General features: G+C 63.2%; 71 protein-coding genes, 1 other RNA gene and 1 pseudogene. 25 read left to right on the forward strand and 48 right to left on the reverse strand.

What is annotated here, in order from left to right; translation table 11 throughout:
- Window positions 1-44: 44 nt before the first annotated feature.
- From NEZ08_RS19225 to NEZ08_RS19235, 3 genes are all read right to left on the reverse strand, one after another.
- A complete protein-coding gene (locus tag NEZ08_RS19225; protein ID WP_298110343.1) occupies window positions 45-3,776 on the reverse strand; it encodes an AsmA-like C-terminal region-containing protein in 3,732 nt (1,243 codons plus the stop codon).
- 170 nt (window positions 3,777-3,946) lie between these two features.
- A complete protein-coding gene (locus tag NEZ08_RS19230; RefSeq protein ID WP_298110345.1) occupies window positions 3,947-5,179 on the reverse strand; it encodes a cytochrome P450 in 1,233 nt (410 codons plus the stop codon).
- Window positions 5,180-5,262: 83 nt separating this feature from the next.
- Complete coding sequence (locus tag NEZ08_RS19235) at window positions 5,263-6,549, reverse strand: MFS transporter (RefSeq protein WP_298110348.1); 1,287 nt, start codon at window positions 6,547-6,549, stop codon at window positions 5,263-5,265.
- Window positions 6,550-6,804: 255 nt separating this feature from the next.
- Here NEZ08_RS19235 and NEZ08_RS19240 point away from each other — a divergent pair, with 255 nt between their 5' ends.
- On the forward strand, window positions 6,805-7,182 hold the full coding sequence (locus tag NEZ08_RS19240) for a rhodanese-like domain-containing protein (RefSeq protein WP_298110350.1): 378 nt from the start codon (window positions 6,805-6,807) through the stop codon (window positions 7,180-7,182).
- A gap of 7 nt (window positions 7,183-7,189) precedes the next feature.
- Here NEZ08_RS19240 and NEZ08_RS19245 read toward each other — a convergent pair whose 3' ends face one another.
- Genes NEZ08_RS19245 through NEZ08_RS19255 form a run of 3 tightly spaced genes read right to left on the reverse strand, consistent with a single transcriptional unit; the run spans window position 7,190 to window position 9,667 of the window.
- Window positions 7,190-7,570 (reverse strand): hypothetical protein, encoded by a 381-nt coding sequence (locus NEZ08_RS19245; RefSeq protein WP_367278433.1) that lies wholly within the window; start codon window positions 7,568-7,570, stop codon window positions 7,190-7,192.
- Between the two features lie 19 nt (window positions 7,571-7,589).
- Window positions 7,590-8,228, reverse strand: a complete 639-nt coding sequence (locus tag NEZ08_RS19250) for a hypothetical protein (protein WP_298110523.1) — start codon at window positions 8,226-8,228, stop codon at window positions 7,590-7,592.
- A gap of 14 nt (window positions 8,229-8,242) precedes the next feature.
- Window positions 8,243-9,667 (reverse strand): FAD-linked oxidase C-terminal domain-containing protein, encoded by a 1,425-nt coding sequence (locus tag NEZ08_RS19255; RefSeq protein WP_298110353.1) that lies wholly within the window; start codon window positions 9,665-9,667, stop codon window positions 8,243-8,245.
- 244 nt (window positions 9,668-9,911) lie between these two features.
- Here NEZ08_RS19255 and NEZ08_RS19260 point away from each other — a divergent pair, with 244 nt between their 5' ends.
- Window positions 9,912-10,418 (forward strand): thioesterase family protein, encoded by a 507-nt coding sequence (locus NEZ08_RS19260; RefSeq protein ID WP_298110355.1) that lies wholly within the window; start codon window positions 9,912-9,914, stop codon window positions 10,416-10,418.
- A gap of 7 nt (window positions 10,419-10,425) precedes the next feature.
- Here the strand turns inward: NEZ08_RS19260 and NEZ08_RS19265 are convergent, their stop codons facing one another.
- Window positions 10,426-10,599, reverse strand: a complete 174-nt coding sequence (locus tag NEZ08_RS19265; protein WP_298110358.1) for a DUF1328 domain-containing protein — start codon at window positions 10,597-10,599, stop codon at window positions 10,426-10,428.
- Window positions 10,600-10,898: 299 nt separating this feature from the next.
- Here NEZ08_RS19265 and NEZ08_RS19270 point away from each other — a divergent pair, with 299 nt between their 5' ends.
- Together NEZ08_RS19270 and NEZ08_RS19275 are read left to right on the forward strand one after the other, a co-directional pair.
- Complete coding sequence (locus NEZ08_RS19270; protein ID WP_298110360.1) at window positions 10,899-13,463, forward strand: ATP-dependent helicase; 2,565 nt, start codon at window positions 10,899-10,901, stop codon at window positions 13,461-13,463.
- A gap of 31 nt (window positions 13,464-13,494) precedes the next feature.
- Window positions 13,495-14,358, forward strand: a complete 864-nt coding sequence (locus NEZ08_RS19275; RefSeq protein ID WP_298110364.1) for an aldose 1-epimerase family protein — start codon at window positions 13,495-13,497, stop codon at window positions 14,356-14,358.
- A gap of 53 nt (window positions 14,359-14,411) precedes the next feature.
- Here NEZ08_RS19275 and NEZ08_RS19280 read toward each other — a convergent pair whose 3' ends face one another.
- Window positions 14,412-16,091 (reverse strand): carbamoyltransferase C-terminal domain-containing protein, encoded by a 1,680-nt coding sequence (locus NEZ08_RS19280; protein WP_298110365.1) that lies wholly within the window; start codon window positions 16,089-16,091, stop codon window positions 14,412-14,414.
- Between the two features lie 198 nt (window positions 16,092-16,289).
- Between NEZ08_RS19280 and NEZ08_RS19285 the strand changes: the two genes are divergently transcribed.
- Complete coding sequence (locus NEZ08_RS19285) at window positions 16,290-17,432, forward strand: DUF2336 domain-containing protein (RefSeq protein ID WP_298110366.1); 1,143 nt, start codon at window positions 16,290-16,292, stop codon at window positions 17,430-17,432.
- Between the two features lie 15 nt (window positions 17,433-17,447).
- Window positions 17,448-17,720, forward strand: a complete 273-nt coding sequence (locus tag NEZ08_RS19290) for a hypothetical protein (RefSeq protein ID WP_298110369.1) — start codon at window positions 17,448-17,450, stop codon at window positions 17,718-17,720.
- A gap of 79 nt (window positions 17,721-17,799) precedes the next feature.
- Here the strand turns inward: NEZ08_RS19290 and NEZ08_RS19295 are convergent, their stop codons facing one another.
- On the reverse strand, window positions 17,800-18,990 hold the full coding sequence (locus NEZ08_RS19295) for an ABC transporter substrate-binding protein (protein ID WP_298110372.1): 1,191 nt from the start codon (window positions 18,988-18,990) through the stop codon (window positions 17,800-17,802).
- A gap of 223 nt (window positions 18,991-19,213) precedes the next feature.
- On the opposite strand from NEZ08_RS19295, the gene NEZ08_RS19300 reads away from it, so the two are divergent.
- Complete coding sequence (locus NEZ08_RS19300; protein ID WP_298110373.1) at window positions 19,214-20,137, forward strand: ABC transporter ATP-binding protein; 924 nt, start codon at window positions 19,214-19,216, stop codon at window positions 20,135-20,137.
- The gene (locus NEZ08_RS19305; RefSeq protein ID WP_298110375.1) at window positions 20,134-20,895 is read left to right on the forward strand and encodes an ABC transporter permease; all 762 of its coding nucleotides are present in this window, start codon (window positions 20,134-20,136) and stop codon (window positions 20,893-20,895) included. Before NEZ08_RS19300 ends, NEZ08_RS19305 begins: the two co-directional genes overlap by 4 nt.
- Window positions 20,896-21,049: 154 nt before the next feature.
- Here the strand turns inward: NEZ08_RS19305 and NEZ08_RS19310 are convergent, their stop codons facing one another.
- On the reverse strand, window positions 21,050-21,328 hold the full coding sequence (locus NEZ08_RS19310; RefSeq protein WP_298110525.1) for a hypothetical protein: 279 nt from the start codon (window positions 21,326-21,328) through the stop codon (window positions 21,050-21,052).
- A gap of 317 nt (window positions 21,329-21,645) precedes the next feature.
- Here NEZ08_RS19310 and NEZ08_RS19315 point away from each other — a divergent pair, with 317 nt between their 5' ends.
- The gene (locus NEZ08_RS19315) at window positions 21,646-22,446 is read left to right on the forward strand and encodes a L,D-transpeptidase (protein ID WP_298110378.1); all 801 of its coding nucleotides are present in this window, start codon (window positions 21,646-21,648) and stop codon (window positions 22,444-22,446) included.
- A gap of 692 nt (window positions 22,447-23,138) precedes the next feature.
- Here NEZ08_RS19315 and NEZ08_RS19320 read toward each other — a convergent pair.
- On the reverse strand, window positions 23,139-23,357 hold the full coding sequence (locus NEZ08_RS19320) for a hypothetical protein (RefSeq protein ID WP_298110383.1): 219 nt from the start codon (window positions 23,355-23,357) through the stop codon (window positions 23,139-23,141).
- Window positions 23,358-23,766: 409 nt separating this feature from the next.
- Here NEZ08_RS19320 and NEZ08_RS19325 point away from each other — a divergent pair, with 409 nt between their 5' ends.
- The gene (locus NEZ08_RS19325) at window positions 23,767-25,113 is read left to right on the forward strand and encodes a TAXI family TRAP transporter solute-binding subunit (protein ID WP_298110386.1); all 1,347 of its coding nucleotides are present in this window, start codon (window positions 23,767-23,769) and stop codon (window positions 25,111-25,113) included.
- A gap of 99 nt (window positions 25,114-25,212) precedes the next feature.
- On the opposite strand, the gene NEZ08_RS19330 is transcribed toward NEZ08_RS19325, so the two are convergent.
- A complete protein-coding gene (locus NEZ08_RS19330) occupies window positions 25,213-26,478 on the reverse strand; it encodes a Spy/CpxP family protein refolding chaperone (RefSeq protein ID WP_298110388.1) in 1,266 nt (421 codons plus the stop codon).
- A 29-nt stretch (window positions 26,479-26,507) separates the two neighbouring features.
- Window positions 26,508-26,717: a hypothetical protein gene (locus NEZ08_RS19335; protein ID WP_298110391.1), complete on the reverse strand. Its 210-nt coding sequence runs from the start codon at window positions 26,715-26,717 to the stop codon at window positions 26,508-26,510.
- Here NEZ08_RS19335 and NEZ08_RS19340 point away from each other — a divergent pair.
- Window positions 26,716-27,018 carry a hypothetical protein gene (locus tag NEZ08_RS19340; RefSeq protein WP_298110394.1) on the forward strand — a complete coding sequence of 101 codons (303 nt, stop codon included), beginning with the start codon at window positions 26,716-26,718 and terminating at the stop codon, window positions 27,016-27,018. The two genes, NEZ08_RS19335 and NEZ08_RS19340, sit on opposite strands and share 2 nt — an antisense overlap.
- Before the next feature lie 218 nt (window positions 27,019-27,236).
- Here NEZ08_RS19340 and NEZ08_RS19345 read toward each other — a convergent pair whose 3' ends face one another.
- Window positions 27,237-29,507, reverse strand: a complete 2,271-nt coding sequence (locus tag NEZ08_RS19345; protein ID WP_298110397.1) for a fused MFS/spermidine synthase — start codon at window positions 29,505-29,507, stop codon at window positions 27,237-27,239.
- A 145-nt stretch (window positions 29,508-29,652) separates the two neighbouring features.
- On the opposite strand from NEZ08_RS19345, the gene NEZ08_RS19350 reads away from it, so the two are divergent.
- Both NEZ08_RS19350 and NEZ08_RS19355 read left to right on the forward strand, forming a co-directional pair.
- Window positions 29,653-31,254: an NAD(P)/FAD-dependent oxidoreductase gene (locus NEZ08_RS19350; protein ID WP_298110398.1), complete on the forward strand. Its 1,602-nt coding sequence runs from the start codon at window positions 29,653-29,655 to the stop codon at window positions 31,252-31,254.
- Between the two features lie 310 nt (window positions 31,255-31,564).
- Window positions 31,565-31,747 (forward strand): hypothetical protein, encoded by a 183-nt coding sequence (locus NEZ08_RS19355; RefSeq protein ID WP_298110401.1) that lies wholly within the window; start codon window positions 31,565-31,567, stop codon window positions 31,745-31,747.
- 27 nt (window positions 31,748-31,774) lie between these two features.
- Here the strand turns inward: NEZ08_RS19355 and NEZ08_RS19360 are convergent, their stop codons facing one another.
- Window positions 31,775-32,170 carry a hypothetical protein gene (locus tag NEZ08_RS19360; RefSeq protein WP_298110403.1) on the reverse strand — a complete coding sequence of 132 codons (396 nt, stop codon included), beginning with the start codon at window positions 32,168-32,170 and terminating at the stop codon, window positions 31,775-31,777.
- A 538-nt stretch (window positions 32,171-32,708) separates the two neighbouring features.
- On the opposite strand from NEZ08_RS19360, the gene NEZ08_RS19365 reads away from it, so the two are divergent.
- Entirely contained in the window at window positions 32,709-33,605 is an 897-nt protein-coding gene (locus NEZ08_RS19365) for a 50S ribosomal protein L11 methyltransferase (RefSeq protein ID WP_298110406.1), read from the forward strand.
- A gap of 203 nt (window positions 33,606-33,808) precedes the next feature.
- Here the strand turns inward: NEZ08_RS19365 and NEZ08_RS19370 are convergent, their stop codons facing one another.
- A complete protein-coding gene (locus NEZ08_RS19370) occupies window positions 33,809-33,994 on the reverse strand; it encodes a hypothetical protein (RefSeq protein WP_298110409.1) in 186 nt (61 codons plus the stop codon).
- 218 nt (window positions 33,995-34,212) lie between these two features.
- Between NEZ08_RS19370 and NEZ08_RS19375 the strand changes: the two genes are divergently transcribed.
- Together NEZ08_RS19375 and NEZ08_RS19380 are read left to right on the forward strand one after the other, a co-directional pair.
- Window positions 34,213-36,042: an aminopeptidase P family protein gene (locus NEZ08_RS19375; RefSeq protein WP_298110411.1), complete on the forward strand. Its 1,830-nt coding sequence runs from the start codon at window positions 34,213-34,215 to the stop codon at window positions 36,040-36,042.
- A 240-nt stretch (window positions 36,043-36,282) separates the two neighbouring features.
- Window positions 36,283-37,557: a multidrug effflux MFS transporter gene (locus tag NEZ08_RS19380; RefSeq protein WP_298110413.1), complete on the forward strand. Its 1,275-nt coding sequence runs from the start codon at window positions 36,283-36,285 to the stop codon at window positions 37,555-37,557.
- Window positions 37,558-37,621: 64 nt separating this feature from the next.
- On the opposite strand, the gene NEZ08_RS19385 is transcribed toward NEZ08_RS19380, so the two are convergent.
- The 20 genes from NEZ08_RS19385 to rsmH all read right to left on the reverse strand — a co-directional run bounded on the left by NEZ08_RS19385 (window position 37,622) and on the right by rsmH (window position 63,705).
- Window positions 37,622-37,882, reverse strand: coding sequence for a hypothetical protein (locus NEZ08_RS19385; protein ID WP_298110416.1), 261 nt, complete (start codon window positions 37,880-37,882; stop codon window positions 37,622-37,624).
- A gap of 108 nt (window positions 37,883-37,990) precedes the next feature.
- Window positions 37,991-40,141, reverse strand: a complete 2,151-nt coding sequence (gene ligA, locus NEZ08_RS19390; RefSeq protein WP_298110419.1) for an NAD-dependent DNA ligase LigA — start codon at window positions 40,139-40,141, stop codon at window positions 37,991-37,993.
- 40 nt (window positions 40,142-40,181) lie between these two features.
- Complete coding sequence (gene recN / locus NEZ08_RS19395; protein ID WP_298110422.1) at window positions 40,182-41,855, reverse strand: DNA repair protein RecN; 1,674 nt, start codon at window positions 41,853-41,855, stop codon at window positions 40,182-40,184.
- A gap of 91 nt (window positions 41,856-41,946) precedes the next feature.
- A complete protein-coding gene (locus NEZ08_RS19400) occupies window positions 41,947-42,876 on the reverse strand; it encodes an outer membrane protein assembly factor BamD (protein ID WP_298110425.1) in 930 nt (309 codons plus the stop codon).
- Window positions 42,877-43,102: 226 nt separating this feature from the next.
- Entirely contained in the window at window positions 43,103-44,065 is a 963-nt protein-coding gene (gene lpxC / locus NEZ08_RS19405) for a UDP-3-O-acyl-N-acetylglucosamine deacetylase (protein WP_298110427.1), read from the reverse strand.
- A gap of 350 nt (window positions 44,066-44,415) precedes the next feature.
- Window positions 44,416-46,215, reverse strand: coding sequence for a cell division protein FtsZ (ftsZ, locus tag NEZ08_RS19410; protein WP_298110430.1), 1,800 nt, complete (start codon window positions 46,213-46,215; stop codon window positions 44,416-44,418).
- Between the two features lie 87 nt (window positions 46,216-46,302).
- Complete coding sequence (ftsA, locus tag NEZ08_RS19415) at window positions 46,303-47,631, reverse strand: cell division protein FtsA (protein ID WP_298110433.1); 1,329 nt, start codon at window positions 47,629-47,631, stop codon at window positions 46,303-46,305.
- On the reverse strand, window positions 47,628-48,614 hold the full coding sequence (locus tag NEZ08_RS19420) for a cell division protein FtsQ/DivIB (protein ID WP_298110436.1): 987 nt from the start codon (window positions 48,612-48,614) through the stop codon (window positions 47,628-47,630). Before NEZ08_RS19420 ends, ftsA begins: the two co-directional genes overlap by 4 nt.
- 304 nt (window positions 48,615-48,918) lie before the next feature.
- A complete protein-coding gene (locus NEZ08_RS19425; RefSeq protein ID WP_298110439.1) occupies window positions 48,919-49,935 on the reverse strand; it encodes a D-alanine--D-alanine ligase in 1,017 nt (338 codons plus the stop codon).
- 16 nt (window positions 49,936-49,951) lie between these two features.
- On the reverse strand, window positions 49,952-50,875 hold the full coding sequence (murB, locus tag NEZ08_RS19430; protein ID WP_298110527.1) for a UDP-N-acetylmuramate dehydrogenase: 924 nt from the start codon (window positions 50,873-50,875) through the stop codon (window positions 49,952-49,954).
- Between the two features lie 2 nt (window positions 50,876-50,877).
- Complete coding sequence (gene murC / locus NEZ08_RS19435; RefSeq protein WP_298110441.1) at window positions 50,878-52,281, reverse strand: UDP-N-acetylmuramate--L-alanine ligase; 1,404 nt, start codon at window positions 52,279-52,281, stop codon at window positions 50,878-50,880.
- A 105-nt stretch (window positions 52,282-52,386) separates the two neighbouring features.
- Window positions 52,387-53,487, reverse strand: coding sequence for an undecaprenyldiphospho-muramoylpentapeptide beta-N-acetylglucosaminyltransferase (murG, locus tag NEZ08_RS19440; RefSeq protein WP_298110444.1), 1,101 nt, complete (start codon window positions 53,485-53,487; stop codon window positions 52,387-52,389).
- 48 nt (window positions 53,488-53,535) lie between these two features.
- The gene (gene ftsW / locus NEZ08_RS19445) at window positions 53,536-54,684 is read right to left on the reverse strand and encodes a putative lipid II flippase FtsW (RefSeq protein WP_298110446.1); all 1,149 of its coding nucleotides are present in this window, start codon (window positions 54,682-54,684) and stop codon (window positions 53,536-53,538) included.
- Window positions 54,685-54,871: 187 nt separating this feature from the next.
- Window positions 54,872-56,272: a UDP-N-acetylmuramoyl-L-alanine--D-glutamate ligase gene (murD, locus tag NEZ08_RS19450; RefSeq protein ID WP_298110449.1), complete on the reverse strand. Its 1,401-nt coding sequence runs from the start codon at window positions 56,270-56,272 to the stop codon at window positions 54,872-54,874.
- A 4-nt stretch (window positions 56,273-56,276) separates the two neighbouring features.
- Window positions 56,277-57,380 carry a phospho-N-acetylmuramoyl-pentapeptide-transferase gene (gene mraY / locus NEZ08_RS19455; protein ID WP_298110452.1) on the reverse strand — a complete coding sequence of 368 codons (1,104 nt, stop codon included), beginning with the start codon at window positions 57,378-57,380 and terminating at the stop codon, window positions 56,277-56,279.
- 11 nt (window positions 57,381-57,391) lie between these two features.
- The gene (locus NEZ08_RS19460) at window positions 57,392-58,831 is read right to left on the reverse strand and encodes a UDP-N-acetylmuramoylalanyl-D-glutamyl-2,6-diaminopimelate--D-alanyl-D-alanine ligase (protein WP_298110455.1); all 1,440 of its coding nucleotides are present in this window, start codon (window positions 58,829-58,831) and stop codon (window positions 57,392-57,394) included.
- Window positions 58,832-58,994: 163 nt separating this feature from the next.
- Window positions 58,995-60,458 (reverse strand): UDP-N-acetylmuramoyl-L-alanyl-D-glutamate--2,6-diaminopimelate ligase, encoded by a 1,464-nt coding sequence (locus tag NEZ08_RS19465; protein ID WP_298110458.1) that lies wholly within the window; start codon window positions 60,456-60,458, stop codon window positions 58,995-58,997.
- 71 nt (window positions 60,459-60,529) lie between these two features.
- The gene (locus NEZ08_RS19470) at window positions 60,530-62,278 is read right to left on the reverse strand and encodes a penicillin-binding protein 2 (RefSeq protein ID WP_298110461.1); all 1,749 of its coding nucleotides are present in this window, start codon (window positions 62,276-62,278) and stop codon (window positions 60,530-60,532) included.
- Entirely contained in the window at window positions 62,275-62,697 is a 423-nt protein-coding gene (locus tag NEZ08_RS19475) for a hypothetical protein (RefSeq protein WP_298110464.1), read from the reverse strand. The genes NEZ08_RS19470 and NEZ08_RS19475 overlap by 4 nt, the downstream gene beginning before the upstream one ends.
- 3 nt (window positions 62,698-62,700) lie before the next feature.
- On the reverse strand, window positions 62,701-63,705 hold the full coding sequence (rsmH, locus tag NEZ08_RS19480; RefSeq protein WP_298110467.1) for a 16S rRNA (cytosine(1402)-N(4))-methyltransferase RsmH: 1,005 nt from the start codon (window positions 63,703-63,705) through the stop codon (window positions 62,701-62,703).
- A gap of 583 nt (window positions 63,706-64,288) precedes the next feature.
- Between rsmH and NEZ08_RS19485 the strand changes: the two genes are divergently transcribed.
- Both NEZ08_RS19485 and NEZ08_RS19490 read left to right on the forward strand, forming a co-directional pair.
- Window positions 64,289-65,065, forward strand: a complete 777-nt coding sequence (locus tag NEZ08_RS19485; protein ID WP_298110529.1) for an N-acetylmuramoyl-L-alanine amidase — start codon at window positions 64,289-64,291, stop codon at window positions 65,063-65,065.
- 84 nt (window positions 65,066-65,149) lie between these two features.
- Complete coding sequence (locus NEZ08_RS19490) at window positions 65,150-65,455, forward strand: antibiotic biosynthesis monooxygenase (RefSeq protein ID WP_298110470.1); 306 nt, start codon at window positions 65,150-65,152, stop codon at window positions 65,453-65,455.
- A gap of 37 nt (window positions 65,456-65,492) precedes the next feature.
- On the opposite strand, the gene NEZ08_RS19495 is transcribed toward NEZ08_RS19490, so the two are convergent.
- On the reverse strand, window positions 65,493-66,728 hold the full coding sequence (locus tag NEZ08_RS19495) for an RNA polymerase sigma factor (RefSeq protein ID WP_298110472.1): 1,236 nt from the start codon (window positions 66,726-66,728) through the stop codon (window positions 65,493-65,495).
- 8 nt (window positions 66,729-66,736) lie between these two features.
- On the reverse strand, window positions 66,737-67,090 hold the full coding sequence (locus NEZ08_RS19500; RefSeq protein ID WP_298110474.1) for a YciI family protein: 354 nt from the start codon (window positions 67,088-67,090) through the stop codon (window positions 66,737-66,739).
- A 149-nt stretch (window positions 67,091-67,239) separates the two neighbouring features.
- On the opposite strand from NEZ08_RS19500, the gene rnpB reads away from it, so the two are divergent.
- The 3 genes from rnpB to NEZ08_RS19515 all read left to right on the forward strand — a co-directional run bounded on the left by rnpB (window position 67,240) and on the right by NEZ08_RS19515 (window position 68,532).
- An RNA gene (gene rnpB / locus NEZ08_RS19505) (RNase P RNA component class A) lies at window positions 67,240-67,645 on the forward strand.
- 132 nt (window positions 67,646-67,777) lie between these two features.
- Window positions 67,778-68,302: a hypothetical protein gene (locus tag NEZ08_RS19510; RefSeq protein ID WP_298110476.1), complete on the forward strand. Its 525-nt coding sequence runs from the start codon at window positions 67,778-67,780 to the stop codon at window positions 68,300-68,302.
- Between the two features lie 29 nt (window positions 68,303-68,331).
- Entirely contained in the window at window positions 68,332-68,532 is a 201-nt protein-coding gene (locus tag NEZ08_RS19515) for a hypothetical protein (RefSeq protein WP_298110479.1), read from the forward strand.
- 8 nt (window positions 68,533-68,540) lie between these two features.
- Here the strand turns inward: NEZ08_RS19515 and NEZ08_RS19520 are convergent, their stop codons facing one another.
- From NEZ08_RS19520 to NEZ08_RS19535, 4 genes are all read right to left on the reverse strand, one after another.
- Window positions 68,541-70,040, reverse strand: a complete 1,500-nt coding sequence (locus NEZ08_RS19520; protein WP_298110481.1) for an MBOAT family protein — start codon at window positions 70,038-70,040, stop codon at window positions 68,541-68,543.
- A 236-nt stretch (window positions 70,041-70,276) separates the two neighbouring features.
- Complete coding sequence (locus tag NEZ08_RS19525; protein WP_298110484.1) at window positions 70,277-71,269, reverse strand: hypothetical protein; 993 nt, start codon at window positions 71,267-71,269, stop codon at window positions 70,277-70,279.
- Window positions 71,270-71,606: 337 nt separating this feature from the next.
- Window positions 71,607-73,190 (reverse strand): DHA2 family efflux MFS transporter permease subunit, encoded by a 1,584-nt coding sequence (locus tag NEZ08_RS19530; RefSeq protein ID WP_298110487.1) that lies wholly within the window; start codon window positions 73,188-73,190, stop codon window positions 71,607-71,609.
- 71 nt (window positions 73,191-73,261) lie between these two features.
- Window positions 73,262-74,551 (reverse strand): HlyD family secretion protein, encoded by a 1,290-nt coding sequence (locus NEZ08_RS19535; RefSeq protein WP_298110490.1) that lies wholly within the window; start codon window positions 74,549-74,551, stop codon window positions 73,262-73,264.
- A 181-nt stretch (window positions 74,552-74,732) separates the two neighbouring features.
- Between NEZ08_RS19535 and NEZ08_RS19540 the strand changes: the two genes are divergently transcribed.
- Entirely contained in the window at window positions 74,733-75,374 is a 642-nt protein-coding gene (locus tag NEZ08_RS19540; protein ID WP_298110493.1) for a TetR/AcrR family transcriptional regulator, read from the forward strand.
- Window positions 75,375-75,551: 177 nt separating this feature from the next.
- Here NEZ08_RS19540 and NEZ08_RS19545 read toward each other — a convergent pair whose 3' ends face one another.
- Window positions 75,552-76,175, reverse strand: a complete 624-nt coding sequence (locus NEZ08_RS19545; protein WP_298110497.1) for a hypothetical protein — start codon at window positions 76,173-76,175, stop codon at window positions 75,552-75,554.
- A gap of 164 nt (window positions 76,176-76,339) precedes the next feature.
- On the opposite strand from NEZ08_RS19545, the gene NEZ08_RS19550 reads away from it, so the two are divergent.
- Complete coding sequence (locus tag NEZ08_RS19550; RefSeq protein WP_298110500.1) at window positions 76,340-76,699, forward strand: hypothetical protein; 360 nt, start codon at window positions 76,340-76,342, stop codon at window positions 76,697-76,699.
- A gap of 935 nt (window positions 76,700-77,634) precedes the next feature.
- Here the strand turns inward: NEZ08_RS19550 and NEZ08_RS19555 are convergent.
- Window positions 77,635-78,798 (reverse strand): mandelate racemase/muconate lactonizing enzyme family protein, encoded by a 1,164-nt coding sequence (locus NEZ08_RS19555; protein ID WP_298110531.1) that lies wholly within the window; start codon window positions 78,796-78,798, stop codon window positions 77,635-77,637.
- A gap of 120 nt (window positions 78,799-78,918) precedes the next feature.
- On the opposite strand from NEZ08_RS19555, the pseudogene NEZ08_RS25830 reads away from it, so the two are divergent.
- Window positions 78,919-79,044 (forward strand): annotated as a pseudogene (locus NEZ08_RS25830) (LysR family transcriptional regulator); the annotation flags it as partial.
- A gap of 81 nt (window positions 79,045-79,125) precedes the next feature.
- The gene (locus NEZ08_RS19560; RefSeq protein WP_298110503.1) at window positions 79,126-79,857 is read left to right on the forward strand and encodes a substrate-binding domain-containing protein; all 732 of its coding nucleotides are present in this window, start codon (window positions 79,126-79,128) and stop codon (window positions 79,855-79,857) included.
- Window positions 79,858-79,889: 32 nt separating this feature from the next.
- On the opposite strand, the gene NEZ08_RS19565 is transcribed toward NEZ08_RS19560, so the two are convergent.
- The 4 genes from NEZ08_RS19565 to NEZ08_RS19580 form a co-directional block, all read right to left on the reverse strand.
- Window positions 79,890-80,834: an ABC transporter substrate-binding protein gene (locus NEZ08_RS19565; RefSeq protein ID WP_298110506.1), complete on the reverse strand. Its 945-nt coding sequence runs from the start codon at window positions 80,832-80,834 to the stop codon at window positions 79,890-79,892.
- Window positions 80,831-81,205 carry a cytochrome c gene (locus NEZ08_RS19570; protein ID WP_298110509.1) on the reverse strand — a complete coding sequence of 125 codons (375 nt, stop codon included), beginning with the start codon at window positions 81,203-81,205 and terminating at the stop codon, window positions 80,831-80,833. The genes NEZ08_RS19565 and NEZ08_RS19570 overlap by 4 nt, the downstream gene beginning before the upstream one ends.
- 36 nt (window positions 81,206-81,241) lie before the next feature.
- Window positions 81,242-82,906, reverse strand: a complete 1,665-nt coding sequence (locus NEZ08_RS19575) for a methanol/ethanol family PQQ-dependent dehydrogenase (protein WP_298110512.1) — start codon at window positions 82,904-82,906, stop codon at window positions 81,242-81,244.
- Window positions 82,907-83,163: 257 nt separating this feature from the next.
- Window positions 83,164-83,880: an isoprenylcysteine carboxylmethyltransferase family protein gene (locus tag NEZ08_RS19580; protein WP_298110515.1), complete on the reverse strand. Its 717-nt coding sequence runs from the start codon at window positions 83,878-83,880 to the stop codon at window positions 83,164-83,166.
- Between the last annotated feature and the right edge of the window lie 668 nt (window positions 83,881-84,548).

Genomic DNA, 84,548 nt, shown 5'->3' on the forward strand with positions numbered 1-84,548 from the left:
GCTCGTGCGGGCGACCGTTGCGGCTGCTCCAAGAATTGAATGGTTCAAAAGGCAGGCCGCGTGGCGGCCACGGGCGGGGTCAGCACCAGCGGCGGCCTCGGCTTGGCCGGGCGCGGCGCCGGCCGAACCTCGATCGGCGGCGGCAATGGCGGCGGCACCTGCTGGGCCTGCTGGCTCACGGCAGGGGAATTGTGGACCGGAGCTGCGTTCATGGCTGGAGCATTGGCCATGGGCGGAACGGCGAATGGCCGTGGCGCGCTCACTCTCGGCTTTGCTGCCGGCGCATGTGGCGCTTCGGCGGACGGAGGGGATGGGGTCGCGCCCGGAGGGTTCGGTGAGGCCGGCGCAATCGATGCCGGGGCCGCCTCGCCGCGTTCGATCGAATCCAACCGCTTGGTCTCGCGATCGATTGCCCTCACCGCAAGCCACGACGACAGCGCCGCGACATCGACGGTGCGATCGAGCCTGTCCGGCGGCCCGGCGGCGAAAATCTGGATTTCCGGCGGGCTCGCCTGTCCGGTTCCAATTCCGGGAGCAGCGAGAGTGGCGCGAATGTCGGCCTGGTCTGCCGGGATATCGTAGCCGCCGGAGACGATGGCACGAACACCATCGGACTCGAGTGCGGTCGCGCCGACGCGCAGCCGGCCATCGTGGATCGTGAACGGGATCTGCGCCGATGCAACCAGGAGCGCACCGCCCGACAGCGCCGGCTCGACGATCTTGCGCAGGCGAAGGTCGTCGGTCGGCCGTCCTTCGTCGCTGGTGCGGATGGCAACATCGAAGGCGCGGGGATCGAGACCTCTGATACGGGCTGCCTCCAGCGTCACGGTCCCGCTTCCCGAAATCGCACCGATGAGAGCGGACGCACTGCGACCCTGGCTCGCCAGCGTCATCTGGGCCGAGATGCGGCCGGCCGGCATCGCCAGCGCACGGTAGCGCAGCGCGGAACCATCGACCCCGGCAAGCGCCACGCGGCCATTGAGCGAAAGTCCGGCAGCACCTTGCATGGCTTGAATATTGCCACTCGCCTCGCCGCCGCCGATCCCGCCCTTGATGCCGTCGATCACCAGGGATTGACCGTCGCCCTTCATGATGCCGCTGAGCGGGCGCAATTCGCTGCCACCCGGCAGCACGGCGCGCAGGGCCTGAAACGCAATCTGCCCGTGCCAATTTTTCACGAAACCGCTGCCGAAGGGTTCGGACGCATCGCGGCCGGCCGCGCCTGTCACCAGGCCCAGGGCCGGCTCCAGATCCAGGGTGTCGAGACCGAGTTCGCCGTCGATGTTGCGCTCGCCGTCCAGCGTCACTGCCAGGCGGCCACGCAGCCGCGAGCCCGCCATCGCGCCATCGATGTCGTCGAAAGTCACCTTGCCGTTGGCAAGAGCGATCCGCGACGTCAGCCCGACATCACGCGCGAGCTTGTCGGACGGCTTGAGGTCGAACAGCGGCGAAAGGTTGAGGCCGTGGGCCTTCAGCGAGAGATTGGCTTGAAGGGCCTTCAGGTCCATTGCCTTGAACGGATCGGCGGTGCCGTGCGTTTCGGCCTCGAAGTCCGCACCCTTCAGATCGAGCTTCACGCGGAGCGGCTTGCCCCAGATCCCGCTGATCGAGCCCTGAAGCTGCGCCGGTCCATCGCGGGCGGCGATCGCGCCGTCGAGTCCGAGCAAGGCGAGAAGCGGCGTGCCCTGTTCCGATGATATCCTGGCGTCGACCGCGACCTCGCCGTGCATGAGCCCGTCGAGATCGGCATCGCGCAGGCTTGCCGTACCCGGCTTCGCCGCCACCGCGACAGAGCCCTTGAACTGGGGCGCGTCGAGATCGATCGAGGCTTGCGCATTGGTGCGGTCGCTCTGGGCCGCCCCTTTGTCGATGGCCAGCGCGAGTCTCGCATGCGCCGGGCCCGGAGCGAGCTTCATCGCGTCGAGCCGCGAGGCAAGCTTTGGCCACAGCGGCGCGATGACGCCCGCGATCTGCGACATCGAGGGGGCACTTGACTCGAGCGCGAGGCTGCCGGTCGCGTCAGCGCGGTCGAAGGCTCCGTGTCCCTCCAGCATGACGCCCGCGGCCTCGCCGACGTTGAGGGATTCCAGCGTCCACGTCTTCGGGTCATAGCCGAGCTTCGCCGCAAACGGATGCAGGTCCTGGCCGGCCGATATGGCATGATCGATCTGGAGCGAAAGCTTGGCTTGCTGCGGCCAGTCGCCTTGCGGACCGAGCACCGCGCGCGCAAAGGCAGCTGCGGAATCGACGTCGAGGCGACCGGCTTTCAGTGCCGCGCCGAGCACCGTGCCACCTGACGTTTCATGGGTCAGGGCAATCCGCCCCGCGACTGTCCCGCCATCGAGTTCGCATTTGACGTTCTCGATCACGAAGCTGTTGCCTGCGATGTCGACGTCGCCGCTCAGGCGAAACGGATTCTGGCTTCGATAGGCCGGCTCGGTCCGTCCCTGCAGCCACATCACCAGCGCCTCGGGGTCGGATGATTCAATCGAAAGCGCGCCCTTGAGATGGCCCGACTTCGGGTCCGGGGTCTGGCCGCTGAGCAATACGTGGGTCGCGCCGGGCGCGCGAACGTCGAGGCGATCGATCGTCCACGATTTTGTATCGGTACGCAGCTCGGCCTCGATGTTCTGCAGGCTGCGGCCGCCGAGCACGATCTGATCGGTCGAGAATTCGAGCTTTGCCGGAATCGGCGTATCCGGGAGGGCACTCATCAATTTGCGCAGCACGGGCAGCACCCGAACCGGCTCGACGGCACTCTCCTTCCCGTCAGAAGGCTTGACGCTACCGGGCTTGACTGCGCTTGCGGCGGGCGCGGCTTCCTTTCCGGCAAATCGATCGGCGTCGAGCTGCCGCGCGAACAACGCCGCGCGCAGCAGCGGCGACGCGCCGAAGCGAATTTCGCCGGTGCCGGCAACCTTGAGCGCGGCATCCTCGGCGCCATAGCTCGCCTCGATCTGCTCGAGCTTCGCCGCGGCATGGTCGGCCTTGACCTTGGCGGAGATCCGCCAGGGCGGGCTCGGCTCAGCGCCCCTGTCTCCCCTGGCGCCGGCCGACGCTGCCCAGGTGATGGCGCCGTCAAAGTGCGGAATGCGTCCTTCGAAATTCAAGGTGCCGTCGAGATCGGCCGAGACAGGACGCTGGCTGGAATCGACGACCAGATGCAGCCGGGTGCCGTTGCCGTCCGGGTTCTGACCGGACGAGACGCGGAACGGATAGCGAGTGCCGGAAACGCTGAAATTGCCGTCACCGCGCAACGAGCCGGCCAGCGACCGGACATCGCCGGAAAAGGCGATATCGTTGAGTTCGAGCGTGCGATGGCTGAGCGCGTCGTGCAGCGCGACGCGCCCGGTGAGGTGCAACTTGTCGATAGCAAGCGAACCGAGGTTGAACTTTCCGCTCCCGGCGGGCCAATCGATCGCGCCTTTCGGATCAAGCCCGAGGTCAAGCGCCATGCCGCCGACGGTGAGTTCGGTGGCGCGCCATTCGCCGCGCATCAGCGAGCCAAGGCTGAATTCCACGTCGAGCTTGTCGGCCCGCACCTTGCCGAGATCGTTGGCGCCGCCGACCACCACCGAGCGCAGCCGCAATGTCGGCGACGGCAACAGGCGCGCTTCCAGCTCGCCGGACACACGCACCGGCGCGCCGATCACCTGCGTCGCTTCGGCCTCGAATTGCGGCCGGAATTGATTCCAGTCGACGAAATACGGCCCGATCAGCGCCGCGACCAGCGCAATGATGAAGGCAATCGCCAATCCGAGCAGCGTCGTCTGCACGGTGTCTCCTTTGGAGGACGCGGGACTCACACCTGGCGGGCGCCGCTTGCGCCACAAGCCTTAAGCCCAATAACCAATCATAAACAGCGGCATGCCGCCGGGCCTATAGATGCCGCGTCTAATATAGAGAGAACTGTGGCGAAGTCACAGCGGCTTGGCGTGAGAACCGCTCACCAGCTGGCCGGCAGGCGCTTGAGACCGCGTAATACGAAGGTCGGACGCCATTCCGGGTTCGCCGCGTCATCCAGCCGCAGGTCCGGCAGGCGCCTCAGCAGGGTCGAGATGGCGATTTCGGCCTCGATCCTCGCCAGTTGCGCGCCGAGGCAGTAGTGAATGCCGCCGCCGAACGACAGCGGACGCACGTTAGGCCTGACGATATCGAACCGGTCCGGACGATCGGGATAGATTGCCGGATCGCGATTGGCCGAGCCAAGCAGGCAGAGCACGGTTTCCCCCTTGCCGATCCTCCTGCCGCAGAGGTCGTCGATGTCTTCCAGCGTCACCCGGCCGGTCATCTGCACCGAGGAATCGTAGCGCAGGATTTCCTCGATCGCGCCTGCGATCAATTCCGGCTTTGCCTTCAAGAGCGCAAGCTGATCCGGATTGCGGTAAAGTGCCAGAAGCCCATTGCCGATCAGGTTCACCGTGGTCTCGTGGCCGGCGCCGAACAACAGGATGATGTTGGCGGTCAGTTCCTCGTTGCTGAGCTTTGAGCCGTCTTCCTCGGCCTGCACGAGCTGCGTCGTCAGGTCGTCTCCGGGCTGTTTCCGGCGCAACTCAAACAGCTGGTGGAAATACATCTGCGCCATTGCATTGGCAGCATTGCCCTTCGCAATTTCGTCGGGCGAGAGCGGGACCGGATCGAGAATGCGGCCGCCGTCGCGCGTGCCGGCATGAAACGTCGCCCGGTGCTCCTCGGGAATGCCGAGCATGTCGCAGATGATCGTGACGGGCAGACGAAAGGCGAAATCCTCGATCAGGTCCATATGCCCGTTCGGGATCACGCGATCGAGCGTCTGATCCACCACCTCCTGAATTCGCGGCCGCATATCCTCGACGCGCCGCGCGGTGAAGGCCTTCACCACCAGCCCGCGCAGGCGGGTATGATCCGGCGGGTCCTGTTGCAGCATCCAGTGGCTCATCGAACGGAAGATCGGCTCTTCCATGATCTTCGGGCCATAACGCCGAACCGATCGCTCGACGAAATCCTTGCCGAAGCGCTTATCGCGCAGAATTTCGCTCACGTCGGCATGTCGGCTGACGAGATACATGCCGTGCGGCGTGACGTGCACGGGATCGAGCCGGCGCAAAATATCGTAGTGCGGATAGGGATCGCGGATGAAATCGGGCGACAGTGGGTCGAACAGCGGCACGGCGGCCCCGGCCTGGGCGTGCTCATTCATCGGCGTCCTCCTCCCGGTACTACCGGAAATGTAGGGGGCTTATAACCGAAGATGAAGGTCCTGGGACCATCATACGCTAATCGCTAACCCGGCACCCGATGCAGGCGGCCAGCGACCGCACGGACCTTGCGCGGCGAGGCCAGCCAGACCGAGAGCGCCGAAAACCCGCTCATGCCGATGCCGATCGTAAAGGCGAGCGTGTAATTTCCCGTAATGTCATGCAGCAAGCCGGTCACCAGCGGACCGGCCGCGCCGCCGGCCAGCGCCACGAACATGATGGTGCCGAAAATGCTGCCGTAATGCCTGCCCTGGAAGATTTCAACCACGACTGCCCCCATGATCGATGTCAGGCCGTAACCCAGCGCGCCTTGCGCGAAAACCATGACATAGATCAGCAGCATCGAATGGACCTGCGCCAGCGCCATCAGCGCCGCGAAGCAGATCGCGAAACCCGCGCAACTGATCGCCCACACCCATTCGCGCCCGATCCGGTCGGAGACGTGACCGAGAAAGATCTGGCCGGGAATGCCGAGCAGACTGACCGCACCCAGCGACCATACCCCGACCGCCGGGCTGAAGCCGATGTCGAGCAGATATTTGGTCTGATGCACCTGCACCGCGTACCAGATGTAAAGTCCACCGAAATAGCCGACTGCAAGCCACCAGAAACGCGCGGTCGCGAGCGCCCGCGGCAAGGTCCAGTCGATGCTGGCCCATTGGCGATCGATGACATTCGATACCGGCTTTGCCGCTGAAGCCGACGGCGCGGCAGCGCCATCGGGCAGCAGCCCGAGATCTTCCGGCCGCTTGCGCAAGAGCAGGTTGATCGGCGCGAGCACGACCAGAATCAGGATGCCCATCGCGGTACAGGCGGTGCGCCAGCCGCCTCTCTCGATCATGACCTGTACCCAGGGCAGCAGCGTCATCGAGCCGATGCCGACGCCGGCAAACGCGAGTCCGATCGCAAGTCCCCGGCTGCGAATGAACCAGTTGGGCAGAAACAGCGATTGACCGGAGTAACCGAGGCAGACGCTGCCGGCGCCGACCAGCACCCCGATGGTGAGATAAAGGTGCCAGGGCTCTTTCGTCAGCGGAGCCAGCAACAGCCCGCTTGCCATCAGCGCGACGCCGAGCTCCATCACGGTGCGCGGACCGAGCCGATCCATCAGGCGGCCGATCAGGGGGCTCGCGATTCCCGAGACCACGAAGCCGAATGAAAACGCGCCGGCGGTCACGCCGCGGTCCCATCCGAATTCGCCAAGGATCGGAGGAAACAGCAGCGAAAAGGCGGTACGAGCGTTGACGCCGATTGCCATGGTGACAAAGGTCACCGCGATGATGATCCAGCCGTAGAAGAATGGAAGTCGCATCGAAGGGGCCTTCGCATGTCTGGGGGAATTTGTAACCGCATCCCTGTGAGGGGTGGCGACCCGGCTTGGCTTGCGCGGCTGGCTACTTCCGGGTTTAGGTCCGGCGCGCGCGTAGTCGCCGAGACGGAAGCAATCCACTTGAACTAACCTGCTTTTTGCCGGATCGGGTGTCGCTAACGCTCCTCGCAATGACGAGAAGAAAGGAGTAAGAGTCAGGCAACGATACAGTTTGTTCAATGACCTTGGAGGTAAAAGATGGCGCTGGGTGTCAAGCATATGATGGAAGCCGCAAATGCCGCGGTGCCGAAGATCTCGGCGGCCGAGGCACGCGAGAAGCTTGCAAAAGGCAACACGCTGCTACTGGATATACGGGACGGTACCGAAGTTCAGGCGAGCGGCAAGGCTGCAGGCGCCATCCATGTCTCGCGAGGCCTCCTGGAATTTCGCGCGGACCCGGATTCGCCGACCCACGACAAGAATTTTTCAAGGGAAAAGGTCGTCCTGATCTATTGCGCATCCGGCGGCCGCGCCGCGCTCGCCGGCAAGCTGCTCAAGGACATGGGCTACAACGAGGTCTACAATATCGGGGGCTTCAAGGACTGGTGCGAATGCGGCGGCGCGGTCGAGAAGTAGTCACCGGCTACTGCGCCAGCAGCGGATGATCCCTCAGCACCTCCTCGCGAATTGACGGCGCCTGGATTGCGCGAAACAGAATTCGCGCTGTCCGCTGATCGTCCGCCATCAGGCACAAGTCGACGATCTGGCGCACGGCGGAATCGCGCAACAGGTCGTCGCCGATCTTCATCGCTGTCTCCATGGCGGCGCGCGCGGCGCGCTCGTAACGGTGAAACTCGTCCTGCCGGTTCTCGCTTTCGGGAGCGCCGGACTTTGTCGCGCTATCTGCGGCCGTGCGGCAGATGTCGCGAATGCGGTGCGCGGCCTCGATATCGCCGAGCGGCCAGACAACAGGCTCTTCCCATATCTCCTTGGGCTTGGGCTTGTTGAACCAGCGCAGCGCCATCGCGTATTCTTTCCAAGGCTTAACCCTGCCCGCGGATGGTCGGTGCAGATGGATTCACCCGCCGCACCGTGATCGGCGAGCCGTCGGATTCGAAACGCAACTCATATTTCTTTCCGCTCTTGTCGGTGGCGGAGCACACCACGCTCGTGATGTGGAGGGTAGCGAAATTGCCGAGCTGCACGCAGCGCCCCGCCGATTTCACGACCGCCGGCACCGGCAGGCCGTCGGACTTCGGGTGGTGCACCGAATTGAGCAGCATCCGGTCGACCGTCAGGTCATACAGATTTTCATTGGTCCGCCGGCCGTTTTCGCCGGAGAAAGAAATGATGTGACTTTGATCGGCGGGGTCGTCGAGCGCGATGGTGAAATAGGCGCGGCCGTTCACACTATGGGCATAGGCAACCGTGCGGCAGGCAAAATCACGCCCGGCCACCTTCAACGTGCTGCATGTTCCCGTCATCAGCGCGAACAAATCGGTGTCCGGCGCCTGCGGCTTCAGTTCGCCTGTCACATCACCGGCGTTGCCGGTCGTGGGCAGTGGCTGATTCTGCGCAGCGTCCATCGTCGAAGCCGGCAGGCGTTCGTCGGCGACCGCCGGTATCGGCGCGAGCATGAGAATGAGAGCAACGGCAATATTCCGGCACTGGCGCATCGTCATAACCGTCAATGATCTCATCCAAATGAGGCCGGAATTATTTTTCCCGGATTGAAGATGTTTTTGGGATCGAGCGCCTGCTTGATCGCGCGCATCGCATCGATCGCTGCGCCGCCAAGTTCGCCTTCCAGATATTTTTGCTTGCCCTGCCCGATGCCGTGTTCGCCGGTGCAGGTGCCGTCCATCGCCAGCGCCCGCTCGACCAGGCGGTGCATGAATTCCTCACCGCGCGCCATTTCGTCGGCATCATCGACATCGCAGAGCAGCGAGCAATGGAAATTGCCGTCCCCGACATGGCCGACGATCGGCGACTGCAGGCGCAGCCGCTTCAGATCGTCCTCGGTCTCCGTGACGCAATCGGCGAGGCGGGAAATCGGCACGCACACGTCGGTTGCCACCACACCGGATCCGGGACGAAGCGCCTTGACCGCCCAGTAGGCGTCATGCCGCGCCTGCCAGAGCTTGGTGCGGTCCTCGGGCCGCGTGGTCCAGGTAAAACCGAGGCCGCCGCATTCCTTGGCGATCTCGGCAAAATTCTTCGACTGTTCGGCGACGTCAGCCTCGCTGCCGTGAAATTCCAGGAGCAGCAGCGGCGTTTCCGGCAAGGTCAGCTTCGAATAGGAATTGCAGGCCTTCACCTGCTCGGCGTTCAACAGTTCGATACGCGCGACCGGAATGCCGGTCTGGATCGCCATGATCGTCGCCTGGCACGCGCCGCGCACGGTCTCGAACGAGCAGGCCGCCGCCGCAATGGTTTCGGGAATGCCGCGCAGGCGGATGGTCAGTTCGGTGATGATGCCGAGCGTGCCTTCGGCGCCAACGAAGAGGTGGGTGAGGTCATAGCCCGCGCTCGATTTCTTCGCCCGTGTGCCGGTCGTGATGATCTCGCCATCCCCCCGGACCACCTTCAGCGCCAGCACGTTCTCGCGCATGGTGCCGTAACGCACCGCGTTGGTGCCTGAAGCGCGGGTCGAGGCCATGCCGCCGAGCGAGGCATCGGCGCCGGGATCGATCGGGAAGAACACGCCCTGGTCGCGCAGATGTTCGTTGAGGGCCTTGCGGGTGACGCCGGGCTGGATCACGCAGTCCAGATCTTCGGCATGGACCGCAAGCACCTTGTTCATGTCGCGGAAATCGATGCAGACGCCGCCGGCGGGCGCATTGACCTGCCCCTCCAGCGAGGTGCCGGTGCCGAACGCGATCACGGGAACACCATGGGCGGCGCAGACGCGCACCACGTCCTGCACGTCGGCGGCCTCCTGCGCGAACACCACCGCATCCGGCGACTGCGATGGCAGCCAGGTGGTGGTATGGGCGTGCTGGTCGCGCACGGCCTGCGAGGTGACGAGGCGATTGCCGAAGCGGGCGGCGAGATTTTCGACGACAGCCGCGACCGCCTTGGGCTCGGCACGCTTCGGATTATTGGTGATAGTCATTCCCACTATGGAATCCTCCTAGTGGTCCGCTTCTAACATTCGCGCTCCGATGCAGCGAACATTATTGTAAATGTTAGAACCACTAGCAAATACGAGTTTCTCGTGGAGTTTTCGATGTGACATTCGCTTTCCGAGTCCTCGCGGCCAGCCGCGTCAGCGAATATCAGACCCACTCCACCCCGGGGAAATACCGTGGCAAAGGATATATAGGGGGTCAAGGGATGAGACGTAACGAGGAAAAATGGACACCATGACGACACATTCCGCCGCCGCCGAGGCCCAACAGGGACCATTTTTGTCCTCGGTGATGAGAATTGAGCCGCAATGGATTGATTACAACGGCCATCTCAATATGGCCTATTACAACGTCATGTTCGACCGGGCGATCGACGAGCTGTGGCTCGTGCTCGGCATCGGCCCCGACTACAAGAAGGCGCGCGGCAATTCGACGTTTACGGCCGAGTGTCACGTGCGCTATTTGCGTGAGATTCATCTGGGCGACCCCGTGCAGGTTGCCGTTTACCTGCTCGGCGCTGACGAAAAGCGCCTGCATTTGTTTGAGGAGCTGCGACACGCCACCGAAGGCTGGCTGTCGGCGACCTCGGAAACCATGACGCTGCACATCGACATGGAGCTGCGCAAGACCGCGCCCTTCCCGAGCGACGTCCGGGCCACGATCGATGCAGTGGCCCGCGCCCACGCGCAGCTGCCGAGGCCCGAGGGGATCGGCCGCAGCGTGAGCATGCCGAAGCGCTAGTTGGCTCTCAGACCCGCGTTCGGCCCCGCACGACCCCGACGACAGCGGAAATGATGAACAGCACCACCGCGATGAAGAAGATTGCCTTGGCGATCTCGATCGAGGCACCCGCGACCCCGCCGAAACCAAGAATGCCGGCGATCAGCGCGATGATCAGGAAGGTAACGACCCAGCCCAACATGACAGCCTCCGATTCAAAGTCGTAACTCCGGCGCGGCGCTTCTGGGCGCCGGCGGGGTATTGAAATAATCCTCTCCCGGAACATAGGTTCCCGCTCGCGCCGCGCTGTGATCAAGATCAAATCCTGCCGAGCGAGGCCAATGGCGGAGTTGCTTCGGGGCGGGATAACTCCTGTCAAAAAGGCCTCCCAAGCCCCATATGTCAGCCATTCCTGCTATGAAGGCTCCCCTTCGAGCGGCCTTAACTCCCCCCTCGAATCCTGTATTTGCTAGGGATGGTTAAGCGGAGACCGAACGCGAGATGACCGAGCCGAACCACCTGCCCCGCCATCACGTCCCGGACCACCAGCCAGTGGCTGGCGGGATTGCCGCGCGGGCACGGGCAGCGGCCACCCCGGCCTATCTTTCCCGCCTCAATCCCGAACAGCGCGAGGCGGTGGAAACGCTCGACGGCCCGGTACTGGTGCTGGCGGGGGCCGGCACCGGAAAGACGCGCGTCCTGACCTGCCGGATCGCCCACATCCTGAGCCAGGGACGGGCACGGCCCGGTGAAATCCTCTCTGTGACCTTCACCAACAAGGCCGCGCGCGAAATGAAATCGCGGCTGGCGGAGATGCTCGGCCAGGCGGTGGAAGGCATGCCGTGGCTCGGCACCTTCCACTCCATCGGCGGTCGCATCCTGCGCACCCACGCCGAGATGGTGCAGCTCAAGTCCAATTTCACCGTGCTCGATACTGACGACCAGGTGCGGCTTCTCAAGCAGCTCCTGCAAGCCGAAGGCATTGACGACAAGCGCTGGCCGGCGCGAATGCTGGCCAACCTGATCGACGGCTGGAAGAACCGCGGCCTCGGTCCGACCCAGGTGCCGTCGGGCGAAGCGGCCGTGTTCGCCAACGGCAAGGGCGGCAAGCTCTATGCTGCCTATCAGGAACGCCTGAAGATTCTCAACGCCGCCGACTTCGGCGATCTGCTGCTGGAAAACATCCGCCTGTTCCGCGAACACCCGGACGTGCTGCGTCAATACCAGCACCGTTTCAAGTTCATCCTGGTCGACGAATACCAAGACACCAACGTCGCTCAGTACCTGTGGCTGCGGCTGCTGGCTCAGGCGCCGTCGAAATCGTCATTGCCGGGCTTGCCCCGGCAATCCGTCGCTCCTGCTCAGGACGACGGATCACCGGGTCTCGATACTGCGCGTCGGCCCGATGACGACGAGAAGAATGTGGTCGGGCAGAGAGAGAGCAGCGCGCCAGCTCCCGCGCCCCGCAACATCTGCTGCGTCGGCGACGACGACCAGTCGATCTATGGCTGGCGCGGCGCGGAGGTCGACAACATCCTGCGTTTCGAGCACGACTTCCCCGGCGCGAAGGTCATTCGGCTCGAGCGCAATTATCGCTCGACCGGTCACATCCTTGCCGCCGCCTCGCACCTGATCGCGCACAATGAAGGCCGGCTCGGCAAGACCTTGCGCACCGAGGACGTCGACGGCGAGAAGGTCACGGTAACCGGCGCGTGGGACTCGGAAGAGGAAGCGCGCGCGATCGGCGAGGAGATCGAGCAGCTTCAGCGGGCCAAGGAAAACCTGAACGAGATCGCGATCCTGGTGCGGGCCTCGTTCCAGATGCGCGAATTCGAAGATCGCTTTGTCACGCTCGGACTGCCCTATCGCGTGATCGGAGGTCCGAGGTTCTATGAGCGCGCCGAAATCCGCGATGCGCTCGCCTATTTGCGCGTCGTCAATTCGCCAGCCGACGATCTCGCCTTCGAGCGCATCGTCAATGTGCCGAAACGGGGCCTGGGCGATGCCACCGTGCAGATGCTGCACGACCACGCCCGCAAGCGCCGCCTGCCGCTGTTCGAGGCGGCCCGTGCCGTGGTCGAAACCGACGAGCTGAAACCGAAGGCACGCGGCAGCTTGCGCGATCTGCTCGCGAGCTTCGACCGCTGGCGCGCGCAGGCCGAGGTGGCCTCGCATACGGAGCTCGCCGAAACCGTGCTCGACGAAAGCGGCTACACCGACATGTGGCAGAAGGACCGATCGGCGGACGCCGCGGGCCGGCTGGAGAATCTCAAGGAGCTGGTGCGCTCGATGGAAGAGTTCGAGAACCTGCAGGGTTTTCTCGAGCACATCTCCCTGGTGATGGACCGCGACGGCGGCGCCGAAGAAGAAGCGGTGTCGCTGATGACGCTGCATTCGGCCAAAGGGCTCGAATTCGACAACGTTTTCCTGCCCGGCTGGGAGGAAGGCCTGTTTCCGAGCCAGCGTACCCTCGACGAACAGGGCCGCGCGGGCCTTGAGGAAGAGCGCCGCCTCGCCCATGTCGGGCTGACGCGCGCGCGACGGCGCGCCAAGATCTATTTCGCCACCAACCGCCGCATCCACGGCACCTGGTCGACGACGATCCCCTCGCGCTTCCTCGACGAATTGCCGGCGCACAATGTCGAGATCACCGAATCCAAGGGCGGCTCGGGTTGGGGCGGCGCCGGCGGCTACGGCGCCTCGCGCTTCGACAACCTGGAATCCTTCGGCTCGAGCTACGCCACGCCGGGCTGGCAGCGCGCACAGGCCAACCGCGCGCGCGGCAGCGGCGGGCGCCAGAACTACGGCTTCGAGGAACGGCAGTCGTCCTACGGTTCACGTGACGCGGGCGGCTTCGCCAGGCAAAAGCGGGGGCCGCTGGTGATCGAAGGCGAACTGATCGCCAAGTCCACCGGAACGACCTCGGAGTTCAGTCTCGATGACCGGGTGTTTCACCAGAAATTCGGCTACGGCAATGTGGTGAAGATCGACGGCAACAAGCTGACGATCGCTTTCGAGAAAGCCGGCGAGAAGAAGGTCGTCGACAGTTTTGTGGAACGGGCGTGAGTCCGCGCGATTATTTGCTTGCGGAAAAGATATGGATCACACCCTGCAAGGCGGCCGACTTTCAGCGACCATCAAGGCGGACGGCGCCGAACTTTGCTCGCTGAAAAACGTCGAAGGACTCGAATTGTTGTGGCAGGCCGGCCCGGCCTGGCCGCGGCATTCGCCGATCCTGTTTCCCATCGTGGGGCGGCTGAAGAACGACGAGCTGCGGCACCGGGGAAAGACTTACCCCATGACCCAGCACGGATTTGCCCGCGACCAGACGTTCGACTGGCGGGAGCGCGGATCACGATCCTGCACCCTTGCCCTCACGGACAACCCGGCAAGCCGCCGGTGCTTTCCGTTCGCGTTTCGGCTGGCCGTGACCTACGCGGTGGAGGACGTCCATCTGGACGTGCACTTCGAGATCACCAACACGGGCGGCGAAACGCTGCCGGCTTCGCTCGGCGGTCATCCCGCATTCAATTGGCCGCTTTTGCCGGGACTGCCAAAGCAAGCCTATGGAATCCACTTCTCGAATGAGGAGCCCGCACCCATTCGCCGCCTGAAGGATGGGTTGCTGCGCGAGAAGCCGGAGCCGACGCCGGTCACGGGCAAATATCTTGCCCTCTCCGAACAGCTTTTCACCGACGACGCCGTGATTCTGGATCACCCGGCAAGTACCAGCATACGCTACGCCGCCGACCGCGGCCCGGCGATCACGATGCAATGGCAAGGCTTTCGCGAGCTCGGCATATGGTCGAAACCAGCCGGCGCGCCCTTTCTCTGCCTCGAACCGTGGCGCGGGTTCGCCTCACCGCTGGACTTTGGGGGCGAATTTGTCGACAAGCCCGGCATCATGAAAATCGAGCCCGGCACGAGCGAAGTCCTCTCCTATCGCATTTCGGTTGGTTGAACAGACGGCTCGAACGCGCGCTTGTCTGATCCCGTGCTGCAAAGACGATGAGTTCAACCCTGCGCCGTCAGGACTACGTCGTCCATTATCAGCGCGTCGATACCGGACTTGCGGAAGGTGACGATCGCGTCGGTCGGCGTGCAGACAATCGGTTCACTGTCGTTGAAGGACGTATTGACGACGATCGGCACGCCGGTCAGCTCGTGGAAACACGAAATCAGCTCGTGATAGCGCGGATTGAGCTTGCGGCTCACGAGCTGCACGCGGGCCGTTCCGTCCTTGTGCACGACCGCAGGGATGCGATTGAGCTTGTCGGACTTGACCCTCGGCGTGAACAGCATGAACTCGTGGCTTGCCGAACGCGGCCCGACGTCGAACCATTCGTCGGCGTGTTCGGAGAGCACGCTCGGCGCGAAGGGACGAAAATCCTCCCGGTGCTTGACCTTCTGGTTGAGGATATCGCGCATCTCCGGCCGGCGCGGATCGGCCAGAAGCGAGCGGTTACCCAGCGCGCGCGGCCCGAATTCCATGCGACCCTGAAACCAAGCTACGATCTTGCCGTCGGCGATCATTTTCGCAGCGTCACGCGCCGGTGACTTGCTCTGCCGTGCTTTCAGGCCCGCCGCCTTCACCGCCTCGAGGATTTCGCGCCGCTTGAAAGACGGCCCGAGATACGGCGTCGAATAGCCGCGCTGCGGCGGCTTTTTCTGGGTGTCGACATGCGCCATAAAAGCGGCGCCGATCGCCGTGCCTGCATCGTGCGGGGCGGAAGGAATGAAGAGATTGGCGAACTCGCCGGATTTCTGCACCACTTCATTGGCCACACAATTCAGTCCGACACCGCCGGCGATGCACAGATTTTCGACTGGCACCATGCGCTTGATGCGACGGACGAGCGCCATGACGGCTGCATCGGTCGCCTCCTGCAGGCTTGCGGCGATGTCGGCATGCCGAGGCAGAAATTCGGAATCGGGCTGGCGTGGCGGTCCGAACATCTTCTCCATCGTGGCGGCCTGGTTCGGATGAGAACCAAGAACATCCTGCGCGATGCCATAGTTTTCCTTCTCGGCGCGCAGGATCGAGTGAAAGGTCTCGCGGTAGACTGCCGGATTGCCGTAGGCGGCCAGCCCCATGGTTTTCGACGCGTCGTAGTGCGAGAAGCCGAGATAGGAGCTGAACACTTCCCACAGGAAACCGATGGAATGCGGATAGTCGAAAACCTCGATTTCCTTGACCTCGGCGCCAACGGCCTTGGCCAGCGAAGCGCCTGCGGTCTCGCCGATGCCGTCGATGGTAAGGATAGCCGCGCGATCAAAGCCGGACGGGAAGTAGGCCGAGGCGGCATGCGCCAGGTGGTGGGAAACGAAGTGCAACCGCTTGCCGAGCGTGCGTCCCAAGAGCTCGTCGAGCGCCCCGGGCACCTGAGCGACCCTCAAGCGGAAGGTTTCCTCGAGCCGCGGATCCCACCATTCCGCGCGGTATGATTTTCGCCGCCGCCTGGGATCGAACGAAAAACCGACATGGTGTATATCGCGGGCGGAGAGCCCGGCGGTCTTCAGGCAGTGGCGGATTGCGCGTTCGGGGAGCTGGTGAGGGTTGTCGAAGCTTGCCTCCTTGCCATGCTTGATGCGGTTGAACCGCTCCTCCTCGACGGCGGCCACAAGCTTGCCGTCGACGAGCACTGCCGCGGCTGACTCGTGGTAGACCGAGTTGATTCCAAGGACGTTGACCAATTCGCTACACTCCTGTCGCCGTTCAGCTCGTCAAAGCGTGGTTGGCCGTGACTGAACGGTTCATGACCATGAATCAGATGGGACGCATTTTAACGAATTTTGATCGACAATACTTCGCAGGCATTTTTACCGAAAACTTGCGCGTGCCCTGTATGGTCGCTCACAGATGAGGTTGCGCCGAAGGATTTGGCTGCTCAAATGAGCTTACAATTCAAGACGGTCAAGAAGGCAGAATCGAACTCGTTCATCGACGAGCTCGAGGAAGCGGTTTCGCGCGGGACGCCGGCAAGCCGCGCGCGGGCGCTGTGGCATACGACTGACCTGATGATCGCGGGCAACTTCAGCGAGGATGAGATCTGGACTTTCGGCGAAGTCGTCACGCGCCTGGCCGACGAAATCGAGGTCGCCGCCCGTGCGCAGTTGTCCGAGAAGCTGGCGCACTTCGACCAGGCTCCGGTCAATATCATTCACAAGCTGGCCTTCGATGACGCAATCGAAGTCGCCGGCCCCGTGTTGCGAGAATCGAAGCAGCTTGAGACCTATGCGCTGGTGGCCAATGCCTGCACCAAGAGCCAGGCGCACATGCTCTCGATCTCGCAGCGCGAGACGCTCGAAGAGCGCGTGACCGACGAACTGGTCAAGCGCGGCGACCAGGAAGTCGTCAAATCGGTAGCCAGCAACAGCGGCGCCAAATTCTCCGACTTCGGCTTCCTGAACATGGTCAAGCGCGCCGAGGGCGATTCCATCCTCGCCGAACAGCTTGGCCTGCGCAAGGACATCCCGCGGCACGTCTTCCAGCAACTGATCGCGAAAGCGACTGACGATGTGAAGAAACGGCTGGAGCGCGAGCGTCCGGATATGGCGCGGCAAATCCAGTCCTCAGTGAGCGACCTCGCCGGCGAATTGCAGTCGAAATTCGGCCCCTCCTCGCGCGGCCATTTCGTCGCCAAGCGCGTGGTGACGACGCAGCACCGGCTCGGCAATCTGAACGAGTCCTCGATCTCGGGCTATGCCCGCTCGCACCGCCTCGAGGAGGTCACCATCGGCATGTCGCTGCTCTGCTCCCTGCCGACCGACATGGTCGAGCGCGTGCTGCTCGACAAGAATCGCGAGATGCTCCTGATCCTGTGCAAGGCACAGGATTTCTCGTGGGACACGATGATGGCGCTGCTGTTCCTCGGCGCCAAGGATCACCGGATCACCGCCAGCGAGCTCCGAACTCTCGAAAATGATTACGGCCGGCTCAACATCGAAACGTCGCGCAGCGTGCTGGCCTTCTGCCAGTCGCGCAAGGGCGGCACGGCGGCCGATGCCGGCCTCAAGGCCGCGCTATACGCCTGATCATGGGAGGCTGGCATGAACGCTATACCGTTTGGCAAGGGTGTACCCGCTTTCGGCAAGGCCGCGGGGCAAGGCTTTGGCCGCAAGGGCGGCGCCACGACCGAGCGATCCGATGTTCCGAAGCAGGACGGCGGTGCGCTCGATACCGCGCGCACGGTGCTTGAAGCGGCCAACGACTTCAAGGACGAGGCGACCGCCGAAGTCTGCCGCCGGGTGATCGAGGCGAGCATGAACGGTCAGCAGCCGAAGCTCTCGGATCTGCGCATCATCAATAACTATTTTCAGTAAGACTGCAGGCTCTAAGACTGCAGGCTCATTGTTCTCGCCGTCTCCGCGCACGCCGGGAGCGACGATTTCCAGAGGCGGCCTACTTCTCTCCCAGCACCTCGCCGAACAGTACCCACGACTTGCCGTCGAAACGCGCCATCTGGATCTGACGGATGGGCGTGACATTGTTCGGATCGGTGTAGACCTTGATGCCGGGCAGCAGCATCGGCATTTCCACCCCGTTCAGCGATTTGGCCTGCTTGAGAATGTTCTCGCGGGAAAGATCGTCGCCGCAATTCTTCAACACCAGCGCCATGATCTGCGCCACGGTGTAACCCTGCACGTTGTAGAGATCGCCGGTCGAGGCATTCGCCTGGTACTTCTTCATCCAGACGAACCAGTCCTTCAGCGCGGGATCGTTGGCCCAGCGCGCATCGTTGGGGTCCTTCAGATAAAGCCCGGTCACGACGCCGACCGAATTTTCCAGGCCCGCTGGCTCGAGCACCGCCGAAAACGAATTCGACACCGAGGGCAGGATGATCAGCGGCTTCCAGCCCATGCTCGCGGCCTTCTTGATCGCCTGGGCGGCGAATTTCGGAGTCGCTTCCGCAAAGAAGACGTCCGCACCGGATTCGCGCATCGTCACCATTTGCGAATCGATGGTTGGGTCGGCCGTAAGGTAAGTCGTCTCCGAGACGAGCTGCTTGATGTGCTCGCCGAGCCCCTCCTTGAAGCCGCGCACATAATCCTTGCCCGCGTCTTCATTCGGGGCAATCACCGCGATCTTCGCGTCGGGCCTGGTCTTCAGGATATATTGCGCGTAAAGCCTGCCTTCCAGTTCGTAGGTCGGGTTGAAACCCACGGTCCAGGGAAAATGCGCGGGATCGTTCCAGCGTGTCGCGCCCGAGGACACGAAAATCTGCGGCACGTGCCTGGCGTTGAGATATTTCTGCACCGAGATGTTCGGCGCGGTGCCGACCGACGAGAACATCGCCAGCACCTCGTCCTGCTCGACCAGCTTGCGGGTCTGCTCGACCGTCTTGGCCGGCGAGTAGGCGTCGTCCAGGGTGATAAATTCGATTTTGCGGCCGTTGATGCCGCCCTGGTCGTTCAGCATCTGGAAATAGGCGGCCTCAGCGCGGGCGATGGTGCCATAGGCGGAAGCCGGCCCGCTATAGGGCGCGGTGTTGCCGAGCTTGATGGTCGCTTCGGCCGCGTGGCCCGCGCGTGGCAGCGCCGCAAACATCGCGAGCAGCGAAACGGCGCACAAATTCCTACATGCTGACATCATGCTGACAAAGCCCTGGCGTTTCCGAAAAACCGGCCATTTGACCGGCTGTTTTGATTCATTTCCTGTTACAAGGATAAGCGCCGGCCGCCCGCGGACAACCGCCAAAAGCGCCTCACGGGATTGCGCAAAAATTCCTTTCACTTATCTGAGGTCCGGTGTACGTCCCGCCCCGCCTTTTTCTCCGGCTCCCAAAAACCTTCACGAGACCTGCCCCTCGGCCGCCATGCCTTCCATCATTTCCATCTCCAACGTCTCCAAGACCTACGGCTCCGGGTTCAAGGCCCTGAAGGACATCAATCTGGAGATCATGAAGGGCGAAATCTTCGCGCTGCTGGGGCCGAACGGCGCCGGCAAGACCACGCTCATCAGCATCATCTGCGGCATCAACAATCTCTCCAGCGGCCGCATCACGGTCGGCGGCCACGACATCATTTCCGACGCGCGGCCTGCGCGCACCATGATCGGGCTTGTGCCGCAGGAATTGCACACCGATGCCTTCGAGACGGTCTGGGCCACCGTGAGCTTCAGCCGCGGTCTGTTCGGCAAGCCGAAGAACCCGGCCCATATCGAAAAGGTGCTGAAGGACCTTTCGTTGTGGGACAAGAAGGATTCCAAGATCGTCACACTGTCCGGCGGCATGAAGCGCCGGGTGATGATCGCCAAAGCGCTGTCGCATGAGCCGCAGGTGCTGTTTCTCGACGAGCCGACCGCCGGCGTCGACGTCGAATTGCGCAAGGGCATGTGGGAAGTGGTGCGGGCCCTGAAAGCTGCCGGCGTCACCATCATCCTCACCACCCATTACATCGGCGAAGCCGAGGAGATGGCCGACCGTGTCGGCGTCATCAACAAGGGCGAGATCATCCTGGTCGAAGAGAAAGCCCAACTGATGCAGAAGCTCGGCAAGAAGCAGCTCAGGCTTCACCTGCAATCGAGCCTCGGCGCAATCCCGCCGGCGCTCGCCTCCTACCAGCTTGAGCTCTCGAATGCCGGCGATGAGCTGATCTTCAATTACGATACCAGGGGCGACCGCACCGGCATTACCAGCCTGCTTGCCGATCTGCGCAATGCCGGCATCCGCTTCGCCGATCTCGAGACCAGCCAGAGCTCGCTGGAAGATATCTTCGTGAGTTTGGTGCGACAGCCATGAACTTCCGGGCCATCCGCGCAATCTATCGGTTTGAAATGGCGCGCACCTGGCGCACGCTGCTGCAGAGCATCGTGTCGCCCGTGGTGTCGACCTCGCTCTATTTCGTCGTCTTCGGCGCTGCGATCGGCTCGCGCATCACGCAGGTCGAAGGCGTGAGCTACGGCACATTCATCGTACCCGGACTGGTGATGCTGTCGGTGCTGACGCAAAGCATCACCAATGCGTCATTCGGGATTTACTTCCCGAAATTCGTCGGAACTATCTATGAGATTCTCTCCGCGCCGATTTCCTATTTCGAGATTGTGCTGGGCTATGTCGGCGCGGCGGCGACCAAATCGATCATCCTCGGCCTGATCATTCTCGCCACCGCCGGCCTGTTCGTGCCGCTACATATCCATCATCCCATCTGGATGCTGGCCTTCCTGGTGCTCACCGCCGTCACATTCAGCCTGTTCGGATTCATCATCGGCATCTGGGCCGACGGATTCGAGAAGCTTCAGATGATCCCGATGCTGGTGGTGACGCCCCTGACCTTCCTCGGCGGCAGCTTCTATTCGGTCAACATGCTACCATCGGGATGGCGCACCGTTACGCTGCTCAACCCCGTGGTCTATCTGATCTCGGGCTTTCGCTGGAGCTTTTACGAAATCGCCGACGTCAGCGTCACCGTAAGCATCGGTATGACGCTGGCGTTTCTCGTCACTTGCATGGTCGTGGTGGCCTGGATTTTCAAAACGGGATACCGGCTGAAGAATTGACCGGTACGTCATTTCAGCTCACCTCGCCCCGCGGAGGGGAGACGCCGGATCAGACCAGCGATCCGGGTGAGAGGCAACTCGTGACGGTCGTGGGTGGGTTTAATCCCCCAACCGCAGCCTCCTCCCCGCAAGCAGGGAGAAGGAGCGGATATCCTCAATATCGATAGCAGCGCCAGTGGCCATAGCGATTGTAGTAGCCGCGGCAACGGGGACCGGGGATGCCGAGAATGCCGTCGACCGCACCCACGGCGCCGCCGACGCCGGCGCCGACCGCACCACCAACTGCGGCTCCCACCGGACCCGCGGCGCGGCCACCGTCGTAAGAACCTTGCGCGGCGCCCCGCTCCATGCCGCCGACCAGGCCTTGCGCATGCGCAAATTGGGGAATGGCGAGCAGCGCCAGCGCAGAAGCGAGGACTGCCAGCCCGCGCATAGTTCCAATTTCAACGGCATGCCTCGCTGCCGTGACTGCCCCTTCGTTCTTCGCCATCGTCGAATTCCTCCAGCCATGAATGGTACGCTGATAACGCCGGCGTGAGGTTCGGGTTCCCGTCCTCCATCAATGCGCTGTCGCGACCACGACCATAAAGGCAGATCCTCGAGCTTTGCCGCGTGGTTAATGACGGCGCGATGCGCCAAACACGTTTCGGCGATGCGAAAGCCATGGTGGAACCAGCAGCGGAATTCCGGCATATTAAGGCGGTGGGATGGGGTGCGGTGCGAAATCGAGGCCTGTAGGCCGGAGGTAAAATGCGTTCCCTTCTCGTTGCTGCGACGACCCTGGTGCTGTTTGCCGCGAGTGCCGCACAGGCCAAAGTTTCAATCACGGTGGACAAGGATGCCCAGATGATGACCGTCGCCGTCGACGGTGTCACGCGCTATCACTGGCCGGTCTCCACCGGCAATCCATCGCACGAGACGCCGAACGGCACCTTCCGCACCTTCCGCATGGAAGCGGATCACTTCTCCAAGGAATTCGACGACGCGCCGATGCCGCATTCGATCTTCTTCACCAAGATCGGGCATGCGATTCATGGCACCGAATCCGAAAGAAGTCTCGGCATGCCGGTCTCTCACGGTTGCGTGCGGCTGTCGCGCGCCAACGCCTCGACGCTCTACGCGCTGGTCGAACAGCAGGGCGTGCTCAACACCACTGTGACGCTGACCGGCTCCTCCACGGTGGCGATCGCCCGCAAGCGCGGCAACACCGCGATCGCGCGCGCCGAACCCTCGCAGCCCGACCAGCAGTATCAGCAGCCATATCAGCAGCAATATTCGAATTCCGGACAGCCGATCATGCTCACGCCGCAGCCGCAGTTCTTCCCCGGCCGCCATCCTGTGCAGCAGCAGGCCGACGACGGCTATATCTATCCGGCCGATGGCAGCTCGACCGACCAGCGCTATCCGGCGCCTCGCGGCGTGCGACGTTCTTATGACAGGCAGGCCGATTACTATCAGCAGCAGCCGCAGGGTTATGACGCCTGGGGAAATCCCTACCAGCAGCAGCGCAGCTACTATCAGCAGCAGCAGCGCTCCTATTATTCGAACTGACGATCACGCTGGAAAGCAATTCACCTCTCCCGCGGGAAGCGGTCGGCGCGAAGGCGGGTGAGAGCGAAAGAAGCCCGATGCAGCGTATCCCTCGCCCCAACCCTCTTGCCAAAGGGAGAGGGAGCACATCACCATTGCGGCGCTATTGAACTCGATCCCGCTAACCTTAAAGCTGCGAGGCGTCCTTCAAGTCCCGCTTGATGGAGGCCAGCAGCGCTTGCAGCGTTTCGGTTCGATCCGCGCGAGGCGACGCTGGCGCTGAAGGTGCCGCAGACGAGGATGTGGACGGCATCGCGGCGGGGACGGGCTTTGCGGCAGCAGACCTCGCACCGACACCATTGATCGCAGCTCGCGGGGCCGCTGAACGCCTGATCACAGGCCTCGGAGGGAATGGCGGCCGCTCCGCGGGCTGATCCGATGGTTCGGGTATCCCCAAGGTGTCGTCGGCATGCACGAAATCGCCATGCAGGACGTCGTCATGACGGCTCATCAGCCAAAGGGTAACCCAATAGCCGGCCGCCAGAACAATGATACTAATAATACCAATCTCAAACATCTTGGGGCTTACGCCTGAAAGCACGAATGATTCAATGCCTCGGCAGGCCGGTCAAGGCCTGACTCAGGCGCGGGCCGGGCTTTGCGGCGTTAACCCAAATGACACCCGAGTCTCCTTCCCTTGGAGCGAGCGAGGTCTAGCTCGCGCCGCGCAGCCGGCACGAGGTGTTGCAGGTCACCACGTTGCCCTTCATGCAGACGCGGCACACATCGACACATTGGTTGAGCTGCCGGGCGTCGTAGGCGGCATAGCGCGAGGCAATGCAGAGCTTCTGCTCAGGCGTATAGTCCGGCTCCTGACAGGCCGACAGACCTGCCGCAAGTGCTATCAGGCAAAGCAGATCTCGCCATCGCACCACCCGCTCTCCTCGCACCAGATGGACCAAACTGCCGATTCCACAATCCCCGATGGGTCCAGCCGGTTCTGCACAGCACCATCGTCGGCCGTCATTACGAACCTCCACGACGAACCCGATTCCGCAAGCACCAACGTCGTTCATCCCGATATAGTACAAATGTCAGAGCCCGGCCATCAGCGGCGCAGAAAATCCGCTTCTCTGATCGCGACATTCGCAAAGGTGCAGGCTTGCAAATGACGCGAATGCTAGCCCCCGGGATAGCGGGGCGTGCTAGGATAATCCAGCGCATCCTGGAGGCGTCTGGCGATTGCCGGGCGTCTCATTTCATCTTGGCGGCGGAATGCCTGTAATGGACCGTGTGAACGCAAACCTGGCTTCCGGAGCGAGGAAAAGAGGGTCGCCTTTTTTGCTCATTGCCGCCGCGCTTCTGATCTTTGCGGCGATCGGCGGCGCGACATTCCTGCTGTGGCGGCCGACCACCTTGCGCATCGCGGTCGGGCCTGCCGGAAGCGAGGACCAGAAACTGATCCAGAATCTGGCACAGACGTTCATTACCGAAGGAAGTCCGGTCCGCCTGACGGTGATCACGACCGCCGGCCCGGTCGAAAGCCTCGGGCTTCTCGCAGCCCATGAGACCGATCTCGCGGTGGGCCGTGCCGACGAGGACATGCCGAAGGGGGCAGGATCGCTTGCCATCCTGCGCAAGAACGTCGTGGTGCTGTGGGCGCCTTCAGGCGCGCCGAAGAAGGGCGGCAAGAAAGACAGCAAGCCGAAGATCAAGGAGATCGCCGATCTCGAAGGACATCATATCGGAATTCTCGGCCGTACCGCCGTCAACGTCACGCTTCTCAAGGTGATCCTGAGCGAATCCGGCGTCAATCCCGCCAAGGTGGCGATTTCATCATTCTCCGTTTCGCAGATCACCGACATGGTGAAAGATCCCAGCATCGACGCCTTCATGACGGTCGGCCCGCTCGACAGCAAGATCACCACGGATGCCATCGTCACGACGGCGCGGCTGCGCGGCGAGCCGGCCTTTCTCGCCATCGACGTCTCCGAGGCGATTGCCCACAAGCATCCGCTCTATGAGGCCGAGGAAATTCCAGGCAGTTCGTTCACGACCTCCCCTGCCCGCCCCGACGATCAGGTCGATACCGTCGGGGTCAACCACCTGATCGTCGCGACCAAGTCGTTGTCCGACACGGCGGCCGGAGCATTCACGCGGGCGTTGTTCAACGTGCGGCCGGCGCTCATCAGGGAGAACCCGGCCGCCTCCAAGATCGAGAAGCCGGACACCGACAAGGATGCGGCGATCCCCGCACATCCGGGCGCGGCGGCCTATATCGACGGCACCGAACGCACCTTCCTCGACAAATACAGCGATTATATCTGGGGCGGCGTCTTGCTACTCTCGGTGCTCGGTTCGGCATCGGCGTGGTTGCGCCATTACCTGAAGCGCAATGAGCGGTCACTCACCGGTGCACACCGCGACAAACTGCTGGCGCATATCGCACAGGTGCGAAAGACGGACTCTCCTGAAGAACTTGATGCCCTTCAGGAGGAAGCCGACGAATTCCTGCGCGAAACGCTTGAAGGCTACGACGACGGCGCGATCGATGAAGGCGATCTGTCCGCCTACAGCCTCGTGCTCGAACAATTTCATCGCGCAGTCGCCGACCGCCGCGCGATGATCAACGTCAGCTCGGCCAGAGCTCCCATCCAGAAGCTTGCAAACTACGGCGGCGATCACTGAAAGACCCGCGGGACGCTTCGCTGAAGAAAGCTCTCATCCGGATCGCCAAATATGCTTCACCCCTCCCCGCGAGCGGGAGAGGTGAAGCGAGTCCGCGTTTCAGAACCCCATCAGACGGCGGATGATACCAGCCGCACTGGCGTGATAGCGATGGCGGTAGTGGTGGCGCGGCGCAGGGCTCGTCCCCTCATCCGAAGCCGAGGCCTGGACATCACGCGACGGCCCGATCGATTCGAACTGCGCCTTCTGTTCGTCACTCAGTTGGGCGTAGAAATCGTCGAGCGCCGGCTTGACGGTTTCGACTGCCTGCAACATCGCATCCAGCCGTTTGGCTGCGGCCGCGAGCCGTGCCGGCGGCGTCAGCGCCTCGTTGGGCTCGCAGGTGTCCTTGAGCATGTCGGCGGCCCTGGCAGTGGCATCCTTCAGATTGTTCAGGCTCGCCTGCTGGGCCGCGGTTGGATGCACCTTTCGCTCGATCTCGGCCGCCGGCCAATCGGTCGCGCCCGGTTGTCCGCTGCCGCAGGACTGCGCCATCGTCCCCTGGTTCTCGCGGCCACGACGCTGTTCTTCGCCAAGAGCGTTCAGCCGCGACTTCTGCTCGTCACCGAGCAGGCCCCAGAAATGATCGAGCGGAGGCTCGACGATGTTGATCGCAGAGATCATCGCCTCGAGTCGCGTTTGCATCGCGGCCAACCGGCCGGGCGCGGTGGATGCGACCTGTGATGGACAGGCGTCCTTGATCAGCTGGGCCGCTTTCACGGACGCATTGGCGAGATCGTCGAGCGCCTTGCGCTGCTCGTCATTCGGATTGACGGCTTGCTGGATCTTGTCGATCGGCAGACCGGCAATGTCCTGAGTGTCCTGGCCGCACATTTGCGCCACTTCGTTCGGCTGGCTCGGCGCGGCTGCGCCTCCGGACGACGATGCGGTACCGCGACCGGCATAACCGCCAGCATATCCGCCGCCAGCATAGCCGCCGTAACCACCATATCCGCCGTCGCCGTAAGGCAGATAACCAGCAAGATCCTCATAGTCGTAGGGCGAGAAGATGCCGGCATAGATGTCGCCATAACCGTAATCCCAGAACGAGGGGCCGTAGCCCCACATCGCGTAGTCGTACATATCGTCGTAGGCGAACGGCCAGAACAGCGGACCGACCCAGCCGTAGCCGCCGTTGCCGTGCTGCCACCAGCCGCCATTCCAGGCGCCATGATTCCACCCGGCATTGCGGCCGCGCCAGCCGGCCGTCGCCGCTGCCGCTGCGATCTGCGCGCGGTTACCCGGATTGTTCAGCGCATTGTGGTTACGCATGGCACCGGCAACGTTGCGGCCGGCAAGCGCGTTATGAACGGCGTTGGCGCGCATCGCGCCCTGATGATTCAGACCCCCATGATTTAGACCGCCGGCAACATTGTGGCCAATCGCGGCGTGACTGTTGCGGAAGCTGCTGCCGCCCGCCGCCCGCGAAAATGCGGCTCGGGTGCCTGCTCCGCCAACGGTTCGCCCGGCGACGCCGCGGCCGCCGCGTCCGCCGCCCGCGAAATGCCCGCCACCGCGTGCACCAGCGAAGTGCCCGCCACGCGCACCCGCGAAGTGTCCCCCATGCGCACCGCCGAAATGACCACCGCGCGCACCGGCGAAGTGTCCACCGCGCGCACCACCGAAATGACCACCACCAAAATGCCCGCCGGCGAAATGCCCTCCGCCACCATGGAAGCCGCCAAAGTGTCCGCCGCCGCCGTGGAAGCCACCAAAGTGCGCTCCGCCGCCGCCGAAATGCGCGCCGCCACCGCCGAAGTGTGCACCACCGCCATGGAAGCCTCCCCCACCACCGTGGAAGCCGCCTCCGCCACCACCATGAAAGCCACCTCCGCCGCCGTGCGGACCTGCATACGCAGCGGCTGATAGTCCAACGGACAACACAACGACCGACAACCATCTAACGTTAGACATCGTATTCCTCCCACCCAACGGCGGTGCTGGCATCGCACTAGCCAGATCGCGAGGCCGCACAGCGGCACAATTTCGACAATATCTCAGCAAACGCGGAGATTGCCGGGCGGGTTCCGGCTGACTGTGGCGGAAGGCTAAAATCGATTTCAGAATCGAGTTCTGTTCAGGCGCTATTCGCCGTCGCGAAGGCGGCGATAGACCGCGCCGAGCACATTGCAGTAGTCGTCGGTCCAGACCCGCTGGTCCGCCTTGGCATCGGTCGCTTCCCATTTGTCGGAAGCAGCGAGCTTGCCAACATCAGCATCCGCCCGTGCGGACACCACGACATTTGTCGCGAAGATATAGTCGTCGTCGCGGCCGGAATCTTCGTCATAGACCCAGCTCTTCATCCCGTTCGCGTCCGCAATCCCGACGACGACGCTTGCGAGTTCCAGATGACGGTTCGAGACATGCATCAGCACCACGCCTTGCGGCGCGAGCTTGTCCTTGTAGATCTTCATCGCCTCTTGGGTGGCGAGATGGATCGGGATCGCGTCCGATGAATAAGCATCGACGATGATCAGGTCATAGAGTCCGTCCGCCTCGCGCGCAAATGTCAGCCGCGCGTCGCCGATGACCGGCCTGAAATCAGGCTGGCAGTTCTGGACGTAAGTGAAATATCTGGAATCGCGCGCGGTATCGACCATGGTCTGGTCGATCTCGAAGAACTTCCAGGCTTCGCCCGGCGCGGCCGAGCAGGCCAGCGTGCCGGAGCCGACGCCGATCGCGGCGACGCGCAACGGCGCCCCCTTGCGCTCGCGCACCGCGGTGATCGCCTGACCGATGCCGCCGTCCTTGTGATAGTAGCTGATCGGCTCGGGCCGTCCCGCGACCGGCGTGCCGTCGACATTGAGAAATTTCTGCGCACCGTGGATCGTCGTGCCGTGCATCAGGACATGGTAACGGCCGCCCGGCGTCGTCACGATCTTGTGGACGCCGAAGAAGCTGCGCACCGTATCGACCCGCCCGTCATCGGCGGGATAGACGCGCACCAATACCAGCGCCAATGCCGCGATAGCCGCAAGCTTGAGCCGCGCGGTGTCGAACACCAGTGCCAGCAACATGCCGAGAACCGCGACGCCGCCCGCGAGATAAACGCGATGCGCCTCGAACCATTCGAACATCTCGCCCCTCATCTGCGACGGCACGATCAGGAGGAGCGCGATCGCGACTGCAAGCGGCCACAGCCAGCGGCTCAGGCCTGGCCAGCGTTCGTTGCCGATCGGGCGGCACAACGCGGCGAGCACGATCAGCACCGGATATTCCGCGATCCAGGAAAACACATTCGGCGCGATCAACCCGGCGAACAGCCCGCCGACCATGCCGCCGAACGACAGCGCCACATAGAAGCCGGTGAGGTATCTTGCGGGAGGCCGCGTACGCGCGAGTTCGCCGTGGCAAGCCATCGCAATGACGAAGAAGCCGAGCTGATGTCCGCCGAGCGTCAGCAGCAGATTCTGCTCGCCGCCCACGGCGAGCAGCACGATGACGCCCGCGATCGCAACCGGCTGCGCCCGCAGCATCCATTTGTGCGGCAATAACGGGCGTGTCTGGAATACCAGCACCCAGGTCAGCAGATAAAGCGAGAGCGGCAGCACCCACAGCAAGGGCGCGGCAGCGACGTCGGTCGAAATATGCGCAGTCACCGCGATCAGCAGGCCGGAGGGCACCGCGGCCAGGAACACCCAGCGCGCCCGCGTCGCGAGAGATGGCGGCGGTACCTCGCTTTCGGCCACGACCCTATCGGGCACCAGCGCCGGAGACCGCCACAGCAACAGGCCGCAGGCCGCGATCAGGGCGATCAGGAGGCCGTAGCCGCCGGTCCAGAGCAGGTTCTGCATCCTGAGTGTGAAGATCGGCTCGAACACGAATGGATAGGACAACAGCGCCAGGAAGCTGCCGATATTGGACGAGGCATAGAGGAAATAAGGATCGGTGCCATCGGGATGGCCGGTGCGAACGAACCAGGCCTGCAGCAGCGGGTTGTTCGCCGCGAGCGCGAAGAACGGCAGGCCGATCGAGGCGACAAATAGCCCGAGCAGCCAGATCGCGTAGCCTGAGGTCGGCGGTTCGCCCCAGCGCACGGCAATCGCAAGCGGCAGCGTCGCGAACGCCAGGACCAGGACCGCCACGTGCACCAGGATCGGGATCAGACGGTTATTGATCCGCATCAGAAGATGGGCGTAGACATAGCCCATCAGCAGCAGCGACTGGAAAAACACCATCGCCACGGACCATACCGCCGGCGAGCCGCCGAGCCGCGGCAGCACCATTTTGGTGAATAGCGGCTGCACCGAAAACAACAGCAAGGCGCTGACGAAGATCGCCGCCGTATAGACCGGCAGCACCAGGCGGTTGCGCGAGACCGACGGCTGGCCTGTCTTCGATTCGGCAGCGGGCATGAAAACTCCGGTAATCGGCGCGGCAGGGCGGCGCAATGGAGCATAGAGCGGGAATGCGGGCAATGCGAACTGCAATCAAACCGCTGTGCTGGTCGCCAGCGGTTCGCTATGTAACTCATCGTGACAAATTCTGTTTGAAGCCCACATGAACGAAACCGACGTCGTCATCATTGGAGCCGGCCATAACGGGCTCACCTGCGCAGCCTATCTCGCGAAAGCGGGACTCAGGGTGCGCGTGGTCGAGCGCCGCAAGGTCGTGGGCGGCGCTGCGGTGACCGAAGAGTTTGTCCCGGGTTTCCGCAATTCGGTCGCCGCCTACACCGTGAGCCTGCTCAATCCGAAAATCATTTCCGACCTGAAACTCGCCGAGCATGGGCTGAAGATCGTCGAGCGCCGCGCGCAGAATTTTCTCCCGGCGCCGGACGACCGTTACCTTTTGACCGGCGAAGGCCGCACCAAGGACTCCCTGGCAAAGCTCAGCCCGCGGGACGCCGAAGCGCTCGATGGCTTCAACCGCAGACTGGAAGAGATCGCCGACGTCTTGCGCGCTTTCGTCCTGCGTGCGCCGCCGAACCTGGTCCACGGCTTCGGCGTGGGCGCGATCCGCGAAAGCTTCAACGCGCTCGGCACCGCCAATATCCTGCGCGGCCTGTCGCTGGAGCAGCAACGCATGCTGCTCGACCTGTTCACCCGCTCGGCCGGCGAGATGCTGGACGAGGTGTTCGAGAGCGACCTGATCAAGGCGCTGTTCGGCTTCGACGCCATCGTCGGCAACTATGCTTCGCCCTACGCAGCGGGCTCGGCCTATGTGATGCTGCACCACGCCTTCGGCGAGGTGAACGGCAAGAGGGGGGTCTGGGGCCATGCCATCGGCGGCATGGGCGCGATCGGCCAGGCAATCGCGCATGCGGCCAAAGCGGCCGGCGCCGAAATCACGTGTGAAGCCGGCGTGCGCGAGGTGATCGTCGAGTGCGACCGCGCGGCGGGCGTCGTACTTGACAACGGCGAGACGACGCGCGCGCGATACGTCGTGTCCGGCGTCAATCCAAAGCTTCTCTACACCCGGCTCGTGCCGTCAAACGCGCTGCCGGAGGATTTTCGAAGGCGCATGCAGCACTGGCGCAACGCCTCTGGCACCTTCCGCATGAATGTGGCGCTGAGCGCCCTGCCGTCTTTCACCGCGCTGCCGGGCGACGGGGATCACCTCACCTCAGGCATCATCCTGGCGCCAAGCCTTGCCTACATGGACCGCGCCTGGCTGGACGCACGCGAACACGGCTGGAGCCGCGCGCCCGTGGTCGAGATGCTGATCCCCTCGACGCTGGACGATAGCCTCGCGCCGTCGGGCCAGCATGTCGCCAGCCTGTTCTGCCAGCATGTCGCGCCGGAACTGCCGGACGGCCGCTCCTGGGATGACCGCCGCGACGAAGTCGCCGACCTCATGATCGCAACCGTCGACAAATACGCGCCGGGCTTTGCGGCCAGCGTGATCGGACGCCAGATCCTCTCGCCGCTGGACCTCGAGCGACAGTTCGGTCTGCTTGGCGGTGACATCTTTCACGGCGCGCTCACGCTGAATCAGTTGTTCTCAGCGCGCCCGATACTCGGCCACGCCGACTACCGCGGCCCCCTGAAGGGGCTCTATCACTGCGGCTCGGGCGCTCATCCCGGCGGCGGGGTCACCGGCGCACCCGGCCATAACGCCGCGCAAATGATCCTGCGGGATCACCGGGGATTATTCCGGTAAAGGCAGTGGATAGCCTGGGGATGAGATGTGGATGGGCTGTGGATATCGAAAGATCACGCAGCCCGAGCGGCGCATCGACCACCCGTTGATGAATCTCGGGGAAAGGCCGGCAAGCGCTTGAGACGACAGCGAATGTTTGGCGTCAGCGCCTGTGGACAGCCGTTGCGTTCGTGGTGCTCCTGCTAGGTAGTGCGTCGACGCACTACCTCCTGCTATGATGGAAGCCGGCAGTGTCTCCATTTCCCCGCGGTCCCTACAAGAAGCGCGATGAGACACTACCGGGGCGGGCGGGTAACAAAAGGATCATCATATGCGCACGCTTACGGCTTATGGGATCGGTGTCGTCATCGTTCTTGCCCTGCTGAACGCTATTGCATGGCGTGCCGGACTGCCACGGTTGCACAGTCTGAACGTGTTTTCGCTGGGTTTCGTCCTCGGGATGCTCGGAACCTCTCTTTCTGCCTTTGTCAACGGGTATCGCCGGGTCGCCTGACCTCAATCGGGCTGTGATAGCGCAGGCTTACTTCCGGACGCATTCATATTGGCCGGTGACGATCCGGATCCGGTTATCCACGGTGAAGGGAACGCCGGGAACGTAACCGGCCGGACACGCCGTGAAGAGCCAGCTCGTCGTGTTGAGCGTCTTTTCGGGCAGCTTGATCTCGGACCGTTCCTTCGGCTTGATCACGCGATCAAACCGGCGCAGGCCGTCGAGCTCGACGAAGATGATAGCCACCGGCTCGTGGCATTCGTTCGTAAACGCGAAGCCGCCTTTCTCTTCGGCCCATCTCGTGCAGGCTTCCAGGTGAAGCCTGGTATCGACCGGTCCCGTTGCGAGGTCGGTTGCCGCGCGAAGCTGCCCCGGGTTCGCGAACACCAGGGCACAGGCTGCAACACTTCCAAACAGGCGCTTCACAATTGGCTCCGCGTTGTCGCTCCGATTCCCGCGCCCATTTAGCCCGGGCGGATGGGAACCTGACAAGACGCGTGAAGCCGTTCAAACTTCAGGCGCGACGCAGGATCATGAAGGTGTGGAAAGTTCGCCTCGCGCGCCAAGCGGCCGGTATGGCCGGGCGATCGGCAGCAAGGTCGGATGGCAGCTTCGGCGCCGCGATCGTACTCTCGGAAGGCCGATCAGTCAGCAAATTCAAAACGATGGAGCGCAGGGTTTAACCAACGCTTAACCAACGCTGCGATGAAGGCTGCGAAGGAGAAGCTACATCGGTCGCTTGAGGCAACAGATGAAACACCTCAAAGGATGGTTTGAGAACCACCGCTATGCCCTTGGTTATTAATCTGTTTTTAACGAACCGGCTACGCAGCGCTCATATCAGCGCCAAAACGCCGCGCGCGGACGTCTTGCTCCGCGAAATCTAGAGTAACGGGGTGAACGAAACCTTAAACTGCGCCATAGGAAACAAGCCCGTTTCCCGCTCCTCATTCCGAAGCTCGCAATGACCTCCACACTCACGCCGCAAACCCACCGCGCCACGCTTGCCATCGGCGACGAGGCGACCGCCCGCCGCATCTCCGACCTCCTCACCGAAACCCTCGACCAGGGCGAGGCCGCCGTCGGCGCCTTCGAGGGGCCGGGCGGACGCTGGGACGTGACCTTCTACTTTGCCGACACGCCCAATGAGACCGCAATCCGCCAACTGATCGCGTTGGCCACAGGTGAGGACGCCGGCCGGGCCGTGACGTTCGACACCGTCGCGGCCAAGGACTGGGTCAAGGCGACACTGGATGAGCTGGTGCCGGTCCATGCCGGGCGCTTCGTTGTCCATGGCCACCACGACCGCGCCAGGGTCGCCCCCAACAAGCTCGGCATTGAGATCGAGGCGGCGCTGGCCTTCGGCACCGGCCATCACGGCACCACCCGCGGCTGTCTGCTGTTGCTCGGCCACGTCCTGAAGGCCTTCCGGCCACGCCGCCTGCTGGACCTCGGCACCGGCACCGGCGTGCTGGCGATCGCCGCGGCCAAGGCGCTGCGGAGCCCGGTGCTCGCGAGCGACATCGACTTCCTGTCGGTGAAAGTCGCTGCCGAGAACGCCCGCCACAACGGCGTGGGTCCGTTCGTGGAAGTCACCTGGGGCAATGGCTTTGCCGCGCCCGGCTTACGGGAAAAGCGGCCGTTCGACCTCGTGATGGCGAATATTCTCGCCAATCCGCTGCGGCAGATGGCGACGCCGATGTCACAGCACCTTGCCGGCGGGGCGCGCGTGATCCTGTCCGGGCTGTTGTCGGCGCAGGCACCGGCCGTCATCGCCGCCTACCGCGCGCGCGGGCTGGTGCTGGAGCAGCAGATCCGGATCGAGGGCTGGAGCAGCCTGTTGCTGCACAAGGTGCGGTGAAGAGCTTTACTGCAAATCCTCACGGTGAGGAGGTGCGTCGCCAAGCAGGACGAGGGTAAGCGAGGCTGCTAGCGAACGGCACAAAAGACAGCACCGTCGCTGGACGATGCTTCGCATCGCCGGGAGAACCCATGAGGCTACTATCGCCTTCATCCTTGACGCGGCACAGGCGCCGCTCCTCGGCATGAGGGGCTAACCTTCGATCACTTCTCCGGTTTGCGCGGCGCCGGCTGGCCGGATTTTTCCTGAGCGGCCGCGCGCCTGACGCGCGCTTCGACAAATCGATCCAGGAATTGAACAATCACGCTACGCGGCTTTTCGGCGTCAGGCGCGGCCGGGTCTACGCGATGGATCGGCGACGAAATCTTCTCAAAGGTGAAGACGGGCATGGTTAATCCCTCGACGCTGGTTACGAACGCCCTCGGAACAGCTTTGGAACTCCACCCGAAGATTTGTTCTTGAGCCCCCGTGACCATTACGTCACGAAACGTTCAAACCCGTCTAACGCAGGTGCAGCAATTCAATCACAATAAATTCCGAATCGGAAGCAAATTGAGTCGGTTACCCAAGTGTCCCTGTTCTTTCCGGAAGATGATACGATCGTCGAATGTTCGAAGCCCTGTTCCAGACCTTTGAAGAACCCGAAACCGGCGTCGCACTGACCGCGCGCTTGTCCGCACTCCGCGAAGAACTGACACGGCGCAACCTGACCGGGTTCGTGGTGCCGCGCGCGGACCAGCAGCAGAACGAATATGTCGCTCCGTCTGAAGAACGGCTGGCCTGGCTGACCGGCTTCACCGGCTCCGCCGGCATGGCCATCGTGCTCGCCCGCGAGGCCGCCGTCTTTGTCGATGGGCGCTATACCCTGCAAGCCGGCAAGCAGGTCGACACCAAGGTGTGGAGCGTCCAGCCGCTGGTCGACCCGCCGCCGGAAACCTGGTTGGCGCAGCATCTCTCCGCCGGCGATCGCCTCGGCTTCGATCCATGGCTGCAAACGACCGCGGCGGCCGAAAAACTCGGCGCGGCCTGTGCCAAGGCCGGCGCCGAACTGGTCGCGGTCGATGGCAACCCGATCGACGTCATCTGGACCGAACGCCCGGCACTGCCGCTGGCCCCGGTGTCGCTGCACGGAAAGCAATTTGCAGGCGAAATCGAAGCCGACAAGCTGAAGCGGATCGAGGGGGAGATCGCAAAACTCGGCGCCGATGCGCTGGTGCTGTCGGACAGCCACGCGGTTGCCTGGACGTTCAACATCCGAGGCGCCGACGTCGCGCATACGCCGCTGCCGCTGTCCTATGCGCTGGTGCCGAAAAGCGGGCGCCCGACGCTGTTCATCGATCACCGCAAGCTGTCGAACAGCGTGCGCGATCATCTGGAACGGACCGCGACCGTCGTCGACCCCGGCGCGCTGACGTCAAAGCTGGTCGAACTGTCAAAAAGCGGAGCCTCGATTGCGCTCGACAGCGCAAGCGCCGCCGATGCGCTGACCCGCCTGATCACCTCGGCCGGCGGCAAGCCGATCCGCGGCGCCGACCCGACGGCCCTCCTCAAGGCGGTGAAGAACGATACCGAGATTGCAGGGACGAAAACGGCGCACCGGCGCGACGCGATTGCGCTCACGCGCTTTCTCGCCTGGGTCGATCGCGAAGCGCCGACTGGCAATCTCACCGAGATCGACGCGGTGGAGGCGCTGGAAACCTTTCGCCGCGACACCGGCGCGCTGAAGGATGTGTCGTTCCCCACCATCTCCGGTACCGGGCCGAACGGCGCCATCGTCCACTATCGCGTCACCCGCAAGAGCAACCGCCGCATCGCGCCCGGCGATCTTCTGTTGATCGATTCCGGCGCCCAATATGAAGACGGCACCACCGACGTCACCCGGACCATTGCAGTCGGCGAGCCGACATCCGAGATGCGCGACCGCTTCACCCGCGTGCTGCGCGGCCATATCGCAATTGCGTGCGCGCTGTTTCCCGACGGCACCACCGGCGCGCAACTCGATACGCTGGCGCGGCAGTATCTCTGGCAGGCAGGCGTCGATTTCGAGCACGGCACCGGCCACGGCGTCGGCAGCTATCTCTCGGTACACGAAGGGCCGGCGCGGATCTCGAAGCTCGGCTCTACGCCGCTCAAGCGCGGCATGATCCTCTCCAACGAGCCCGGCTATTACAAGACCGACGCGTTCGGCATTCGCATCGAGAATCTGGAGCTGGTCGTCGCGGCCGAGGTTGCCGGCGCCGAGAAGCCGGTCAATGCCTTCGAGACGCTGACGCTCGCCCCGATCGACCGGCGTCTCGTCGATCTGAACATGCTGACCGGCGAGGAATTGAGCTGGCTCAACCAATATCACGAGCGCGTCCGCCACGCCGTGCGTGGCCATGTCGACGACGCCACCAAGGCCTGGCTCGATGCGGCCACGGCGCCGCTGTCGCTGTAGCAAGACGCGCTACGCTCATCCGTGGCGGGCCTTGCTGATCGGCCCGGGTATGACAGCAGAGCCTGTTTCTCGCAGCGATTGCCGCCTTGCTCGCCATTCCCCCGCGACATCCCCGATTGCGCGCGGCGCATCCCGCAAAACGAATAGCCGCATTCCGAAACACCGCATTCCCACGCTCTGAAATAGCGCTAAACGAAAGAACCAGGGGCGCCCGCGCTTCGCATGGGAAACGGAGTTTCGATGCACGGCGTCGTCGGCAGACCGGCCGAACAGTCCAGACAAGGCGCGGCGAACGCGCGCATCATGCTGCTGCTGCTCGTTGCCATGACCGGCGTGGCGCCGATCTCGCTCTATATGCTGGTGCCGGCGCTGCCGCTGCTTGCCGCCAGCTTTGCGAGCGACATTTCCATCGCGCAGATGACGGTGTCGCTCTACATGGTCGGCATCGCCTGTTCGCAGATCCTGATGGGCCCGCTCTCCGACCGCTATGGCCGCCGGCCGGTTTTGCTGGCGGGCCTCGGCCTGATGGTGGTGGCGAGCGCGGCCTGTACCTTCGCGCAGTCGCTGCCGGCCCTGATCGTTGCGCGGTTCTTCCAGGCGCTCGGCGGCGCCACCGGCATGGTGGTGAGCCGCGCCATCATCCGCGACCTTTATCATCGCGAGCGCATCTCTTCCATGATCAGCCTCGTGATCGCAGTCATGATGATTGCGCAGATGCTCAGCCCCCTCACCGGCGGCCTGATCGAAGCCGCATTCGGCTGGCGCGCGATCTTCTACGTCATCACGGCAGCTTCGATCCTCGTCGCAGTCGCGATTGCGCTCGCCTTGCCGGAAACGCGCCGGGTCCGGCTCGTCACATCGAGCTTTCGCGGTGATGTCGGCAGTCTCGTCACTAGCCGCGCCTTCATCGGTTATGTGCTGTGCCAGGTGCTGGCCTCGCAGATCATCTTTGCCTTCGCCGGCGGCGGCCCCTACATCGTTGTCACGCATATGGGCCGCACCGGCGCCGAATACGGCGCCTGGTTTGCGACCACGGGCTTTGCCTATCTGATCGGCAATCTTTTCTGCGTGCGCTTCTCGCCGCGCTATCAACTCGAAAAGCTGATCTGGTTCGGGCTTGCGCTGCAATTCGCCGGCAGCCTGCTGAATCTCATCTGGGGACTGACCGGAATCAACCAGGTTCCGTCCTGGCTGTTCGGCACGCAGATGATCGTGATGTTCGCCAATGCCTTCGTGATGTCGAACTCCGCGGCCGGCGCCATCAGCGTCCGCCCGGAAGCCGCGGGCACCGCCTCCGGCGCCATGGGATTCCTGCAGATGGGGCTAGGTTCATTCCTGTCGCAGTTCGGCGCCTGGCTCGGCGACCACTTTGCGACACCTGCACCGCTCAACGCCGCCGTATTCGCATTATCCGTCGCCTGCGCCTCGACGATGGTTTTCATCATTCCACGCCGAAACGTGGTGGTGAGCCAGGATTTGATCGAAAAGGCGGAAGAAGAAAGTGGAATTGTATAGCGTCAGCCGTGAGCGGCGCCTCTCCGCTCACGGCGTTATGTCGGCTGTTTCCGTTTGGGCGACGTCAGTACCGCTTGTGCTGGTCGTTCATCCGGTCACCCGGAGAATTTTCCGAGGCACCTTTCGACTTGCCAACCGTTCCCTTGTCCTTCATCCGGTCGCCCGGACTATATTCCGATGCGCCTTTGCTGGTCGACGAGGACGAAGTGGAATTCTGCATCTGGTGACCGGGCGACATCCGCGAGGCGCCGCCGGTTTCCGCGGCGAAGGCAGCGGTGCCGGCGCCGAGCAGGAGAGCGGTGGTGTAAATGATCACACGTCTCATCTGTCATCTCCATGATGATCGGTCGAGTGGCACGTCAACCGCCTCGCCTGTGTGACGTTCCATGGAACTGTGCCGGAAAATGGGAGCCGACGTTGCGGCTGACCGATACTACGCGCCGGCCAGCTTCAACCACTCGTCTTCGGTCAGAACCGCAACCCCGTGCTTCCTGGCTTCGGCGAGCTTCGATCCCGCACCGGGACCTGCCACGACATAATCCGTCTTCTTCGACACCGAGCCTGCCGCCTTGGCTCCCAAGCGTTCGGCCATCGCCTTGGCCTCGTCGCGTGTCATCTTTTCCAGCGACCCCGTGAACACGATGGTCTTGCCGGCGACCGCCGAATTGCTCTTCGGCTTTTCGGCATCGAAAATCGTCACCTCGCGCGTCAACCGCTCGACAATGCCGCGGTTATGGGTTTCGGCGAAATAGGTCTTGATGCTCTGGATCACGGTGTCGCCGATCTGGTCCAGCGCATCCATCTCGGCGATCGCATCCCCGTCGTCCCTGGCAACCCTGAGACAGGCATCGAGGAAGGCGTCCCATGAACCATAGCCGCGCGCCAGCGCCAAGGCCGTGGTCTCGCCGACATGGCGCATGCCGAGCGCATAGATGAAGCGCTCCAGCGATACCTTCCGTCGCTCCTCGATCGCAGCGAAGAGATTGCGCACGGAAGTCTCGCCGTAGCCTTCGACCTCCTCGAGTTTCAGCTTGCCGTTGCGCTTTTGCAGCGTGAAGATGTCGGCCGGCTCCCTCACCCAGTCCTGGTCGAAGAAATATTGCAGCTGCTTCTCGCCGAGGCCGTCGATGTCGAAGGCGCGCCGCGACACGAAAAGCTTCAAGTGCTCGATCTTCTGGAAGGGACAGGCGAATTCGCCGGTGCAGCGCGCCCGCGAGCCTTCCTCGCCTGTTGCGGTTTCCTCGCGCACGACGTCGGTGTGCAGCGGGCACGGACATTTCTTCGGGAAGTGAAATTCCTTCGCATTCTTCGGCCGCTTGTCGATCACCACGTCGACGACCTGGGGGATCACGTCGCCAGCACGCTGGATCACCACCGTGTCGCCGATCCGGATATCGCGGCCCCCGCGCAGCTCCTCGCCCTTGTTGCCGATGCCGCGGATATAGTCTTCGTTATGCAGCGTCACATTCTGCACGATGACGCCGCCGACCCCGACCGGCTCGAGCTTGCCGACCGGCGTAAAGGAGCCGGTGCGGCCGACTTGGATCTCGATATCGCGCAGCACGGTCATGGCACGTTCGGCCGGGAATTTGTGCGCAATGCCCCAGCGCGGCGTGCGCGAGACGAATCCCAGACGTTCCTGCCAATCGATGCGGTCCACCTTGTAGACGACGCCGTCGATATCGTAGTCGAGCCGGGCGCGCTGTTCCTCGATCTTGCGGTGGAACGCGAGCAGCTGCTCGACCGAGTGGCAGATCCTGGTCAGCGGGTTGGTCTTGAATCCGCAATGCTCGAACCAGGCGATCATCCGGGACTGCGTATCTTCCGGCAAATCGCTCATCTCGCCCCAGGCATAGGCGAAGAAGCCGAGCGGGCGCGAGGCGGTGATGGAAGGGTCTTTCTGACGCAGCGAGCCGGCGGCTGAATTGCGCGGATTGGCGAAGATGGTGTCGCCGGCCGCCTTCTGCCGCTCGTTGAGCGCAAGAAACGCCTTCTTGGTCATGTAGACCTCGCCGCGCACCTCGCAGATCTGCGGCACCTTGCGGCCCTTCAATTTCTTCGGCACGTCTTCCAGCGTGCGGATGTTGGCGGTGACGTCCTCGCCTTCCGCGCCGTCGCCACGCGTCGCCGCGGTGACGAGTTCACCGTCCTCGTAGCGCAGCGACATCGAAAGCCCGTCGATCTTGGGCTCGGCGGAAAAGTCGATCCGCTCATCCTCGGACAATTTCAGGAAGCGGCGGATACGCCCGACGAAATCGACGACGTCCTCCTCGGCAAAGGCATTGTCGAGCGAGAGCATCGGCAACGCGTGGCGGACTTTTTTGAATTTCCCCGAAGGGGCGGCGCCGACCTTCTGCGACGGCGACTCGGCGCTGACCAGTTCCGGAAAGCGTCTCTCGATCGCATTGAAGCGCTGGCGCAGCGCGTCGTATTCGGCATCCGAAATCTTCGGGGCATCTTCCTGGTAATAAGCCTTGTCGTGCCTTTCGATCTCGAGCGCGAGACGCATATGCTCGACCTTCGCCTGCGCCTTTGCGAGGTCGGCTACGTCGGTGAGTTTCCTGGGTTTGGATGATTTTCCCATGCCCGCTGAATACGACGAAGATCGCTACGGGAAAAGTGCGCTACGCCGTCGCCGATTTCAATAGCCGCTCGGCGGCGGCGCGTGCCTCCGCGGTGATCTCGGCACCCGCCAGCATGCGGGCGATTTCCTCGCGGCGGTGGTCGGCCGCGAGTGCATTGACGCGGGTGGCGACGCGCCTGCCCTTGTCCAGCGCATCCTTGGAAATCAGCAAGTGCTGGTCGGCACGGGCCGCGACCTGCGGCGCGTGGGTCACCGCCATCACCTGCACCTTGGAAGCGAGCCGCGCCAGGCGGGCGCCGATCGCATCCGCGACCGCGCCGCCGACGCCGGTATCGATTTCGTCGAACACAAGGGTCGGCGCCGAGCCGCGGTCCGAAAGCACAACCTTGAGCGCCAGCAAAAAGCGCGACAGCTCGCCGCCCGAGGCGACTTTCATGAGCGGACCGGGCTTGGTGCCGGGATTGGTCTGCACCCAGAACTCAACGCGGTCATACCCCTGCGGGCCGGGCGACGCGGAATCCGATTCGACCTGCGTAGTGAACCTCGCGCGATCAAGCTTGAGCGGGGCAAGCTCCGCATTGACCGCCTTGTTGAGTTTTTCGGCCGATTTTTTCCGCGCGGCGGAGAGTTTGGCGGCCGCTGCCGCATATCGTTCATCGGTCGCGCGCGCGGCCGCCTCCAGCTTCTTCAACTGATCGGCGCCCGCATCGATCAGTGCGACGTCGGCGGCGTATTTTGCCGCGAGTGCCGCCAGGCCATCTACCGGAGTCGAATATTTGCGCGAGGCGGCGCGAAGCGCAAACAGACGCTCCTCGATGCGCTCGAGCTCGGCGGGATCGAAATCCGCGGCGGCCAGCGCAGCGGTAAGGTGCTGATCGGCTTCTTCCAGCGCATTGATCGCGGTGTCGATCGCTTTTACCGCGGGTTCGACCAGGGCCGGCGAGTTCGCCGCGCGCCGTTCGAGCCGCCGCACGGCGGCGGAGAGGCCGGCGATCGGCGAGTGATCGCCGGAGACGGCTTCCTGCGCCTCGCGCAGGTCGGCTGCGATCTTCTCGCTCTGCATCATGGTGGTGCGGCGAGAGGCGAGCGCCGTTTCCTCGCCGTCTTTCGGAGCGAGCTGCTTCAATTCATCGGAGGCATGCCGCAAGTAATCGGCCTCACGCGCGGCCCGCTCCATCCCGGCGCGATGGTCGTCGAGCGCCTTGTTGGCCTCGCGCCGCGCTTCCCAAAGCTTTTCCAGCGCCGCGACATCCTTCTCGAGACCGGAGAAGGCATCGAGCAGGCGGCGATGGGTGGAGGCGTCGACCAGTGCGCGCTCGTCATGCTGACCATGGATTTCGACCAGCGCGGACCCCAGCGCCTTCAGGGTCTGCACGCTGATCGCCTGATCATTGATGAAGGCGCGGGTGCGGCCATCGGCGAACTGGACGCGGCGCAGGATCATCTCGCCGGTGTCCTCCAGACCGTTTTCCGCCAGAAGGGCCGCGGCCGGATGTCCCTTCGGCACATCGAAGGTCGCCGTCACCTGACCCTGCTCGGCGCCGTGACGCACAAGGCCGGCATCGCCGCGGCCGCCCAGCGCCAGCGCAAAGGCATCGAGCAAAATGGATTTACCCGCGCCGGTCTCGCCAGTCAGAACGGCAAGCCCGCGGGCAAACTCGATATCGAGGCGTTCGATCAGGACGATGTCGCGGATCGACAGACGCGCCAGCATGCGAGGAAGTTTCCCAGATCAGGTCGGCCTCGATGGAATCAGAACGCAATTCCATCTCCGCTTTCTAGCATAGTCGCTTCGGAAAAAAGGACTATGCCTTGCCGAGGCCGAGCTTCCTGAAGGCCTTGGAAAGCCAGGACCCCTGATCCTCGGTCGGCTCATAGCCGCCGGACTTTACTAGATTATAGGCGTCCTTGTACCAAGGGCTGTCGGGAAAATTATGGCCGAGCACGGCGGCAGCGGTCTGCGCCTCGCTGACAATACCGATTGCCATATAGGCTTCGGTCAGCCGCTCCAAGGCTTCCTCGACATGGCGGGTGGTCTGGTACTGGGTGACCACGGTCTTGAAGCGATTGATCGCGCCGGTGTAGTTGCGCTTTTGCAGATCATACCGGCCGACATTCATTTCCCTGCCTGCGAGCTGGTCGCGCGCCGCCTCGAGCTTCTGCTTGGCGCTGACCGCATATTCCGACGTCGGATATTTGCGCACCACTTCTTCGAGCGCGGCGATCGCCTTCTCGGTGCGGCCCTGGTCGCGGGACACGTCGACGATCTGGTCGTAATGCGAGGCGGCAATCAGGTATTGCGCGTAAGCGGCGTCCGAGCTGCCCGGATGCAGCGTGACGTAGCGGGTCGCAGCGCCGATGCAGCTGTCGTAGTCGCTGGCCTGATAGTAGGCGTAAGCCGACATCAGAAGCGACTTGCGCGCAAGATCCGAATAAGGATGCTGGCGATCGACTTCCTCGAACTTCTTCGCGCCGCCCTTCGGGTCGTGCTTCTCGTTGGTCAGGTAAAGTCCTTCGTTGTAGAGCTTTTCAGCGGGCTCCTCGACGAAGGTGTCGTCCTTTTGGGTCACCTTGTCCCACAATTCACTGACCCCGTTGCCGCCCCCGCTGCAAGCACTCAACAGGGTAGCGGCGACGGCAAGAGCGGCCGCCACGCCCAGCGGCCGCACCAGAGCTGCAAGGCCCCAATGATTCGAAAGTCGCCGGTATGCGGGCGTCGCACGCTTTATCGACATGGAGTTCAGACCTGACGCCTTTCGTGCATCGTCCTGAAGGGCGCAGCAAATTCGGGACCGGCACATAGCTGCCCTCGCCCGGCCCTGCTTATCCAAAACAAGCCCCTCGTCCAACCGGATACGTAGCCATTTCGCCCGGATTAAGGCGGAAAGTAATCGGGAAAAACACGTAATTCGGCGCGTCGAAGCGCCAGACTAAGACGTGAGGAGCAAAAGAGGACGTTTTCTAGGAAACGTCGGGACCGTAGGCAGGAGCCACCATGCCGCCGACCATGCTCCCGCTGCCGACCTCGGCATAGGCGCGGGGACGACGGGCGCTCTCGGCCTCAACCACCCGATAAGCGGTGCGATCGGCCAGCAGCGCCGTCAGCACGGCATGGTTGAGTTTATGGCCGCCACGGACCGAGCGATAGGTGCCGAGTAGCGGCAGACCAGCCAGCGCCAGGTCGCCGATCACGTCCAGGACCTTGTGGCGCACGCATTCGTCGGCATAGCGCAGGCCCTCGGCGTTGAGCAGGCGGGTCTCATCGAACACCACCGTATTCTCAAAGGAGGCGCCGAGCGCGAAACCGGCGCTCCACAGGCGCGCAACGTCATTGACGCAGCCGAAGGTGCGGGCGCGGGAAATCTCGCGGCGGAAGCACTCGGCGCTGAGATCGATGACGTAGCTCTGCCGGCCGATCACCGGGATCGAAAAATCGATGTCGACTTCAGCGCGGAAGCCGGAAGCGTTCGGCCGAAGTTCGCCGAAGGAATCGCCGATCGAGACCTGGACCGGCTTGGTCACCTGGATGTAACGACGCGCCGCCGACTGGCTGACGATACCGGCCTGTTCGATCGCGGCAACGAAAGCCGCCGCGCTGCCATCCATGATCGGAACTTCGGGCCCATCGACTTCGATGGTGGCGTTATCCACACCCATGCCGCGCAAGGCAGCCAGCACATGCTCTGCGGTTGAGACCAGCGGTCCATCGCGGTCGCCAAGCACGGTGGCAAATTCGGTGGCAATCACGGATTCGGCGACGGCCCGGACCTCGCGGTCGCTTCCATCAAGGCCAGTGCGGACAAAAATAAAACCTGCATCAACGGATGCAGGTCCGATGGTCAGATTGACCGGTAGCCCCGAGTGGACACCGACGCCCGTCACGGTAGCTTGCCCACGCAGCGTTGTCTGCCGACCGATTTTCATACAGAAAAGCCCACACCGACTTACCGTGAGAGGACTGACTTCCCCTTTTGACGTCAGTCCGACTCAATGGTTCCCCAAGTCACGGCTGAGAATAATCGCTGCCATATTAGGCGCCAACTCACGCTTTTTTACCGATTGTTACCCCATCTCTGCCGCATTCGCGCCCAAGGTTACCCCCAATCGGGGATCGAAAAGGGTCGCCAGGCGGCCGTCATCCGAATTCCAGCAAAGCTGTTAAACATCTACGTTTCAACGGCTTGAGCCCGTTTCGGAAGCTCCATGGGCGACAAACGAAAGAGCCCCGGTGATCCGACCGGGGCTCCATGGCAGCGCCTAGATTGTAACAAGCTTCAGTTCACCTGCCGGCGCAGGAAAGCGGGGATATCCAGATGATCGTCGCCCTGTGGCGCCGGGGTCACAGGTGCCGGACGGCCATGGGCGTCCAGCCCTTGCGGCGCCTGGCGCGGAGCATACTCTGATACCGGAGGGCGGCTTGCCATTTGCTCGGCGACGGACTTCTGAGGCCGGCGCTCGGGCAGGGGCGGCATCGCGGGCATTGCCGGACCGGAGGCACGGGCCGCGATCGGCGGCTCGCTTTCTTCGTCGCGGCGGCCGAGACCGACATTGGCCAGGCGCTGCAACAGCGACATTCGACTCTTTTGCGGATGCTCCTCCTCCGCTTCGCCGCGGGCTTGCCGGATTTCGTTCTGGGCCGGCATCGGCAATTCCTCAAACTTCGGCATGCGAGGCGCCCGCACCGGCGGGCGCTCGGCCGCTTGCGGGATGAAAGTCTCGGGCGGGGTCGGCTCGGGTGCGGGGGCCGCCGCTACTTCCGGATCGGGAAACAGCGAGGGTTTCTGCACGATCGGCCGAACCGTCACGTCACCATAGGCCGCCGGCTGCAATGGTGCAGCCGCCGCGGCAGCCTGCGGCTCGGTCGAAACGGCAGCAGCAATGGCCGCGAGCGCCGCGCGTTCGACCGTGTGGCCCGGACGCGGCGAGGTTGGCGAGACAGGCGCGGCTTGCGAGCTGTTCGAGTCAAGCTTCTGGGCGCGCTCGGCAAGGCGCGCATTGTCGGCGCGAAGCCGCGCGGTCAGCTCGGCCAGGCGCGTATCCGGAGAAGACGTCGGCGGGGTGATGCTCGCTGCCGGGGTCGGCGAAGCGCCGGTGGTGCGCGAAATCTGCGCCTGCTCGATGCCGGTGGCGACGACCGAGACGCGGATGATTCCGTCGAGGGCCTCGTCGAAGGTAGCGCCGACGATGATGTTGGCGTCCTGATCGACCTCCTCGCGAATCCGGGTGGCGGCTTCGTCGACCTCGAACAGGGTCAGGTCCTTGCCGCCGGTGATCGAAATCAAAAGGCCGCGGGCGCCCTTCATCGACGAATCGTCGATCAACGGGTTGGCGATCGCGGCTTCCGCCGCGGTGAGCGCGCGCTTGTCGCCGGAAGCCTCGCCGGTGCCCATCATCGCCTTGCCCATTTCCCTCATCACCGCCCTTACGTCGGCGAAGTCGAGGTTGATCAGGCCTTCCTTGACCATGAGGTCGGTGATGCAGGCGACGCCCGAATAGAGCACCTGGTCGGCCATTGCGAAGGCGTCGGCAAAGGTGGTCTTTTCGTTCGCGACCCGGAACAGGTTCTGATTCGGAATGATCAGCAGCGTGTCGACCACCTTGTGAAGCTCGGTGATGCCCGCTTCGGCCGTGCGCATGCGGCGCTGGCCTTCGAAGTGGAACGGCTTTGTCACCACGCCGACGGTGAGAATGCCGAGGTCGCGCGCGGTCTTGGCGATGACCGGAGCTGCACCCGTGCCCGTGCCGCCGCCCATGCCGGCGGTGACGAACACCATGTTAACGCCGGAGATATGATCGCGGATTTCGTCCAGGACCTCCTGCGCTGCGGCCGCTCCCACATCGGGCTGCGAACCAGCGCCCAGGCCCTGGGTCACCTGCGTGCCCATCTGGATGATGCGCTGCGCCTTCGACATCGTCAGCGCCTGCGCATCGGTGTTCGCCACCACGAAGTCGACCCCCTGGAGGCCGGCGGTGATCATGTTGTTGACGGCATTGCCGCCAGCTCCACCGACGCCGAAAACGGTGATCCGGGGCTTCAGCTCATGAATGTCAGGAGGAGTAATATTGAGTGCCATGGTTGCCTCTCGTTCACGCGCGCGTGGGTTCGCCCCGGCCTTCCGCCGCGGGTGTTGGTGAAAATTCGGATGTGCGGAAAAAATTCATCAGAAGCCCTCTCGAAGCCATCGTCCGACTTTTCCGAAATAGCCGCCGCCGTCGGTCCCTGTCCGGAGCTGCCGCGTATGCCGCGGTTCGACATGTTCGAGATGAGCGTATTGCGGGTAGACCAGAAGGCCGGCTGGAACCGCGAAGGAAGCCCCCTTGGCTTCGCTGGGCAGCCGGCTGAAGCCGAGCGGGCGGCCGATCCGTACCGGGCGGTTGAGGATCCGTGTCGCCAGTTCGAGCGTGCCGGTGAGCTGCGACGCGCCGCCGCTCAAGACCACACGGGCTTTCGGCTCTGCCGCAAAGGGAGAATCCGCCAGCCGGTCCCTGACCATTTCAAAAATCTCCTCGGCACGGTGCCGGACAATGTTCGCAATCGTGGCGCGTGACACGACCTGCGGAACATCCAGCTCGTCGTCGCCGGCAGACGGCACGGACATCAACTCGTGTGCGTCAGACCCGCCGGTCAGCACCGTGCCATATAACGTCTTGATTCGCTCGGCATCTGCAATGCACGCCGAGAGTCCCCGGGCAAGATCCATGGTGATGTGGTGTCCACCCAGTGCAAACCCGGAAGCGTGCGTGAAGCGGCCGCCGGAATAGGTTGCAATCGTGGTCGTCCCCGCGCCCATTTCGACCACCGCCGCCCCCAGATCCGCCTCGTCGTCGGTCAGGACCGACAGGCTGGCCACATAAGGGCTCGCCGCCATCGCCTCGACATTGAGATGGCAGCGCTCGACCACCAGCATCAGGTTCTTCACCACGGTCGTATCCGACGTGACGACGTTCATATCCACGCCGAACTGCCGCGCCACCATGCCCTTGGCGTCGCGAACCCCCTTCACGCCGTCGATGGAATATCCGATCGGCAGCGCGTGCAGCGCGGTGCGCCCGGGCCCCGTTGCATGGTGCATGCCGGCGGAAGTGACCCGCGCGACATCCGCAGACGTTACCGCTCCGCCCTTGATGTCGGCGGCGGCCTCGACCAGTTGTCCCTGCAACCGGCCGGCGGATACCGACAGCAGGACCGATTCGACCCGCACCTTGGCCATGTCCTCGGCGGCGGCAACCGCCTGGCGGACGGCCTGCTCGCACGCGGCGAGATCGACGACGGCGCCGGCCTTGACGCCGCGCGACTGGATCTGACTGTAGCCGATCAGTTCGACCGCATGCGTGCGGCCGCGCAGCGTTTCGCTCGGCAGGCACGGTTTCAGCCGGGCGATCATGCAGGCGATCTTGCTCGTGCCGATATCGAGCGAAGCGACCAGAGCGGTGCGCTTGCCGGACATTGGACGCGTCTTCGGCGCCAGGTTGCGATCGAGGCCGCTCATGCGTCGCCGACTTTCTTTTTCGGTTCTTTCTTCTTGAGCGCGTCTTCGCGAGCCTTCGCTGCCTCATCCGACAACTGCACGATCAGCCGGTCCGGCAGGCGCAGATCGATCGCGACGATGTCCTTGGAGAAGAGGTGCTCGTCCTTGTCGAGGTTGCTCAAGGAGGCAAGCGCATTGCTGACGTCGTTTTCCGGCAGGCGCACGTCGAGGCCGTCGTTGAGGAGCAGGTTCCAGCGCCGTTCGCCGACGAAGATGGCAGCCTTGGTCACGGCTCTGACCTGCGGATAACGGGCCAGCAGGGTCAAAAAGTCCCTGGCGCGGGTCGCGGCGCCCTTGCCCACCACCAGCGGCAATTTGAGCAAGCGGTCCGGCACGTAGTTCTGCAATACCGCGCCGTCCTCCGAAATCACGAACAGACGGCCGTCGTGCTGCCACAGCGCAAACGGCGCCCGCTCGGTGATGTCGATGCGCAGCTGCCCGGGGTAGAGCTTCAGCACGGTCGCGTCGCTGATCCACGGATCGGCTTTCAGCTTCTCGCGAACCGCCGCCGCATCGAGGAACAGCAGCGAGGAGCGGCCATTGACGCCGCCGATCGCCAGCACCTCGTCCTGGGAAAGCTGCTTGCGGCCATTGATGGCGACCGACGTGATCCGGAACCCGGCCGAATTGGCCAGCGCATTGCGCGTGTCGCTCAAGCTGGTGAGGAACGCTTCGAGATGGCCGCCCTTGACGATGCCGAGACCAGCGCTGCCGGCAAGCAGCAGAAGCGTTGCCATGAGTCCGGCGCGGCGGGGCAGACGTTCGACGAAGGCGATCAGGCGGGGCGAATGCTCATCGCGGACATTGCGGGGCGATTTGGCGGCAGACCGGGCAGGACGCAGCCGCGCGCGCAAGCCGGCGGCGGCGCCAAGGACGGCGTCCATCAGACCAATCTGTTGCCTCGGCGATCGCGGCGACCGGGCGAGACGTCCTCCACCATCCATTACTCGAGCTCGTCAACGGTTGTGTCCGCACGAATTGCGGTGCGAGCGCATCTGGCGGCTCGGCCGTGCCGGGCTTGAGCGTTGACCCCCACTCAGGAAGATCGCGATCTCCGCGGGCGCTGAAAGTTCCCCAAACAGCACACGCCCCGGCGGCCAAGCGCAGACGCGCCGCCGGCGTTAACCTTCGGACTTCCTGGTAAACAAAAGGTAAATGCGGGCCGCTAGCGGCTCGATTTGTCGTGTTTCGATAAGGCTTTGGTAAGTAACGTTAGGATTGTCGTAACGCTTGAAGGGGTTCCGCCGGTCAATCGACGGCCCGACCCAAGGTTTGCGTCCGGCGCCTCTCGGCGATGGCAATCTGGCCTTTGAGAAAATCGGCGAAGTCGATTCCTTGCGCCGTCAATGCCTTCGGATACAGCGACGCCTTGGTGAGGCCAGGCAGGGTGTTGGTTTCCAGATAGACCGGCCCCTTGTTCGGTACGATGAAATCAGTTCGGGAATAGCCGGAGCACGACAGCGCGAGATGCGCCCGCAAGGCCATGTCCTTGATGGCTGCGCTGATCTCGGGCGAAAAGCGGCCGGGGCAGATTTCCTGGGTCGCTTTCGCAAGATATTTTGCATGATAGTCGAAGCCGAGTCCGTCGGCCGGAACGATCTCGATCGGCGGCAGGGCGATGATCGAACCATCCGCCTGCTCCAGCACGCCGCAGGTCGCTTCCGTGCCGGCGACGAACGGCTCGATCACATATTCCTCCGTTCGAGCCGCGTTGCGGACGGCGACGATATCCTGCTTCGAATTCACGAAGATCAGCCCGTAGCTTGAGCCGTCGCGTGCAGGTTTTGCGATCAGTTTGCCGTGTGCCGCGAAGGCGGTCTCGATATCGTCAAGCGCGATGCCATCAGGCGAATTCACGCCGGCAAGCGCCGCAAAGCGCTTGGCCGCGACCTTGTCGAAGGCAAGATTGGACGAGGCCGAACCCGAGCCGGTGAAGGCTATGCCGCGCAGTTCGCACATCGCCTGCAATTCGCCATTCTCGGCGCGTCCGCCGTGCAGCCCGAGCACCAACAGACGGCCATCGGCCTTGGCGCGGTCCATCGCCTGCTCGATCGCGGAACTTAGACGCGCGCCATCCGGCTTGAAGGGATCCTCGAACGGGCGCACGTGGCCGAGCAGCGCCTTGCCGCTCGTCTCGTGCACGCTGTCGTCCGCCTCCCAGAACCACAGATCGGCCTCGGGCAGCGCGGTATGCAGCGCCTGGGCGCTCGCCACCGACACCAGTCGCTCCTTGTTGGTGCCGCCGAACAGAATGGTGATCCGCATCAAGTTCTCGCTCTTGTCACCTAACAGAAACCCCGATCCGCTTGATTTCCCATTGTAACTCGATTCCGCAATTTTCCTTTACCCGGCTGCGAACCGTTTCACCCAGCGTTTCAATGTCGCTTGCGGTGGCGTCGCCGGCATTGATGAGGAAGTTGCAGTGCATTTCCGAAACCTGCGCGCCGCCGACGCGAAGACCGCGACAACCGGCCGCGTCGATCAGCTTCCAGGCGCTGTGGCCGGGCGGATTCTTGAAGGTCGAGCCGCCGGTCTTTTCGCGGATTGGCTGCGCAGTCTCGCGATGGGCCTGCACCTCATTCATCCGCGCTCGGATCGCTTCAGCCGCTGCCGGCTTTCCATGGAAGCGCGCCGAAGTGAAAATGATGGAAGGATCAACACCGGAATTGCGGTAGACGAATTTCATTTGAGCGTTGCTGAAGACGTGCCTCCGGCCGTCGCGGCCGATACCGGTTGCCTCCAGCAGCACATCCTTGGTCTCCGCACCATTGGCGCCGGCATTCATGCGCAAAGCGCCGCCGATCGTGCCGGGAATGCCGAAGTAAAATTCGAGGCCGGCCAGATTGGCAGCGGCGGCGACTTCGGCCACGCGCTTGTCGAGCGCGGCCGCGCCTGCACTGACGATATCGCCGCGCGCGGCTGCCTCGCCAAATCCCCGCGGCGCAAGGCGAATGACGACGCCCGGCAGTCCGCCATCGCGCACGATCAGGTTGGAGCCGACTCCGACGACTGAGACTGGCAACTCTGCCGGAAGATGCGCAAGCAAGTACGCAAGATCATCTTCATCTGCGGGCGTGAACAGGACTTGCGCCGGGCCGCCGACTCGAAACCAGGTGAGTTCAGCCAACGACTGGTTTGCCACAAGCCGCCCCCGCAAGTCCGGCATCCCGGCTTTGAGGTCGGCGGTGAGGTCGGGGAAGCTCACACTCACCCCAGCGCCTTCAATTCGCCCGGCAGCGCGTAAGCCCATTGCGTGATACTGCCGGCGCCGAGGCAGACGACGAGATCGCCGCTGGCCGCAAGCCCCTTGACGATGCCGGCAAGGGCGGCGGCATTCGGCAGCGGGATCACCTCGCGATGGCCATGGGCGCGCAAGCCAAGCACAAAATGATCGCGGTCGATGCCTTCGATCGGCGCCTCGCCCGCCGGATAGACTTCGGCCACGATGACGGCGTCGGCATCATTGAAGCAGGTGCAGAATTCCTCGAACAAGGATTGCAGCCGCGTGAAGCGATGCGGCTGCACCACCGCGATGACCTTGCCGCCGGTGGATTCGCGCGCGGCCCTGAGCACGGCGGCGATCTCGACCGGGTGATGGCCATAGTCGTCAATGACGGTGATGCCGTTCCATTCACCGGTCCTGGTGAAACGTCGCTTCACGCCGCCGAAACCGGCCAGCGCCTTGCGGATTGCCGCATCGGAAATGCCTAGCGCATGCGCGACGGCGATCGCCGCCGTGGCGTTCGAAGCATTGTGACGGCCCGGCATCGGCAGCGTGATATCGGCAATCTCGTGCGCCGCATCGCTTTTGCGGTCGCGGATCACGACCTTGAACGTCGAGCCGCCGCCGACGGCCGCGAGATCGACCAGCCGCGCGTCGGCCTGCGGATTCTCGCCATAGGTGATGATGCGGCGATCCTCGATCTTGCCGACCAGCGCCTGCACCACCGGATGATCGATGCACATTACGGCGAAACCGTAGAACGGCACGTTCTCGATGAAATTGCGAAACGCTTCCTGGATCGCGTCGAAGGTTTTGAAGTGATCGAGATGCTCGGGATCGATATTGGTGACGATGACGACATCGGCTGGCAATTTCAGGAAGGTGCCGTCGCTTTCGTCGGCCTCCACCACCATCCAGTCGCCGGCGCCGAGGCGCGCGTTGGACCCGTAGGCGTTGATGATGCCGCCATTGATGACCGTGGGATCGAGATCGCCGGCGTCCAGCAGCGTGGCGACCATGGTCGTCGTCGTGGTCTTGCCATGGGTACCGGCGATCGCCACGCAGCTTTTCAGCCGCATCAATTCGGCCAGCATTTCGGCGCGCCGCACCACGGGAATGCGCTGCGCACGGGCGGTCATCAATTCCGGATTATCTCGCTTGATCGCAGTCGAAACGACGACGACGTCGGCGCCATCGACATTCTCTGCTTTGTGGCCGACCGTGACCTTGATGCCCTTTTCGCGCAGCCGCACGACATTGGCGCCCTCGGAGGCGTCGGAGCCCTGCACCGTGTAGCCGAGATTGCCTAGGACCTCGGCGATACCGCTCATCCCGATACCCCCGATGCCGACGAAGTGGATGGGGCCGATCTCGCGCGGCAGTCTCATTGATGTTCCCCCGACAGCAGCATCCGCGAGGCGCAAATCAGCCCGCGCCGTACTGGATGCCCCGCTTTCGCGTGGCAAGACAAGCATCTTTTTGGCGGTGATTGCCTAAATCCCGGCGACTTTTACCACCAGATCGGCGAGCCGCATCGCGGCATCGAGCCGGCCGGCATTCTTGGCTGCCCGCGCCATGTCAGCCAGCTTTGACGGTTCGGCGGCAAGCGCGAAGATTTCGGCAGCCAGACGATCGGAGGTGAATTCTCCTTGCGGAATGCGCAACGCGCCCCCCGCCTGCGCCAGCACGCCGGCATTGGCGAATTGGTCCTGGTCGATTGAACCCGGCAGCGGCACCAGGATCGATGGGCGGCCGATGGCGGCGAGTTCGGACACGGTTCCGGCGCCCGAACGCGACACGACCAGATGATTGGCCGCAAGCCGCGCCGGCAGATCATTGAAAAACGGCGCGAGTTCAGCATTCACCTTGAGCCGGTCATAGACCGCGCGGACTCGCTTCATGTCCTCTTCGCGCACCTGCTGGGTCAGCAGAAGCCGGCTCAGAAGCGAAGGCTCGAGTTTCTCGATCGCGCCGGGAACGATGTCGGCCATGACGCGGGCGCCCTGGCTGCCGCCCACCACGAGCAGGCGGAGCGGCCCAACTGCGTCGGGCGCGGTGTATTTCACCGCGGCCGCGGCGAGGATCGCCGGACGCATCGGCATGCCGACGGTCGTGGTCTTTGACGCAAGCCCAGGATCTCGGTCGAGCACGCCAGGCAGTGAGGTCGCGATCGCACTGACACGACGGGACAGGAAACGGTTGGCGCGGCCAAGCACCGCATTGGCTTCGTGGACGATGGACGGAATGCCGAGCAGGCGTGCGGCGATCAGCGGCGGCAGCGTCGGATAACCACCGAAACCGACGACGGCGGCCGGCTTCAACTTACGCAGCAGATAGAGCGCGACCGTGATGCCCGCGGCGAGCGTCAGACCGGTGCGCGCAAGCAAGAGCGGATTGCGGCCGCGCACGGTTTCGCTCGGCACCACGTCGATGGTGTCGCGGGTGAACAGGCCGGAGTAGCGCAGCGCGCGGGCATCGGTGGCCAGCCGCACGCGCAAACCGCGCTTCATCAATTCCACGCCGAGCGCCTCGGCCGGAAAGAGATGGCCGCCGGTGCCGCCGGCGGCCAGCAGGATCAGGGAGTTTTGCTCCATGGCCGTCTCTTTAACGCCAAAGCCGCGTTATGGCGAGGCGCGAAAACCCTATGCATAGCTTGGCGCGGCCGAAGCGTTCATCGATTCCAGTTCCGTGCGCGGCCGCTGCCGGGTCAGCGCCAGCATCATGCCAACCCCATAGGCCAGCGACACCATCGAGGAACCGCCATAGGAGATAAACGGTAGTGTCATGCCTTTGGCCGGGATCAGCTGCAGATTCACCGCCATGTTGATCGCGGCCTGTATGCCGAACAGGATCGCAAGGCCGGATGCCGCAAAGCGCGCGAACATGTCCTCACTTCGATAGGCCCGCGACAAGGCGCGGAGCACGATGAAGGCGAACAGCGCGAGCAGAATCAGGCACAGGATGATTCCGAATTCTTCCGCAGCCACCGCAAAGACAAAGTCGGTGTGGCTGTCCGGCAGACTGCGTTTGGCAATCCCCTCGCCCGGCCCAAGCCCGAACCATCCGCCATTGCTGAAGGCTTCCATCGCGGTATCGACCTGGAAGGTGTCGCCGGAAGCCGGATTCATGAAGCGCTTGATGCGTCCGGCGACATGCGGCACCAGCAGGTAAGCGGCGAACAGTCCGGTGCCTGCAACGCCCGTAAGGCCGACCACCCAGATCATGCGCATGCCGGCGATGAAGAACAGCGAGCCCCACACCATCGAAATCAGCATCGTCTGGCCGAAATCGGGCTCCATCACGAGCAGCGAGACCAGCGTCAACAAAAGCACCAGCGCCATCGAGGTCGCCGGCATCTCCGGCTTCTTCGTCGATTCCGCAAACAGCCAGGCGGCGAGCACTACGAAGGCAGGTTTGGCAGATTCCGAGGCCTGGATGTTCACGCCGATCAGCGTGATCCAGCGACGCGATCCCTTCACTTCGGGTCCGACCAGGAGCGTGATCACGATGAGCGCAATGCTGACTGCAAAGACGATCAGCGCGGTGCGCCGGATCTGTCGTGGCGACAGGAACGATACCCCGATCAGCACCGTGAAAGACGGCAACAGAAACATCACGTGGTGATTGAAGAAATGAAAGGGATCGAGTCCGATCCGTGTCGCGACTTGCGGGCTGGCCGCCAGCGACAGGATCACCCCGCCCAGGATCAACGCGATGATCGCCGCCAGCTGCAGGCGGTCGACCGTCCACCACCAGTCGCTGAGGGGGTTGCGCTGTTCACGGGAGAGCATGGTCGTTCCCAAGGGTAAGAGATACGCCCATTGGTCGCCCATGATGGTTGCCAAGGGGTTAATGGATTCGTTCTCTCTTGACGCGCATTTCATGCGCCATGCCCGGCCTGTGCCCGGGCATCCAGGCCTTGAAAGGGCCTGCTGTAACAAAGAGGTGGATGGCCGGGACGAGCCCGGCCAAGACGGGTCACACCACCGGCTTGACGCCCGGAAGCGCCTGCACGAGGTCGCGGAATTTTGTCCCGCGGATTTCGAAGTTGCGATACTGGTCGAACGACGCGCAGGCCGGCGACAGCAGCACCACCGCCTCCTTTAATCCCGAGGCCTGCGCATCACGCGCGGCGTCCTCGACCGCGACATCGAGCGTCTTTGATATCTCATGGGCGACCGCCGAGCCGAGCGTATCGGCGAATTCGGTCGCCGCTTCGCCGATCAGGTAAGCCTTGCGGATGCGCGGAAAATACTCAGTGAGACTGGTGATGCCGCCCGCCTTCGGCTTGCCGCCCGCGATCCAGAAGATGTCGGCGAAGGACGACAGCGCATGCGCCGCAGCGTCCGCATTGGTGCCCTTGGAATCGTTGACGAACAGCACGTTGTCGCGGCGGCCGACCTGCTCCATCCGGTGAGCGAGCCCGGGAAAGCTTCGCAAACCCTTCTGCAGGACATCGCCAGCAACGCCGAGCGCAAGCGCTGCGGCCGAAGCGCAGGCGGCGTTTTGCGCATTATGCAGGCCGCGCAGCGAACCGATGTCGCCGATCCCGGCGATCTCGTTGCGCACCCCGCCGGAGACGCGCCAGATCACTTCGTGATCGACATAAATACCGTCGGGCAACCGGTTTCGCACCGAGATGCGAACGACGCGCTTTCCTGCCTGCTCGATGCGATCCGCCGTGGCACGGCACCAGATATCGTCGACGCCGACGATCGCGGTGCCCTCGTCTTGAACGCCGGCGACGAGACGCTCCTTCACCGCGGCATAATGTTCCAGCGTGCCGTGGCGATCGATGTGGTCCTCGCTGACATTGATCAGAATGCCGACGGTCGGATCGAGCGAGGGCGTCAGATCGATCTGATAGGATGACATTTCGATCACATGCACGCGGCCCTTGCACGGCGGCTCCAGCGACAGAATCGCGGTGCCGATATTGCCTCCCATCTGGGTATCGTATCCGGCGACGCGCATCAGATGCGCGATCAGCGCCGTGGTGGTCGATTTGCCGTTGGTGCCGGTGATCGCGACGAAGGGCGCGTCCGGCGCGTGACGTTGCCGCTCGCGGCAGAACAGCTCAATGTCGCCGATCACCTGGACGCCGGCCGCGCGCGCGGCAACCACACTCCAGTGCGGCGCAGGATGGGTCAGCGGCGCGCCGGGCGTCAGGACCAGTGCGGCGAAGCGCGACCAGTCAACCGTTCGCAAGTCGGCGGTAATGAAACCGGCTTTCGCCGCTTCCGCGAGTCTGTCGGTACCGTCGTCGCCGGCGATGACTTCGGCCCCGCCGGCTTTGAGCGCATGACAGCTCGCAAGACCCGAGCCCCCGAGACCGAACACCGCAACCGTTTTACCCGCAAAGGACGTGACGGGGATCACTGGATCACCGCAGCTTCAGCGTCGAGAGGCCGGCGAGCGCCAGCATCACCGCGATGATCCAGAAGCGGATCACGATCTGCGGCTCGGTCCAGCCCATCTGCTCGAAATGATGATGGATCGGCGCCATCTTGAAAATGCGCCTCCCCGTGAGCTTGAAGGAGGCGACCTGCACGATCACCGAGACCGCTTCCAGCACGAACAGGCCGCCGATCACTGCAAGCACGATCTCGTGCTTCACGGCCACCGCGATCGAGCCCAGCATGCCGCCGAGCGCAAGCGAACCGGTATCGCCCATGAAGATCGAGGCCGGCGGCGCGTTGAACCACAGGAATCCCAGACCCGCGCCCAGCACCGCGCCGCAAAGCACCGCAAGTTCGCCGGTGCCTGCCACGTAATTGATCTGCAGATAGTCTGAAAATACCGCGTTCCCGACCAGATAGGAGATCATGCCGAAGCTCGCCGCCGCAATCATGACCGGCACGATGGCAAGACCGTCAAGGCCGTCGGTCAGGTTCACCGCATTGCCGGCACCGACAATGATGAAGGCACCGAACACCGCGAAGAACCAGCCCAGGTTCAGCGCCACGTCCTTGAAGAAGGGAATGACGAGCGAGGTCGAGAACGGCTCGCGGCCAAGCCTGACCAGCGCGTAGCAGGCGACCAGCGCGACGATGCCTTCGAGCAGCAGGCGGATGCGGCCGGCGAAGCCGCTGTGGCTCTGCTTCGTGACCTTCAGATAATCGTCGTAGAAGCCGATGAAACCGAAACCGAGCGTAACCGCCAGCACGATCCATACATACGGATTGAGCGGATTGGCCCACAGCACGGTCGCCACCACGAGTCCGGACAGGATCATCAGCCCCCCCATCGTGGGCGTTCCCTTCTTGCTGAGATGGGATTGCGGGCCGTCGGTACGGATCGGCTGGCCCTTACCCTGACGCAGCCGCAGATGATCGATGATCCAGGGCCCGAACAGGAACACGAACAGCGCGCCCGTCACCATCGCGCCGCCGGTGCGGAACGTGATGTAGCGGAACACATTCAGGATGCCGTGCAGCCCTGACAGGCCGGGAACGGTGTTGGACAGGTCGATCAGCCAGTAGAACATTAAGGGTCCGCCTATACCGCGGCTTCGTCGAGTGCGGCTTTGCCGGGGAAGCGCTTTTCGAGCGCAGAGACAATGGTTTTCATCTTCGAGCCGAACGAACCCTTGATCATGACAGCGTCGCCGGCGCGAAGTGCGGCCAGAACCTGTGCCTCGAGATTCGCCGCGTTATCGGCATAGCCGCCCCGCTTGCCGGTGGAAAGAGCATCCCACAGGTTACGCATCAGCGGACCACAACAATAAACGAGATCGACATGCTCCGCCTTGATGGCTTCATTCAGGCCGGCATGCAATTTGGCCCCGGTCGGTCCCAGTTCGAGCATATCGCCCAGCACCGCAATCCGGCGTCCCTGTGCACCCACCGGCATGCGGCCAAGCACGCTCAATGCAGCCGCCATCGACGCTGGATTGGCATTATAGCTTTCGTCGATCAGGATGATTTCGCCACCGGGAACAAGAAGAGTCTGGCGAACGCCGCGGCCGGCCGCCGGCACGAGTTGAGACAGCGACAGCGAGGCGAGCGCGAGATCGGCGCCTGCGAGCGAAGAAGCGGCAAGCACGCCAAGCGAATTCATCGCCATGTGCCGCCCGGGCATGCCGAGCTTGTAAGTGACTTCGTGACCAAGGATGTCCGCATGCACCGCCGAGCAGGTCGCATGCAGTGAAAGATCAAGCAGCCGCGCCTCGGCTCGTTCGTTCGCGCCAAAGGAGACAATGCGCGAAATGCCGCATTCCCTTGCGCGGCGGCTGAGCCTTGCGAATTGTGCGTTGTCGCGATTGAGCACGACCGCGCCGCCCGGCTCGACGCCCTCGAAGATTTCCGCCTTCGCATCCGCAATCGCCTCGATGCCGGTGAAGAATTCCAGATGTACCGGCTCTACGGTGGTGATGATCGCCACATGCGGCCGCACCATTTTCACAAGCGGGCTGATTTCTCCGGCGTGATTCATTCCGATCTCGAACACCGCATACCGCGCCGCGGCCGGACAGCGCGCCAGCGACAACGGTACGCCCCAGTGATTGTTGAACGATGCCGCGGACGCATGCGTCTGCCCTTGCGCCGAAAGCACATGCAACAGTGCCTCCTTTGTCGAGGTCTTGCCGACGGATCCGGTGACTGCAATCACCTGCCCTTCGAGCCGCGCACGCGAAGCCCGCGCGAGATCGACGAGCCCCGCAAGCACCTCGTCCACCACGAGCAGCGGCGCGTCAGCTGCGAACTTGCCGACCTGGGCCTTTTCCACGACGGCCAGCGCCGCACCGGCCTTCAGCGCGGCGTCGACGAAGTCATGTCCGTCATGCACTGCGCCTTTGATCGCAAAATACGCTTCGCCCGGGGCAACCGTACGGCTGTCGATGGAAATACCCGTGATCGCTTGTGGCGGCGCGCCTTTGGCTTCGGCGCGCATCGCGGCCTGCATGGCATCCAACGTCCATAACGGCAAAGCGTTCATGCTACCCTCTGCATTACTGCCCACTTCCGAAGTTCGTGCCACGCCTCAGCACCCATCTTTCACGAAGTTCGGAAAGCTATGGACACTAACAAAATCATCGATACCAGTGCCGCCCTTCCATTTGAAGTTCCTAAACGAGGTTGCCGCTCGTGGTATAGGAATTTCAAATGGGCGGCGCCAGCGCGGAAGCCACCGCATCATGATCGCTGAACGGCAGCACGCGATCACCGACAATCTGTCCGGTCTCGTGACCCTTGCCCGCGATAAGGAGCACATCGCCCTCGGCGAGCTCAGCAATCGCCTTGACGATCGCCTCGTTGCGATCGCCGATTTCCTTCGCGCCTTTCGCGGCTGCCAGGATCGCCGCACGGATCGCCGCCGGATTTTCGCTGCGCGGATTATCGTCGGTGACGATGACCTCATCGGCATGTTCGGAAGCGATCGCGCCCATCAGTGGACGCTTTCCCGCGTCGCGGTCGCCGCCGGCGCCGAACACAACGATGAGCTTTCGCTTGGTGTAGGGCCGCAAGGCTTGCAGCGCCTTGGTCAGCGCATCCGGCTTGTGGGCGTAGTCGACAAAAATCGGCGCGCCGTTATGTTCGCCAACCCGCTCCAGACGGCCTTTCGCACCTTCGAGCCGTTCGAGCGCGGCAAAGACCTGATCGGCTGCGCTGCCGGTGCCGATCGCAAGGCCCGCGGCGACCACCGCGTTCTCGATCTGGAACTCGCCAACCAGTGGCAGGCGAACCATGTAACGGCGTCCGCAATGTTCAAGCTCGAGCAACTGGGCAAAACCGTCGATGCTATTGGCGGCGACGCGTATCCCCTCGCCTGCACCATCGGCCCTGGTGCCAACCGGGATCATCCGAAGCTTCCGCTTTGCAGCTGCCTCGATCACCTGGCCGGAACAGTCATGATCGACCGAGATCACCGCCGCACCGCCGTCCACGACGAGATCGCGGAAGAGCCGAAGCTTGGCGGCGAGATAATGCGCGAGGTCGGGATGGTAATCCATGTGGTCGCGGGAGAGATTGGTGAAAGCCCCCGCATTCACGCGCACGCCGTCGAGCCGGTGCTGATCGAGCCCGTGCGAGGAAGCCTCGAACGCAAGATGCGTGACACCTTCGCGCGCGATCTCGTCAAGTTGCCGGTGCAAGGCGATCGGATCCGGAGTGGTCAGCGAGCCATAGACGGTGCGCTTTGGCGACACCAGACCGATGGTGCCGATGCTGGCTGCTTCAAAGCCAAGCTGTTGCCAGATCTGGCGCGTGAACGCGGCAACGGACGTCTTGCCGCTGGTCCCGGTGACGGCCGCAATCGTCGCGGGTTGCCCGGGAAAGAATTTTGCTGCCGCCAGCGCCAGGGCGCGGCGCGCATTGGAGGTCGTCACAAACGGAACGTGGCATCCGCCGGCCGGCGGCTGGTTGCCCGCGATCGCAACCGCGCCGCTCGCGATCGCGGCGTCGATGAAGCGCGTCCCATCGGTCTTGGCGCCGGCAAGTGCAAAAAAAAGGTCACCCGGCTTGACCGCGCGGCTGTCGATGGCGAGCCCGGAAATCTCGATCCCGCCGGCCTTGGCGTGGGTGTCGATGATGGCATCATCGCCGAAAAGATTGGAGAGCTTCATCGTGTTCCAATTCGCACGGCGCCCTTGGGGTCGTTTTCCGAATCCACGCGGCAGTGTACGCGCAATACGGCTTACTGGCTTGTCTTCGATGCCGCAAGAATAAGGCGCTCGGGCGGCGGCAGATCGAAACGCGGCTCGATATCCAACAGCGGCGCAATGCGGGAAATCACGTTGCCGGCGGTCGGCACCGCGTTCCAGCCCGAAGTGATGAAGCCGTAGGTTTCCTTCAGGGGCTGCGGCTCGTCCAGCATGATCAGCACCTGATAGCGCGGCTTGTCGGCCGGCAAAATCGCGGTGAAAGCGGTGAGCACGCGCTTCTTGGCATAGCGGCCGTTAATGACCTTCTCGGCCGTTCCGGTCTTGCCGCCGATGTAATAGCCCTTGACATCGGCCTTGCGCGCGGTTCCGACCTCGGCGTTGAGCCGCATCAGGAACCGCATCTTCTCCGACGTCTCCGGCTTGATCACCCGTTTCGCCAGTTGCATCGCCTCTTCCTCGCTGCGCTTGAGGAAGGTCGGCGGAATGAGATAGCCGCCATTGACGAGTGCGCTGACGCCCATCACCGCCTGCAAGGGCGCAACCGCCATGCCGTGGCCGAAGGCGATGGTGATGGTGTTCAAGTCGCCCCAGTGACGCGGCACGATCGGCGAGGCACTCTCCGGCAATTCGGTCCGCAAGCGATCGAGCTGACCCATCTTGCGCAGGAACGCCTTGTGCGCCTCGACGCCCTGTGACAGGGCGATGCGCGCAGCGCCGACATTGGAGGAGAAGGTGAACACCTCCTTCATGGTGAGAAACCGGCCTTTCGGCTCGTCGTCGTGGATCGCGAACTTGCCGTAATGCAGCGGCCCGCGCGCATCCCACAGCGAATCCAGCCCGTACTTGCCGGTGTCGAGCGCCATCGCCAGCGTAAACGCCTTGAAGGTCGATCCCATCTCGTACACGCCGGTGGTCAGGCGGTTGATACGGTCGGGATCATGCGCTTCCTTCGGATTGTTCGGATCGAAGTCCGGCAGCGAGACCATCGCGATCACCTCACCGGTCCTGACGTTGGTGACGAGTCCGCTTGCCGCCTTGGCGTGGAACTTTTCCTTTGCCTTTTGCAATTCGTCCCGCAGCGCGTGCTCGACCCGAAGGTCGATGGACAATTCGATCGGGCGTTGCAAGCGATCGGTGGCAAATCCCGCGCGATGCAGATCGGCAAGACCGTTGTTGTCGAGCCACTTCTCCATCCCGGCGATGCCCTGGTTATCGATATTGACGAGACCGATCAGATGCGCGACTTCGTTGCCATCAGGATAGACGCGCTTGTTCTCGCGCAAGAAGCCGATGCCGGGAATGCCGAGGCGGTGAATTTCCTGCTGCTGCTTCGGAGTGATTTCGCGCTTGAGCCACACAAAGCCCTTGCGCCCCGACAGGCGTTCGCGCACCTCCGATGTGTCGAGGTCGGGCAGGGTCGCGGTCAGGAGTTCGATCGCCTCGTCCTTGTCGATGATGCGCCGCGGTTCGCCGAACAGGCTCGGCGCCTTGACGTCGGTGGCGAGGATTTCGCCGTTGCGGTCGAGGATGTCCGGCCGCGCGGTTGCGATCGCATCCTGGCTTGCACTGTGGCGGGCGCTGCGGCTGTCGGCGCCGGTCGCAAACATCACGAGCCGCCCGCCGATCACGACATAGACGGCGATAAACGCCAGCATCACGAAGCCGACGCGGGCGCGCGCCTTGGCTGCCCGATCGACATTGCGCCCGTAAAGAAGGCTGCGGATCAGGCGTTGCCGCCAGGGCTCCTGGGATTTTTGGGTGGAAGGGGCGCGATCGGTCATTGCGGCGCCTCCTGTGGTTCGGATTGAGGCTGTGCTTGCTGTTGGGGCGGGATCGAACCTGTTGTCGTCGGTGCCTCGGTCGACGCCTCGATGGTCTGGAGCATGGAGCCGATCGGATCAGGATCGCCCGGCTTGACCAGGCTCGGCGGACGGTCAGGCAAATTCTTCAGCTGATCGTACTGATTGGCGTTGAGCGGCTTGAGCGGCAGGTGACGTTCGACCAGGCCCTGCAGCCGCTGCGGCGAGTCGAGCTTGGCCCATTCGGCGTGCAGCGCCGCGATCGCGTCGCGCTCCTGGCGTATTTGTGCGCGCAAACGCAGCACGCGCTCGGTGCGGTCGGTCGAGTCCATCTTGATCCGGTAGACATAGGCGGCCGCAAACACCAGCACACCGATCACGAGGAGATGGATGATGCGCATGCCTCAGCCTCCCCTCATCACGGTGTCGAGGGTCGGCCATCCCGGCAGGTCGGTCGATGGATGAGCCGGTGCATTGCTGCGCTCGGCGGCACGAAGCTTCGCCGAACGCGCCCGCGGATTGGTCGTAACTTCGTCGTCCTGCGCCGTCACCGGCCGCTTGGTGAGAATGGTGAAGCTGGGCGGCCGCTGGGCCGTCTCCGGCTGGTGCCGGGAGGCGCCGCTCACCTTGGCGCGCTCGTTCAGAAAATTCTTGACGATGCGGTCTTCCAGCGAATGAAACGACACCACGACCAGCCGACCGCCGGGCTGTAGCAACTGTTCGGCGGCGGAAAGCGCAAGCAGCAACTCGTCAAGTTCCTGGTTGACGAAAATTCTCAATGCCTGGAACGTCCGTGTCGCCGGGTGGATATCACCCGGCTTGCCGCGGACGATCCTGGCAACGAGATCGGCGAGAGCACGCGTGGTCGCAATCGGCGCCTCCTTGCGCGCGGCGACTATCGCGCGTGCCACGGCGCGCGAGTGACGCTCTTCGCCAAAGATATAGATGATGTTGGCGAGATCGGCTTCGGACGCCTTCGCGATCACGTCGGCTGCCGTCAGGCCGCTTGGCCCCATCCGCATGTCGAGCGGACCGTCGGCGCGAAACGAGAAGCCGCGCGCGGCTTCGTCCAGCTGCATCGAGGACACACCGATATCCATCACGACGCCGTCGACGGCGGTGACGCCTTGCGCGTGACAGATGTTGGCGAGGTTCGAGAAGCGGTCCTCGACCAGGGTCAGGCGGCCGTTCGAGCGATCGACCAGTTCGAAGCCGCCCGAAATCGCGGTGCGATCGCGGTCGATGCCGATGACACGGGTGTTCTCGATGTCGAGGATGGCGCGGCTGTAGCCACCGGCGCCGAAGGTCGCGTCGACATAAATCCCGCCTGCCCGCGGTTTGAGCCACGCGAGCACCTCCCGCCCCAGAACCGCGATGTGGCGCGGGTGGCTTGGTACCGGCTGCGTCATGCCCGCCCTCGCGGCGAAAGCCGAGAGGCGATGTGGAACTCGGATGCGAAGGGGCCCATGGCGCCTCAAAGATACGCTTTTCGCCGGTCTTTCCGGTTGCTGCGGCCGGCGCACGACAGGAATTCGAGCTGGGACTCCAAAGGACACGTCAAACCTATGCTTCCCGCGTGCCCTCCGGCAGAGGTTTGCGACCCGGCCCCGAAGCGCACCCCCAACGCAGAAACGGCGGCACTAACCGACCCGAAAAATCGGGCACAGTTCTTCACCACTTAGTAACGACAGGTAGCGTTAAGAAAGGGTTGAAGATCGTCAAACTCCGGCGCCTTAGGACCGAGCGGGCCAAAGCCCCGCCCTCCGGAAACGGCCAAGTGATGCGTTCCGCACACACCGAACCAAAATGCTCGTCGGAAGCGCGTCAGTCGATTGCGCTGCGGACAGCGACGGAGAATAGTGACGGCAGTTCCTTTGAAAAAATTTGATTGCCGTTGTCTTGCCGGGTTTGAGTATTGATATGTCACCTGGTTCGTTCGCAACTGCTGATTCGAAGCGGCGTGCCATCCCGCTGCCCCGGCCATTTTCGAACATGCAGACCTTCACGCCAGACTCCTCGATCGCCTCCGACGTCATTCCATCCGCGAACTTCGGCGAACGAAACAAGGGCCGCGTGCCCGACATGATCCTGCTGCACTATACCGGCATGCCGGATGCGGAGGGCGCGATCGCACAGCTCTGTACCGCTGGAACCGACGTCTCGGCGCATTACATCGTTCTGGAAGACGGCCGCATCGTTCAGTGCGTACCGGAATCCAAGCGCGCCTGGCACGCCGGCGTTGCTTCGTGGGCCGGCGAGGATGACATAAATTCCTGCTCAATCGGCGTCGAAATCGTCAACCGCGGGCATGACTGGGGTTATCCCGAGTTCCCGCTGCGCCAGATCGCCGCGGTGATCGCGCTGTGCCGGGGCATCATGCTTCGCCGCAACGTGCCCTCGCACCGGGTGCTGGCGCATTCCGACGTCGCGCCGTCGCGCAAGAAAGATCCGGGCGAGAAATTTCCCTGGCATTCCCTGGCCAATTCCGGCGTCGGTCATTGGGTCCAGCCTGCGCCGGTCGTACGCAGCGAAGGATTGAGGCTGGGCGCGATCGGCGAGGAAGTTCGCGGCCTGCAACAGGCCCTCGCCCATTATGGCTATGGCCTTTCAATCACCGGCAAGTACGACACCACGACCATGGAGGTGGTGACGGCTTTCCAGCGCCATTTCCGCCCCGCCAAGGTCGACGGCATCGCCGATCACTCGACCTTGGTGACGCTGCAAGCGTTGCTCGCAAGCCTGCCGGCGGAGACCGCCACGGCCACCTAGCAATCCATCGAGTCCAACGCTGCGGTTGACCGGTCTGGATCGGCGTAAAACAATTGCGCCGTTGGATAATCGAGGACTCCCGCTGTGATCATTCGCGAATGGCGCGGCCGCGCCGCCAGATCCAATCCCGACGCCTACCCCGATCATTTTCGCTCGAAAGTGACAACTGAGCTTGGCGCCCTGCCCGGTTTTCTCGGGGCGCATCTTTTCAGGCAATATCTCGGCGGCACCATCGAGTTTCTCGTGCTGACCGAATGGCAGTCGATGGACGCCATTCGGGCGTTTGCCGGAGAGGACGCCGGCAAGGCGATTGTCGAGGCCGAGGGCGTTTCCGCGCTCGTCGATTTTGATAGTCGCGTGCAACATTACGAGACGATCGACGAGATTTGAGCTTGGAAACAAAGAACCCGCGTTGAGGTAGCGAGGGTCAACCGAGTTCGGTCAAACGCCGCGCGTAAAGCCGGCGAAGCGGTTCGAGCTGCGTCGCTGCGGTGGCGGCAAGATAGGCCTCCCGCGCCGGCTGGTGCCGGCCGAGCCGGCGCAACAGATCTGCGCGGACGGCAGGAAGCAGTTCATAGCCCTTGAGGCCGCCGCGCACTTCCAGCGCATTGACGAGGTCGAGTGCACGGGCCGGACCGTCCACCATGGAAATCGCGGCAGCATGGTTGAGTTCGATCACCGGCGAGGGGCTGATGCGGAGCAGCACCTCATAGAGTCCGGCGATCTGCTTCCAGTCGGTATCCTGAAAATTGGGTGCGCGCGCATGAAGCGCCGCGATCGCGGCTTGCACCGCGTAAGCCTCGGGAGGTCCCGGCAGCCGCAGGGCCTCTTCGACGAGTTTGAGACCTTCAGCGATTTGGTACCGATCCCAGAGCGTGCGGTCCTGTTCTTCCAGAAGAACGATGTCGCCGGCCTCGGTCTGCCGCCCGGCACGCCGTGCGTCGTGCAACAGCATGAGAGCGAGCAGGCCCTTGATCTCGCGGCGGTTCGGCATCAGCGCATCGAGCAGACGCGCAAGGCGGATTGCTTCGCGGGCAAGGTCCGGCCGCATCAACTCTTCGCCGGAAGTGGCGACGTAACCTTCCGTGAAGACGAGATAGATCACCGCCAGCACGCCGCGCAGCCGCTGGCCAAGTGCATCGCGGCCAGGCACTTCGTAGGCGATGCCGGCGAGCCTGATCTTCTGCTTGGCGCGGACGAGGCGTTGGGCCATCGCTTCCTCGTTCACCAGGAAGGCGCGCGCGACCTGCGCGGTGCTCAGGCCACAGACGGTGCGCAAGGTCAGCGCGACCTGGACCTCCGGGGCAAAGGACGGATGACAGCAGGTAAATATCAGCCGCAGCATGTCGTCAGCGACCGCCTCGTCGTCCTCCTCCACGGCAGCTTCGGCGTTGAGCAGGATTTCATGCGTCAACGCTTCCTGCTTGCCGCGAAACGAGATTTGCCGGCGAATGCGGTCGATCGCCTTGTTGCGGCCGGCATTGACGAGCCAGGCGCGAGGATTGGAAGGCGCCTCGGTGCAGGGCCAGCGTTCCAGCGCGGCCGCGAAAGCCTCCTGCAGCACGTCTTCGGCAAGGTCAAAATCGCCGACGAGACGGATCAGCGTGGCCAGCGCCCTCGCCGCCTCGCAGCGAAAGATCTTGTCGATCTCGACCGGCTGCATCTTCGCCGTCAGTTGTTATAGACCCAGATCGGACGCACCTCGATCGATCCGTCGCGGGCGCTCGGAATGCGCGCGGCAATGCCGATGGCGGTGTCGAGATCTTTCGCCTCGATCAGGTAATAGCCGCCGAGTTGTTCGCGCGTTTCCGCGAATGGGCCGTCCGTGGTCAGGATCTTGCCATCGCGGACGCGCACCGTGGTCGCGGTCGATGTCGGCCGGAGCCGGTCTGCGCCCTTGAAATTGCCGCTCTGGATAATCGACTGGGTAAAGGCCTGGTACTCTGCCGTGGTCTTTTCGATGGTCGCGGCATCGCGGTTCGCGTACTCGACTTCGTTGGTATAGATCATCAGCAAATACTGCATGTCACTTGTTCCCTGTGTGCGGCTGGATCGCCGACAACCAGTCGGATCGACCTGCCACCAAACGACATCTTCACAATAATTATTTTTGGACCTCCGGTCTCTCCGCTGACGACTTGACGCAGGCGGCCATAACCCCCATGCCATGATCGTCAGTCGGCCGGACGGCCGCTCCCTTCAAGGAGAGGAAAGTCCGGGCTCCATCGACATACGGTGCCGGATAACTTCCGGCAGGGGCGACCCTAGGGAAAGTGCCACAGAGAACGAACCGCTTTCTCCTTCGGGAGGCAGCAAGGGTGAAAAGGTGCGGTAAGAGCGCACCGCGGGTCCGGCAACGGAACCGGCATGGTAAACCCCACCGGGAGCAAGACCGAATAGGGACGGCAACGCAGGTCATTCGCGAAGGCGATAATGCCTGCGGGAGCGATGTCAGGCTCGCCGTCCGGGTTGGTTGCTCGAGGCCGCGCGCAAGCCCGGTCCCAGAGGAATGGCCGTCGCGTCTTGTCTGCGCAAGCAGGCAAGGCCCTACAGAACCCGGCTTACAGGCCGGCTGATGCTGATAATGAGGGGTTCGGCCAGACGCGCCGGACCCCTCGCCAGTTTGGACGTGCCTATCCCGGACGACAAAGGCTTGCCTTGCAGGCGCCATATCCTGCCTTTATTGCTTGGGTGAAGGACAGGGGAAACAGCGTGAACCGCGCATTGACTTGCATCCGGACTGCCACTGCGCTGGCCGCAGCAGCTCTCGCTGTCGCCGGCTGTGCCGCGGCGAACAATACGACCTCGGCCCAGGCGCAAGGCGAGCAGCCGTACAGGACCATGTATGGCCTGACCAGCGATGGCCCGACCACAGATCTCTACACCGAGTTCTTCGGCCCGCGTGAGCCGCCGCCCGCGCCCGCGACGAGTGTTGCTTCGGTTCAGCCGGTTACCGGCCAACCAATGACGCCGGCTCAGCAAGCCCCGCAATATCAGCCGGCGCGCCAGGGTCAGGCCGTCGCAACGACCGCAGGGCGGCCGAACCAGGCGCAGACCGCGGCGGTGGCGCAATCCGCTTCCGTCCAACCCGCACCGGTGCAGGTCGCGCAACAACCGGCGCCGCCTGCGCCTCCGTCGGAGCCAAGCGCGCCGGTCGCCTACGGCATCAGTGCCAACGGCCCCACCACCGATCTTTACACAGCGCTCTTCGGATCCCGGCATAGCGACGGCCAATAATCTCGTCGCGACAATGCCGCCACGCCTGTTTGCGGGCAGACTCCGGGCTGGTCAAGCGCGAGACGCTTTGGCTCGCATTGCTTGTGTTTCCAGCCACGGTTGGCGGTGCCTGGCTAGGCGCGCGCGCCTATCGCGTGCTGAGTGACCATTATTTCCGCGACATCTTGCCGGGGCTTCTGCTTCTGTCCGGCGTGACCCTGGTGTTGCGCAGTCTTGATCAAATCTTTTGAGCACCGGCTCAGAACTGGAAGTACAGAAATTCCAGCCGCTGCCACATGCCGAACAGCGAGATCGCGAACGCCAGCGCCGACAACAACGCCCATGCGAGGCCGGGCCGCCATTGCGGCCATCGCGAAGCTTCGGGCGCTCGGCGATATTCGCGGTAGCGGAAGATTTGCGGAACGTTGGGCAGACAGAGCGCGATCGCCAGCGCGAGGATGACCGCGCCGCTGCCGATCAGGAGCAAGTCTTCCGCACCAATCCGTACGGGTAAGTCCATCACCCGCAGGATACCGGACGAAACATAGGCGGAACTTCCCCCGCCAAATCCGAACAGCGCGCCCAGCATGGCCCAGGCGCCGGCTGCAGTCTTCGCGCGGAAGAACACCCAGGCGATGACAACCGCGAAAAACGTGAGCGCCCATGAAATGACAGCGGCAAGGTGATCGGCAGTGGGGGCCTTCGCTGCGCCGCGCCATTTCTGCCAGAGGTGATTGACGCTGAGATAGACGCCGTGCAGGCCACCCCAGATCAGGAAATTCCACCCTGCCCCGTGCCAGAGCCCGCCGAGCAGCATCGTCAGCATCAGATTGAGATAACGGCGCGGTTCGCCCTGGCGGTTGCCGCCGAGGGGAATGTAGAGATAGTCGCGCAGGAAGCGTGACAGCGTGATGTGCCAGCGTCGCCAGAAGTCGATGATCGAGGCGGCCTTGTAGGGCGAGCGGAAATTCACCGGCAGACGAATGCCAAACAACAGCGCCAGCCCGATCGCCATGTCGGAATAGCCGGAAAAGTCGAAATAGATTTGCAGCGTATAGGCCAGCGTCGAAAGCCACGCCCACGACATGGTAACATTGCCGCCCGCGTCGAGATGCGCGAACACCGGCGAGACGAACTGCGCCAGGTTATCGGCGATCACCACCTTTTTGAACAGGCCCGCGGCAAAGATCGCCAGTCCCCTCGCCGCCAGCAGGCTGGAGCGTAGCGTCCGCGCGCGCTTGAACTGCGGAATCATTTCGGCATGATGAACCAGCGGCCCCGCAATCAGATGCGGAAAGAACGACACGAACAGCGTATAGCTGACGATGTCGCGCTCGACCCTGGCGCCGCGCATCACGTCGACGAGGTAAGCGATCTGCTGGAAGGTGAAGAACGAGATGCCTAGCGGCAGCACGACATTCACGAGCGGCACCGGCGCGCCGGTCAGCGCATGGACGCTGTCGAAGACGAAGTTCGTGTATTTGAAATAGCCGAGCAGCGCGAGATTGAGCGCCACGCCGAGCATGCCGATCCTGCGGCGACGATGTGGCTTCTCCATCAGCAGGCCGAGCGAGAAATTCGCGCCGATCGAAGCGACGAGGAGCAGGAGATAGACCGGCTTCCACGCGCCGTAGAAAAACAGCGAGGCGCCGACCAAAACCAGAATGCCGGCACGCGGCGAATGGCGGCGGGCGGCCGCGAAGGCCAGCAGCACCGCGGGCAGGAACTGAAAGATGAATGTGTAGGTGGAGAACAGCATGCTCGGCGGCTAGGGCGCGATGGAGTTTGGTCGAACCGATCCGGAAGCAGCGCAATTCTCCTCTCCCGTGGGTCGAGGTCGGCGCGCCCGGATCGGCGCTTTGCATCGTCCGAGCACATGCTCCGGGCCGGATGAGGGAGCGAGGGTTAAAGAGAAACCGTACCCCCTCACCCCGATCCTCTTCCGAGGGGAGAGGGCGGACGTCACCATCGCTGCACCATTCGGACTTAGCCTCATCATGCTCCAGGGCTTAGCCGCGACACGAGATAGCGGGTATAGATCGGCACGCCGGAGGCATTGACATGCATCTCGTCGGCGTAATTGCCCTGCTGCAATCCGGGAACGGACGGAATATTCAGGACCTCAAAACCGCACCTCCGACCGGCGTCTGCCAACAGTGCCGCAACCTGATCCGCCTTCTCCCGCCATGCCGCGTCGTGCGAACGGTCGTAGCGGGGCGCCCAGGGCGGAATGACGACGGTCACCTTCCGCGCCCGTTTCACCATGTCGCACAGCGCGCGGACCTCGAGGCGGGCCTTGGGCCCCGCGATGTTCCAATTGGCATAATGCGGGTGAGAGCCGATGTCCTTTGGCCACTTCGACTCTGGCTGCGTGCGATCGATGAGGCTCACGCCAAAAGACGCAGGAAACGGCGCATCGGCCACGTGCTGTCCGGCGGCCAGGCGCGACGCGAAGGCCTCGCGAATAAAGCGGATCAACGTGCCGATGCGCAGCGGCAGGAACGAGATCATCTGCTGCACAACGCCGAGCCGCGGAAGAACGTCCAGCGGATAGACGCCGGCCGAACGAACACCCTCATTGAACAGAAACGGCGCGACACTGATGACGACATGGGCGTCGCGGAACTTGTCGGGCTCGCGGCGCATGGCGGCGGCGAACGCCAGTGGCTCGCCGGCATCATAAGCGATATTGACCGCCGATCCCGGCGGCTTGCCGATCAGTTGCGCGGCGAGACGCGGATCGACCTGATATTCGGTCCGGCTCTCGCCAGCGAAAATCAGTTCCGGATGCGAGGCAAGCAGCGGCAATTTGATCGCCAGCAAGACCGGGATGTCATCGTGCACGCGGTTGGCTACTGCGAGCAGCCCCGCCAGGACGACCAGCCACGCGATGCCTGCGAGCGCGATAACGCCCGCGATCCAGCGGACGGCGCCGATTTCCGCGCGCCGCAACGCGCCGAGAGCCGAAATGGAACCGCCCTGCGTCATGCAGGCCGTTCAACCATGGATTTCCACTTCAGACAATATCGATGCCACAAATGAGGAGTTGAACAACTTTGTGGATTGACTGGTGGGCAACGCGTCGCTCGCCTTGCTCTTACCTGATCCACTATCGAGAGCGATGCGTCTCGAACGATGGCGCCGCAACGACGGAGCAAAGTTCCACGTTGCCGCGGCGGGTACGTCCGGGTGATGGCCAAATCATCGTCCCTCTGAAAGCCGAGGGTGCAGGAAAACCCTGGTGTTCAGCCACACTCGCAGCCTCGTGCAACGACAAGGAAAGCAGACGAGTAAGTCACCTCGTGAGCAACGACGATTGCAGATTTCAGTGCGCGTCTGCCGGCGATGCCATGGAGGCCGGCTTGTTCAGCAGCATGACCATCAGGCTAAGGCCGCAATAGAACAGCGCGAGCAGGAAGAAGGCATCGCCATAGCCCATCACCACGGCCTGGCGATGCACGATCTGCGACAGTTCCTTCAGGGCCATCAACGCCGCGTCGCCCATGCCTTGCAGACGCTGGGTGAAATCGTTCAGGGTCTCGGTCGCCGTCACGTTGCCCCAGGTGACGCGATCGGAAAGCCGGGAGATGTGCAGGTCGGTGCGATCGTTCAGCACCTCGTTGATGATCGCAAGCCCCACCGCGCCGCCGAGATTGCGCGTCAGGTTGAACAGCCCGGAGGCGTTCTTCACCCGGTCCGCATCCAGCGTACCGAGCGCGATGGTGTTGGTCGGCACCATGGCGCACATCATGCCGATGCCGCGCAGGACTTGCGGCAGCAGCAACTCGTAAAAATCGTAGTCGCGCGTGATCCAGGTCATCTGGTAGGCGCCGAGCGCAAAGACGACGAGGCCGAAGGCGATGATCAGGCGCGCGTCGATCCGCTGCATCAGGCGGCCGACGATCGGCGCCATCAGGAACATCGTGATGCCGGAGACGAACATGGTCTCGCCGATCATCAGCGCGCTGTAGCCGCGCACCTCGGCGAGGTAACGCGGATAAATGTAGGTCAGTCCATAAAGGCCGATGCCGATGCAGAACGAAATCAGGCAGCCGACACCGAAGTTGCGGTTGGTGAAGGTGGAGATATCGACGATCGGCACCTTTGCCGTCAGCACGCGGTAGAAAAATGCAATTGCCGAGACGGCACAGATCGCGGCGCAAACAGCCACCGACGTATCCTGGAGCCACTCATATTGCGGCCCCTCCTCAAGCACGTATTCCAGTGCGCCGAGAAATCCCGCCATCGTGATCAGGCCGAACCAGTCGAACCGTTCAAGCAAGGCGAAATTCGGCTCGTCGAAATCAACCAGCGCCAGCACGCCGACCGTGATGATGACGCCGGGCACGACATTGATGAAGAACAGCCAGTGCCACGACATCAAGTCGGTGATGATGCCGCCCACCGTCGGACCGATCGTCGGCGCCAGCGTCGCGACCAGGCCGATGATCGGCCCCACGATATAGAACTTGGAGCGCGGAAACACCGTGTAAGCCGATGCAAACACCGTCGGGATCATGCCGGCGCCGAGAAAGCCCTGGATGGCGCGCCACAAAATCATCTGCTCGATCGTGGAAGCAAAGCCGCAGAGAAAACTCGCCACCGTGAAGCCGGAGGCGGAGATCGCAAACAACAGCCGCGTGCCGAGCGCGCGCGACAGGAAGCCGGACAAGGGTATGGCGATCACCTCGGCGATCAGATAGGCCGTCTGCACCCACGAGACCTCGGTCGAACTCGCCGAGAGCCCGGCCTGGATGTCGGTGAGCGAGGCCGAGACGACCTGAATGTCCAGGATCGACATGAACATCCCGAACACCATGATCAGGAACGCGAGCAGCCGCCGCGGTTCGATCCGTTCGGCCGGGTCGGCGCTGATCATCGAAGCGTTCGGGGTCGCGGCGTTCGCCATGATGCGTTCAACATGACCGATGTTTCAAAAAGACGCTTCGGCTTCTTCTAAGGGGAGAGGGAGCAAGAGAGTTACTGCGGATGCACCATGGTGGGCGCGTCGAGATCTGCGTCGTTGTCGGCGTCCGCCGCGCCCCTGGTGGTGTCGACCGTGGCATAGACCGACATGCCGGCACGCAGCAGATTCTGCCGTGCGACATCCTTCGGCACATGGATGCGAACCGGCAGCCGCTGCACGATCTTGGTGAAGTTGCCGGTCGCATTGTCCGGCGGCAGCAGCGTGAACACGGAGCCCGCGGCCGGCGAGATGCTTTCGACGACGCCTTCGAACTTGCGATGACCGTAGGCATCGACCGAGATCGTCACCGGCTGGCCGGGTCTGATGCGCTTGAGCTGCGTCTCCTTGAAATTGGCGTCGATGAAGATGTCGTCGAGCGGCACGACGTTGCCAAGCCGCTGGCCGACGGCGATGAAATCGCCGGTATTGACCATGCGGTTGGAGAAGGTGCCGTCGACCGGTGCGCGCACCAGCGTGAAATCGAGATCGCGCTCGGCCTTGGCGAGCGTGGTCTGCAATTCCATCAGTTGAGCCTGCGCTTCCGCCTGCTGGGCCTTCGCCACCTCGACATTGCTTTGCGCGGTATCCACCGCGGCGCGGGCGGACTTCACCCCTGCCATGCCCTGGTCGCGACTGGCTTCGGAGACCTCATAGGTCGCGCGCGACGCAAAGCCCTTCGAACTCAGTTCCTGCTGACGATCGAAGTCGAGACCGGCGCGCTTCATCCCGGCTTCGGCGGAAGCGAGTTGCGCCTTCGCCTGCTCGGCCGCGCTCTCCTGCGCAATCACCTGCCGGCCCAAGCGCTCGATCGTCGCCTGCTGGGTGCGGATCCGTGTGCGCGCGGCATCCACCGCGAGCCGGTAATCGCCATCGTCGATCTTGAAGATCGCATCGCCCGCATGCACCACCGCATTGTCGCGCGGGAAGATGGTCGCGAGGTGACCGGACACCCGCGCGCCGAGCGTCGTGTTGTTGGCGCGCACATAGGCATCGTCCGTCGAAACATGAAATCGCCCGACCAGATACCAGTGCGCGCCATAGGAAGCCGCGGCGAGCGCCAGAAGAGCGACCGCGCCGAAGAAAACTATCTTGCGCTTTGGCGCTTTCGCGGGCTGCGCTGCGACAGCCTCTTCCACCACCGGCTTTGCGATCGCCGGGCGCTCGTCCGTTTCGCGGGGGCGGCGGGCGCTCTCGTCGGAGAGTTGGGCGCGGAGCGAATCTCCGATAGCGGGGGAACCCTCGCGGGCCGTGTCGTCCGATTCGGCGCGCACGATCCGTGCCGCCTGATCTCTCGCTGCGGCCATTACGGCCTCCCCGCTCAAAAAACTCGACAAAAATTGACGGCCGCAAGATGCGGCGTCGACAACACGTAAATTAACATTGACCGAACGGTTCGGTCAATATACATATTTGATCGTGACAATCTACGGAAATTGCCCTTCAGAGTTGTTTCCGGCTGCGTAAATCTTCCCGAAGGCTAAACCAATGGTTGCAGAGAAGTCCCAATCGCTCCGTGTGATCGGGGACACCGACTCGTCGAAGCGGCGGCAGATCCTGGACGGCGCCCGCACGGTTTTCCTCGACCTCGGCTTCGACGGCGCGAGCATGGGCGAGATCGCTCGCGCTGCCGGCGTCTCCAAGGGCACCCTTTATGTCTACTTCGCCGACAAGAGCGCGCTGTTTGAGGCGATCGTCGAGGAGGAAAGCCTCGAGCAGGGCAAGCTCACCTTCAACTTCGATCCCGAACGCGACGCCACCACGACGCTGATGGAGTTCGGCCGGGCCTACATCCAGGTCCTGTGCCGACCGGGCGGCGGCTCGGCGATCCGCACCGTGATGGCAATCGCCGAGCGGATGCCGGACGTCGGCCGGCGCTTCTATGAAAATGTCATCGCCGTCACGATTGGACGCCTTGCCGCCTATCTCGAAGCGCGCGCGCGATTGGGCGACGTCATGATCGACGATTACCGGCTTGCCGCCTCGCAATTCCTTCAGATGTGCCAGGCCTCGCTGTTCCAGCCGTTTATTTTTCAGGCCGCACCGGCGCCCACGCACGAACGCATCGAGCAGGTGGTCGCCAGCGCCACGCGGATGTTTCTGGCGGCTTATGGGAGCAAGCGGGCCTGAGGGCGTCGATTGCTCATCCACCGTGTTTCCGCGGCGACCACGATTTGTCCGATCGTCATCGCCGGACATAACCGTTCGAAGAATGGCGTCGCTTTCGCTAGAGCCAGGCCACGACAGAAAGAAATGGATGGCTAACCACCTCGATTCGGCGGTTCGCATCGATGTATCGACGACACGTCAATGCTCCGGCTCCTCGGTCCAGGTGCCGAGCCGCTCTTTTTCCAGAGCCTTGCACGATTCCTCAGAGACTCGATCGAGGTGAAATACCTTGTCGTCGGCGCCGGGTCTGACCCAGGCTCCGCTGTTCGTGTCGCAGTCGCCGCCGAAGGCGATGCCGCGATCGTGGAGTCTGATCGTCAGACCGTCGCCGCTCGGTGATTTTTCTATCGTCACGCCGCCGCCATCGCAATCCACGGCACAGTCCGCCGTCTTTTCGCCAAGGCAATCGCCGCTGGTCGCAAGTGCGCGCGTGTCGCCCCTCCGCTTCAAGGAAAGGGCGAAATTGTAGTAGACGTGGTGCGGATGTTCAAAGACATAGCGGCCGTCGGCGTCATAACCGGAAACGCGCAGGAGAAAAGTCAGTTCTCTGACCTTTTGCTGAGGATGCGCGGCCAAATGGTCCGGGTTGTAGACCCGACGCCAACAGGCTTTGCGACCGGGCTCAGCAGGCAGAATTTTTTCGGCCGGCCAATGCTGATTCTGCATGGGTGTCGATTGTTCGGCAGCAACATCACCGGACCTCAGGATTGCTGCGGCGAGCAGCAGCGTCCAGACCGTTCGTCTTTCCACAATGCGCTGCATGCTCTGTGCTCCTGGCGCTGCAATGGCCGCTGGCGAGCTAGGCCGTTCGGCGAGACCTCTTCAATTTGACTTGCATCAAGCCGGGTCAGCCGAAATCGGTCGAGAAGTATTTTTGCGCAGGTTCGGAGATATCCGGCGGAACGTGCGCGTGGAGGAGTTCTGTCATGAATAAACGTTTTCTCGCTGTGCTGGGCGCTTGTGCCTGCCTGCTGGCCTCGGCCGCCGAGGCTCGCTCTCCCTATGACGGGCAATGGGACATCACCTTTGTCACACAGAGCGGGGATTGCGGCGCGGTTTATAACTATTCGGTGATGATCGAGAATGGCGTGATCACGTCGCCTGCCGTGCAGAGCTTCCGGGGCAGCGTCACCAATGCCGGTGTTGTCCGCGCCACGGTCAACTTGCAGGAAAAACGCGCCACCGGCGCCGGCAGGCTGACCGGCGTTGTCGGCCGCGGAACCTGGACAGGCTATTCCGGAGACCAGCGCTGCGCGGGAGCCTGGACGGCCAAGCGAGCATGGTAACTGGCTCGCCAGATTTACCGGCCACAATGAGCCGGCGATGGACTTGCTCTCGTGGATTTGTTTGCCAGCCGCATTGGCCGAGAACTGCGAATGCGAATCACAAATCTCAAAACTGCGCTGCAATCTTGAACTTGCCGGCGGTTCCCGTGATTCCAACCTTGGTGCATGTTTGCGCGAGGATACGAATGTCGGAATCCCACGACTCTGCGCGGTTGCCATTCGCGAATGGCTGCGAATCTGAGCCCGCAGCCGTCACCATGTCATCCCGAAGAATCCCGGGCGCGCGTTTTCGGTAAACCGCAGCGTGCGCCTGGCTCCGGCCATGACTGGCCCGCGCCTGCGTGAACGTCTTGCACTGACCTTCCTCTGGACGTGACCGGTAGTCGCTGCCGGCTGTGCCGGAAGAACTTGCGCGAAGCTCTGACGAACGGCTTGCTCCGGTGCAGCAACGCTTGCGTCTGCAGCCGTCACCGTGGGGCTCGCTGTTGCCGGAGGCATCATCGTAGGCTGGGTGGTATCAAACACGATCGCTTCCGGACCCTTCCGCTCCGAATGAATGCGAATCCGCGGCGTCTCGGATGCCGACACGTTTCCGGTCGGGGATGGCTTGGGTAAAAGGAGATCGGCAGCAAACAGCAAAGCGAGCAGCGCGCCGCCAACACCCAGAATATACCCGCGCAGCGGTATTCCGGCGTCTTCTCGCCATTCACGCGGATGATACGATCGTCCGGGAATCCTGCTCACTATTCCCTTACCTCCAGCGGGCGACCCAAACCTGTCTGAAGGCTAAAGCAACGCTATGCGGCCATAGTTGCGCGAGATCAAAGCAGCGGGTCGGTGCCGACTTTTCGTTACGGTTGGGCAGGTTGCCTGGCCGCCGCGAGCATGCCAATGACCAGCGGGATCGTCGACAGAACCTCGTGAGCGCTTCCGTTTCAGGCGCTCAGCTCCGACATCACCTTATAGAGATCGGCTTTGCCCTCGAAGCCGATGCCGGGCAGTGGCGGCAACGTGACATGACCGTTCTCCACCCGCACGCTGTCGGGGAAGCCGCCGAAGGGCTGGAACAGGTCGGGATAGGATTCATTGCCGCCCAGACCCAGCCCGGCAGCGATGGCAAGCGACATCTGATGTCCGCCATGGGGAATGCAGCGCGACGCCGACCAGCCGTAGGACTTGAGCATCTCGAGGGTACGGAGATATTCGACCAGCCCGTAGCTCAGCGCACAGTCAAACTGCAGCCAGTCGATGTCCTTGCGCATGCCGCCGTAGCGGATGAGATTGCGCGCATCCTGATGGCTGAACAGGTTTTCGCCAGTGGCCATAGGCTTTGCGTAATGCTGCGCAAGTGCGGCCTGTAACTCGTAATCGAGCGGATCGCCAGCTTCTTCGTACCAGAACAGATCGTAAGCCGAGAGTGCCCGGGCGTAGTCGATCGCGGTCCTGGTGTCGAAGCGGCCGTTGGCGTCCACCGCCAACCGGCAGCCGCTGGGCAGCATGCCGAGCACGGCTTCAATGCGGCCCAGATCGTCCTTCAGCGGCACGCCGCCGATCTTCATCTTCACCACCGTATAGCCGCGGTCGAGATAGCCCTTCATCTCGTCCTTGAGCTTGGAATTGTCCTTGCCGGGATAGTAGTAGCCGCCGGCGGCGTAGACGAAGACTTTGGGGTTGGCGGTCCGGCCATGGCTTTCCGCCAGATACTGGAATAGCGGCTTGCCCGCGATCTTCGCGGTCGCATCCCACACCGCCATATCAATGGTGCCGATCGCCACGGAACGCTCGCCATGACCGCCCGGCTTCTCGTTGCGGAACATGGCGGCCCAGATCTTGTGCGGATCCAGATTGTCGCCGGCGTCGTTCAGGAGGCTGGCCGGCTCCGCCTCCATGAGCCTGGGGATGAACCGCTCCCGCATCAGCGCGCCCTGGCCGTAGCGGCCGTTGGAGTTGAAGCCGTATCCCACCACCGGCTTGCCATCCCGGATCACGTCGGTCTTGATGGCCACGAGGCTGAGCGTCATTTTGCTGAAATCGATGTACGCGTTCGCAATGGGCGAGGCGATCGGGTAAGTCCGTTCACGGATTTCGGTGATGCGCATGTTGATCCTCCAAATTCGGGCAAGCGATGTGGCATGCGATGCGCAGGTATGGCTAATGCCGATTTCGTATCGGCCAAGGCCTAAACGGCATCGGCATTGCAGTCTTCCATGGAGCGCACCATGGAACTGATCTGGCTGGAGGACTACCTCGAGCTGTGCCGGACCGGCAATTTCTCGCGTGCCGCGGAGGCCAGGAATCTGACACAGCCGGCCTTCAGCCGCCGCATCCGTGCCCTGGAGGAGTGGGCCGGCGTCACCTTGTTCGACCGCGCGGCTCAGCCGGTGCAGTTGACGGCGGCCGGGCGTGAATTTCAGCCGCTCGCCGCGATGCTGATCCGGCGCATCGCCGATGCGCGTGCGCACGTTCGGGAAGTTGCGGGCGCGGAGGCCGCCACAATTCGCATTGCGGCCACGCATGCGCTGTCGCTGATCTTTTTTCCGGGCTGGTTGAAGCGGCTGGAGGCCAAGGGTCTGATCTGCTGCGTGCAACTGGTTTCAGACACGCTGAATGCCGTCGAAACCCTGCTTCTGGATGGGCGTGCACATTTCGTGCTCTGCCACGTGCATGAAGACGTTCCTCTTCGTCTGCCACCCGCCGAATTCAGCTCGATTCCGGTCGCCCACGACCGATTGATTGCTTGCGCCGCCCCGGGCCTGAAGGCGAGCGGCGTCGCCTCGCTGACAGAGGCGCCGCTGCTCGCCTATGGCGGCGGCTCGGGTCTTGGACGAATCCTGCGCGGCGTGATCGGCGCGCGACTGCCCGCCCTTCTTGCCGCTCCGGCGCTGACGGCGGATCTGGCTGGCTCGCTGCGGGCCCTGTGCCTGGATGGGCGTGGTGTGGCCTGGCTGCCGGCAACGCTGGTGGAGGACGACCTGAAATCCGGCCGCCTCGTCATGTTTGCCGACGCCTCCTGGGAGGTGCCGGTCACGGTTCGGCTGTTCAGGCCGCAGATGCGGCTGACGCCGACAGCAGAGGAGATGTGGCGGCTCGCGCAGCAGTTTGGCGGCTGGGCACCTGCCCGAGGCGGCGGGCCGCCTCAGGGCCTGGTCGATGACTGACCGATGCGTTCTTCGAAGGACTACGGCGAAGCTTACTTCTGCAGGATCTGTTGCAGCACGTCGCCGAGGACGATCGGCTCGCGCGGCTTCAGATATGTGAGACCGGCAGTCCGCGCCAACTGTTCGATGGTGCCGTTCGCTTCGAGAGCCGACAGCGCCTTGTTGACCGCACCGATCAGCGCTGCATCGCCGGCAAGAGCCACATAGGCGCGATTGGCGCCGATCGGGTAGTAATATCCGCTTGCCCCAAGCTGGCTGTCCGGATGTCTGGCGCGCCAGGCATCAAGACGGCGCATGTCCACCAGGGTGGCATCAAGCTCGCCGCGCTCGAGCGCACCGAAGAGATCGTCGCGCCCCGGCACCAGATGGGTGATCTGGTCGATCAGCCGACCCTTACCGAAATTCATCAAAATGGCATCGGCAAACGTGCCGCTCTCGATGCCGATCTTCAAGCCCGCAAGGTCGCCGAGGTCCTTGATATGACGGTCGCGCACTTTGCTGCCGAGCACGACCGTAAGGGCCGAATAGACATAGGGCCGGCTGGGGGCAAGGACACCGAGCGTGACACGGCGCCGGTGATCATCCCTGGTCGCTCCGTCAAAATCAGGAAGCTTCGCCGTTTTGGCGCCGGGCACGACGAGCGAATCCTGGGTCAGCGGGTAACCGCCGAGCAGCGCACAGCGGCCGTCGGAAAGCAGCGCGTTGGCTTCCAGTTCGGGGCTTGAATCCTCGTCCAGCTTGCTTTCGAACCACTGGATCGCGAGCGGCCGCTGCAATTCCTTGGCAAGGGCCTGCGCGAGCAGCACGTCAAACCCGCTTCCGTCCTTGCCGCGCCGGTGGACCGAGGCCGGCGGCAGATCTTCATCGAGACACACCCTCAAAACGTTATCGGATGCTGCGGCATGCCTGCCCGCTATCGTCGAGAAGCCGGCCGCGAGCATTGCGCCGGCACAGATGGCCGTCAACGAACGTCTCATTCCTGGCCCCTTCGGCTCGACACGTAGGCCCACAGGTTCGCGATATCGTCGTCCTTCAAAATGTCGCCCCAGGGGGGCATCCGGTTGTTCTTGCCGTGTTTGACCGTGTTGACGAAGCGCTGTCTGTCATCCGGAAACTTGCGCAGGTCGGGCGTGATCGTGCCTGCGTTGACCATGTTGAAGCCGTGGCAGTGCGAGCAATGCTCAGCGAAAATCGCCTTGCCCAGGTCGACATTTCCCTGATCGGTGCTTGCGGAAGTCTCTTTGGCGGAAGCCGCCTGTTGTGCCCTCGCCCGTTGCGCGGACGCAATCGCCATCACCGCGATGGCAAGGGCGGCGAAAGCCGCCGCCCTTCCGATACGTACTTGCATCACGTAAGAACCACTGACTTGTCGTTACCGGGCAAACTACTTCTTGACCGCGAACACCCACAGTGATCCGCCGGCGGGCACCTGGGCGAGCCGCTGGTCTCCGGAGAACAGCGAGTACACGCCGCCGTAGCCGGAATTCACGGCGACGTACTGTACGCCGTCCTGCTGCCAGGTCACCGGTTGTCCTTCGATGCCCGAGCCGGTCTGGAACTGCCAGAGCTTCTTGCCGGTGTCGGCGTCGAATGCCTCGAACTCGCCGGTCAGCTGACCGGAGAAAACGACGCCGCCGGCCGTCGACAGCACGCCCGAGAAGCGTGGAATATCGCTCGGTGCTTCCCACTTGGCCTTGCCGGTCAGGGGATCGATCGCCTTCAGCGCGCCGCGCGGGCCGGTGCCCCAATCCCAGAGATCGGTGAGATCCATGCCGACATACCATTCGCCCGCCTTGTAGGTGGCAGCCACGGTCTTGTAATGGCCGCCGAACAGAAGCGTGTTGGCGTAGGCAAGCCCGGTCTGCGGGTTGAACGACATCGGCTCCCAGTTCTTGCCGCCGAGGATCGACGGATAGACTGTGACCTTCTTGCCCTCGCGCGCATCCTTGGTGACGTCGGTCTCGATCGGACGGCCGGTCTTCATGTCGACGCCGCTCGCCCAGTTGACCTTCACGTAGGGATTGGCCGCGAGCAGCTTGCCGTTGGTGCGGTCGAGCACATAGAAGAAGCCGTTGCGGTTGGCATCCATCAGGACCTTGGTCGGCTTGCCGTCGATTTTGATGTCGGCGAGCACCATCTCGGCGACGGAGTCATAGTCGAACGGGTTGTTCGGCGAGAACTGATAGTGCCACTTGATCTTCCCGGTCTTCGGGTCGAGCGCGAGCACTGAGCAGGTGTAGAGATTGTCACCCGGCCGCACCGCCGCGTTGAACGGCCCCGGATTGCCGATGCCCCAATAGACCGTCTTCAGTTCGGGGTCATAGGAGCCGGTAATCCATGTCGACCCGCCGCCGAGCTTCCAGGTGTCGCCCTTCCAGGTGTCGCCACCCGGCTCGTCGGGGCTCGGAACGGAGTAAGTGCGCCAGAGATGCTTGCCGGTTTCGGGGTCCCAGCCGTCGATGAAGTCGCGTGTGCCGAACTCGGCACCGGAGATGCCCGTGATCACCACGCCATCGGCGATCAGCGGCGCGACCGTCATGGAGTAGCCCTCCTTGATGTCGGCTGCCTTCTGCCGCCACAGCTCCTTGCCGGTCTTCATGTCGAGCGCGATGACGTTGTCGTCCAGCGTCGTCCGGAACAGCTTGCCATCCTGAATGGCAGCGCCGCGATTGATGATGCCGCAGCACACGATGCGCGGCGTCTCGGCGGGATATTCGACCTTGGTCTTCCAGATCTGCTTGCCGGTCTTGGCGTCGATCGCCATCGTGGCGTTGTGCGTCGTGACGTAGATCACGCCCTGGTATACCAGCGGCTGGGATTCCTCGCTGCGATCATCCGCGAAGCTGTAGTTCCAAACGGGCACAAGGTCCTTGGCATTGTCCCGATTGATCTGGGTCAGCGGACTGAACCGCTGCAGATTGTACCCCATGCCGTAGTTCAGAACGTTTGAGGTGTCAGTCGCGCCTTTGACCAATTGATCGGCGGTCTGGGCGTTGGCACTGAGGGGCGCGAGCAAGATCGCGCACGCCGCGAATGCGAAGCGATTCATCGATATCCTCCCTGGGTGACCTCTTAGCGGATCGGCTGCGATGCTAGTCGCAGGGAAGTGATCACGTCAATGAAAGCGAGCAACACGAAGGCAAAAAGAGAAAAATCATGTCGTCAGTTTTTCCGCTAAGCGGAATGCACTGGCTCAGCGCTGCGAACCCGCCATCCGCTTGCGTTGCATTGGATCGAAGCTGCGCGGTGAGCGAGAGGACGAGAGGAGTGCAATGCAGCCGCATGGTACAGGCGCGCTAGTACACGTCAGGCAGCCGTCCGCGCCATGTAGTCTTCGTATTCCGGGAAGCTTTGCGACAGCACCCGCTCCTCGTATTTCATGCGCTGAAGCTGAAGTGCCCAGCCCAATGCCAACAACAGCAGCGCCCATGCCGAGAAGTGCTGCAATGCAATTCCAGCGACGGCGACCATCTCACCAAGATAAAGTGGATGGCGGACCAGGGCATAGGGTCCCGTGGTTACGAGTCGCCGGGCCTGCGGCAGGAGGCTGATCGAACGTCCGAGAACCAGCAACGCCCAAATTGCCAATGCGGTGCCGGCTATAAGCAAGAGAAGCGAGACCTGGTAAAGCGCGGACGAAAGCTCGCGCGCCGGCAGCAGGACGAAGCCGAGGCTCGAAAAAGTGCCGACCACGGCAGCAAAGCGCGGATAGAACCCGGCTGCGGACCGCTGCGGGACGCAACGCACCGCATAGAGTACGATCGAGAGCGCGAAGAAAAGCAGCGTCGCGAGTTCCGCGACCGAGCGAAAGACGAGAGATGGGGGCAGCACCGACGGATCGGTACGGACAAACATCATGAGCAGCGCCAGCCGCTGGGCCAGCGACGGCAGCATTTGCGCCACGCTATACGCAAAAAAAACGATGATGGGAGCGGCCGCGAGCAGATCGTAAAGCTTGGTCCGCCGATACGCCTCAAGCCGGCCCATCAGCATGGCCATTACCATCTTTGTGCGTCCCCTCATGGCGACGCCACGAGAGCCAACGCGAAAAGACTTTCCTCGTTATGCAACGGTACGTCCATGGTACGGATGAAACCAGAAGCGATCGGCAGACCGTCACTCTCAGTGACAGCCTTGAGGTACAGCGTCAACATGGCAGGAACTTTTGCCGGCGCGGCTACGACGTCATGCACCAGGTCAAGGCGGACTCCGCCGATTGGGTGAAATGGGACCAGGAGCCCTGTACAGTTCGCTCGACCGCATGATCGAAGCGGCATCTTCTCCGGACCCGCGTCGCACTTATTGCAAGTTGACGGTGCTCCGCCAATCCACGTTTCGCGCGGAAACAGAGTGGGCGGATATTCCTCCACGGCCCGACGCCTGGCTATCCGGCTTTGCACGTCCTTGAAGGCTTACTTCTCGGGATGCTGGGGACGTACATCGCGATGCGCTTTTATGAAGCGGCGCAAGACAGCTCCCGCGTCCAAAGCAGCAGCGGTCGCAAACCCGCATCCTGACTTCGAGGCATCGCTGCAGCGCATTCGTCAGGCTCCGAGCCTTGCCGTTGGCTCTGGCCGCCATCTGAAATCGCGAACCCCATTTTCATCAAACTCATGCAGCGGCACGTATTGGCGCGCCGCAGTGCTGTCGACAATGGTGAGCGTACGATTGTCGAGAATGAGCCAACTTTC

The organism is Bradyrhizobium sp., assembly GCF_027451485.1.
In the GTDB taxonomy this organism is placed as follows: Bacteria; Pseudomonadota; Alphaproteobacteria; order Rhizobiales; family Xanthobacteraceae; genus Bradyrhizobium.

Coding starts and splice junctions, on each gene's coding strand:
- NEZ08_RS19230 (WP_298110345.1), bottom strand. CDS start 5,179: ATGAATGAGCACGCCCAGGCCGGGGCCGCCGTGCCGCTGTTCGACCCA.
- NEZ08_RS19235 (WP_298110348.1), bottom strand. CDS start 6,549: ATGCGACTTCCATTCTTCTACGGCTGGATCATCATCGCGGTGACCTTT.
- NEZ08_RS19240 (WP_298110350.1), top strand. CDS start 6,805: ATGGCGCTGGGTGTCAAGCATATGATGGAAGCCGCAAATGCCGCGGTG.
- NEZ08_RS19245 (WP_367278433.1), bottom strand. CDS start 7,570: ATGGCGCTGCGCTGGTTCAACAAGCCCAAGCCCAAGGAGATATGGGAA.
- NEZ08_RS19250 (WP_298110523.1), bottom strand. CDS start 8,228: ATGACGATGCGCCAGTGCCGGAATATTGCCGTTGCTCTCATTCTCATG.
- NEZ08_RS19260 (WP_298110355.1), top strand. CDS start 9,912: ATGACGACACATTCCGCCGCCGCCGAGGCCCAACAGGGACCATTTTTG.
- NEZ08_RS19265 (WP_298110358.1), bottom strand. CDS start 10,599: ATGTTGGGCTGGGTCGTTACCTTCCTGATCATCGCGCTGATCGCCGGC.
- NEZ08_RS19270 (WP_298110360.1), top strand. CDS start 10,899: ATGACCGAGCCGAACCACCTGCCCCGCCATCACGTCCCGGACCACCAG.
- NEZ08_RS19275 (WP_298110364.1), top strand. CDS start 13,495: ATGGATCACACCCTGCAAGGCGGCCGACTTTCAGCGACCATCAAGGCG.
- NEZ08_RS19285 (WP_298110366.1), top strand. CDS start 16,290: ATGAGCTTACAATTCAAGACGGTCAAGAAGGCAGAATCGAACTCGTTC.
- NEZ08_RS19290 (WP_298110369.1), top strand. CDS start 17,448: ATGAACGCTATACCGTTTGGCAAGGGTGTACCCGCTTTCGGCAAGGCC.
- NEZ08_RS19295 (WP_298110372.1), bottom strand. CDS start 18,990: ATGATGTCAGCATGTAGGAATTTGTGCGCCGTTTCGCTGCTCGCGATG.
- NEZ08_RS19300 (WP_298110373.1), top strand. CDS start 19,214: ATGCCTTCCATCATTTCCATCTCCAACGTCTCCAAGACCTACGGCTCC.
- NEZ08_RS19305 (WP_298110375.1), top strand. CDS start 20,134: ATGAACTTCCGGGCCATCCGCGCAATCTATCGGTTTGAAATGGCGCGC.
- NEZ08_RS19310 (WP_298110525.1), bottom strand. CDS start 21,328: ATGCGCGGGCTGGCAGTCCTCGCTTCTGCGCTGGCGCTGCTCGCCATT.
- NEZ08_RS19315 (WP_298110378.1), top strand. CDS start 21,646: ATGCGTTCCCTTCTCGTTGCTGCGACGACCCTGGTGCTGTTTGCCGCG.
- NEZ08_RS19330 (WP_298110388.1), bottom strand. CDS start 26,478: ATGCGCGCCAACGCCGTTCATAACGCGCTTGCCGGCCGCAACGTTGCC.
- NEZ08_RS19340 (WP_298110394.1), top strand. CDS start 26,716: ATGCGCACCGCCGAAATGACCACCGCGCGCACCGGCGAAGTGTCCACC.
- NEZ08_RS19335 (WP_298110391.1), bottom strand. CDS start 26,717: ATGGGGGACACTTCGCGGGTGCGCGTGGCGGGCACTTCGCTGGTGCAC.
- NEZ08_RS19345 (WP_298110397.1), bottom strand. CDS start 29,507: ATGCCCGCTGCCGAATCGAAGACAGGCCAGCCGTCGGTCTCGCGCAAC.
- NEZ08_RS19350 (WP_298110398.1), top strand. CDS start 29,653: ATGAACGAAACCGACGTCGTCATCATTGGAGCCGGCCATAACGGGCTC.
- NEZ08_RS19355 (WP_298110401.1), top strand. CDS start 31,565: ATGCGCACGCTTACGGCTTATGGGATCGGTGTCGTCATCGTTCTTGCC.
- NEZ08_RS19365 (WP_298110406.1), top strand. CDS start 32,709: ATGACCTCCACACTCACGCCGCAAACCCACCGCGCCACGCTTGCCATC.
- NEZ08_RS19370 (WP_298110409.1), bottom strand. CDS start 33,994: ATGCCCGTCTTCACCTTTGAGAAGATTTCGTCGCCGATCCATCGCGTA.
- NEZ08_RS19375 (WP_298110411.1), top strand. CDS start 34,213: ATGTTCGAAGCCCTGTTCCAGACCTTTGAAGAACCCGAAACCGGCGTC.
- NEZ08_RS19380 (WP_298110413.1), top strand. CDS start 36,283: ATGCACGGCGTCGTCGGCAGACCGGCCGAACAGTCCAGACAAGGCGCG.
- NEZ08_RS19385 (WP_298110416.1), bottom strand. CDS start 37,882: ATGAGACGTGTGATCATTTACACCACCGCTCTCCTGCTCGGCGCCGGC.
- ligA (WP_298110419.1), bottom strand. CDS start 40,141: ATGGGAAAATCATCCAAACCCAGGAAACTCACCGACGTAGCCGACCTC.
- recN (WP_298110422.1), bottom strand. CDS start 41,855: ATGCTGGCGCGTCTGTCGATCCGCGACATCGTCCTGATCGAACGCCTC.
- NEZ08_RS19400 (WP_298110425.1), bottom strand. CDS start 42,876: ATGTCGATAAAGCGTGCGACGCCCGCATACCGGCGACTTTCGAATCAT.
- lpxC (WP_298110427.1), bottom strand. CDS start 44,065: ATGAAAATCGGTCGGCAGACAACGCTGCGTGGGCAAGCTACCGTGACG.
- ftsZ (WP_298110430.1), bottom strand. CDS start 46,215: ATGGCACTCAATATTACTCCTCCTGACATTCATGAGCTGAAGCCCCGG.
- ftsA (WP_298110433.1), bottom strand. CDS start 47,631: ATGAGCGGCCTCGATCGCAACCTGGCGCCGAAGACGCGTCCAATGTCC.
- NEZ08_RS19420 (WP_298110436.1), bottom strand. CDS start 48,614: ATGGATGGTGGAGGACGTCTCGCCCGGTCGCCGCGATCGCCGAGGCAA.
- NEZ08_RS19425 (WP_298110439.1), bottom strand. CDS start 49,935: ATGCGGATCACCATTCTGTTCGGCGGCACCAACAAGGAGCGACTGGTG.
- murC (WP_298110441.1), bottom strand. CDS start 52,281: ATGAGACTGCCGCGCGAGATCGGCCCCATCCACTTCGTCGGCATCGGG.
- murG (WP_298110444.1), bottom strand. CDS start 53,487: ATGGAGCAAAACTCCCTGATCCTGCTGGCCGCCGGCGGCACCGGCGGC.
- ftsW (WP_298110446.1), bottom strand. CDS start 54,684: ATGCTCTCCCGTGAACAGCGCAACCCCCTCAGCGACTGGTGGTGGACG.
- mraY (WP_298110452.1), bottom strand. CDS start 57,380: ATGTTCTACTGGCTGATCGACCTGTCCAACACCGTTCCCGGCCTGTCA.
- NEZ08_RS19460 (WP_298110455.1), bottom strand. CDS start 58,831: ATGAACGCTTTGCCGTTATGGACGTTGGATGCCATGCAGGCCGCGATG.
- NEZ08_RS19465 (WP_298110458.1), bottom strand. CDS start 60,458: ATGAAGCTCTCCAATCTTTTCGGCGATGATGCCATCATCGACACCCAC.
- NEZ08_RS19470 (WP_298110461.1), bottom strand. CDS start 62,278: ATGACCGATCGCGCCCCTTCCACCCAAAAATCCCAGGAGCCCTGGCGG.
- NEZ08_RS19475 (WP_298110464.1), bottom strand. CDS start 62,697: ATGCGCATCATCCATCTCCTCGTGATCGGTGTGCTGGTGTTTGCGGCC.
- rsmH (WP_298110467.1), bottom strand. CDS start 63,705: ATGACGCAGCCGGTACCAAGCCACCCGCGCCACATCGCGGTTCTGGGG.
- NEZ08_RS19485 (WP_298110529.1), top strand. CDS start 64,289: ATGCAGACCTTCACGCCAGACTCCTCGATCGCCTCCGACGTCATTCCA.
- NEZ08_RS19495 (WP_298110472.1), bottom strand. CDS start 66,728: ATGCAGCCGGTCGAGATCGACAAGATCTTTCGCTGCGAGGCGGCGAGG.
- NEZ08_RS19500 (WP_298110474.1), bottom strand. CDS start 67,090: ATGCAGTATTTGCTGATGATCTATACCAACGAAGTCGAGTACGCGAAC.
- NEZ08_RS19520 (WP_298110481.1), bottom strand. CDS start 70,040: ATGCTGTTCTCCACCTACACATTCATCTTTCAGTTCCTGCCCGCGGTG.
- NEZ08_RS19525 (WP_298110484.1), bottom strand. CDS start 71,269: ATGACGCAGGGCGGTTCCATTTCGGCTCTCGGCGCGTTGCGGCGCGCG.
- NEZ08_RS19530 (WP_298110487.1), bottom strand. CDS start 73,190: ATGGCGAACGCCGCGACCCCGAACGCTTCGATGATCAGCGCCGACCCG.
- NEZ08_RS19535 (WP_298110490.1), bottom strand. CDS start 74,551: ATGGCCGCAGCGAGAGATCAGGCGGCACGGATCGTGCGCGCCGAATCG.
- NEZ08_RS19540 (WP_298110493.1), top strand. CDS start 74,733: ATGGTTGCAGAGAAGTCCCAATCGCTCCGTGTGATCGGGGACACCGAC.
- NEZ08_RS19545 (WP_298110497.1), bottom strand. CDS start 76,175: ATGCAGCGCATTGTGGAAAGACGAACGGTCTGGACGCTGCTGCTCGCC.
- NEZ08_RS19550 (WP_298110500.1), top strand. CDS start 76,340: ATGAATAAACGTTTTCTCGCTGTGCTGGGCGCTTGTGCCTGCCTGCTG.
- NEZ08_RS19555 (WP_298110531.1), bottom strand. CDS start 78,798: ATGCGCATCACCGAAATCCGTGAACGGACTTACCCGATCGCCTCGCCC.
- NEZ08_RS19560 (WP_298110503.1), top strand. CDS start 79,126: ATGCTGATCCGGCGCATCGCCGATGCGCGTGCGCACGTTCGGGAAGTT.
- NEZ08_RS19565 (WP_298110506.1), bottom strand. CDS start 80,834: ATGAGACGTTCGTTGACGGCCATCTGTGCCGGCGCAATGCTCGCGGCC.
- NEZ08_RS19570 (WP_298110509.1), bottom strand. CDS start 81,205: ATGCAAGTACGTATCGGAAGGGCGGCGGCTTTCGCCGCCCTTGCCATC.
- NEZ08_RS19575 (WP_298110512.1), bottom strand. CDS start 82,906: ATGAATCGCTTCGCATTCGCGGCGTGCGCGATCTTGCTCGCGCCCCTC.
- NEZ08_RS19580 (WP_298110515.1), bottom strand. CDS start 83,880: ATGAGGGGACGCACAAAGATGGTAATGGCCATGCTGATGGGCCGGCTT.